The sequence below is a fragment of the Actinomyces glycerinitolerans genome, from assembly GCF_900098745.1.
Classification (GTDB): domain Bacteria; phylum Actinomycetota; class Actinomycetes; order Actinomycetales; family Actinomycetaceae; genus Actinomyces; species Actinomyces glycerinitolerans.
In genome coordinates this window covers 264,567-379,909 of sequence record NZ_FQTT01000010.1, presented here as the reverse complement: position 1 = coordinate 379,909, position 115,343 = coordinate 264,567, and the positions used below count along the sequence as shown (strand labels likewise).

The 115,343-nt window shown below is 68.4% G+C and carries 84 protein-coding genes, 1 pseudogene and 1 CRISPR repeat array (1 of these 86 only partly in view); of the genes and pseudogenes, 44 read left to right on the top strand and 41 right to left on the bottom strand.

The genetic code is table 11. The features are described 5' to 3' along the window. The 8 genes from ACGLYG10_RS08120 to ACGLYG10_RS08090 form a co-directional block, all read left to right on the top strand. Window positions 1-908 carry the 3' portion of a hypothetical protein gene (locus ACGLYG10_RS08120; protein WP_083565760.1) on the top strand. 316 nt of this gene lie to the left of the window's left edge, so 908 of the gene's 1,224 nt are visible here — the last part of the coding sequence; the start codon falls outside the window, past its left edge; its stop codon occupies window positions 906-908. Continuing rightward, on the top strand, window positions 902-2,689 hold the full coding sequence (gene pelF / locus ACGLYG10_RS08115) for a GT4 family glycosyltransferase PelF (RefSeq protein ID WP_073330245.1): 1,788 nt from the start codon (window positions 902-904) through the stop codon (window positions 2,687-2,689). The genes ACGLYG10_RS08120 and pelF overlap by 7 nt, the downstream gene beginning before the upstream one ends. Further along, window positions 2,686-3,810, top strand: a complete 1,125-nt coding sequence (locus ACGLYG10_RS08110; protein ID WP_073330242.1) for a putative glycoside hydrolase — start codon at window positions 2,686-2,688, stop codon at window positions 3,808-3,810. The genes pelF and ACGLYG10_RS08110 overlap by 4 nt, the downstream gene beginning before the upstream one ends. Before the next feature lie 488 nt (window positions 3,811-4,298). Next, window positions 4,299-7,004 (top strand): pyruvate, phosphate dikinase, encoded by a 2,706-nt coding sequence (ppdK, locus tag ACGLYG10_RS08105; protein ID WP_073330526.1) that lies wholly within the window; start codon window positions 4,299-4,301, stop codon window positions 7,002-7,004. A gap of 476 nt (window positions 7,005-7,480) precedes the next feature. Next, window positions 7,481-7,750 carry a hypothetical protein gene (locus ACGLYG10_RS08100; RefSeq protein WP_073330239.1) on the top strand — a complete coding sequence of 90 codons (270 nt, stop codon included), beginning with the start codon at window positions 7,481-7,483 and terminating at the stop codon, window positions 7,748-7,750. 60 nt (window positions 7,751-7,810) lie between these two features. After that, complete coding sequence (locus ACGLYG10_RS08095; protein WP_073330236.1) at window positions 7,811-9,922, top strand: DUF6571 family protein; 2,112 nt, start codon at window positions 7,811-7,813, stop codon at window positions 9,920-9,922. A gap of 1,331 nt (window positions 9,923-11,253) precedes the next feature. Continuing rightward, window positions 11,254-11,919 carry a hypothetical protein gene (locus ACGLYG10_RS15940; RefSeq protein WP_139240909.1) on the top strand — a complete coding sequence of 222 codons (666 nt, stop codon included), beginning with the start codon at window positions 11,254-11,256 and terminating at the stop codon, window positions 11,917-11,919. Window positions 11,920-12,086: 167 nt separating this feature from the next. Beyond that, a complete protein-coding gene (locus tag ACGLYG10_RS08090) occupies window positions 12,087-14,390 on the top strand; it encodes a DUF6571 family protein (RefSeq protein WP_139240908.1) in 2,304 nt (767 codons plus the stop codon). A gap of 66 nt (window positions 14,391-14,456) precedes the next feature. Here the strand turns inward: ACGLYG10_RS08090 and ACGLYG10_RS08085 are convergent, their stop codons facing one another. Further along, window positions 14,457-14,987 carry a MauE/DoxX family redox-associated membrane protein gene (locus ACGLYG10_RS08085; protein ID WP_211483000.1) on the bottom strand — a complete coding sequence of 177 codons (531 nt, stop codon included), beginning with the start codon at window positions 14,985-14,987 and terminating at the stop codon, window positions 14,457-14,459. 207 nt (window positions 14,988-15,194) lie between these two features. Here ACGLYG10_RS08085 and ACGLYG10_RS16850 point away from each other — a divergent pair, with 207 nt between their 5' ends. From ACGLYG10_RS16850 to ACGLYG10_RS08070, 3 genes are all read left to right on the top strand, one after another. Then, complete coding sequence (locus ACGLYG10_RS16850) at window positions 15,195-16,196, top strand: AAA family ATPase (protein ID WP_280173611.1); 1,002 nt, start codon at window positions 15,195-15,197, stop codon at window positions 16,194-16,196. A 4-nt stretch (window positions 16,197-16,200) separates the two neighbouring features. Beyond that, window positions 16,201-19,935: a transglutaminaseTgpA domain-containing protein gene (locus tag ACGLYG10_RS08075; RefSeq protein ID WP_083565758.1), complete on the top strand. Its 3,735-nt coding sequence runs from the start codon at window positions 16,201-16,203 to the stop codon at window positions 19,933-19,935. Between the two features lie 293 nt (window positions 19,936-20,228). After that, the gene (locus ACGLYG10_RS08070) at window positions 20,229-21,245 is read left to right on the top strand and encodes a restriction system modified-DNA reader domain-containing protein (protein ID WP_073330224.1); all 1,017 of its coding nucleotides are present in this window, start codon (window positions 20,229-20,231) and stop codon (window positions 21,243-21,245) included. A gap of 207 nt (window positions 21,246-21,452) precedes the next feature. Here the strand turns inward: ACGLYG10_RS08070 and ACGLYG10_RS08065 are convergent, their stop codons facing one another. From ACGLYG10_RS08065 to ACGLYG10_RS08045, 5 genes and pseudogenes are all read right to left on the bottom strand, one after another. Next, on the bottom strand, window positions 21,453-22,832 hold the full coding sequence (locus ACGLYG10_RS08065; protein ID WP_073330222.1) for an alpha/beta hydrolase: 1,380 nt from the start codon (window positions 22,830-22,832) through the stop codon (window positions 21,453-21,455). Further along, window positions 22,825-23,859 (bottom strand): annotated as a pseudogene (locus ACGLYG10_RS08060) (bifunctional lysylphosphatidylglycerol flippase/synthetase MprF); the annotation flags it as partial. The pseudogene ACGLYG10_RS08060 and the gene ACGLYG10_RS08065, both read right to left, overlap by 8 nt. Window positions 23,860-24,539: 680 nt before the next feature. Continuing rightward, the gene (locus ACGLYG10_RS08055) at window positions 24,540-25,619 is read right to left on the bottom strand and encodes an alpha/beta hydrolase (protein ID WP_073330219.1); all 1,080 of its coding nucleotides are present in this window, start codon (window positions 25,617-25,619) and stop codon (window positions 24,540-24,542) included. Continuing rightward, on the bottom strand, window positions 25,616-26,815 hold the full coding sequence (gene metX / locus ACGLYG10_RS08050) for a homoserine O-acetyltransferase MetX (protein ID WP_073330217.1): 1,200 nt from the start codon (window positions 26,813-26,815) through the stop codon (window positions 25,616-25,618). The genes ACGLYG10_RS08055 and metX overlap by 4 nt, the downstream gene beginning before the upstream one ends. A gap of 53 nt (window positions 26,816-26,868) precedes the next feature. After that, entirely contained in the window at window positions 26,869-28,230 is a 1,362-nt protein-coding gene (locus ACGLYG10_RS08045; RefSeq protein ID WP_073330214.1) for an O-acetylhomoserine aminocarboxypropyltransferase/cysteine synthase family protein, read from the bottom strand. A 305-nt stretch (window positions 28,231-28,535) separates the two neighbouring features. Between ACGLYG10_RS08045 and ACGLYG10_RS08040 the strand changes: the two genes are divergently transcribed. Then, complete coding sequence (locus ACGLYG10_RS08040; RefSeq protein WP_244542623.1) at window positions 28,536-30,011, top strand: C40 family peptidase; 1,476 nt, start codon at window positions 28,536-28,538, stop codon at window positions 30,009-30,011. Between the two features lie 84 nt (window positions 30,012-30,095). Here the strand turns inward: ACGLYG10_RS08040 and ACGLYG10_RS08035 are convergent, their stop codons facing one another. Further along, window positions 30,096-30,596, bottom strand: a complete 501-nt coding sequence (locus tag ACGLYG10_RS08035) for an inorganic diphosphatase (RefSeq protein WP_073330211.1) — start codon at window positions 30,594-30,596, stop codon at window positions 30,096-30,098. A 235-nt stretch (window positions 30,597-30,831) separates the two neighbouring features. On the opposite strand from ACGLYG10_RS08035, the gene dacB reads away from it, so the two are divergent. From dacB to hpt, 3 genes are all read left to right on the top strand, one after another. Continuing rightward, window positions 30,832-32,226: a D-alanyl-D-alanine carboxypeptidase/D-alanyl-D-alanine endopeptidase gene (gene dacB, locus ACGLYG10_RS08030; protein WP_073330208.1), complete on the top strand. Its 1,395-nt coding sequence runs from the start codon at window positions 30,832-30,834 to the stop codon at window positions 32,224-32,226. A 3-nt stretch (window positions 32,227-32,229) separates the two neighbouring features. Continuing rightward, entirely contained in the window at window positions 32,230-33,345 is a 1,116-nt protein-coding gene (locus ACGLYG10_RS08025; protein ID WP_073330205.1) for a zinc-dependent metalloprotease, read from the top strand. Window positions 33,346-33,540: 195 nt separating this feature from the next. Beyond that, window positions 33,541-34,095 (top strand): hypoxanthine phosphoribosyltransferase, encoded by a 555-nt coding sequence (hpt, locus tag ACGLYG10_RS08020; protein ID WP_073330202.1) that lies wholly within the window; start codon window positions 33,541-33,543, stop codon window positions 34,093-34,095. Window positions 34,096-34,121: 26 nt separating this feature from the next. On the opposite strand, the gene cas6 is transcribed toward hpt, so the two are convergent. The 3 genes from cas6 to ACGLYG10_RS15935 form a co-directional block, all read right to left on the bottom strand. Further along, window positions 34,122-34,928, bottom strand: coding sequence for a CRISPR system precrRNA processing endoribonuclease RAMP protein Cas6 (gene cas6 / locus ACGLYG10_RS08015; RefSeq protein WP_073330199.1), 807 nt, complete (start codon window positions 34,926-34,928; stop codon window positions 34,122-34,124). Between the two features lie 1,745 nt (window positions 34,929-36,673). Continuing rightward, complete coding sequence (locus tag ACGLYG10_RS08010) at window positions 36,674-37,021, bottom strand: type II toxin-antitoxin system PemK/MazF family toxin (protein WP_073330197.1); 348 nt, start codon at window positions 37,019-37,021, stop codon at window positions 36,674-36,676. Beyond that, complete coding sequence (locus ACGLYG10_RS15935) at window positions 37,009-37,242, bottom strand: hypothetical protein (protein ID WP_073330194.1); 234 nt, start codon at window positions 37,240-37,242, stop codon at window positions 37,009-37,011. The genes ACGLYG10_RS08010 and ACGLYG10_RS15935 overlap by 13 nt, the downstream gene beginning before the upstream one ends. Window positions 37,243-37,650: 408 nt before the next feature. On the opposite strand from ACGLYG10_RS15935, the gene cas1 reads away from it, so the two are divergent. Then, entirely contained in the window at window positions 37,651-39,777 is a 2,127-nt protein-coding gene (gene cas1, locus ACGLYG10_RS08000; RefSeq protein ID WP_170866490.1) for a CRISPR-associated endonuclease Cas1, read from the top strand. Then, window positions 39,768-40,055 (top strand): CRISPR-associated endonuclease Cas2, encoded by a 288-nt coding sequence (gene cas2 / locus ACGLYG10_RS07995; protein ID WP_083565755.1) that lies wholly within the window; start codon window positions 39,768-39,770, stop codon window positions 40,053-40,055. The genes cas1 and cas2 overlap by 10 nt, the downstream gene beginning before the upstream one ends. 41 nt (window positions 40,056-40,096) lie before the next feature. On the opposite strand, the gene ACGLYG10_RS07990 is transcribed toward cas2, so the two are convergent. From ACGLYG10_RS07990 to ACGLYG10_RS07955, 7 genes are all read right to left on the bottom strand, one after another. Then, window positions 40,097-40,330 (bottom strand): hypothetical protein, encoded by a 234-nt coding sequence (locus tag ACGLYG10_RS07990; protein WP_073330188.1) that lies wholly within the window; start codon window positions 40,328-40,330, stop codon window positions 40,097-40,099. Window positions 40,331-40,442: 112 nt separating this feature from the next. Continuing rightward, a complete protein-coding gene (locus tag ACGLYG10_RS15930) occupies window positions 40,443-42,917 on the bottom strand; it encodes a hypothetical protein (protein WP_139240907.1) in 2,475 nt (824 codons plus the stop codon). A 13-nt stretch (window positions 42,918-42,930) separates the two neighbouring features. After that, window positions 42,931-45,147, bottom strand: coding sequence for a hypothetical protein (locus tag ACGLYG10_RS07975; protein ID WP_073330180.1), 2,217 nt, complete (start codon window positions 45,145-45,147; stop codon window positions 42,931-42,933). Window position 45,148: 1 nt separating this feature from the next. Beyond that, complete coding sequence (locus tag ACGLYG10_RS07970; RefSeq protein WP_073330177.1) at window positions 45,149-45,709, bottom strand: hypothetical protein; 561 nt, start codon at window positions 45,707-45,709, stop codon at window positions 45,149-45,151. Next, window positions 45,706-47,451, bottom strand: a complete 1,746-nt coding sequence (locus ACGLYG10_RS07965) for an RAMP superfamily CRISPR-associated protein (RefSeq protein WP_073330175.1) — start codon at window positions 47,449-47,451, stop codon at window positions 45,706-45,708. Before ACGLYG10_RS07965 ends, ACGLYG10_RS07970 begins: the two co-directional genes overlap by 4 nt. Next, a complete protein-coding gene (locus ACGLYG10_RS07960; protein ID WP_073330172.1) occupies window positions 47,448-49,343 on the bottom strand; it encodes an RAMP superfamily CRISPR-associated protein in 1,896 nt (631 codons plus the stop codon). The genes ACGLYG10_RS07965 and ACGLYG10_RS07960 overlap by 4 nt, the downstream gene beginning before the upstream one ends. Continuing rightward, window positions 49,340-51,238 (bottom strand): Cas10/Cmr2 second palm domain-containing protein, encoded by a 1,899-nt coding sequence (locus ACGLYG10_RS07955; RefSeq protein ID WP_073330169.1) that lies wholly within the window; start codon window positions 51,236-51,238, stop codon window positions 49,340-49,342. Before ACGLYG10_RS07955 ends, ACGLYG10_RS07960 begins: the two co-directional genes overlap by 4 nt. 185 nt (window positions 51,239-51,423) lie before the next feature. Between ACGLYG10_RS07955 and ACGLYG10_RS07950 the strand changes: the two genes are divergently transcribed. Genes ACGLYG10_RS07950 through ACGLYG10_RS07940 form a run of 3 tightly spaced genes read left to right on the top strand, consistent with a single transcriptional unit; the run spans window position 51,424 to window position 58,645 of the window. Beyond that, the gene (locus ACGLYG10_RS07950) at window positions 51,424-53,811 is read left to right on the top strand and encodes a hypothetical protein (RefSeq protein WP_073330166.1); all 2,388 of its coding nucleotides are present in this window, start codon (window positions 51,424-51,426) and stop codon (window positions 53,809-53,811) included. Further along, window positions 53,808-54,260 (top strand): hypothetical protein, encoded by a 453-nt coding sequence (locus ACGLYG10_RS16355; RefSeq protein WP_073330164.1) that lies wholly within the window; start codon window positions 53,808-53,810, stop codon window positions 54,258-54,260. Before ACGLYG10_RS07950 ends, ACGLYG10_RS16355 begins: the two co-directional genes overlap by 4 nt. Further along, window positions 54,257-58,645 (top strand): hypothetical protein, encoded by a 4,389-nt coding sequence (locus ACGLYG10_RS07940; RefSeq protein WP_073330161.1) that lies wholly within the window; start codon window positions 54,257-54,259, stop codon window positions 58,643-58,645. The genes ACGLYG10_RS16355 and ACGLYG10_RS07940 overlap by 4 nt, the downstream gene beginning before the upstream one ends. A gap of 382 nt (window positions 58,646-59,027) precedes the next feature. Next, a CRISPR array of direct repeats spans window positions 59,028-59,796; the repeat unit is 37 nt; unit sequence GTCAGGAAGCACCTCGCACCTTAAGGTGCATTAAGAC. A 402-nt stretch (window positions 59,797-60,198) separates the two neighbouring features. On the opposite strand, the gene ACGLYG10_RS07935 is transcribed toward ACGLYG10_RS07940, so the two are convergent. The 3 genes from ACGLYG10_RS07935 to ACGLYG10_RS07925 all read right to left on the bottom strand — a co-directional run bounded on the left by ACGLYG10_RS07935 (window position 60,199) and on the right by ACGLYG10_RS07925 (window position 62,563). Next, window positions 60,199-60,852, bottom strand: coding sequence for an RES family NAD+ phosphorylase (locus ACGLYG10_RS07935; RefSeq protein ID WP_244542629.1), 654 nt, complete (start codon window positions 60,850-60,852; stop codon window positions 60,199-60,201). A gap of 17 nt (window positions 60,853-60,869) precedes the next feature. After that, window positions 60,870-61,241 (bottom strand): hypothetical protein, encoded by a 372-nt coding sequence (locus ACGLYG10_RS07930; RefSeq protein ID WP_073330155.1) that lies wholly within the window; start codon window positions 61,239-61,241, stop codon window positions 60,870-60,872. Between the two features lie 116 nt (window positions 61,242-61,357). Then, entirely contained in the window at window positions 61,358-62,563 is a 1,206-nt protein-coding gene (locus ACGLYG10_RS07925; RefSeq protein ID WP_139240906.1) for an NlpC/P60 family protein, read from the bottom strand. A 364-nt stretch (window positions 62,564-62,927) separates the two neighbouring features. Between ACGLYG10_RS07925 and ftsH the strand changes: the two genes are divergently transcribed. The 10 genes from ftsH to panD all read left to right on the top strand — a co-directional run bounded on the left by ftsH (window position 62,928) and on the right by panD (window position 74,402). Further along, entirely contained in the window at window positions 62,928-65,129 is a 2,202-nt protein-coding gene (ftsH, locus tag ACGLYG10_RS07920; protein ID WP_083565753.1) for an ATP-dependent zinc metalloprotease FtsH, read from the top strand. Then, window positions 65,126-65,698, top strand: coding sequence for a GTP cyclohydrolase I FolE (folE, locus tag ACGLYG10_RS07915; RefSeq protein WP_073330150.1), 573 nt, complete (start codon window positions 65,126-65,128; stop codon window positions 65,696-65,698). The genes ftsH and folE overlap by 4 nt, the downstream gene beginning before the upstream one ends. A 109-nt stretch (window positions 65,699-65,807) precedes the next feature. Then, entirely contained in the window at window positions 65,808-66,689 is an 882-nt protein-coding gene (folP, locus tag ACGLYG10_RS07910) for a dihydropteroate synthase (protein WP_073330147.1), read from the top strand. Continuing rightward, window positions 66,686-68,476, top strand: coding sequence for a 2-amino-4-hydroxy-6-hydroxymethyldihydropteridine diphosphokinase (folK, locus tag ACGLYG10_RS07905; RefSeq protein ID WP_073330144.1), 1,791 nt, complete (start codon window positions 66,686-66,688; stop codon window positions 68,474-68,476). Before folP ends, folK begins: the two co-directional genes overlap by 4 nt. Then, complete coding sequence (locus tag ACGLYG10_RS07900) at window positions 68,476-68,961, top strand: DUF3180 family protein (protein WP_073330141.1); 486 nt, start codon at window positions 68,476-68,478, stop codon at window positions 68,959-68,961. The genes folK and ACGLYG10_RS07900 overlap by 1 nt, the downstream gene beginning before the upstream one ends. A 33-nt stretch (window positions 68,962-68,994) precedes the next feature. Next, window positions 68,995-69,993 (top strand): Rossmann-like and DUF2520 domain-containing protein, encoded by a 999-nt coding sequence (locus ACGLYG10_RS07895; RefSeq protein ID WP_073330138.1) that lies wholly within the window; start codon window positions 68,995-68,997, stop codon window positions 69,991-69,993. A 171-nt stretch (window positions 69,994-70,164) separates the two neighbouring features. Then, entirely contained in the window at window positions 70,165-71,151 is a 987-nt protein-coding gene (gene panC / locus ACGLYG10_RS07890; protein ID WP_073330135.1) for a pantoate--beta-alanine ligase, read from the top strand. 262 nt (window positions 71,152-71,413) lie between these two features. Next, window positions 71,414-71,935, top strand: a complete 522-nt coding sequence (locus ACGLYG10_RS07885) for a PH domain-containing protein (RefSeq protein ID WP_073330132.1) — start codon at window positions 71,414-71,416, stop codon at window positions 71,933-71,935. Next, a complete protein-coding gene (locus ACGLYG10_RS15920) occupies window positions 71,932-73,836 on the top strand; it encodes a PH domain-containing protein (RefSeq protein ID WP_083565752.1) in 1,905 nt (634 codons plus the stop codon). The genes ACGLYG10_RS07885 and ACGLYG10_RS15920 overlap by 4 nt, the downstream gene beginning before the upstream one ends. A 110-nt stretch (window positions 73,837-73,946) precedes the next feature. Next, window positions 73,947-74,402, top strand: a complete 456-nt coding sequence (panD, locus tag ACGLYG10_RS07875) for an aspartate 1-decarboxylase (protein WP_073330129.1) — start codon at window positions 73,947-73,949, stop codon at window positions 74,400-74,402. 315 nt (window positions 74,403-74,717) lie between these two features. Here panD and ACGLYG10_RS16630 read toward each other — a convergent pair whose 3' ends face one another. Next, on the bottom strand, window positions 74,718-75,653 hold the full coding sequence (locus ACGLYG10_RS16630) for a hypothetical protein (RefSeq protein ID WP_234416041.1): 936 nt from the start codon (window positions 75,651-75,653) through the stop codon (window positions 74,718-74,720). Between the two features lie 231 nt (window positions 75,654-75,884). Between ACGLYG10_RS16630 and ACGLYG10_RS07865 the strand changes: the two genes are divergently transcribed. The 4 genes from ACGLYG10_RS07865 to ACGLYG10_RS07850 all read left to right on the top strand — a co-directional run bounded on the left by ACGLYG10_RS07865 (window position 75,885) and on the right by ACGLYG10_RS07850 (window position 81,491). Beyond that, window positions 75,885-77,555, top strand: a complete 1,671-nt coding sequence (locus ACGLYG10_RS07865) for a lysine--tRNA ligase (RefSeq protein WP_073330126.1) — start codon at window positions 75,885-75,887, stop codon at window positions 77,553-77,555. A 53-nt stretch (window positions 77,556-77,608) separates the two neighbouring features. Next, a complete protein-coding gene (locus tag ACGLYG10_RS07860) occupies window positions 77,609-78,487 on the top strand; it encodes a MurR/RpiR family transcriptional regulator (RefSeq protein WP_073330124.1) in 879 nt (292 codons plus the stop codon). A 101-nt stretch (window positions 78,488-78,588) separates the two neighbouring features. Beyond that, entirely contained in the window at window positions 78,589-80,061 is a 1,473-nt protein-coding gene (locus ACGLYG10_RS07855) for a glycoside hydrolase family 1 protein (protein ID WP_073330121.1), read from the top strand. Then, on the top strand, window positions 80,061-81,491 hold the full coding sequence (locus tag ACGLYG10_RS07850; RefSeq protein ID WP_073330118.1) for a PTS transporter subunit EIIC: 1,431 nt from the start codon (window positions 80,061-80,063) through the stop codon (window positions 81,489-81,491). Before ACGLYG10_RS07855 ends, ACGLYG10_RS07850 begins: the two co-directional genes overlap by 1 nt. A 71-nt stretch (window positions 81,492-81,562) precedes the next feature. Here ACGLYG10_RS07850 and ACGLYG10_RS07845 read toward each other — a convergent pair whose 3' ends face one another. From ACGLYG10_RS07845 to ACGLYG10_RS07815, 7 genes are all read right to left on the bottom strand, one after another. After that, window positions 81,563-83,785, bottom strand: coding sequence for an FtsX-like permease family protein (locus ACGLYG10_RS07845; protein ID WP_073330115.1), 2,223 nt, complete (start codon window positions 83,783-83,785; stop codon window positions 81,563-81,565). After that, the gene (locus ACGLYG10_RS07840) at window positions 83,782-84,570 is read right to left on the bottom strand and encodes an ABC transporter ATP-binding protein (protein ID WP_073330112.1); all 789 of its coding nucleotides are present in this window, start codon (window positions 84,568-84,570) and stop codon (window positions 83,782-83,784) included. The genes ACGLYG10_RS07845 and ACGLYG10_RS07840 overlap by 4 nt, the downstream gene beginning before the upstream one ends. Next, window positions 84,567-85,091: a PadR family transcriptional regulator gene (locus tag ACGLYG10_RS07835; RefSeq protein ID WP_073330109.1), complete on the bottom strand. Its 525-nt coding sequence runs from the start codon at window positions 85,089-85,091 to the stop codon at window positions 84,567-84,569. The genes ACGLYG10_RS07840 and ACGLYG10_RS07835 overlap by 4 nt, the downstream gene beginning before the upstream one ends. 258 nt (window positions 85,092-85,349) lie before the next feature. Further along, on the bottom strand, window positions 85,350-85,919 hold the full coding sequence (locus tag ACGLYG10_RS16845; protein ID WP_170866414.1) for a zinc transporter: 570 nt from the start codon (window positions 85,917-85,919) through the stop codon (window positions 85,350-85,352). A 272-nt stretch (window positions 85,920-86,191) separates the two neighbouring features. Continuing rightward, complete coding sequence (locus ACGLYG10_RS16840; RefSeq protein ID WP_073330106.1) at window positions 86,192-86,890, bottom strand: DUF6318 family protein; 699 nt, start codon at window positions 86,888-86,890, stop codon at window positions 86,192-86,194. Window positions 86,891-87,142: 252 nt separating this feature from the next. Beyond that, a complete protein-coding gene (locus ACGLYG10_RS07820) occupies window positions 87,143-87,649 on the bottom strand; it encodes a pentapeptide repeat-containing protein (protein WP_244542621.1) in 507 nt (168 codons plus the stop codon). 158 nt (window positions 87,650-87,807) lie between these two features. Beyond that, window positions 87,808-88,470, bottom strand: coding sequence for an ATP-binding protein (locus tag ACGLYG10_RS07815; RefSeq protein WP_073330100.1), 663 nt, complete (start codon window positions 88,468-88,470; stop codon window positions 87,808-87,810). A 285-nt stretch (window positions 88,471-88,755) separates the two neighbouring features. On the opposite strand from ACGLYG10_RS07815, the gene ACGLYG10_RS07810 reads away from it, so the two are divergent. The 4 genes from ACGLYG10_RS07810 to ACGLYG10_RS07795 all read left to right on the top strand — a co-directional run bounded on the left by ACGLYG10_RS07810 (window position 88,756) and on the right by ACGLYG10_RS07795 (window position 92,182). Further along, a complete protein-coding gene (locus tag ACGLYG10_RS07810) occupies window positions 88,756-89,877 on the top strand; it encodes an ROK family protein (RefSeq protein WP_159097618.1) in 1,122 nt (373 codons plus the stop codon). A 66-nt stretch (window positions 89,878-89,943) separates the two neighbouring features. Next, a complete protein-coding gene (locus tag ACGLYG10_RS16235; RefSeq protein ID WP_073330094.1) occupies window positions 89,944-90,435 on the top strand; it encodes a PTS sugar transporter subunit IIA in 492 nt (163 codons plus the stop codon). Further along, a complete protein-coding gene (locus ACGLYG10_RS16230) occupies window positions 90,432-90,704 on the top strand; it encodes a PTS sugar transporter subunit IIB (RefSeq protein ID WP_073330091.1) in 273 nt (90 codons plus the stop codon). The genes ACGLYG10_RS16235 and ACGLYG10_RS16230 overlap by 4 nt, the downstream gene beginning before the upstream one ends. Next, window positions 90,701-92,182, top strand: a complete 1,482-nt coding sequence (locus ACGLYG10_RS07795) for a PTS ascorbate transporter subunit IIC (RefSeq protein ID WP_073330088.1) — start codon at window positions 90,701-90,703, stop codon at window positions 92,180-92,182. Before ACGLYG10_RS16230 ends, ACGLYG10_RS07795 begins: the two co-directional genes overlap by 4 nt. 171 nt (window positions 92,183-92,353) lie before the next feature. Here ACGLYG10_RS07795 and ACGLYG10_RS07790 read toward each other — a convergent pair whose 3' ends face one another. The 10 genes from ACGLYG10_RS07790 to ACGLYG10_RS07745 form a co-directional block, all read right to left on the bottom strand. Next, the gene (locus ACGLYG10_RS07790) at window positions 92,354-93,796 is read right to left on the bottom strand and encodes a mannitol dehydrogenase family protein (RefSeq protein ID WP_073330085.1); all 1,443 of its coding nucleotides are present in this window, start codon (window positions 93,794-93,796) and stop codon (window positions 92,354-92,356) included. A 124-nt stretch (window positions 93,797-93,920) separates the two neighbouring features. Next, on the bottom strand, window positions 93,921-95,237 hold the full coding sequence (locus tag ACGLYG10_RS07785; protein WP_083565749.1) for an RbtT/DalT/CsbX family MFS transporter: 1,317 nt from the start codon (window positions 95,235-95,237) through the stop codon (window positions 93,921-93,923). 280 nt (window positions 95,238-95,517) lie between these two features. After that, window positions 95,518-96,315, bottom strand: a complete 798-nt coding sequence (locus tag ACGLYG10_RS07780) for a DeoR/GlpR family DNA-binding transcription regulator (RefSeq protein WP_073330082.1) — start codon at window positions 96,313-96,315, stop codon at window positions 95,518-95,520. Window positions 96,316-96,375: 60 nt separating this feature from the next. Beyond that, a complete protein-coding gene (locus ACGLYG10_RS07775) occupies window positions 96,376-97,029 on the bottom strand; it encodes a LutC/YkgG family protein (RefSeq protein WP_073330079.1) in 654 nt (217 codons plus the stop codon). After that, complete coding sequence (locus ACGLYG10_RS07770; RefSeq protein ID WP_073330076.1) at window positions 97,029-98,618, bottom strand: LutB/LldF family L-lactate oxidation iron-sulfur protein; 1,590 nt, start codon at window positions 98,616-98,618, stop codon at window positions 97,029-97,031. Before ACGLYG10_RS07770 ends, ACGLYG10_RS07775 begins: the two co-directional genes overlap by 1 nt. Further along, window positions 98,618-99,418: a (Fe-S)-binding protein gene (locus tag ACGLYG10_RS07765; protein WP_073330073.1), complete on the bottom strand. Its 801-nt coding sequence runs from the start codon at window positions 99,416-99,418 to the stop codon at window positions 98,618-98,620. Before ACGLYG10_RS07765 ends, ACGLYG10_RS07770 begins: the two co-directional genes overlap by 1 nt. Before the next feature lie 555 nt (window positions 99,419-99,973). Next, window positions 99,974-100,495, bottom strand: coding sequence for a hypothetical protein (locus ACGLYG10_RS07760; protein ID WP_073330070.1), 522 nt, complete (start codon window positions 100,493-100,495; stop codon window positions 99,974-99,976). A 97-nt stretch (window positions 100,496-100,592) separates the two neighbouring features. Continuing rightward, entirely contained in the window at window positions 100,593-102,269 is a 1,677-nt protein-coding gene (locus ACGLYG10_RS07755) for an L-lactate permease (protein WP_073330067.1), read from the bottom strand. 299 nt (window positions 102,270-102,568) lie between these two features. Then, window positions 102,569-104,107, bottom strand: coding sequence for a glycerol kinase GlpK (gene glpK / locus ACGLYG10_RS07750; protein WP_073330064.1), 1,539 nt, complete (start codon window positions 104,105-104,107; stop codon window positions 102,569-102,571). Window positions 104,108-104,151: 44 nt separating this feature from the next. Further along, window positions 104,152-104,886 (bottom strand): MIP/aquaporin family protein, encoded by a 735-nt coding sequence (locus tag ACGLYG10_RS07745; RefSeq protein ID WP_073330061.1) that lies wholly within the window; start codon window positions 104,884-104,886, stop codon window positions 104,152-104,154. A gap of 389 nt (window positions 104,887-105,275) precedes the next feature. Between ACGLYG10_RS07745 and glpA the strand changes: the two genes are divergently transcribed. From glpA to ACGLYG10_RS07720, 5 genes are all read left to right on the top strand, one after another. After that, window positions 105,276-107,024 carry an anaerobic glycerol-3-phosphate dehydrogenase subunit GlpA gene (glpA, locus tag ACGLYG10_RS07740; RefSeq protein ID WP_083565748.1) on the top strand — a complete coding sequence of 583 codons (1,749 nt, stop codon included), beginning with the start codon at window positions 105,276-105,278 and terminating at the stop codon, window positions 107,022-107,024. Next, on the top strand, window positions 107,021-108,475 hold the full coding sequence (glpB, locus tag ACGLYG10_RS07735) for a glycerol-3-phosphate dehydrogenase subunit GlpB (protein ID WP_073330054.1): 1,455 nt from the start codon (window positions 107,021-107,023) through the stop codon (window positions 108,473-108,475). Before glpA ends, glpB begins: the two co-directional genes overlap by 4 nt. Beyond that, entirely contained in the window at window positions 108,475-109,845 is a 1,371-nt protein-coding gene (locus ACGLYG10_RS07730; RefSeq protein ID WP_083565747.1) for an anaerobic glycerol-3-phosphate dehydrogenase subunit C, read from the top strand. Before glpB ends, ACGLYG10_RS07730 begins: the two co-directional genes overlap by 1 nt. A gap of 232 nt (window positions 109,846-110,077) precedes the next feature. Further along, window positions 110,078-111,106: a sugar-binding transcriptional regulator gene (locus ACGLYG10_RS07725; RefSeq protein WP_073330051.1), complete on the top strand. Its 1,029-nt coding sequence runs from the start codon at window positions 110,078-110,080 to the stop codon at window positions 111,104-111,106. Beyond that, window positions 111,084-111,794, top strand: a complete 711-nt coding sequence (locus tag ACGLYG10_RS07720) for an amino-acid N-acetyltransferase (protein ID WP_083565793.1) — start codon at window positions 111,084-111,086, stop codon at window positions 111,792-111,794. The genes ACGLYG10_RS07725 and ACGLYG10_RS07720 overlap by 23 nt, the downstream gene beginning before the upstream one ends. A gap of 67 nt (window positions 111,795-111,861) precedes the next feature. Here ACGLYG10_RS07720 and ACGLYG10_RS16225 read toward each other — a convergent pair whose 3' ends face one another. After that, entirely contained in the window at window positions 111,862-113,187 is a 1,326-nt protein-coding gene (locus tag ACGLYG10_RS16225) for a hypothetical protein (protein WP_170866489.1), read from the bottom strand. Between the two features lie 102 nt (window positions 113,188-113,289). Continuing rightward, window positions 113,290-113,703 carry a hypothetical protein gene (locus tag ACGLYG10_RS07705; protein ID WP_073330041.1) on the bottom strand — a complete coding sequence of 138 codons (414 nt, stop codon included), beginning with the start codon at window positions 113,701-113,703 and terminating at the stop codon, window positions 113,290-113,292. A gap of 334 nt (window positions 113,704-114,037) precedes the next feature. On the opposite strand from ACGLYG10_RS07705, the gene ACGLYG10_RS07700 reads away from it, so the two are divergent. Next, window positions 114,038-114,940, top strand: coding sequence for a hypothetical protein (locus ACGLYG10_RS07700; protein ID WP_073330038.1), 903 nt, complete (start codon window positions 114,038-114,040; stop codon window positions 114,938-114,940). Window positions 114,941-115,034: 94 nt separating this feature from the next. On the opposite strand, the gene ACGLYG10_RS16345 is transcribed toward ACGLYG10_RS07700, so the two are convergent. Next, the coding region (locus tag ACGLYG10_RS16345; RefSeq protein ID WP_211482999.1) for a hypothetical protein at window positions 115,035-115,343 on the bottom strand (309 nt) is incomplete at its 5' end.

Sequence of the window (115,343 nt, the reverse complement as noted above, 5' to 3'; positions counted from 1 at the left end):
TGGGTGCGACCACGCACTGGCCCGCGCTGACGATCGCGGCGCACTTCCTGCTGCTGCTGGAGAACATGGTTTTCGCGCAGTCCCTCATGGTGGCGGATCTGTTGCGGCGTCGGCGCCACTGGGCGCTGGGCTGGCTTGCCTACGCCGCCGCGGTCCTGCTGCTTCCGACGGCGTGGTACCTGCCGCCGCTGCTGGCCACCCTCACCCAGGTCGTGCCGATGCGGTCCGCCCTGGCCGGCCTGCTCCGCCCGCTCCCGGTACGCATTGGGGAGTATGTGGTCGACATGGGGCGCGGCCTCGTTCTCGGCGGGGTGCTGTGGGCGGACAAGCTCCTGCTCTTCCTGACCCTGGGCACGCAGTGGCGCATCGCCCTGGCCTACTTGTGTCTCCAGCCGGCGGTCCTCGGCTACAGCTTCTACTTCGCGATCGCCACCCCCAGGGTGACCGGCGCGCTAACCGACTTCCACCGGGGGCTGGAGTCGGTAAGCATTGACTCCCTGCGTGACCGCAGCCGCTACCTAACCAGGCTGCTGGATCGCGCGCTCGTGCGCGCTGGGATCGTGGCGGCCCTCGGGGTGGTGGCGGTAGTGGTGGTCATCGCCCTGGTCGACCCGGCATCCGTGGCCGATGCTCTGGCCGTCGCGCTCGGCTCGGCGCTGCTGGCGGTGCTGACCCTGCTCGCATACGAGATCGACCACGCCGGGGACCCGGCACTGGCACTGGCCCTGTCCGGCGCGCACCTGCTGGCAGCACTCATGGCGTTCACACTGGTGGGCGGCCTGGCCGCGTCCTTCGCCGCGACCGCGCTGGTCGACCTTGCCTTGATCGCCGTCTCGGTGGTCGTTTACCGGGCGCGGTGGTCCTCACCCGAGTACTCATTCTTCTGGCGAAAGGCCCTGTCATGGTGAACAGCAATACCGACCGCGTTACCGGCCGGGCGGACGGCGTCGATCCGGCGGCTGCGGTCCTCCCCGACGGCGTTCCCGCCGACGGGCGCTATGACGAGGTTGACGTCGCCATCGTCATGGAGTCGACCTACCCCTATCTCAAGGGCGGCGTGTCCGCGGTCGTGCATGACATCATCACCGGCAACCCCGATCTCTCATTCGGGATCATCCACATCACCTGGGACCATGACTGTCCGCGCACCGATCTGTACGGCATGCCGGGCAATGTGCGTTGGGTCAAGGTCGTGTACCTGTCCATGGCCGACCACCCGGAATTCACCTCCAGTCGACCCGCGGACCTGCACATGAACCACCGCGAGCGGCTCGTGCTGGCGCACCGGCTCGTCGACGCCCTTCAGGCTCTGGCCGCCGGCGAGGGCAAGCCGGTGTGGGATCTGATCGCGGAGGGTATGGCGGCCTCGACGCGCCGCTATCCGCTGTGGGCGCTACTCGGATCCGCTGAATTCATGGAGACGTATCGCGACCGTATGCCCACGCTGGGAATGTCACTGAGCGAGCTGTTTTGGTGCCTGCGCGAATTCTTCTCCCTGGCGTACGCCGTTTTAGGTGAGACCATGCCCCGTGCGCGCGTGTATCACGCTCACACCACCGGCTATGCCTCTCTCCTGGCGGCCAATGCCGCCCGGGAGAACGACGCCTCATTCCTGCTGACCGAGCACAACCTCTACGTGCGCGATACGATCAATACCCTGCTCGGACGGCGCATGGACAAGCCGGTCACCTCGCAGGACTATCGGACCTTCGACGTCGGCGGACGAGAGCGTATGTGGATGGCCTGGTGGATCGAGATGGGGCGCCTGTGCTACCCGGAGGCCTACGCCACCACCTACCTGTATCCGGACGCTGTTACGGAGGCGCGGGCCCTGGGACTCAACTCGGGCTCGATCCGCGTCATCCCCAACGGCATCGTCATCGACGAGTTCGACGCGGCCTACGCCGAGCGGCAGGCCGCAATCGCCTCCCTGCGCGACGGCGGGGCGGACTCCCACCGGTGGCGGCTGGTGTACATCGCCAGGGTCGTACCTATCAAGGGGCTGCTCGACCTCATCGAATCCATGCGCATTCTGCGCGAGCGCGGTCTGCGCTTCCATCTGGATGTATGCGGTCCCACCGAGCACGCTCCCGAGTACTACGAGCGCTGTGCCGCGCGAATCGCGGAACTGGGGCTGGAAGACTTCATCACGGTGCGCGGCACGATCAATGTGCGCGAGCATCTGAGCGACTGGGATCTCTTCCTACTTCCCTCCTATAACGAGGGCCTGCCCATGGTGTCCCTGGAGACCATGGGGGCTGGCATTCCCACCGTGTCCACAGACGTGGGGGCGCTGCGTCCCGTCGTCCTGGATGCCATCACCGCCCAGGACGGCACGGTGCTGGATCCCAGCGGCTTCATCATCCCTCCCGGGGATCCGACGCTCATGGCCGACCGGATCCAGCAGGTTACGGGCGACATCGACCTGTTCGAGCGGATGAGCCGTTCCGCTCGGGCCCGGGCGGAGACGGCCTTCAATCTGCTTAAGGTCAACGCCGCCTACCACGACCTGTTCCTGGAGGGTGGAGTCGGCGTTCGCCGTCGCCGCACCGACCGCATCCGTGCCGTGGGTGAGCAGCGGACCCGCGGAATCCAGTCGTTGTCGCCGAGGCGGGGACGTCACCGGGCCCCGCGGCGACGCAGACGCTGGGCCGGCCGCGTCTTCAAGGGCCACACGGCCGACAAATGACTGGCACTGGACCGGGCGTTGGCGCCTGGCTGCGTTACGGCGAGCCGATTGCGCCCGCAGAGGTGGACTTCGCCGTCGCCCACTACCGGACCGCTGTCCTCCAGCCCTGGGAGCGGGAGACGGCGGCCAGGCTCAAGGACGCCCGCCCCGGCATGACCGTGCTGGCGTACCGCTGTCTGTCCTCGGTGCGCGTCTTTGAGCCGCCGGAGCGGTGCGCCTCGGGGATCGGCTGGGCCGAGGCCCGTGACCGCGGCTGGATTGCTCGGCGCGGGGACGAGCCGGTGGAGTGGGATTCCTATCCGGGGCACTTCCAGACTCGTGTCTGGGATCCCGCCTACCGCGCCGCCTGGACGGAGCAGGTGGTTGCCTCCCTCGACGGCACCGCCTTCGACGGCGTCATGGCGGACAACGACGTCTTCGAGGACTACTACGACCTGCGCCTGCCCGCCATAGCCTCCGCCGACCCGGACGCTCCGGCGGAGGTCGCGGGCCTGCGGGCGGCGCTGGGCGAACTGGTGGAGACTGCGGGCCGGGCCCTGGCCGACGCTGGCCGGCTGCTGGTCCCCAATATCGCCGAGGCGCGGCGCGAGCCCGGCCGCTGGCGTCGGCATGCCGCCTGGGGTGGTGGCTTCGAGGAGTGCTGGCTGGGCTGGGGCGACGACGCCATGTTCGATGCGACGACGGCGGCCGCGCAGTTGGAGCAGCTCGACGGGCCGGGGCTCGCCCTGCTGCGTGCGCCGTCGGGCGGGCACGGGCCGGCGTGGGATGGATCGCCGCAGGGGCTGTATGGGCTGGCCCTCTTCTGGATCGTAGGCGCCGGCGCTCCGCGGCTGTCCTATACGGCCACCGGCCACAACGACTACTCGCGCACGCCCTGGTTCCCGGCGATGGACGCCGACCTCGGGCAGCCGCGCGGGCCCGTGCACAGGTCGGGCCGGGTGTGGCGGCGCCGTTTCGAGGGTGGCGTTGCAGCAGCGGTCCTAGATGGGGAGGTGGGTGGCACGGTCACCCTGCCCCCGGGCGCGGTACGGCCGGGGCCGCGGGGGCGGCCCGACGGTGAGCCACTGCCTCGGCGTCTGCGGCTGCGTCCCCATGAGGGCGTCATCGCCCTGACCCCATGAGCCGTTGTCCTGCCCTTCCTGGCTACGCGTTTGGGGGTGTGGCGTGTTGACAGGCGGGACGTGGCGTGCTGACGGGTGGCGGCTGTCTCGGGGGATAGTTTGCCGTGCTCGGGTCAACGGTTCGTGCGTTGGACCGCCGGTCCCCACTTGGCCCGACAACGACCTCCCGCACCCGATAACGAACCACGCAAACGCACGAACCGTCGGGCGATGACACGAGCCGTCAGACGAACGCGCGAACCTCATGGCGGGACCACGCCGCCGTCCTGCCCCGCCCACTGTGGGCTGGAGTTGTGCGACGCCACCGTGGGGGCTGCACCGTCGTCGACCCTACCCAACGCGGCCGGAGGCGCACGCTTTTGTTCGTACAAACATTTGCATTTAGGGGACACGACGCCAGGAAGTGGCATTAGGACTGAAGTCACATTACAGTGGCTCCTGTCAACGCGCACGGGCGCACATTTCACCAGAATCAGAAAGAGGCGATGATGCCCAAGTACGTGTACCGCTTCAGCGAGGGCGACAAGGATCAGCGGGACCTCCTGGGCGGTAAAGGGGCCAACCTCGCCGAGATGACCCGACTCGGCCTGCCGGTGCCACCCGGCTTCACCATCACCACCGACGCCTGCCGCGCCTACCTGCGCGACGGCGTCGTCCCCGATGAACTCGCCGTCCAGGTGACCACCGCCCTGCGGCAGGTCGAGGAGGAACTCGGCCGTCAACTGGGCGCCGCCGAGGACCCGCTGTTGGTCTCCGTGCGCTCCGGTGCCAAGTTCTCCATGCCCGGCATGATGGAAACCGTCCTGAACATCGGTCTGAACGACGCCTCCGTCCAGGGACTGGCCGCCGCCTCCGGGGATGAGCGCTTCGCCTGGGACTCCTACCGCCGCCTGATCCAGATGTTCGGCAAGACCGTCCTGGACATCGACGGTGACCTGTTCTCCGACGCCCTGGACGCCAAGAAGACCGCCCGCGGCGTCAGCCTGGACTACGAGCTCGATGTGGAGGCCCTCAAGGAGCTCGTTGAGGAGTACAAGGCGATCGTCGCCAAGACCGCCGGCATCGACTTCCCCCAGGACCCGCGCGCCCAGCTCGACATGGCCACGGAGGCCGTCTTCCGCTCCTGGAACACAGAGCGCGCACACATCTACCGGCGCCGCGAGAAGATCCCGCACGACCTGGGCACCGCCGTCAACGTGTGCACCATGGTGTTCGGCAACATGGGGGAGACCTCCGGCACCGGCGTGTGCTTCACCCGCGACCCCTCCACCGGCCGCTCCGGCGTGTACGGCGACTACCTGGTCAACGCCCAGGGCGAGGACGTCGTCGCCGGCATCCGCAACACCCTGTCACTGGCCGACCTGGAGCGCCTGGACAAGACCAGCTACGACGAGCTGCGCGCCGCCATGCGCCGCCTGGAGACCCACTACCGCGACCTGTGCGACATCGAGTTCACCATCGAGCGCGGCAAGCTCTGGCTGCTGCAGACCCGCGTGGGCAAGCGCACCGCCGCGGCCGCCTTCCGTGTCGCCACGCAGCTGGTGGACGAGAAGCTCATCACCATGGACGAGGCGCTCACCCGCGTCACCGGCGACCAGCTCAACCAGCTGATGTTCCCGCAGTTCGGCGACGTCACCGGCCACGACCTGCTCACCCGCGCCATGCCCGCCTCCCCGGGCGCCGCCGTCGGACACATCGCCTTCGACAACGCCGAGGCCGTCGCCCGCGCCGAGGCCGGTGAGTCCGTCATCCTGGTGCGCCGCGAGACCAACCCCGACGACCTGCCCGGCATGGTCGCCGCTGTCGGCGTGCTCACCGCCCGCGGCGGGAAGACCTCGCATGCGGCCGTGGTCGCCCGCGGCATGGGCAAGACCTGTGTGTGCGGCGCGGAGGCCCTCGACGTCGACGCCGAGTCCCGCACCGTGCGCGTGGCCGGGCGGGAGGCCCCGCTGACCAGCGACGACGTCATCGCCATCGACGGTGCCACCGGCGAGGTGTTCCTGGGCGAGGTCGCCGTCGTCGACTCGCCGGTCATGACCTACCTGCGCCGCGGCCTGGAGGCAGCACTCGACACCGCCGGCGACGTCGACACCCGCGAGCTGATCACCAGCGTGGACCGCATCATGCGGCGAGCCGACCAGGTGCGTCGCCTGCAGGTGCGCGCCAACGCCGACACTCCCGACGACGCCCGCCACGCCATCCACCGCGGCGCCCAGGGCGTGGGACTGTGCCGCACCGAGCACATGTTCCTCGGCGAGCGCAAGCAGCTGGTGCAGAACCTCATCCTCGCCGCCGACGACGCAGAGCGGGAGGCCGCTCTGGCCGCCCTGCTGCCGCTGCAGAAGGCCGACTTCGTGCAGATGTTGGAGACGATGGACGGCAAGCCGATGACGGTGCGCCTGATCGACCCGCCGCTGCACGAGTTCCTGCCCGACCTGACTCAGCTGAGCGTCAAGGTAGCGGTTGACCGTGAGCGCGGCACCCTGGACCCGGCCGACGAGGAGCTGCTGAACGTGGTGCGCCGCAACCACGAGGCCAACCCGATGCTCGGCCTGCGCGGCGTGCGGCTGCTGCTGACCATGCCCGGCCTTATCGAGCTGCAGGTGCGCGCCATCGCCGAGGCCGCCGTCGAACGCCTGCGGGCCGGTGGCGACCCCCGTCCGGAGGTGATGATCCCGCTGATCGGCTCGGTGCGGGAGCTGCAACTGGCGCGGGAGCGCGCGGAGTCGGTGCTGGCGGAGGTGTCCGCGGAGTCCGGCTACGAGCTGAACTTCCCGATCGGTTGCATGATCGAGCTGCCGCGCGCGGCCGTCACCGCCGCGCACATCGCCGAGGAGGCGGACTTCTTCTCCTTCGGCACCAACGACCTGACCCAGACCACCTGGGGCTTCTCCCGCGACGACGTGGAGTCCTCCTTCGTGGGCCGCTACATCGAGGCGGGCATCTTCGGCACTTCCCCGTTCGAGTCCATTGACGTCGACGGCGTGGGCGGCATGGTGCGGCTGGGCGTCGACGGCGGCCGGTCCACCAAGTCCGGCATGAAGATGGGCGTGTGCGGCGAGCACGGTGGTGACCCCGACTCGATCGCCTTCTTCCACCGGGTCGGCCTGGACTACGTGTCCTGCTCCCCGTTCCGCGTGCCCGTGGCGCGTCTGGAGGCCGGCCGGGCCGCGGTGCTGGCACCGACCGAGTGACGTCGACGGCATAGGCCGGCGTGCCATCAAGGCCGGCGTGATGCCGACTTAACGCGCTGACGGCGGGTTCTGGCCAGTGTCCTGGCGGAGCGTCAACCTGGCCGGTAACCCGTTGGGGCCGGCCGGTGGCCCGGCGGGGCGCAAAGGTAACCGGCCGGCGCGCCAGTCGGGCGGCGAGCCTGGCGGGCGCCCCACTGGCCGTCGTCTGCTGCGAGCCCTTGTCTCCTGATCCGAGCTTTTGCACCCTGGTGTACGGCAAATGACCGCACACCAGGGTGCAAAAGCTCGTAGTAGGGAGCATTCGGTCGTCGCAGGTGAGGGGCCGACTGGGCGGGATCCTGACACGCTGCGTACAGGTGGTCGAGTGCCGCGCGAGCCAGAGGGCTTATAACAGAGGTGCTGTCGCCTGTTCGATGCGGTACAGTGACAGTGCTGCAATGCCACGCACGAGTCGGTGCGGGACCCTGGAGGAAGAGATGTCTGAGAAGGAACAGCTCACCGAGTTGAAGGAATATGTCGACCGCAAAAACTGTGAAATAGGCCTGGTGAACCCATACGCGTGCACCATTGTGGAGGGGCTGTACGGCTGGGTAAATGCCTCCGATACCTGGGAGGGGCCATTGGCGGATGAAGAGTCTGAATACACTAAGGGCGAAATTGATGCCTTGATTGCGGTATTCGCCGGCCTCAGCGACGATCTCGCGACAGCGATAGCGAATGCGGAAAGCAGTGAGGAGAGTGACTGAGTTCCGCGAGGAATGCTGGCAACCCCATCCTAACGCTACCGAGGCGGGAGAACAACAGTAATGACGAAGGTATCCCTCAACGCCGAGAAATTAGAAACAGCTATCGCTCAAATCCGTGAGGTTGCCACTGACGCCGAGGGTGCCAGGACTTCCATCAATTTCCAGTTTAACAGTGCTGAAGTCTCCCTCTCCGACAGCAACTTCAGTTCGGACGCGTCGACTGCTATTGAAAACCTGAACCTCAGGGCAGACGAGATTGAGTCCTGTAAGGATGAGATCGTGCGACTGAATGAGTCCGGAATTGCGAGCATGAATGCGGACGGCGTCATCACATATAATCTGCCGGACACAGTGACGATCAATTCGTCGAAGGATCTCAGCTCAGTGGTCCAGGCGGAGATCGACGCGGAGAAGGCGAAGAACGCCGATCCCGATGAGTTGCTGGACCTGATGAATGGGTCTGTGGCAGATCATCAGAACGACGAGGTATATGCCGCCGCCTTCGCCGACGCCATGGGTCCCGAGGGCATGGCCAATCTGGCGTACATGATTGATAAGGATCGGCAGTATCAGCTTGAAAATCTTCCCGACTATGATCCGAACGACCCCGACAGTGACAAAGGCACACGCTGGGAACGGACCAACGATGCGTGGTTGTCCGCTCAGGCGACGCTGTCGATCTGCTTCGGCACCGCCACGAGCTCGTCGGCCTGGACTCCGCAGCACCGTTCGGAGTATGCGGAGGAGCTGGCGGAACTCGTCACGGACGAAGATCAGCCCTACTACATGCCTCTCGGCTTCAACCTGCTGCTGGAAGGAGCGAACCGAACCGCAGCGAACACGGTCGAGCTCGATGGCGAGGCCGCGCAGGCCGGTGGGGTGTTCAACAAGTACTTCCTGCAGGACCTCGGGCATGCTGTGGAGGCGCATGAGAAGACTTGCGAAGGGAACCCGGCGTGGCAGTCGCAACGGATGAAAGCGTCGCCCCCGGAAGGCTCTGTGGGTGATTGGGATCCCATGGCCGGGATTCTGACTGCGATGGGGCGTCAGCCCGATGCGGCATTGGATTTCCTGGCGCCGCCGGTTGATTATCGCGCCACCGAGCAGACGGTGGAGGTTGACGGGACTACTTGGGAGTGGCTTAAGGGACGTGAGTGGGACTCGAGCGGTTTTGAGGCGCTGAGCGCTGCGTTTGCGGGTGCTTCGGAGCATCGGCGGTTGACGACGGGGACGGAGGATGAGCGTGCTGCGTGGATCACGGAGCAGGCGGTGGTCGACATGGCCGGGCGTAAGGACGGCCTGTGGACGGACGCTTCGAGGCAGAACGCGGCCGTGGTGCTGGCTAACTCCATGCAGGAGATCGACGAGGCTGCGAGTGAACGTGATAACTCAGATCCGCCAACGCTATTCGTTGAAGGTCAACCGGCTAGATGGGAGGAAGCCCACTGGGGTGAAATCAGACTATTGATGCAGGAGACGCTTAAGGATGATGTTGCGCTGCTAACTGTCTCCGATGCGGCGGGTAGGTTTGCGTCGCAACGCCTGGATAGCTCGCTGGATGAGTTGCCTGCGGACGCGACCTACCAGGACGCGTACGATCAGGTTTCCCAAACGCGTTACGACGATGGCTGTTTGCTTGGATACATTCAAGGTGCGGCGGAGAAGGGGCGCGGCGACGAGGCGGCCGAAAAAGACGCGACCAACCAAATGATCCTCAGTGCCTTTGGCAAAGGGCTGAGCTTCATCCCGGGGCCACAGTCCGCTGTGGCTAGTCAAGCGCTAAGCATCGCCGAGTCCTACATGCTCGACGCTGCCGGCGACGCCTTACCATCCAATTCTGAACAGGCCAAAGAAGATGCGAAGGACATGCAGAGTGCCGTTAAGGTTCGGCTATTAGTTGAAACGTATGCGAAGCTCGATGAGCGGGGGTATTTGCCGGCCGGCGCATATGTGAATCCCGATGGGAAGCCATACGGTTATGCCTGGATGGATTATGATAATCAAGACGGCTCTCATATTGACGAAGAGGAGCTGCTTTCTAGTCCTGAAAACATCGCGAAGTTCAATAGCTGGATTACAGACCCCGACCTTAGGGGGGGGGTTCGAGCGAGGCTCGAGAGTCTACAGAAGGGTTCGCGAATGGCCGTGAGAAAGGGCTGGAGTGATGTATGAATATAGCTCGCGCTGTTCGCAGCATGGCATGCGCCTTGTACTGGCCGCGGTGTTGGCGATCTCGGCGTGCTGCGCTGGTGCGTGCTCCCATGATTCGGTCGCAGGGCCCTACTGTGGTTTATTTTCCGAGGAGGATGTAGATCCTATTGTGGGTCGCGTGGAGGATGTTAAAGAGAGAGCACATGGATTGCTGAATTGCGATATCCGTGGCGAGCGGGCCTTGTTGACGGTGTATGCTGCGGAAGATTCTTGGACTGCGTTTGGGCGCGGCGGTAATAATGCGTTTACGACGTTGGAGGCGATTACTGGAGGTGATGGGCGTGAGATTCCAGGAACCGACGCACGTGTCTTTTCTCACATGTCTGGTGGAGGGACTGAGGACCCTAACGCGTATGCTTATTGGTTGGAGGGTCGTGCCGGGTTTGCCATGTACACGGTGATTGCAGAGGATGCTGATGAGTCGACGGTGGCGGCGTTGGAGGAGTTGGTGATTAAGTACGCGCCACAGGTGCTGGATGGGGTGGCATCGCGTACAGCGGACCCGGGTCCTAACAGGTACATTCCGGACGCTTCGGTGCCAAGCGGTGGGCCGTCCGCCGATGGAACGGCGGCATCCAGTGCGGCTGAGCCTACGTCTGCAGGATCGCCAGGGCAGTGACAATGATGCGACTCAAGTTCAGGCGTGTGCTGTTACTCCGTGCTGTTGTGGCGGCGCTGCTAGTGGTCGCGCCGTTAGGTTGCGTAAGTGGTTGCGGTGAGGACTCGGTTGCGGGCCCATACTGTGGGCTGATTGCCGAGGAGGACGTGACTCCGATAGTGGGTCGTGTGACGGAGGTTGAGGAGGGGGATGGCGGACTGCTCTATTGTAGAGTTCGAGGTGAGCGCGCTGTACTGGTTGCAAGCGGTACGGACGACTCGTGGGTTTCGTATGGCCGCGGCGGTAATAATGCGTTTACGACGTTGGAGGCGATTACTGGAGGTGATGGGCGTGAGATTCCAGGAACCGACGCACGTGTCTTTTCTTACATGTCTGGTGGAGGGACTGAGAACTCTAACGCGTATGCATATTGGCTGGAAGGTCGCGCCGGGTTCACGATGTATACGGTGGTTGCCGAGGATGCTGACGAGTCGACGGTGGCGGCGTTGGAGGAGTTGGTGATTAAGTATGCCCCGCAGGTGCTGGATGGGGTGGACTCGCGTACAGCGGACCCCGGTCGCAACCGGGGCGATCCTGCCACTGGCACTCCCGGCCCCGAGCCGTCTGCCACTCAGACAACGGACTCGTCCAGAGAGGCGGAGTCTACGTCCACCGGATCGCCAGGCCAGTGACAATGCTGCAGTTCAAGTTCAGCCGTGTGACGTCACTCCTTGCCGTTGTGACGGTGGTGCTTGTGGTTGCATCGGTGGGCTGCGCGAGTGGCTGTGCCGGCGACTCGGTTGCGGGCCCTTATTGTGGGTTGATTGCGGAGGAGGATGTGACTCCTATTGTGGGTCGTGTGACGGAGGTCGAGGAGGGTAGTGACGGAGTGTTCTACTGTAGTATTGAGGGCGAGCGTGCCGTATTGGCCGCGCACGGTACGGCGGATTCATGGGTGGCGTTCGGGCGTGGTGGTAATAATGCGTTTACCACGTTGGAGGCGATTGCCGGGGGTGAGGGGCGTGAGGTCCCGGGTACGGATGCGCGTGTATTCTCTTACGTGTTTGGTAGTGGGACTGAGAGTGCTAACGCGTATGCTTATTGGTTGGAGGGTCGTGCCGGGTTTGCCATGTACACGGTGATTGCAGAGGATGCTGATGAGTCGACGGTGGCGGCGTTGGAGGAGCTGGTGATCAAGTACGCGCCACAGGTGCTGGATGGGGTGGCATCGCGTACGGAGGACCCCGGTCCTAACAGGTACATTCCGGACGCTTCGGTGCCAAGCGGTCGGCTGTCCGCCGATGGAACGGCGGCATCCAGTGCGGCTGAGCCTACGTCTGCAGGATCGCCAGGGCAGTGACAATGATGCGACTCAAGTTCAGGCGTGTGCTGTTACTCCGTGCTGTTGTGGCGGCGCTGCTAGTGGTCGCGCCGTTAGGTTGCGTAAGTGGTTGCGCTGATGATTCGGTTGCGGGCCCGTATTGTGGTGTTTTTGAGCAGGATGATGTCACGTCTATCGTGGGTCGGGTGGAAAGTGTTGAAGATGAACGTTCTAGCGTGATGGGCTGTCGGATTCATGGTGAGCGCGGCATACTTGTCGCAACCAGTACTACTGACTCGTGGGTCGGGTTCGGTCAGGGTGGCAATAATGCGTTCACCACGTTGGAAACGATTACTGGGGGTGAGGGGCGTGAGATTCCGGGCACGGATGCGCGCGTCTTCTCCTATCTTGGGCCGCACCCAAAGCATCCGGATGCTTATGCTTATTGGCTGGAGGGCCGCGCCGGGTTCACGATGTACACCGTGGTCGCCGAGGACGCTGACGAGTCGACGGTGGCGGCGTTGGAGGAGCTGGTGATCAACTACGCGCCGCAGGTCTTGGATGGAGTGGCCTCACGCGCCGATGACCCCGGACCTAACTGGAACGACCCGACCGATGCTGCTCCCAGCGCTGAACCGACTGCGTTCGCCACCGCTGAGCAAACCGCAGCGGTCGCGGCGACTGCGGATTCATCGGACCGGGCTCGAAGCGATGCGGAGGATGCGAAGAACACCAAGCCCGATGAACTGCTGGAACTTATACATGGCTCGGTGGCAGACCATCAGAATGATGAGGTCTACGCCACAGCCTTCGCCGACGCCATGGGTCCCGAGGGCATGGCGAAACTGGCCTATACGATCAATCAGCAGCGGCTGCAGCAGACCGAGAACCTGCCCGCTTACGATCCGATTGATCCCGACGCCGAATACGCGACCCGTTGGCAGCAGACCGACGACGCATGGTTGTCCGCTCAGGCGACGCTGTCGATCTGCTTCGGCACTGCTACTCACTCCTCGGCCTGGACTCCGCAGCACCGCTCGGACTACGCGGAGAAATTCGGTGAGCTGGTCACAGACGAGGACCACCCCTACTACATGCCGCTCGGTTTCAACCTGCTGCTGTCGGGAGCCAACCGCTCGGCGACGAACATACTGACCGGGGCGCCGACGACCGCTGGCGGGGTGTTCAACAGGTACTTCCTCCAGGACCTGGGGTCTGCAGTAAGGGCGCATGAGCGGGCCGGCGATGACCTGCCTGAGTGGCAGTCGCAACGGATGAAAGCGTCACCTCCGGAAGGCGCCGTGGGTGATTGGGACCCCATGACTGGGATTCTGACTGCGATGGGGCGGCAACCCGATGCCGCTTTGGACTTCCTGGCCCCTTCGGTTGATTATCGCGCCACCGAGCAGACTGTGGTGGTTGATGGCACTACTTGGGAGTGGCTTAAGGGACGTGAGTGGGACTCGAGCGGTTTTGAGGCGCTAACGGCGGCCGTGGCCGGTGCTTCGGAGCATCGGCAGTTTACGACGGGGACGAAGGATGAGCGTGCTGCGTGGATCACGGAGCAGGCGGTGGTCGACATGGCGGGGCATAAGGGCAGCCTGTGGTCGGACGCTTCGCGCCAGAATGCGGCCGCCGTGCTGGCCAACTCCATGCAAGAGATCGACGAGGCCGCCAACGGGGCGCAACGATCTGCGGAGGCATCCGGTTTCAACGCGTCCATGCCTGCGGGCTGGGAGGAAGGCCACAGATACGAGGTTCGGTCCTTGCTGCAGGAGACGCTCAAAGACGACATCGCGCTACAGACCGTCTCCGCCGCGGCGGGGCGATACACCTCGCTGCGCCTCGACGATGCGCTGGAAATGCTGCCTGCCGACTCTGATGGCTCGGAAGACTCTGAAAAATCGAATCTGAAGAAAGCGAGCTCCCTGATCGTTCAGAAACTTTACCCCGATGGTCGTCTGCTCGGATACATCCAGGGCGCCGCGGAAAAGGGCCGCGGTGACGAGGGAGAGCAGCTGGATGCGACAAACCAGATGTTGCTCAATGCCTTCGACGACGGGGTGTACTCCACCGCCGATACTGTTGCCGGCGCCGCCGGGCCTGCTTGGGGCGGTATGGCGCGGCAGACCGCGCAGTCCTACGCTGTGGCCGCGCTGCAGAATCCCATTGTTGGCGCATCTGACCGGAGTGACGTGCAGGAGTTCGGAATGTCAGAGGCTGTGAGGCGGCACTTCCTGGTGGAGGCGTACTCCAAGCTCGATGAACGAGGACTGCTTCCGGCCGGAGCCTACGAGAACCCCGATGGCAGGCGCTACACCTACGCATGGATGAAACAGGACTCCACCGGGCTCCCCAAGCTAGACGTCGCGGTGCTGTTGTTCAACTCGGGCAACATACCTCAGTTCGCCAGCTGGCTACTCGATCCCGATCTTTCCGGAGTGACCATCCGTGATGGCGTGCCGGCAGTAGATGCGTTTGAAGTGGGCCACGATGCGGGCGGAGCATGAACGCGGCGCTGTACGACCACTGCGCCATCGGCCGCCCAGCACAGAGCGCGACCCGGCGGGTGGTCCTCAGGCCGGCTGCGGCTGACGGAACTTGTCCCAGTTCGTCAGCAGATTGAAGAACATGGCGATACCCAGCACGATGACCACCATGTTGCTGCCGGGGCTGGCCAGCACCAGGCGCTGCGGGGTGACAAGCAGGTCGGCCACAAGCACCGCGGCCAGCGCCACATTCGCTGCGACGACGCCGGGTCCCACCCGCCACCGCAGCCGCGAGCCGAAGTAGCCGCAGTCGGCCTTGATTCCGCGCGCGAGCACGCTGGCAGAGGCGCCGGCCAGTGCCAGCAGCAGGACGGCGGTGATCGTTTCGGTGATGGGCAGGCGCCCGCCCAGCACCAGGCAGCCAGCCAAGAACAGTTCGACCGCGGGCAGGGCTATCGCCACGGCCCGCGGGCCTCGTCCGGGGAGTAGACGGTAACCGGCGACGTCGGCGACCTGCAGCTCTCGCGGGGCGGCGAGCTTCGCGTAGGCGCTGACCGTGAGCAGCAGGCCGATCAGGATCCGCCCCACCGCGAGGGCCACGGGGACAGTCGGGGGCACGGGACTCACGCTCCTTCTGCGGGCCGCTGTGCGTGCATCCACACAATGCGAGCCGCGTTGTGACGGTGGTCTCAGGATGCGCGATATTCGGACGCAGGTCAATACTTAGGCGACACGAACTCGCGTCTTGCGGGAAGCGCCCGGACTCGCGCTGCCAGGGCCTGCCACCCCCTGTCACCACTTGGAGACCTCTGCCAGAATCGGCGCATGACCAGCGCTGATAGCCGCGGCGCCGCCGACGCGCACACACCGATGGCCCCCGCCGCCCTGCGCGAACTCGCCGCCGCCCTGCGGGAGCGAATGCAGCGCGTAGTCGTCGGCAAGACCGAGGCGATCGACACCCTCCTGGCCACCTTCCTGGCCGGCGGCCACCTCCTGATCGAAGACGTTCCCGGCGTCGCCAAAACCACCCTCGCACTCGCGCTCGCGCGCTGCCTGGACCTGAGCTCGGCCCGCATCCAGTTCACCGCCGACCTCCTGCCCGCCGATGTCACCGGTGTGAGCGTCTACGACCAGTCCACCCGCGAGTTCCGCTTTCACCCCGGCCCGGTGTTCGCCGGCGTCGTGGTCGCCGACGAGATCAACCGGGCCACGCCCCGCACTCAGTCGGCCCTACTGGAGGCCATGGGGGAGGGGCAGGTCAGCGTTGAGGGCCGCTCCCTGCCCCTGCCCGACCCGTTCATCGTCATCGCCACCCAGAATCCACTGGACATGGAGGGCACTTTCGCGTTGCCCGAGGCCCAGCGCGACCGCTTCATGACCCGCCTGACCATGGGCTATCCGGACCCCGACGCCGAGGCGGCCATGCTGCTCGCCCGCGGCGCAGCCGACCCCCTGACCGCCCTCACTCCCATCGCCTCCGAGCACGACGCCCGCGCGGCCCGCGCCGCCGTCGCCGGCCTGTATCTGGCCCCCGCCGTCGCCCGCTACATCGTCGCCCTGGTATCCGCCACCCGCAGCGACGCGGCCCTCGCCCTGGGCGCCAGCCCGCGCGCCGGCCTCCATCTGGCGGCCGTCGCCCGCGCCCGCGCAGCCATGGCGGGCCGCGGCTTCGTGTCCCCCGACGACGTCGCGCGCGCCAGCGGTGACGTGCTCGCCCACCGGCTGGTCCCCGTCGGCCACTACGCCCAGGCCGCCGACGCCCTCGCGGCCGCCGACGCGGCCCTGGAGCGCATCGTCGCCCACACCCCTGTGCCGGCGGAGACCTGAGCCGATGCCGGTGAAATCCCAGCGTCCGGGCCGTCCAGCGGGTCCCGAACGCCCGCATCCTCGGCACCCTACCGACCTGGGAGCCCGGAGACGCCGTCGGCCTCATCGCCGCATCCCCTGGGCGGCGCCGACGGCGGCGGGCTGGCAGGTCATCCTGCTCGCGCTGGCCTTGACGGCGGGCGGCGCCTGGGCCGGCCTGACACTCGCACGGAACCTGGGCATCGTGCTGGCCGCACTGGCGGTCGCCGGCCTGCTTGCCGGCTGGTTACTCGCGCTTGCCGCCGGCCCACGTCCGCGCCTGACCGGCCCCGGCGACGTCCACGCCGGCGAGAGGGCCGTGTGGCGGTTGGCCGTGGACACGCGTCTACCTCGGTGGATGCCCCTGTGGGCGGCCTGGCGCGTCGACGGCGACCGTTTCCTGATCCCGGTGGTCGCGGGCGGCTGCGCGATCGCCCACAGCCCGAGCCGACGCGGCCGGCTCGCGGTCGGGGTGGAGGGCCTGACCTGCCATGACCCGCTCGGCCTGGTACGCGCCCGCATCCCGCTCGGTCTCGACGGTGACCTGTTGGTCCTGCCCCGACCACTCGTGCCGCCGCCGGAGGCCGTCGCCGCCGCCGACCCGAACGCCGCCACCGCGTCTACCGCCTCGGCCTGGCGCGCTCGCGGCCGTGCCGGGGGATCCGATCCCGGCAATTTGCGCGACTACCGTCCCGGCGACTCGCTCGGCGCCGTCCACTGGCGGCAGTCCGCGCGCGTGGACCGGCTGCTCGTGGTTGAGCGGGTGCGCGAGGGTCGGCGGCCGCGCCGGCTGCGCCTGGACCTGCGCGCCGACGCCTACGCGCCCGACCCGGATACGGCGCACTCCGCGGCGGCCCCGGGCGCCACGGAGGCCCCGGGCGCCACGGCCGGTTTCGAGACCGCGGTGAGCCGGGCCGCCGGACTGCTTGAGGCGTGGGCGCGCGCCGGGCACGACGTCGAACTGCGACTCGGCGCAGATATCCACCACGCCGCCCCGGGCGGCGCCGTCGCCCTGCTGCGGCATCTGGCCGTCGTGGAGGTCGAGCCCGGCACTGCCGCCCGGATCCCGGCTCACGATGCCGACGTGGTCATCACCGGCGTCGCCGCCGACCCACCACCTCAGCCGGCACGCGGAGGTGTGGTGCTTGCGGTGGAGTCGGAACCGGACTTCGCTGCCATCCCGGCCGAGTCGGCGTCACCCACTGCGCCGGCCCGCCCACAGCCGGCGGCGACGGGCGCGCGGGCGGCACCGTCCACCCGGCCGCCCACCCGCACCTTCCGCTGTCAGCCCCTGGCTGCCGCGCTCATCGTCGTCGGCCTGTGGCACCTGGCCACCACCGCGCTGGCACCCCTGCTGGCCCCCGAACCCTGGGCGGCCCGCAGCCTGACGATCGCCGCAGCCACCCTGCTGCTCCCCGCACTGACGCGTACCGTCTGGCCCCACCGGAGCGGCCTTGCCTGTGGTCTGGGCCTGGTCGCCGGCATCGGGGCATTGTGGTGGTGCTGGCCGGATACGGTGCGGGCGCGGGCTTGGCTCGCCGACCCCGTGGCACAGTTGCACGCCGTCGGAACGATCCTGCGCAACGGCCTCGCCCCCCTGGCTACCGGCGGGGCGCTCGGTTTCGCCCTCTGCCTGTTCACCCTGCTGCTGGCCTGGGCGTGTGCGCTCATGAGTGCGGGCGGCGGCGACCGCTGCGGTGCCACCGGGCTGGCGCCAACCGCCGCCCTGCTGGCCCCCGGCGTCGTCCTGGGGCGGTACCCGGACCGCGCCGTGCTTTTGGCCGCCGCCGTCGGCGTGGTACTGCTGGTTGTCACCTCGGCGCCCAGCGGCGGGCCGGGCTGGGGACCAGGACGCCGTCACGGCGGTTTCCAACCGCCCCGCAATGCCGCCGCCCTGACACGTGCGGCCGGGCGACTGGCCGGCACCGCGGCGGTGACGTTCCTGGCGACGGCTCTGGCCACGGGCGCGCTGTCCCGGGCCCCGGCCGTGCCGACACGAACCTGGAGTTGGAACGTGTCCGGCACCGGGCCGGCGGCGGTATCCGTGCCGGACACGACGCTCAACCTGGGAGAGGACCTCGTGCGCGGGTCGGCCGCCACCGCCTTCGAATACAGCGCCGAGGGCGTGGCCCCGGGAACCGGCCTGCGCTTCACCCTCGCCGTCATCCGCGACCTGGACGGCAGGGAGTGGGAGCCGCTGGACGATCCCGGCCCCACGCGCGCCGACGGCCTGGTCGGGCGCATCGGTTCCGGCGCCCTGACCGCAGGCGGTGCCGTCGCCGCCGCCGGGCTCAGCGGCACCGACGTGCGTTCCGGCGCCGCCGACCTGCAACGGATTCACCTCCGCGTCCTGAACCTGTCCTCCCCGCGCCTGCCACTGCCACAGTCGACGGTATTGATCGCGCCCCCGCAAGACTCCTCCGACGCGACGGCCCTGAACCCGCGGGGCTGGGCGTGGGTGCCCGGCACCTCCACCGTCCTCGCCCGGGGTGCCGATGCCGCGAGCGGCAGCAGCTACACGGCACTGGGGTGGAACGCGGTCGCCGGCACGGACGGCACCCCGCAGGTACCCCCGCCCTACGCGGCCGCCGCCCCGGCCTCCGAGGCTCTGGCCGCCTACACGGCCCTGCCCGAGGGCGCCGACCAGATCGCCGTCACCGCCCAGGAAGTGGTTGACGCCGCCGGGCTCGGCGGCACCGGCGCGGATCCGGCCGCCCGCGCCGCCGCCTTGGCCGCCTGGTTCCACACCGGTGCCTTCGCCTACGACGAGTCGGCCCCCGGTGGCTTTGACGCCGACGCGGAGGTGGCGCCGGTGGAGACGGTCACCGGCTTCCTGACCGAGCGGCGCGGCTACTGCATCCACTACGCCGCCGCCTTCACCCTGATGGCCCGCAGCCTCGGCCTGCCCACTCGCATCGCCATCGGCTACGCCTCTCGCGCCGGAGAGGCGACCACCGCCGTGTCCGGCCGGGATCTGCACGCCTGGCCCGAGGTCTGGTTCGACGACGTCGGCTGGGTGGCCTTCGAGCCGACACCGGGTGGCGCCGGGGCCCGCGCGGACACCGGCACCGCGGCCCAGACCGAGCCCACCGCCGCCACCTCTGCGACGGCGACCGCCTCGACGCAGACCGCATCTGCGACGCCGTCCGCCGGCGCCTCCACCGAGGCGGCAGCACCCGCCACCGGCGGGGCGGCGTTCGAGGGCGGCCCGGGACGACGCCGGTCATGGCTACTTGGAGTGGCTGGGGTGACGCTGTTGCTGGCCGCGCCCGGCCTGGTGCGTGCCCGGCGGCGCCGGCGGCGGCTGGCGCGCATTCGTGCGGGTGACCGGCCCGCGACCGCGGCCTGGGAAGAAGTGGAGGACGCCGCCACCGACCTGGGCCTGTGGTATGCGACCGGGCGCGCCGCGCGCAGTGACGGTGATGCCCTGACGGGGCGCGCCGGGCCGCGGGCGCGCACACATGAGGCCCTCGCCGAGTACCTCGCCGCCATCCCCGCCCTGGATGCGGCCGCGCGTCGTGCCCTGGCGGAGCTTGCCGAGGCGGCCGTGGCCGAGGCCTTCGGCGGCCGGGAGCGCAGCAACGGGGATACCGAGTCCGGCGACCGGCGCCTGGTCCGGCTGGTGCGCACCGGGACCGCGGGCTTGGCCCGGACAACGTCGTCGGTCCGGCGGCTGCGTGCCCGCGCACTGCCCGCGAGCCTCTGGCGTCGGCGTCACTAGGCGGTTGGATCCTAGGCGCCGGAATGTCCTGAACTGTCATGAACGGGGACAAACGCGCCCGCAGCGCTTAAGCGCGAGTTAGTGACCGTTGGAATCATGCGGTTCTCAAAAACGACCCGGGGCGATGAGTCGGTCGTTTGTCCCGGTTGGTGACAATGCGCGCACGCTGACTTCCGGTTGGCGTGTGCAGGCGCCCACACGGGGGCGGTATTCGGGGCCGCGCGTGAGAAGATGGCCCAGCACAGTGCGCGACCCGTCGGGGCGGTGAGCGCCGGACAGGAAGGCACAGCAAGATGGCGCTCTTTGACCTCAAGGATGACCGGCTCGAGCCCGCGGTTCTCGGCCGCCCTGCCACCGATGCGGATCGCACCGCCGTCCTGGCCGCGGTGCGCCGCCAGATCGCCGAGGTCCTGCACCGCCCGCTGCTGGCCGTCGGCTGGGACCAGGTAGTCGGGGGCGACGCCCTGACCGCGCTCGACGCCGCCGGCCAGGTCATCACCATTGAGGTCATTGACGTGCTCGACTCCACCGCACTGCTGCTGGCCATGGCCCGCGCCACCAACGCCGCCCGTACCGGACGCGACCAGCTCGCCTCCCGTTACCCCGGGGGCCTGCCCGCCTTCGAGCGGGACTGGTCCGGATTCCGCGGCGCCATGCCCGCCGGCGTCGAGCCCGGGCCGCGTCTGACCATCGTGGCCACCACCATCGCCGACGACGTGCGCACCTCCTTCGGCATGATCGCCGAATCCGGCGTGGAGTTGCATGAACTGCGGGTGCGCTCCACCGAGGACGGACGTGCCCTGGTATCCGTGGAGCTGCTGCACACCGACGTCGCCAGCCAGGCGCTGGACCTGGACCAGGCCGCCGACCCGGCCGTGCAGACGGCGGCCCCGGACGCCGACCCCGAGCCTTCCACCGCCACCGTGCCCACGCCGGTGGTTGCCGAGCCGCCCAGCCCCCAGCCCGATGCCGTGGCCCCGGTCCCCGTCTCCGCCAGTGGACACCGCCTGGATGCGGCGGCACTCGGCGCCGAGCCCACGGTCCCCTCCGGTGCGGCCTCGGAGCAGGCCCTGGCGACCATCGCCCAGGCGCTCGAGACCCCGGCGACCCTGGTGTGGCTGCGCCGGCGCCGCGGCATCGATCACCGGGCGACTCTGGCCGCCGACGGCACCATCACCCTGGCCGACGGCACCGCTTACCGGGACCCGTCCGCGGCCGCCAACGCCGCCCAGCACACCCAGGACATTGACGGCTGGCGCGTGTGGCGCGTCGGCGTCGGCGGCCCGAGCCTGCGCGAACTACTGGCCTGAAGGCGGGAACCGGAACGGCGGACGGCGGAGGCCGCCCGGGTTGCCTCAGAGGCCGCCCGGTCGCCTCAGGGGTCGCCCGGTCGCCTACTGCGAGCTTTTGCACCCTGGTGTATGGCAAATAGCCGCACACCAGGGTGCAAAAGCTCGTATCAGAGGGGAAAGGCGTGCCCCAGGCTCAGACCGTGAGCGGCTCAGGCCGTGAGCGGCTCAGGCCGTGAGCGCGAGGCGCTGCCCCAGCCAGTCGAGCTGATCGCGCAGCGCCGCCGACCACACCGCCCACGTGTGCCCGCCGGGATACTCCCGCTCCGTCACGGACATGCCCGCCCGCATGGCCGCGTCAGCGACGGTCGGCACCACCTGCGCGTAGCGGTCGTCCCCGGTGCCCACCGACAACACCCCGGCCACGCCCGCGTAGCTTCCGGCCGGCGCGGCCGCCAGCAGGGACAGGGGGTCGTTCGCCGCGTAGGCGGCCCGGTCCCCGTCGAAGCCGACGTCGATGGTGCGCTGCTCCGACCCCAGGGTGGGGTGCTCCTCGGCGCTCATCGCCAGGAAGGTGGGGTAGACCTGCGGGGAGCGGGTCACCGCCTGCAGTGCGCAGGTGCCGCCGTTGGACAGCCCTCCGATCGCCCAGTGCGCGGCGTCGTCGTCCACCTGCAGGTGAGCACGAATCCACGCGGGCACGTCCCGCTCCAGGTAGGTGGCCACCTTTCCGCCGCGCACCGTGTCCGCGCACAGGGGGTTGCGATAGGGGCTGCCCAGCAGATCCGCAACCACCACCACCGGCGCCAGGCCGGCGTGCGCGGCGGCGTAGGCGTCCAGCGAGTCCTTCAACCCGCCCAGCTCGAACCAGTCCGAGGGGCTGCCCGGCTGGCCGGTCAGCAGCACCAGCACCGGCAGTGCCGGGCGCTGCGGCGTCAGGTAGGCCGGCGGCAGGTAGATGTAGGCGTCGCGGGGTGTGAAGCCGTCGGTGCCGGACTGGTCGCCGGCCGGAATGGTGGCGGTGACGACGGCCCCGGTCTGCGGCATGGCGGCGGGCGCCTGCCACGTGTCTTCAAGCGCGCCTTGCCCGCGCTCGGGGTGACGCGGCAGGGTGGCCGCGGCCGGCAGGGACGCCAACGGCGTCGTTGCCACCCCCATGCCGAGCACCGCGGCGGCCGACGGGTAGGCGGCGAAGAACGCGTTGACGGCCAGGCAGGCGGCTGCCACGGTGGCGGTGATGGACACGCCCGACCCGGCGGCGCGCACCATCCGCCGCTTGCGCTCGCGCACTCGGGCCCGGTCGGCGGCCGCGTCCCCGCCGAGTAGGACCTGGACGACGACGGTCGCCGTCAACGCCACCCACAGCCACACGGTGCCGCCCACGCCGTCGGCGAAGGGCCGCCACAGGCAGTCGACCACCAGCCAGCAGGTCGCTCCGGTCCCCGCCCCGGCCAGTGGCGCGGCGAGCTGCCGGCGCCACGGCAGGTGCCGGGTGCGAGTGACCCACACCGCGGCCGCCACCGCTGCCACGACCGCCAGGCAGGCCGCCCCCATCCACGGGTGCAGCAGCCGCACCTGCCGCAGTAGCTGCACCACTCCGTCAGTCATGATGCACCAGCACCCGGGCGAAGCGGGCCGCCTGCGCGGGTGTGAGGCCGGGCACGTAGGCGTGTGCGATCGCCAGCCCCACCGCCGGCAGGTCGATGGCCTCCGGCACCGCCAGGTACATGGGCACCGCTCGCGGCTGGAACTTCTGCTTGAAGGCGTGCAGGGAGGCGAAGCCGTAGGCCGGCTCCAGCAGGCGGGCCAGCCGGTCCAGCACCGGGTCCAGGCGAGCCGCGGTCACGCCCGGGCAGGCGGCATCGGCGGAGCGGGCCAGTGGGGCGCCGGACAGGGACAGCAGCTCCAGCCCCTCGGCCTGCGCGTCCTGGACCGCGCGGGCGATCAGGTATTCGATGGCCGGCCGCCACCCGCCGCGCCGCCGACGCATGACGTCCAGGGTGAGGCCGACGACCTCGCCGTCGCGGTACACGGGCAGCCAGGAGGTGACGGCGTGGACGGTGCCCTCGGCGTCGACGGCCAGCAGCAGGCGGGTGTCGGCGTCGTCGAGTTCGGCCAGGCCGCCGAGGGTGAAGCCCATCTCCGGCAGGGGCTTGTCCGCTGCCCACTCCTGGGAGATGGCGCGGATCTGGTCGCGCAGGCCGGCGGGCGCCGTGGGCCAGCTGGTCCATTGGGCGGTGATCCCCTCCCGGCGCGCGTGATTCAGGGCGGTGCGCACGTCCTGGAAGGCCTTGCCGCGGAACTCCAGGCCGTCCAGGTCGAGCACCGCCTCCTCGGCGACCTGCAGGACGGTCCAGCCACGCGAGCGCGCCGCCTCCATCACCGGGGCGTGCACGGAGTACAGGGCCGGGATCAGCCCGGAGTCGGCAGCGAAGGCGGCGAAGGCGTCGACTGCGGCGCCCACCTTGTCGGGCGCGGTGGCCGGGTCGCCGAGCGTGAGGGCGACGCCGCCGCCGGCCCGGTAGGCGAAGCCGGTGGCCCCGTCGGCGGTGATCCACGCCTGGTTGCCGGGCCAGGTCGCCATCCAGCCGAGCGTACCGGCGCCATGCGTGCGCACGAGCGCGCCCAGTTCCTCGCGCTGCGTGTCCGCGGCCGGGCGGGCGCGTCGCGTGACGCGCTCGCGGTGCCATACGGCCAGCAGGACGAGCCCGGTCAGCAGCGGCACGAGCAGCCGGCTCGAGGGTCGAGCGTCCGCGCTCCAGACGACGGCGATGACGACGGCGAGCAGGCCGGCGGCCACGCCCAGCAGCGTCAACCCGATGGTGCGGTAGCGCGCCGCGCGGGAGGGGCGTGCCGAGGTGGGGGCAACCGCGTGACGCGGGCGCGCCGTCGGCGCCGGCGTGCGGTACGGCCGCCTCGGGGTGTGGACCTGTGTCGGGGTGGCGGCGCTTGCGGAGGGGGTCATGCGCGGCCAGGTGGGGCTCGCCGCGGTGGTGGGAGATGACGGTGAGATGGCTGGGGCGGACATGAATCCATGGTGCGCGAGCAGTGGTGCAGGTCACCTCACCCCCGCGGATGAACGGCCCCTGAATCGGGCTCCCCCCGGAGTCGGGGACATCCCCTACCTCCGGGTAGGGGTCGGGAAGAAGAAAGTCGTCCTGGTGGCCCCGTAGCCCTTGGCTCGAGTGACCCAGCCCGGGCACCGGTCGTCTACTGCGAGCTTTTGCACCCTGGTGTGCGGGAATTTACCGCACACCAGGGTGCAAAAGCTCGTAACAGGCGGTGAAGACGTGGAAATCGCCTAGCGCCGTGGCCTCAGGTGAGCACGTAGCCGCGCAGCCAGCGGCGCAGCGCCGAAAACACCTGGTCGCGCACGGGCGGGGCGGACAGCACCAGGTCGTGCACGCCGCCCTCGAAGCGGGCCACCGTCACCAGGTTGCCCAGGCCGATGGCCCGACGGGCGGTGGCGTCGGCGTCGACCACCGTATCGGTGCTGCGCGCCTCGGGTGTCCAGGTCACGCTCAAATGGCTGCGGGCCGAGCCCATGGACAGGATCGGGCAGCGCACATCCAGGCCCGCGGCCACCCGTGCCTGGCCGGCCAGGATCGCCAACAGCCAGCCGGGGCGTATGGGGGCCGACGGCACGATCTTCCAGTCGTGGTCGACGTTCCAGCCGGTCACATACGGGTCGTCCGCCCAGGCGGGATCGGGCAGTTCGCCGTCGCGCTCCACGTCCCAGCCGTCGGCGAGCGAGTACAAGGCCTCCGGCGGATAGGTGCGGGTAGGGATCACCATGTGCGGGTCGCGGCGGGCGAGCGTGCGCACCACCGGCTCGCCGACCAGGCGCACCGGCTCGGCGCCCTGGATCTCCAGCCAGGCGGAGTTCAGCACCAGTGCGGAGACGGCGCCGGGGTGGCGGTCGGCCCACAGGGCGGCGGTGAGCCCGCCGGTGGAGTGACCGCACAGCACGGTGGGGGTGTCCCAGCCCTCGGCGGCGCGGATGGCCGCCAGGGCCAGGCCGATCTCCTCGTCGTAGTCGGTCAGGGAGGTGACCCAGCCATGCATCTGCCCCGCGCGCAGGGAACGCCCGTAGCGGCGCAGGTCCAGGGCGTAGAAGGCGCCGCCGCTGCGGGAGATCTCCCGGGCGAAGTGCGTCTGGAAGAAGTAGTCGTTCCAGCCGTGCAGGTACAGGAAGGTGAAGCGCGGGATTGTGGGGGTGCCGGGCAGGGCGGCCGGGTCCAGGGCGGGCACGTGGTGGACCAGGGTGGCGACGGCGTCGTCGTCCTCCGCATCCGGCAGCAGCCGCAGCGTGCGGGCGCGGAAGCCGGGGCCGAGCACGTCCGGTCCCCAGGCGTCGACGGGGGCTGCGGGGGCCCGGTCGGTGGGCGTGCTCATCGGCCGGGCTCGTCCTCGGCCAGGAAGCCGCGCAGGGCGGCGTCCATCTGATCGGCCTCGATGAGGAAGCCGTCGTGCCCGTGCAGGGAGTGGATGGTGGCCCGGCGGGTGTCGGGGATGCCATGGGCCAGTTCCTCGGCCTGCGCCGGCAGGAAGAGCCGATCGGAGTCGACGTCGACCACCAGCGTCCGGGCTGTCACCGTCCCCAGGGCCGCCTCGATGCCGCCGCGCCCGGCACCGACGTCGTGCACCATCATGGAGTGGTTGACGATCAGGTAGGTGTTGGCGTCGAAACGCGCTAGCAGCTTGCCGGCGTGGTGATCCAGGTAGGACTCGATCTGATAGCGGCCGCCGACGGCGGGGTCCTCCTGCCCCTGGTGGGCGCGGCCGAAGCGCGTGTCCAGCTCCCCGGCGGAGCGGTAGGTGGTGTGGGCGATGGCGCGGGCCAGTCCCAGTCCGCGCACGGGGCCGACCACGTGGTTGTAGTAGTCGCCGTCGAGGAAGTAGGGGTCCCCGACGATCGCCAGTTCCTGCAGGTGGCACCAGGCGAGTTGGTCGGCGGTGGTGGAGGCGCCGGTGGCCACCAGCGCCAGGTTGCGCACCCGCTCGGGGTTCATCACGCCCCATTCCAGGGCGCGGTGCCCTCCCAGGGAGGCGCCGATGACCAGGTGGAAGGCGTCGATGCCGAGGGCGTCGGCCAGCCGCGACTCGGCGCGGACGGCGTCGCGGGTGGTCAGCCAGGGGAAGCGTGAGCCCCAGGGGCGGCCGTCCGGGGCGGTGGAGGAGGGGCCGGTGGAGCCCTGGCAGCCGCCGAGGATATTCGCCGCCACCACGAAGTAGCGGTCGGTGTCGATGGCGCGGCCGGGGCCGACCAGGGTGTCCCACCAGCCGGCGGTGGGGTGACCGGGGCCGGCGTCCCCGGTGACGTGGGAGTCGCCGGTCAGGGCGTGCAGCACCAGGACGGCGTTGTCGCGCGCGGGCGTCAGCTGCCCCCAGGTCTCAAAGGCCAGATGCGTCTCGGGCAGGATCTCGCCGGAGTCCAGGGGCAGGTCGCCGATCTCCAGGAAGCGGCGGTGGCCCGGGTCGTCGCCGGGTCGCCAGGCGCCCGTGGGGGAGCCCGCCGAACGGTCGACGAGCTTGAGGGTCGCCGTGCCGACCCCCGGCACCGGTGAAATGGGCGAGGTCATGGCCGTCATGGTAGCCGGGGCGGCGGGCGCCGGGCGAGGCCCCCGCGGCCCCGGCGGTCGGGCTAGAGCGCGGCGACGGCGGCCAGGCCCCGTTCGAGGTCGGCGATGATGTCGTCGACGTGCTCAATGCCGATGCTCAGGCGCACGGTGCCGGCGCTGATGCCCGCACGGGCCAACTCGGCGTCGGTCAGCTGCGAGTGCGTCGTCGTCGCCGGGTGCACGGCCAGGGAGCGGACATCGCCGATGTTGGCCAGGTTCGAGAACAGGCCGAGGGCATCGATGAAGGCGGCGCCGGCCTCCCGGCCGCCGACCAGGTCGAAGGCGAAGACGCTGCCCGCGCCCCGCGGGCAATACTTGCGGTGCAGCTCGTAGTAGGGGCTGGACTCGAGCCCCGAGTAGCGCACCTCGGCCACCTCGGGCCGGCCCTCGAGCCACTGCGCGACGGCGATCGCGTTATCCACGTGCCGTTCCATGCGCAGGGAGAGGGTCTCGACGCCCTGGGCGATCAGGAAGGCGTCCACCGGGCCGGCGGCGAAGCCGAGGTCGCGCTGGCCTGCGGTGTGGGCCCGCAGGATGAAGGCCATGTTGCCCAGCGGACTGCCCACGCCCAGGTCGCGGGCGTAGACGAGGCCGTTGTAGGAGGGGTCGGGGGTGTTGAAGGCGGGGAAGCGCTCGGGCTGGGAGGCGTAGTCGAAGTTGCCGGAGTCCACGACCACGCCCATGACGGTGGAGCCGTGCCCGCCGAGGAACTTGGTGGCCGCGTGGACCACGATGTCGGCACCCCACTCGAAGGGGCGGATCAGGTAGGGGGAGGCGACGGTGTTGTCCACCACCAGCGGGATTCCCAGCGCATGTGCGGTCTGCGCGATCGGCTCGATGTCGAGGATGTCGCCCTTGGGGTTGGGGATGGACTCGCCGAAGAAGCAAATGGTGCGCTCGTCGGCCAGCGCCGCCCAGGCGTCGGGGTTGCCCGGCTCGTCCACGAAGCGGGTCTCGATGCCCAGCTTCGGCAGGGTGTGCTTCAGCTGGTTGACGGTGCCGCCGTACAGGGAGGGGGAGGCGACGATGTTGGAGCCGGCCCCGCCCAGGGTGACGAAGGTAAGGGCCTGGGCCGCCATCCCGGAGGAGACCAGGTGGGCGCCGACGCCGCCCTCGAGGGCAGCGATGCGGCGGGCGACGATCTGGTTGGTGGGGTTGTCCAGGCGCGTGTAGATCGGGCCCAGGGACTTCAGGGCGAAGCGGTCGGCGGCCTCCTGGGCGTCGGGAAAAACGAAGGAGGTCGACTGGTAGATCGGGATGGCGCGGGCGCCGGTGTCGGAGTCCGGGGTGTGGCCGGCCTGCACCTGCATGGTCTCGAAGTGCCAGCCGGTCGGGTCAGCGGGGGAGGGGACGTGCGCGGGAGTGCTGGACGGGGTGTCAGCCATGAGAACTCCTTGGTTGGCAGATCGGCGGGAGTGTTGCGGGGCTGCCGGCCGGGTGCGGGAGGCCGCGGGTCGGCTTGCCTGCGGGCAAAACGCTACCTCAGCAGGCGATGTGACGAACGTCACGTTGGCGTGGAGTGTGTCGTGGATCCGCTCCATTGAGGGGTTTGTGGTACGTGAGTGATGTCTTGTGACTCCTGTGAAATCTGTTGTTTCTGTTTCTCTTGCGGGCGTTGGTGGGTACGGTATCCGCAGACACCCAGGGTGCGTCGGTCAAGGAGGCGCGCCGTAACACGTTCGGAGAATCTGTGAGCACGACCCATCGCCCGCGCCGCGCGAACGCTGCCCGGCGTGTGAGCCTTACGGCCGCGGCACTTGCGCTCGCCGTCACGCTCACCCCGGCCGCCGCAGCCGATGACGTAACCCAGGACGACATCGACCAGGCCAAGTCCGCCGAGCAGACGACCGCGGCCTCCATCGCCTCCCTCGAGGCCTCCCTGTCAGAACTGAGCGCCACCACGGCCGCCGCCGAGCTTGCGGCCTCCGTCGCCAACGAGGACTACCTGACCGCGCTCGACGAACTCGACACCGCCACCACCGACGCCGAGGACGCCCAGGCCGCCGCCGACGCCGCGGCCGCGGACACCGAGGAGGCCCGCGCCGACATGGGCTCGGTGGTCGCCGAGACCTACGAGGCGGGCAGCGCCGGCACACTGGACTCCCTGGCCCCCTACCTGTCCGGCGAGTCCTTGGGCGACGCCACCGACGTCAGCGTGGCCCTGACCCGCGCCGGGGAGAACACCGACGCCCAGCTGCAGAACGTCGAGGCCCTCCAGGCGGTCGCGGACACGATGCAGTCCATCGCGGACGAGAAGGTGGAAACCAAGCAGGCGGCCGCAGACGCCGCAGCCACCGCCAAGGCCGACGCCGACGCGGCGGCCACCGCCGCCCAGACGGCCCAGACCAACGCCGAGACCGAGCGCGCCAGCCTCATCGCCCAGCTCGCCGAGCAGCGCAACACCACCGTGGAGCTCGAGACCGCCTACCAGGACCAGCTGGAGGCGGAGCGCCAAGCCCGCGAGGAGGCGGCCGCGAAGGAGGCGGCCGAGAAGGCCGCCGCGGAGCAGACCGCGCAGGAGCAGGCCCAGCCGGCCGAGGCCACTCAGGCGCCGGCCTCCGCCGGTGCGTCCAGCTCCGGCGCCGACTCGGGTACAGGATCCTCCGCAGCCTCCCCGGCTCAGAGCCAGCAGCCCGCGCAGTCCTCCAGCTCCTCCGCCTCCAGCTCCTCCGGGGCGGCCTCATCGAGCAGCAGCACTACCTCGAGTTCGTCCTCCACGGCATCCGCGCCGCGGCAGACAACCACACAGACCACAACCTCCGCCCCGGCCGCCTCGTCGTCGACCAGCTCCGGCAGTTCCACCAGCAAGGCGCAGGCGGCGATCGCCGGGGCGAAGGCTCAATTGGGCATCCGCTACGTGTGGGGCGGCGAGTCCGACGCGGGCGTGGACTGCTCCGGCATGGTCATGCGCGCCTACCGCAACGCCGGGGTGTACCTGACGCACTCCTCACGCGCCCAGTACGGGCAGGGCACCAAGATTCCGCTGGCCCAGGCCCAGCCCGGCGACCTGCTGTTCTGGTCCTCCAACGGCACCCAGCCCGGCATCTACCACGTGGCCATGTACCTGGGCAACGGCATGCTCATCGACGCCAACTACTCCCCTTACAACGTGAGTATTCGCTCCGTCTGGTACTCCCAGATCATGCCCTACGCGGTCCGTCCCTGAGCGGTGAGGCCAAAAGCAGACGGCCGCCGGCACCTCGTGGTGCCGGCGGCCGCCGTCGTCAAGCGGCTTGGGCGCGTCAGGCCGTCAGTGCCCCTCGCGGGCGATGCGGGCGGCCTCACGCTCGTAGGACAGGCGGATCTCCGCCTCCGCCTCCTCACGGCCGACCCAGTGGGCGCCCTCCACGCTCTTGCCGGGCTCCAGGTCCTTGTAGACCTCGAAGAAGTGCTGGATCTCCAGGCGGTGGAACTCGGAGACGTCCTCAATGTCGGTGCGCCAGGAGGCGCGCTGGTCGCCCGCGGGCACGCACAGGACCTTGTCGTCTCCGCCCTTCTCGTCGCGCATGCGGAACATGCCCAGCGCCCGGCAGCGGATCAGGCAGCCCGGGAAGGTGGGCTCCTCCAGCAGCACGAGCGCGTCCAAGGGGTCCCCGTCCTCACCCAGCGTGTCCTCGATGAAGCCGTAGTCGTCCGGGTAGCGGGTCGCGGTGAACAGCATCCGGTCCAGCCGGATGCGCCCGTTGGTGTGGTCGACCTCGTACTTGTTGCGGTTCCCCTTCGGGATCTCGATCGTCACGTCGAATTCCACGACTGCCTCCGTATCTCGCGTTGTGAGCAGGTGTCGGCGGCTCGGTGCCGAGAGGGGCCGCCCTTTGGCACTAGTGTGGACTATGACGGCGCTTCCGGTGGGAAAAGCCATGCCGCCCGCCTCGCGTGCGGCCGCCGCTTCCCGGCGCGATTGCGCCCGTACGTCGCCGCACATGCCGCCCGACGCGTTGCCGGAAACGTCCGCTCGCAGTAACCGCCCGACCCCCGGAGGAGCCGTGCACAAGGCCCAGATCGCCGCCCTGACCGCAGCCACCCTCGTCGTCGTCGGCGCCTACTACGGCCTGGCCGACGCCCTCGACCTGGTGCCCGGCGCGCTGACCGCCTCACCCGCCGACTACGCGGTCCAGCCCTTCCCGACGCCCGCTGCCGCCGCGCAGGACCCCGAGGCCGCCACCGCCCTGGCCGACGACGCGCCGGTGCCCGCGGCCGGCGAGTTGGCCGCCCTGGCGAACACCCTCGCCGCCGACGAGCGCATCGGCGACGCCACCGCCGGCGTGTCCATCGTGGATGTGGCCAGCGGCGAGGAGCTGGTCGACCTGGGTGCCGGCACCGCCCTGACCCCCGCCTCCTCCAACAAGGTGCTGGTGGCCTGGGCCGCCCTCTCCCTGCTCGGCGCCGACCACACCGTGGACACCACCGCCGTCCTGGACGGCAGCACCGTCACCCTGGTGGGCGGCGGGGACGTGCTGCTGGCCGAGGACGACGGCGACCCCGACGCCACCATCGGCCGCGCCGGCCTGGGCGACCTCGCCCGGGACGCCGCCGCACAGCTGCAGGAACAGGGCGTCACCAGCGTCACCGTGGCCCTGGACGACACCCTGTTCACCGGTCCGACCTGGAATGACGCCTGGGCGGACGGCAACGAGGCCTGGGTGGCGCCGATCCAGCCGCTCATGGTGGACGTCACCGCCTATCCCTCCGGCGGTTATCCCGCCGATCCGGCGCTCGACGCCGCCCAGACCTTCGCCGACCACCTGCGCGAGGCCGGCATCACCGTCACCGGCACGGTCACCCGGGCGGCGGCCGCCGACGGCGCCACCGAGCTGGCCCGGGTCACCTCCGCCCCGCTGGCCGACATCCTGTCCGTCTCCCTGAAGGAGTCCGACAACACCATGACCGAGGTCGAGGGGCGACTGGTCGCGCTCGCCGCCGGTGAGGAGGCCAGCTTCGACGGCGCTACCCGGGCCGTGCTCGCCCGGCTGCGGGACGACGGCTTCGACATCAGCGGCGTGACCCTGCACGACTCGTGCGGGCTGGCGCTGGGGGACAAGGTCCCCGCCCGGCTGCTGGCCCAGATCATCACCCGCGCCTCCGGCGACGACGCCGGCACCGTCGGCCGCAGCCTGATGGCCGCCCTGCCGGTGGGTGGCCTGGACGGCACACTGGACGACCGCTTCATCGGCATTGTCGGCGCCGGCACCGTGCGCGCCAAGACCGGCTCCCTGGACACGGCCGCATCCCTGACCGGCACCGTGGTCACCAAGGACGGGCGGCTGCTGGCCTTCAGCGTGATCGTGGACGGCTTTGAGGCCGGCGGGCTGTACTCCGCCCGCCTGGCCATCGACGACGACCTGGTCTCCCCACTGGCCGACTGCGGCTGCGGGGGCTGAGCGATGACCGGCATGAACCGGCCCGGCGCAGGCTCGGTGGAGCGCAGCGCCGCCGCCGGCGTCGACTGGGACCGGGCCCTGCGCCTGGCGCGCGCGGGCACGCCGGCCGGGCCGCACCTGCCCGGGGCGGTCCGCCGCGGTGCGGTCGCCCTGCTGCGGCGCAGCGCCGACGACGCCCTCCCCTGGGCGGCGCAGCTCACCGGGCTGACGGCGCCGGCCCGGGTGGCCGCCGACACCACCGAGGTGCTGGTGGTGGACCGGATCGGATTGCAGCGGGCCAACGCCGCCTTCCTGCGTGCCCTCATGGAACGGGTGCCCGACCCGTCAGAGGCGCGCCCCGGACCGTCCGAGGCCGTCGGCCGCGCCGTGGTCTCCTCGGCCATCGCCGGCCTGCTCGGGCTGATCTCCACCCGCGTGCTCGGCCAGGTGCTGCCCGCCGACGCCGGGGAGCGGGGCGCCCGCATGCTGCTGGTGGCCCCCAACGTCGCGGAATTGCAGCGACTCCGGGACCTGGACCGGATCGACCTGTCCGCCTGGGTGGCGCTACACGAGGCCACCCACGTGCTGCAGCTCGCCGCCGCCCCCTGGCTGACCGCGCACCTGACCACACAGGTGGAGCAGGTGGCCACCGCCCTCATGCGCCCACCCACACCCGGCGAGCCGACCGGACTGGTCCGCCTGGCCCGGGCCGTGCGTGCGGGGGCGACGGCGCACCGGGGCGCTCCCGGGGACGCGGGTACACCATCCCCGCTGCTGACCGACCGCCTGGGCGCGGCCGAGCGCGAGCAGCTGGCGGCCATCACCGCCACCATGGCGCTGCTGGAGGGGCACGCCGAGGCGGTTCTCGACGCCGTCGAGCCCAGCCGCATGCCCTCGGTCTACCGGCTGCGCGCCGTGCTGGGGCACGCCCGCGACGGCGTTGCGGGCACGCTGCTGGAGCGGCTGCTGGGCGTGGAGGCCAAGCAGACGCAGTACGTGGACGGCGCGGCCTTCGTGCGCGGCGTCGTCGGCCGGGTGGGGCAGGCGGGGCTGAACGCGGTGTGGCGGGAGCCGGCGAACCTGCCCCGCCCCGAGGAGATCGGCCGGCCGGAGGCGTGGATCGAGCGCATGGGCCTGTAGTGCGGGCACGGGTGCCGCAGCGGCGTGCGGGAGCCGCCGTCGTCAGGACATGCCGGACAACCGGGGCCGACGGCCCGGGTCGGAGCGCCGCGGGTATGAAAGGATCCGGGCGGGGCCGGAGCGCGCGCCCTCCCCGACGTCGCCCCAGCCGCCCAGTGCTTGCCGGACACTCACCGCTAAACAGGAGGCTCATTCATGGACGCCGCGGACATGGGACAGGACCTGCAGCAGGTACTCATCACCGAGGAGGAGATCAACCAGCGGCTGGACGAGATGGCCGCCCAGATCGACGCCGACTACGCCGGCCGCGACCTGCTGCTCGTGGGCGTGCTCAAGGGCGCCGTCTACGTGATGGCGGACCTGTCCCGGCGGCTGCACCGCTCGGTGCCGATGGACTGGATGGCGGTGTCCTCCTACGGGTCGGGCACCAAGTCCAGCGGGGTGGTGCGCATCCTGAAGGATCTGGACGCGGACGTGACCGGTCGGCACGTGCTGGTGGTGGAGGACATCATCGACTCCGGCCTGACCCTGTCCTGGCTGCTGGGGAACCTGTCGAGCCGCGGCGCCGCCAGCGTGGAGATCGCCACCCTGCTGCGCAAGCCGGAGGCCGCGAAGGTGGAGGTGGACGTGAAGTACGTCGGCTTCGACATCCCCACCGAGTTCGTGGTCGGTTACGGGCTGGACTATGCGGAGCGCTACCGCAACCTGCCCTTCATCGGCACTCTGCGCCCCGAGGTCTACGGGGGCTGATTGCACCGCGCCGAGGCGGACGCGGTTCAGGGATTGGCGATGACGTCGAGCGTGCCCATGCCGTAGGCGGCGTGGGAGCCGACGTTGGTGAAGCGCGCCAGCGACATCAGCCGGGAGAAGACGCGGGTGGTGGCGGCGCCGACGACGCCGCTGATGCGCAGTGAACCCTCCGTGGCGAGGATGGAGCGGCGCGTCAGGCGGCCGCGCCGGTCGGCGCTGGGCATTCCCAGGTTTACGCGCACGGGCTCGGTGCGGTCCTGCATGGTGAGTACGTCCAGGTCGTCCCGGTGGAGCCGAGGCGGTTCGGTCTGTGGGGACCAGGCGTGCCAGCGGGCGTGCAGGCTCGTGGCGAGCTGCTCCGGTGTGACCCCGGGGACGTGACGCCCCCGGGAGGTGAACACGGTGGGGCTCAGCAGCGTGACGTCCCAGGTGGTGGAGGCGTCGTCTTCGGCCAGTTCCTCCCAGGAGACGCGTTCCAGGATCTGCGCCTCGGTGACGACGACGAGCGCCGTGCCTTCCAGGCTGCCGTCGCCGAGGGGGAGGACGCCGCCCCAGGCGAGCCAGCCGTCGAGGTTGTCCAGCAGGCGGTCGTCGAGCAGGCGCAGTTCCGCGCCGATCATGCCAGGTTGTTCGGTCATTTGGCCGACGCTGTAGGGCTTGGGGCCGTGCAGATTGTGTGGGGGCCTGGCCGCGAGGGAGGGGAGCAGGGCGGCGCGTTCGGGGGAGATGCCCTCGGGGAGCTCGAATACCCTGCCCCAGGCGGCGTGCAGGCGGCGCGGGGTCAGGGCGAGCGCGTCGGGGGCGTCGAACTGGAGGAAGACGGTGCTGGGCATGGGCGTCTGCCTCTCCTCGGATCGGTGCGTACGTGACGGCGCTGTGTGCTGCGGCGGTACGGCCAGGTGTTCCGCAACGGGAACATCTTGGCACCGATTGCGCCGGTGCGGGGCGGTGTTGGAAGGGGCGGTGTCTGAGTAGAAGGTGCAATTGCGTGGGGCGGATATTGGTTGGCGGCTGGTATTTGTCACCCGGAGTTTGAGGAAGTCTCGGGTGGGGCAGGTGCGCTGGGGTGGGTTCGGTGGCGGGTGTGGTGTGTGGGGTTGTTGGGGCGTGTGGGGGTGTTGTGACACCCGCCAGATGGTCACGATTCGGTCTACGGTACAAAGATTGGTGCGTTTTGACCCCGACTTTTCCGCATGACTTCGTTGAAAGTTGGTGGCTGGAGGGGTTTGGAGGGGTGTCGGTGGCGCTTGGCGTGTTTTCAACGAAAGGTGGTAGTTTTGGCCTGGTGCCAGTCGGTCTCGTGGGGTGCTTGCGGGGTCGGTGGCGATCTCGCCTCTGGAAGTGGCGGTATGGCGCGGTTTCCAGGGGTAGGGGTCAGGAAGCACCTCGCACCTTAAGGTGCATTAAGACGGGTTACCTCGTTCGTGAGGTAGTCCGTCCACACCGGTCAGGAAGCACCTCGCACCTTAAGGTGCATTAAGACGGTCGGGAAGGTTGGCAACCCCCCCGAAAGTTTTCGGTCAGGAAGCACCTCGCACCTTAAGGTGCATTAAGACGTGTGGTGGGTGAACACGCCACCCTCGTAGGTACGTCAGGAAGCACCTCGCACCTTAAGGTGCATTAAGACGTCATCGACCACCAGGTGGTGCCCGCACGACAGGGGTCAGGAACACCTCGCACCTTAAGGTGCATTAAGACCGATAGGCTTCCATCTTGACCTCGTCGAAAGTCAGGAAGCACCTCGCACCTTAAGGTGCATTAAGACGCCGGCCAGCCCAGGACAACAGCGCTCCCGTCATCAAGTCAGGAAGCATCTCGCACCTTAAGGTGCATTAAGACGCAACCGGGATTGGGCCGGCGTAGTGGTTATCGTCGCCTGTCAGGAAGCACCTCGCACCTCAAGGTGCATTCAGGTCCTCGGGGAGGGTGACCTGTGCGACGGACGCCGTGGGGCATGGTGTCAAAATCGATGACAAACGCCTCCCACACGCGCCAACCCTGATCCCAAGACCGCATGATTCCAGCGATTTGTCCGCAGTTGACGACGTCGCCAGCCTCGTTTGTCATAGATCCGGACACCCTCGGCCGCTGCCCGGCGGAATCAATGGCAACGGCGAGCCGCCGTCGTACCGCCCGAACGCCCAACCAACTCGCGTTGGCGGCGCTACCACCAGTGTGGGTTGGGCCACCGCTCAACGAAGAGACAAAGGCAATGGACTCAGACTCGGATACACCGCCATCTTCGTCTCACGGTGACGCGCGCTCGTCGGAGGAATCAGCACGCACCGCCGGCGGCAGGCTCCCAGACAGCACCATCGCCTACGTGTGTAGCCTTTATCCCGAATCCGGACACTTTTCAGTCCTCTGCCCACCGGGATGTGCGGTTGCGATTGCCTCTGCCGGTAGAAGTACCCGCAGGTGAGCAGAGCAGAACTTGCACCACGCGCGCGCCAGATAACACACCCTCAAACCGGAAGAGCCCCTGAATCCAGGGCACTAAAGTGAGGCGACTCGGGCCTGAGAGCACCTCGCAGGCAAGTAGCGTTACATTATGCCGGTGCCCGCTGCGTGCCTGCGTCTAAAGGTCCAGCACCAGCCGAAGTCCATCGTCCACGCGGGCGAGAATGTGCATGGGGACAGCGCCAATGCGGTTGTTCAACCTGGAGCGGTCGACAACAAGAGTTTGCGAGACGTTGACGACGCACTGCTTGGGCAGGCCCGCCTCGCCGCGCTCCAACTCGACGTTGCCCGGCGCCGCCGCCAGGCGCAGGTTGCTGGTTATCGCTGACACGATGACGGTGGCTATACGGGATCGGTTGAACCGGTCCGAGGAGACGATCAAGGCGGGCCTGAGGTATCCGGGTTCCGAGCCGATGGGGTCGCCGAAGTCGAGCCACCAGGCTTCCCCTCGAGCTACCACGGCCATGCTCCCGACTCGATGAGTCTCCTAGCCGGTGTTAAAGGCGCCTGCGCCGCCTCGACGTCTTCGAGGGCATTGAGAGCTTCAGTCACAGGATCATCGCTGTAGCGAACTATCAGATCGCGGACGGCCTTCGTGTACAGCTGCGACCGGCTCCATCCGAGGCGCCGCGCAACTTCCTCGGCTTCCTGGAACACCGGGTCTGGAATGGATACTGCCGTCTTCACACGCCGAGTATAACCGGTATGACCGGAGTGGCCTAGGCCGCCTTGCATACTCGGATGTACGGTTTCCCCCGGCAGCCGCGCAGGGGACGGCCAAATGGCTGCTCGCGTTTGCGGGTGTGGCGGTCTGGGTATGTCCCGGGGCTGACGGTTCGGCACTTCGCCCCGACGCTTCGGCAATTGTGATGACGGTTCGTACCCCTGGGTGCCGAACCGTCGAACAATGGTACGAAGTGTCGATCAGAAGGTACGAACCGTCAGGTCCCGTCCACCACCCGGCTCTCTCGAGGGCCGACGGCGGGCGCCCCCGAGGGCGGACGGTGGGCGCCGGTGTGCCCGGATGCCCCACTCATTGAAGCCGTCGGCGCTATGATCAGCTTGCGCCCCGCTGCTCGACGAAGAAGTCATGGAATGGACTCGCATGCAGACATCCCAACACCTTCCGCTGGCGGAGCACGCCCGGCGAGAGGCTCGGCGTCTGCTCGTCGGCTAGGTACCAGAAGCTATCGGCAACGGCGCAGGCGCCGCCGCAATGACGAGTTCCATGCTCCGCGACGGGATCAGTTCCTCGGCCAGGACCTGCCGCCGCTTGCCAGGCGCTCCCTCCTGTCGACCGAGCCCGCGGGCGCGGCCCCGCAGGAGGCGACCCCGAACTCCCTATATGAGCGCATCAGCTCGGTCGAGACGCTGACTGCCGCCTGGGAGACCGTGTTGGCCAGAGATGCCCGTGACGGCATGCTTCAGAAGCAGACGCGCGCCATTGTTGGCGACCTCGATCATTTCCTCGCCGAGCTTTCGACTTCCCTGCGCGACGGCACCTACGTTCCTGAACCGTTCATGCGACTGGACATCCCCAAACGTGAGCCCGGAGAGACACGAGCACTGCACATTCCGTCCATCCGCGACCGGATCGTCGAACGGGCCGTCCTGGACACGATTGCACACACCGCCGACCTACTGATGTCGACGTGCTCCTTCGCCTACCGCACCGGTATCGGCACAGATGACGCCATCGACCTACTCGCCACCCTCCGCGACGACGGCTACCAGTACGTGCTGCGCACCGACGTGGAGGACTACTTCCCGAACGCGGAAGTAGAGGACGCCCTCGCCGTGCTCTCCCCGGTGCTGCGGTGCGCGCGGACCATCAACCTGATCCGCCTGCTCGCCCGGCCTCGCCGCGCCCACGGTGGGCGGCGCGTGCGGGGCCGCGGCATCGCCCAGGGCTCTTGCCTGTCCCCGCTGCTGGCGAACCTGGCGCTGGCCGACGTCGACGCGGCACTGTGCGACGCCGGCTACGGTTACGCCCGCTTCGCCGACGACATCGTCGTGTGCGCCCCCAACGAGGACGACTTGCTGTCCGCATACGACCTGCTCAGCGCCAAGGTCGCCGCCCACGGGCTGAGCCTGAACCAGGAGAAGACCAGCATGACCACCTTCGACGAGGGCTTCTGCTACCTCGGAGTCGACCTCTCCCGCACCCGCCCGGCCGTGGACCCGCACCACGACATCAAGGGCCACCCCAACCCGGACAAGGTCGTCTACGTCGGCCGCGACGGCGCGCGGCTGCACGTGACCAAGGGTCGGCTGATCGTTGACGGCGCCGACGGACTCCCGCAGGTCTCCATACCCCGGCAGGCGGTCAGCCGGATCGTGCTCACCGGCGCGGTGGGGCTCTCCGCCGGGGCGCGCTCCTGGGCGCTGTACAACGACATCGACGTCGTCTTCCTATCCCGTCGCGGCAGCTACCTGGGCCAGCTTTCGGGCCTGCGCGACACCGCCAACGCCCGGCGCCTGCTCACCCAAGCCGCCTTCGCCGCCGACGACGACGCTCGCCTTCCGCTTGCCCGCGCCATTGTGCGGGCCAAACTGCGCCACCAGATCGGCGTCCTACACCGCATCGGCAGGCGTGACAGCGGGGCAGACATCGAGGCGACTTGTACCACCATCCGTGAGCTGTCCGAGGAGGCCACTCACGCCACCGACACCGACGAGCTGATGGGTCTGGAGGGGGCGGCGTCGACCGACTACTTCGAAGCGCTGTCCCGGCTGGTGCCTGAGGACGTCGCCTTCCAGGGCCGCAGCCGCCGCCCTCCCAAGGATTTGGCGAATGCGGCCTTCTCCTATGCGTATGCGATCCTGCTGTCCGAATGCACCGGTGCGCTCATCGCTGCCGGGTTGGAGCCGTCGCTGGGTGTGCTGCACGCCTCAACCGACAAGCGACCCAGCCTGTCCCTGGACCTGATGGAGGAGTTCCGGCCGCTGCTGGTGGATCGTACCGTCATGGCGCTGCTGCGCTCGCGGCGTCTGCGCCCCGAGCACGCCACCAACTCCCCGGACGGGGAGGGCGTCTGGCTGGGGCCGGAGGGCAAGAGGGCGCTTGTGGATGGCTACGAGGCGACTCTGCAGCGGCAGGTCAAGGGCGCGTTGCCTGGGTTCGCGGGTACCTGGCGGCGGCATATCCACTACGAGGCGCAACTGCTGGGGCGAGCCATTACCGAGCCCGGCTACGAGTGGACCGGTGCGGCATGGCGATGATCGTCATCCTGGCTTACGACGTGTCGGCCGACTCGCGCCGTACCCGCCTGGCCGCGGCATTGGAGAGCTGGGGCTACCGGATTCAGGAGTCGGTGTTCCAGTTGCGGCTGGAGGACGGTGAACTCGACGAGGTGCGTGAGCGCGTCAACGACATCATCGACTCGCGCGACGACGTGGTCCACATCTACCCGCTGTGCACGAACTGCCTGGGACGGGCCGAGGTGCACGGCACCGCCCCGGCCCTCGACGACGGCGGCCTGTACCGCGGGGTGTGGTGAGGCGGCCCGCCGTCGGCACGGGCGTGAGGAACAGCACCTGTTTAGTGGTCCTCGGCGAGGAACCGGCCAACCTCCTCCGCGATGATTGGGCGGCCGATGCGGAGCAGGTGCAGGCCGGTCTCCTGGTCCACCTCAAGAGTGCTAGTCGGCTTGGCCTGGTCGAGCGGTGCTGTAGTCGACTTCAACGACGTTGCGGGCATGGACTCCTCCGGCACGGCCGCCCTCGGCTCGGCGTTACGCTGAGTGCCGTCGGGCAGATCGAATGAGGTGCGCATGCATGCACCATATCGCGATGCACTTTATCGCAATACAGGTTGTTGTATGCGACGCACGCGTGCTGAGGTGAAGCGAGCAAACCGAACTGCAGGGGTACGGATAACCGCAAGGCTACGATCGGCCTTGCCTTTTACGGCTCTGGTCACCTTTGCGTTGCTGTCTGCGTCGTTGGCGGCTTTTGCTCGCAGTCGGTCCGGGCTGATCGGATTTGTAACTCCCTGAGACGCTGCTTGCATCCTGTTCGCCGGGTGTTGCCAGCAAGTCTGGTAGATCGTAGTTGGGGTCAATCGGGAACTTCCGGGGGTTGATGCCGTGATTGACGCGGTTCTCCTCACGGTTCTTGAACCAGTTGGTGGTGGCGGACACGCCAGTTTTACTGTCAGCGGGCTTGTCCGCATCCGGGTACTGGACCACGGCCTTACCATCCCAGCCGTAGGCCGCACGCATGAATGCGCGCACCGGCAGGCTGTTCTCGAAGTCGCTGGGCAGCGCGTCTAGCGCGTTGGCCAGTCTGTCCGAAGCCGTCGTCGTTGTGTCGGTTGGCAGGCAGCCGAGGCAGCCTGACAGCTGCGCGTACATCTCAGCCAGCTCCTTACCGGCGTGTACGCACACGTCGGTGGCCCTGATCTCGACCGCGCCGAGGCCGAGGGGCTTGCCGAAACCGAGTCGGTGATAGCCGCGGCGCTTCGACTCGTCCTTGGGGGACGCATCCGGTGGCACTAGACGCTCTGGGGTGAGCAGCCATACGAGGACGGCGAGTTCCTCCGGTACGAGCCCTTCGAAGGTGAGTGTGGTGGTGAACTTGGCTCCGGGGGCAAGGAAGGAACCGGCCACTGTGTCGTGAGGGCCTATGCCTCCTTCGAGCCGCCTGCTGTTAGGCAGATCCTCCCGGCCGAGTAGCCTCCGATGCGTGGGATAGACCTTACGGATCAGAGTTCGCCCCGGTTGATAGGCATCTGCGCGGGTAGTGCTTTCAGCTAGGGTCCTTCCCTGCTCGTCACGCAAATAAGGGAAACCCGTTGATGGCTTAGGGTTCGCCAAGGTTCGAAGCCGCCAACCCAGGCTATCAGTTTTAGGTGTGTGCAGCCACCTGCCTTCCTGGGGGAGTGCTGGCATAACGGGCCGGATTGTGATGTGCCCGCGTGCGGCGGCGGCTTGGCTGCGGTCCTTGTCCTTCTCGTCGGCAACGAATCCCCACATGCGATCGCCCGCGGAGGCTTGGGAATGGGTGCGAGCGGGCGCAACCTGCGAGTCTTTGGCGAGACTCGCAGGAGACACAGCGTCAGGGGCGGCACGTCGACCTACTTGAGATGGCATCAGACCGGTTATGTGGCCATCGTCCGACACCGAGGCGAACAGGGGGATGCCTGGGCCTTTGGAGGCGAGCGTCCTCAGGAACTGCTTGATCTGTGCGCGGTCGGCCATGACAGCGGACTCTTTAAGCTCGTGTGCCTCGGGGTCGGAGGCGCCGAGGATCTTTCCGTGGTCGTCGATCTTGCCATTGGCGATCTCATGGATGAGCCACGTTTTCGAGTCGGTCGACTTCCGAGTCTTCGAGTTACCGGGCGTGCCCGCCTTTTCGCGTTCTATGAGTTGGCGTATGTTGAGCAAATAGCTGTGAATGACCTCAACCAATTGTTCAAGGACGTCGGTGCTTACAGGGCGGCGCGTTCGATTCTTCTCGGTGTCGAAGAACACGAATTCGTTGTATTTGGTTCCGATAAGCGGGCGAGAGCCACGTGGTGTAAGTCTAACGACGACTCCGGTGTATTCCTCGGAGGAGGGTGGAGTATCTTCGTCTCGTGTCCCGCAGAAGCGTTCGCCGTCAATGCTCGCCACGACTGCGCGCTGTGAGTCGTAGAACTTCTCGGTTTGTACGGTGAAGGTGATTGGCTTGAGGTGCGGGGTGGCCGTGCGCAGCTGGTCCAGCCGTTTGTTGACGTCGGTCGTCGAGACGCCGCGCTTGCGCTCCTGGTTATCACGCTTGCGCGAACCTGAGTACATCCAGGCGCCAGTTGAGTCGTAGAGCGCGGTGGCAGACCGCGGGTCGTTGGGCAGAACAGCAGCACAAACGTAGTTCGGGCGGTCCCAATTACGCCTCACGTCTTTCGGGTCGTTGAGTCCAAGCATCAGACGTGCGCTCAATCCAGTTTCGGAAACGCCGTGTGGTCCGTTGTCATCGACCAGGAACACCGGATAGAGCGTGGTGGCTTCCTGGGTGGTGTGCCGGTGGGTGAGCACATGGTCGTGGTCCGCGAATACGCGCATGCGCGAAGCGGTGACCGCCTCGTACGCGGAGGAGAGGACCCCTTTGAGCGTGGTTACAGGAATAGTGGCATCTTCCCAAGTGCGGGCACCCTCCGGGTCTCCGCTGCGCGAGGCCACCACCACCCGTCTATCCGCAGTGCTCTGCCCCGGAATCGTGGGAGAAGCGACGGTGATGGTGAGCGCCAACTCGCCGGAGACGGTATCCGGCGCAAGCCGATCCTGCCCAGACGGCGCGCCGTCGCCGGCAAACCCTGTGCCGTTCTTCCCGCCCGTGTCACGGACCGTGGGGATGCCGTTGTAGGCGTGGTGCCAGTTCATTCTGTTCTCTTCTTCAGCGCCGCCGACCACGGTTCCCGCCCGGGTGCGGCGGTCGAACGTGGCTCTGCGGACGCTTGTCGACGCGGAGAGGCTTGGCCGAGTGTGGGCCGAACATATCGCGAGGCCCGATTCCCTTTCCGGGATGGGGCTCGCCGGTACGTCCGTTGGTCTGGTTGTTCTCCTTGTTCTCGTTAAGAGTCATGTGCCGGACCTCAATGCCGTCGGCATAGCCGTAGGCTGCACGCTGCATCGCCTCTACCCATGGTGTCTTGTTGAGGTTCGACGAGTGGGACAGCGTGAAGTCGCTTGGCTCTGCGACCGGGTCATCGAGGCCCAGACACCCGCTGAGAGTCGCATAGGAGTCGGACAGATCGGCACCCCGACGCGCACGCAGACCGCCGCGGGCGATACGCACCTCCATTACCCCGAGACCGAAGGGCTTGGCGAGGCCCATTCGCAGGTAGCCACACTTGGAGCGGTCAGAGTCCTGTTCCGACTCGGGAACTAGGTTCTCCGGGGTGAGGACCCAAATGAGAGCGGCAAGCTCATCGTGGCTCAGGTTGGTGAAGGACACGGTGCACCGCAGCACGCTGCCGACTTCTACCCACGACTTCGCGGTGAGCTGCACATCCGCGTTGTGCTGCTCGCGGCCGTTCATCACCGCCGGCGCTGTGGCCTGCTTGGGGAACTTCCGCGAGTCGAGCACGCTGCGGTGGACCGGATACGCAGCTGCCCCCAGCAGCTGCCCGGGGGAGAAGTACTCCGACCGCTTGAGCGCATTGGTGCTGCCTTTTGAGGAGGGGGTTCCACCATCGCCGCCGGTTAAGAAACGGCGAGCCGATCCGGGCTTGGGCTCGAGCAGCGGCGTGAGTGTCTTGCGATCGCGGCTGATCCGTGCCCCGGACCCGTCGACCTTTCCCACGGTGATACGCCCACGTGTGGCCACGTCTCCTCCAGCGGCGTTCTGCCCCGGATCGGGCACGACGTAGCCGAAGAGCCGGTCGGACGCGGAGGCCTCCTCCGCTGTCGATACGGGGACCGCACCCTGCTCGAGGGCGAGGCGGTACGGGCTAGCGCTGTAGGCATGGCGTCCGATCATTGCCGGGACGACCTCGAGCACAACCGGCTCGGGGCCGCTGTCGTCTACAACTGCGAAGGCGAGGTCTTTGACCTTGAGCTTCGCTGCGGATGCGTCCTGCTGAGCGGCTCGAGTCGCCCGGTTCGGCTCGTGGCGCTTCCGTGGGCTGTCCTGCGTCCGCTGGTAAACATAGCTGCGTACCACAGCTGCGTAAGCCTTGCAGACATCGGATTCGATGGTTACCTTCTTCGGTCCCTGACGCGAAACATCGAAGAAGAACCGTTCGTCATGTTTCTTGGGGAACAGCTGGTTCGGCCTCATGCCATCCGGGGCGGTACGGCACACATAACCGTCGACATCATCCAGTTCGTCGACGACGGTTACCGAATCGGGGATGTCGAACAGCGGTGTCTCGCCCGCGTCAGTGATGATGTGGGTCACCTGCCAGTAGGCGTAGCGCGCGCCCTTACCACGGTCCCCGTGCAAGCAGAGTGAGAGATGACAGCGGATATGTGCGCCGTGCGGCGTCATCTTCGTGAGTCGTTGGGCGCTTACAAGCAGGTTTGCCGGCCCCACCGGGCCACCTTGGAGCGAGGCCGCACGCATAGTGGGGTAGGGTCGGTCCCGGTCGTCGCGGTAGTCGTTGGTGACAAGCGTGTCTCCGTAGAACAGCTCACCCACCAGGCCGTCTTCCTCCTCCCCACAGATACGGATGGGTACCAGGCCGAGCGCGCTGGCGGCATCACCCCGGTATGTCAGCGGCTTGGTGTCCGCCTTGCGGCGGCGCTGGCCAGATGACGTATCGGGGATGTCCCCGAACACACGGAAGCGCGAGCAGGTGAGGGTCTCGTAGGCGCGGGAGATCATGCCCTTGACCATGGTCGGCGGCACTCGGAGCGTCTTGCCGTCCTCCTCAAGCGGCACCGTGACGGCCAGGTCCTTCTGCTCCCCGAACACCAGCGGCGTGCGCACCGTCATCTCCAGGTCGATCGACCCGGACCAGCGATCGGGCTCAAGACGGTCGTGGCCGCGGGAGGCCCGGTCCTTGAAGAGGTCCTTTGACAGAACTCCGTGATCAGCCAGGCCAGCCGCCTTTTCGCGCGGCATCGGGATGCGGTTGACTGCGGAGTGGAAGTCCCCGAACTCGACCATTTCAGCTCCACCTTCCGGTCATGATCTCGTCGACGAACACGGTGTTCCCATAGGTGGGCTCTTCGGTGAAGACCTCAACGCTGGTCATGGCCTTCGACGGCTCATCGAACGGCGCGGTGGCCCCGTGCTGCAGATAGCTGTTGGATCGCGTCCAGCACCTCGTGGTCTGCCACCCCGCGTCGCCGTTGGCGGACAACAACTCCTGGCCCCCGACGCGAATCTCCGCGGTACCCGACCCGTTGAGCCAGCGCAACTCGTGCGCCAGCAGGCCGTCGTCGGCTCTCCCGTCAATAACGGCCCACAGGCGTAACTCGTACACGGAGTCGAGGGGGATCGGTTGATCCCGTCCATCCAGCCGGGTCGTCAGCTCCGGCGTCGCCGTGTGGACCGACATGGCGCCGGAGGTGGTGTAGGCGATTCCCTGTACACGGTCGCCAAGGTCTGTGACGCGGCCGAGCGCGGAATGTACCGTCTCCGCCGCGGCATCGCCGGGCCACTGCCGCACAGACCATGCGCCCTCTTCCAGGACAGTGGTGAGTACGGACCTTGCCTGGTCGTTCATGACTGCCTCCCCTTGCCGTTGAGAAGGGCGGACCAGCCCTCCGGGGTGTCGACCTTGATCTGGTCGTTGATGTGGCGGAGCCGGTCGAGAAGTTGCTCCGCGATGCTGAGGCTGCCGTCGGCGGCGAACTCCCACTTGCCTCCCGCGATGAGCCCGTCAGGCCCCTCAATGCGCATCCTGGTCACCTCTACCTGGCCCATGCCGCGGGTGCCGCGACTGCCCAGCGGCAGGGTGCCGGTGGACAGCTCGGCCAGAACCAGTCCGAGCAGGCACAGGGCGGCGCGTTGGTAGTCGATGTTCCCGCCGTTAGGTACGCCCGTCAGCAGCATCTGCGGGTCGACTTCCAACCGAATGTCGTTCCAGTTCACCAGGGGGAACTTCTCGCTGTACAGGGCGCCGCCCGCCACACCGCCGGTCCAGCGGTCCCCGGCGTTGTGCGTCACTTCTCGTGCCTTCGGCTCGTCCTTCTGGGCCACCGTTGCCAGTGTCTCCAGCACCGTCAGGGCGCCGCGGTGCGCCGTGGTGCCGAATAGCAGCCTGACCAGCAGTGCGTCGTCGGCCAGTTGCTTGTGGACATCAAGCCTGGACCAGTCCGGCTCCTGTTTCGAGGAGGCATCCACATCTGCGTACAGGATCGTCCTGGCGATTCGGCTCGCGCGGCCGCGTAGGGCACCGCGGACGGAGCTGCCCGGGATCACCAGTGGGCCGGTGCTCTTGCCCTTCGGCTCGGTCGAGGGATGTGTGCGCAGCGGAAGGGTGGGGTCCGTCTTCTTGAGCTCGCCGCCGGGCTCGTAATCGTTGCGCCTGGGTGGTTCGTCCTTCTTGGTCTCGGCCACCAGTATGCCCGTCGGGCTGTTCCACGCGATCGCTATGCGAATCCGCTCGGGAGGCGTGACAGCGAAGGCCTGAATACGAGTAAGTTTGCCTCCGTCCAGCCATGTAGTCAGGCCGGTGGGTGAATCGAGCTGTGTGCGTTTGAGGCTCCATGGCTCCGCGACGTCGTGATTGATCCGGACTCGGCCCCAGCCCGCGCCCTTCCGCTTACCGAAGGAGACCAGGCCCGCCTCCAACGCGCCGAGGATCACGGAGAACAGTCGCTCTACGTTGGTCGCGTCGGCTGTGTCCTTCTTGGCGTGCTCCGCATCGCGCTTGGCCCGATCTTCTTCCGGGTGTTCGCCGTCCTGGTTGGAGGAGCTGGAGGCAGTCGTCGGGACGCTTCCCGTAGTCGCGGTGATGCGCAGGGTCAGTTTCTCGCCCTGCGGGACGATCTCGTGCGCGAATAGGGCCGTGTCGGCGGCCGTGCCCCAATACCGGTCGACGGCGATTCCCGCCCGCAATGGCAGCTTGTCGGCCGTCGCGACCGATGAGAGCGTAATCGGGTGGACCGTGAGCGCTGAGGCGTGGTCGAGCGACCCCCACAGCACGTCGAGGTTGGCGCCGTCGTCGTCGCCACTGTCTGCCTTCGCGAGGTGCTGTACGGCGGCGCGCAGGGCCCCCTTGATCGATCGCCCGGTCAGTACAGGGTTGCCGACTCCGTCGCGCGCGAATCTGCGGGGAGTCCAAGAACGCTTGGAATCGTCGCCCCGCTGCGAGGCGTCGCCTGGGTTTGCGGTTGAGGTTCCCTCCGAGTCATCGCCGCCGCCATTAATCCGGCTGCGGTCGACTTCCTCCTCGGGACCTCCGGAGTGGATGGGTGAATCGGTCTTCAGATGGACGGTGAGCTCGTACCTGGTCACGCTCATCGGTTGGACTCCTCACCTTCGTTACGGATACCTGGGGCGGAACCGGGGATGAAGTCCCTGGCCGGCGAGCTCACGAACTTCTCCCGGGCGAGCAGCGGATGGCCGACGACGAAGCGTCCAAAGCCTTGAGCCTGAAGCTCCCCGATACCGGTGCAGGAAAGCCGCCTCAAAGCTTCAAGCACCTGGCCGGGGTCCGCCCCCGGAGCGGGCCTCACCCGTATTACCGAGCCGGCTTGGATTGCCAACCGGGTGGGCCGTGGCTGATGACTCGCCGCCGACCAGGTGTCTATGCGTCGGTGGCGCAGGCCGGCTACGTACCGATCCTCGACGGCGGAGCGAGCCACCCGTTGGATCTGTGCCCCCGCATTGCGCAGGGTGGCGACCAGGTCATCCAGGGTGCCGGTGGCTCCCAATTGAGCCGACCGCAGAAGGACGTCGGAGGTGAACCAAAGCGTCGTCATGCCCTCTTCGTCCCAACCGCTGCTGGGTGCGGGAGTCCATGTGGCTGCGCCGTCGGCGTTGCAGGTGGCTCTACCGAATGTGCCGGTAAGTCTGCGTGAGCCGAGCTGAGCCGGGCGCGACAGCAACTCGGTGAGCTCGCCGTCGAAAACACGCGCCAGGCGCTCGGACAGGATGATCTCCGCCTCCAGGTCCATTCCCGCCGGCAGTGCGCGCACCAGGAACAGTTGCCCGGTGGCCGCGGTGCCGGTGGCAGGGTTGTGCGCGGTCGCCTGGCGTCCCACCAGAGGTGGTGAGCCAAGCGGGACCGGTTCATTGGCGTTGCCACCGGTGGGGAACACGTATCCGCCCCGCTTCGGACTGTGTGTCTGCTCGGGGCTCGGCACACCAATGAGTCGATTCCACACGAGGGGAGCGGCGCCCTCATCCGCTACTTTTTCGGAGGTAAGCACCAGGGGGACGGGTAATCCGCGGATGCCCGCGAATACTGGCAGCGCATCGGAGACGTACAGGTCGCCGTTGACCACCGCATCGCGCACCAGGCGCTGGACTTCGCGGGACTTCTGGGCCGCCGCATGCCTGAGCCGACCATGCACCCAGGGCAGCAGCACCGTGCCGCGCAGGAAGTCCTCCGAGGGAATCTCATTCGACAGGGGAACCGCATATGAGACGACGGGAGAGTCCAGGTGAATATGCAGCACCAACCGCTGCCGCTGGTCGGTCTCGGCTCGCGCGGAAAGACGCGGCGCCTCGATTGCTTGAGAACTCGGCTTCGGCGCCTCGGGGGCGGGCTGGGGGCGCTGTTTCAGCGCGTTGGTGCACCACTCCTTGAAGTCTTCCGGATTGGCGTGCTCACCCACGACGATCTCGCAGGTGCCGTCACCGTTGCTGCGATCCGACCCGATCGCGGGCACCAGGCTCCCGGCCAGGGACAGGACCAGGAGGGCGGCGTCGCGCTGAGCATCGCTCCAGACGATTGCGGCGCCCTGCATGTTCGTATCCAGCAGGGTGACCGAGCCGGTGAGCTTGCAGGCCGGAGCTCGCTCAATGATGCGCAAGTGGTCAGGTTTGGCGGCCCCCGTCCTCTCATCGATGGAGACGCTGACTACTTCATGAGGCTCCAAGGCGGCGTCGTCCGCCAGTGCGTCGGAGAAGGCCACGAGCCGCGGTTTCTCGGCGGTACCGAACAGCTCGGTCACGAAGCGGTGCCAGGGCCCGGATGAGCGTCCCTCATCCAGGGCCTCGGCAACGATCTGTGCCTGTTCACGGATGACGCCCGTCAGCCCGGTTGCCCGCACCACCAGGCGTCCGTCGTCGCCACGCTCAACCCGGGAGTCGACGCCGCCGACCACGCCGGTGCCGGTGCCGATGCCCCAGTCGCTCGTGAAGGTCACGGATACCGGGAAGGTCAGCTTCGAGTCCTGTCGGTTCATTCCCCTGCCTCCTGGGTGTAAGCGGTGGAAACGAGCTGGTCTTGCAGGTAGGACACGGGCAATAGGTCTGCCAGTTCGAGCAGGTCGAACAGCGCGTCGGGGCTACCGAGTGCCTTCGCGAGTGCTACCAGATCCTCATCGGAGCTTCCGAGGATGGCAGCCCACTCGTCGTTGACTCGCTCACCGGGTGACTTCTCCGGGGCCGCGCCTGTGGCGATTCTGTCTTCGACGTCGTCGTTGACCGGCGCCTCGGGAGCCGGCTGTGCCGCGGGCTCGGGGGCATTAGCCGCCTCGGACATGTACTGGCGAATGCGGGCGGCGCGCGTCTTCGGGAACGGCACGCGCTGCGTGGGGTCGGAGACGTACTCAATGCGCCAGGTGGCCGGATCCGTGCTCTTGTCGGGAAGTACCTTGCCGACGCCGGTGAACAGCGCGGTCAGGCGGCACGCCTCATGCCAGGTCATGTTCCCCGGCGCGTCGTAGTCCTTGGTGACGAATCGGTAGGGGCGCTCGGTGAATGATGAGTAGGAGTCGATCAGGGCCTCGTCGTCCAGGAGGGTCGAGTCGAACAGGGCGTGGAAGGTGAGCGTGGAACAGTACTCGTCCGGGTCTGCGGCCTTGCCCACCTGCTTGGCCTTCTTGATCAGGGTTTCCGCGAGGTCGTAGGCGATGTGAAAGGGGAAGGCGTGCCTGACGACGGCGATGCCTGCACCGGCGGTCATGTGATCGTCCCGGTTTCCGAGCGCCGAGAGTAGAGAGTCGGCGGCGGTTTCGCGCTCGAAGGCCTCCAGGAATGCGGCGGTGAAGGGGAGTGCGTAGGCGCCCTCGGTGATAACGGTGGCGTCGTCGCCGCCAAGGATCACCGGGACCACTGGCACGGCCCGGAAACCGTGGGGCTTGATGTGCCGCCCTCGCAGTTCGTCGTCCTTGGCGGACCAGAGGGAGACCTGCGCCCAGGCGCTGTAGAAGGCCGTCTCCATGGCACCCGCCAGGCGAGTGTTGATCTGCAGGAGGAAGCGTCGGAGGGCGTCGTCGTCGCCTTGGCTCACACCCGTCGCCTCGCTGAAGACGTTCTCGGGGACCTTCTGCTTCGCCTCCTTCAGGTGGCTCATGATCGCGCCCACCCCGTTACCGTCAATGTGCACGACGGCGACCTTGGACAGGCGGTCGTCGCCGAACTCGGGATCGGTGTCGAAGAGCTTCTCCAGGTTGCGGAGGTCGCGAACCAGCAGTTCACCGAGTTGGTCAGTATTGTCCCTGTAGGGATGCTCCTTCCACAGGCTGCCATGGTCGGCGAGCGCACGGTCCACCAGGTCCTTACGGGCTTTGGCGGCGTGGTAGCGCTTGACGCGGCTGGGGAGCGAGTAGGCCATTGAGAGGTCGGCTGTGGCCTCGTCGTCGACTTTCTTCTTGTCGAACGGCGGCGCGGCGGGCAGGGACGAGTCCTGGGCGCGCACTAGAAACGGCATCTGGGAGAAGCGAGCGCCGGCGGGTGGGCGATCGAGCGCATGCTCGTTGGCGGCCATGTGCACCCGGCGGAGGTCCTCATCGTCTACGTAGACGCTGTCCATCTCGACGTAAACCCCGGTTACGTCGATACCCGGTGCCCGGCTGTGCGCGATTCGGGTGACTCGGCCGATCACCTCCCGCGCACTGTCCACGGAGTCCGCCAAGAAAATGACCTTGCCCGAAGAGCGCGAGACCCACGGCAGATCGGGCGCGCCCTCCGGGAACGCCCTTGCCACGGCGGCGGGGATGGTCGTGGTGTCGAGAACCTCCTGCGTCCAGTCCTCGAGCCACGTCAGCTGCGCCGAAGCCCCGATGTTCTCCCGCAGGCGCGGGGAGGAGAAGATGTAGTTCTGGTTCCCGTTGGTCTCGATCATGACGAGCTGCATGGGGATCCTCTCGGGGCGGGACGGGACGGAAGGTGGGACGCGTGCAGTCTGCCACTTGATCGTGAGTGGCGCCACGCCTTTGGTGGTAGCGTCCCGCAACGCGGGACAGGCGACCGGCGTCGCAGGCATGCCGATCCGCTCGGCCCGTGCGAGCCACCCTGCTCACTGTCCGGAGAGGACCTGACATGACCCTGCTAGTTCACATCGTCGGCGAAGGCGACCTGGGTAGCGACATCCTGAGACTCGAGGGGGAACAGCGCCAGCAAGCCAGGTGTGCCGGCGTCACAACGCTGCAGAATGCCGCAGCGGGCGGTGCGGGGTGCGAGGCCGTCGACCTCCTGCTCCGCGGTGCGGTGGCTGAAGAGCTTGAGAGTCGGTTCGTGTGGACGCCGTTGGCCCTGGAACTGGGAGCGATCCAGGACGATGGCCACGAGGGGCAGGTACGCGTGCTGTTGCTCGGTAGCAGTTCCGGCTACGGGGCCACGGCAGACATTGCCAAGGCCCTTGCTTCGCTTCTGGAGCGTGACGAGATCAGAGCGGCTCTGCATAAACGGTACGGGTTAGAAGTGATAGCGGAGCTTCACGCCGACGGCGACTTGAACGAGCAGGTAGGCCGCGGAGACCTCAGCAGCTGGGTTGAGGCGGCGCACGGCACTGCTGCGGACAGCCCCGTGGTGGTGTCCATGATCGGCGGGGCAACCATGATGTGCCTGAGCGCCATGGGAGTGGTCGACCACCTCGGCTACGACTGGCGTCTGGCGGTTGCCGGGAGTCCTGACGACGCCGAGGCGCGCCTGATCCGTCGCGGTCACCACGGCAACGCGCCCTTCTACTGGCTACGTGCCCTGGGCTATCTGGAGCAAGCCGCTCAGTGGGCCCGGCAGAACGGCCGAGAGGAACTGATCGACGAGGAGCACACGCGGCTACTTCGGGATCTCCAGGCGGTGCTCGGCGGCGCGGGGCAGGAGAGGGGAGAGGCGTTGGCCGCGGCCACCGATGAGCAGCTTGCTTCGTTGGTGGCGGTGGAGATGACCCGGGCGGACAACGGCGCTGGTCTGGCCGTGCGCGCCTGGGTGGAGAAGCACTATGAGGCCCTGCTGGCCGAGGAGAACGCAGGGCGCGCCCAGGACGATCAGATCAGTAGCGTGTTCAAGCGCTTGCCGGGCAAGGAACTGGGCAAGGTGCTGGGCCTGGTCCGCGATGAGCAGCTGGACCAGGGCTCCACCTCGGCCGCGTGGCTTCTCACAACAGGTGATCGCCTGAGGCCGGTTGGCAACCGCGCCGTCCATGATGCTGCGGCGCCGACGGCATCCGACTTGGCGACGGTCAATCAGGTCCCCGAACTGGGAGAGCGAGTTCCATCCTGGATGCACTGGCCGGGGCGCGGGAGAGTCCTCTACATCTGCGGCATGGGTGACAACTACCAGCGGTCGTCGGTGATCGAGCGCGTCATGGATGCCGGACCGGATGAGGAGTTCAGGCGCGCCGTGCCCGGAGGGATGCTTGAGGGCGGCGGTGTTGGCGACGTCGATTTTCTGCTGCTGCACTCGGCGTCCCCTGGATCGAAGGAGACGGCGGTCAAAACCTGTGCCTCCGCGCTTTTGGCAAAGAGGCCGGGGGACCTGTACGCGCCCGGGGTGGACATCATCGACTACGGAGGAGCGGAGAGTAATGATTTCGCGCCGGTTGATGACTTGGCTGGCGAAGTGAGCGTAATGCTTCGTGAAGTACTCCGCACCAAGCAGCCGTCAGCAGTCGCCATCGTGGCATCGGGGCAGAAGTTGGTCGCGATCGGCGCCCTCGAGGCAGCCCAGGCCTGGTGCGCCGAGCACGCAGTCCCGCTGTTCGTGCAGACCTCGGTCCAGCCGGGGCAGAACATCAAGCGGTCGGGAATGCAGTTCCACCGTATCGCCCTGCACAACGACGCCGAGGCGGCACTGCGCGAGGCGGCGGCCGCAAGCCTTTCCAGCCTCAACCTGCTCAGTGCCGTGCGGGTGCTCAGCGCCGGCGACCAGGACATGGATGTGTGGGCCCAGGCGTGTGATGAGTTGCGCAAGGAGTACCTGGCGGCGGTCAACGCCAAGGATCCCGATGCGCATGCGGGCGTACTGCTGTCCGTCATGGATACGGTCCATGAACTCTGTCTGGAAACCGAGGGGGATGTCGATCCACGCCTGGTGGTTGTTGTAGCCGAGGCGGTCGACTTCCCGCGACGGGGCAAGAAGGCCGCCGAAACGCTGTTCCGAGAGCGTTACGCGTGGCAGGACGTCAAGGCGTACTCGGCACAGAGACATGGAGTGGAGGCATGTAGTCGCGGAGACCTGCTGCGGCTTCTGTACGAGGTCAGGAACGAAGTGCGTCTCACTCACGGAGACAGCCAGGTCGATGAGGCGGTGCGGGAGGTGATGCGCAACAGGTTCGTCGACGTCGATGATGACTTCGGCTATGTAGACCTGCTTGAGCAGGCCATCAAGTCGGTGAATGCCGGACCCGGGAATCTGACCACCGGTCTTGACGAGTCGTGGGCCGAGAGGTTCCGGGCACTGCGGCACTGGGCGGAGGAGCGCGCATGACACCCGCAGAACCTCTCGCTCTGGTCAACCTCACCCCGCACGAGGTGATCCTGCACCTGGACGGCGGGCCGCTGCGGCTGCCGGGGGCCGCCGTCGTGCCCCGGCTGCTGCTGTCGGACGGGCGGCAGGAGACGCTGACCGTCTACGACCCCGAGCACCCCGGCGAGGCGACCGGTGCGCGGGAGGTGCCCATCGCCGTCGGCGCCACCTGGCTCGGAATCGACCCGCCCCTGCCCGCACCCCAGCCCGGCACGGTCTACGTCACCAGCCGGGTGGTGGCCGAGCACTTCCCGCAGCGCACCGACCTGGTCTGGCCCGATGATCTGATCCGGGACGCCGATGGGCAGGTGGTCGGTGCTCGCCGCCTGGGTTGCCTGCCGCGGCCGGTCGACGCCGCCGCCGTGGGCGGTGGGGATGCAGGTCCTCAATGGGACGAGGAGGGCCGATGACCGAAGAGCGGGAACGTCCGGCCACGGAAGGGGCTGCCCCGAGCCGGCCGCCGCGCACCGGCTTCATCCACTTGAAGGACCCCGATGAGATGCGTGTGGTCTTGGTGTGGGAGGTGGAGGTGCATCGTGGCTGGAGTCAGGCCTTCGGGAACTGGCCCGCCAAGCCCCTGAGTTTCCGTGCCAGGGACCGCCATGACAAGTTGCGGCAGACGTACCGGGGCATGCGTGCCGCCTATTTCCACCCGGAGGTGGCCGAGCGCCTGCTGGGAAGCGGCCGGGACGGGGGCGACGCGCCGCTGGGCGCGGACAACCGCCGCTCCCTGGAGTTGCACAAGCTGGTTGATCACCGCGACAAGGACAACAAGCGGGTGCTGCGCATCGGCGCTCTGGAGGCGCTGCGCGTGTCGAATGGCGACGGGGCGGGGACGGCGATCCTGGTGGTGCACGCCGTCGTCCCGCGCACATATGTCGAGCGGCTGCCCGGCGAGCCGGCGGATGACGAGCAGACGGATGGCGAGCACTCGGAAGGTGCTCACGCGGATGAGGACTCGCAAGAGCCACCCGATGAGCGGTCTTATGAGCGCTTTTACGATGCCGTGCGCCACCCGAGCCGGGTGGTCGGCATTTGCGAGACGATCAACAAACTGCTGGCGCGTCCCGATGTGTGTGGTCCGGCACGGGTGACGCTGGCGGCTGAGCACACCGCGCGGAAGTCCTGGTTCTCCGCCCCGCTGTTCACCCTGACGTGGGTGCCTCGGGAGGTGAGTCGGCGGTGGATCCCTGAGTTCGGGGAGACCCCCGAGAGTCTCGGCGCGCGCCTGGAGGTGCCGGTGGGCTCCGAGCCGCTCGACGATCTGCGCCAGGCGATGGCCGGAAGAACGTCTAGTGCGAGGCTGCCGCTGCCGGTGCTGACGGCGGCGGGTTGGCAGTGGGGGAGCCTGCCGTCCCCCACGGGCTTCGAGTTGGGGGAGGAACGCTACTCCCGGGCGAAGAAGAACATTCACGTGCTCTCGCAGAGCTGGGCGGTGAGTGTGTGGGAGCGAGGCGCCGCCTACCTGCCGCGCCAGGACGACGGCTTCCTTCTGGAGGCCATGCTCAAGATGTGTTCCACCGACCTGGACGTGTACCTGCTGGTGGTCTTGGACCGGCTGCGCGTGCGCGCACTCTCCCTCAGCCTCGCGGCCACCGCACAGGAGCTGAGGGTGGCGACCGAGAAGATCGGGCCGTCGGGGAACTTGGACGTGGCGACCAAGTACTTGGATCCTGTCATCGCCAGGGCGATCCGGCTCGACGGCGAGGCGGTCTCGTTCCTCGCCTCTGAATGGTGGATCGATGTCACCCGGCACCGACAGGCCGACATGGTGCTGGCTTGGATGCAGCAGGCAGGGGGTCTAGACCGGGCGGTGGAACAGACCGTCCAGCAGGCGCGGCTGCTGCAGGAGAGCGTACAGACCCTGATTGAGCGCCAGGAGCACGTCGCTGACAAGGAGCGGCAGGAGCGCGACCGCCGGCGGGAGAAGCTGGAGCGCGAGCAGCAGGACTCCGCCCGCGCCATGGAGTGGGCCGTGGGTATCCTCGCTTTTGTGGGCCTGCCGCTGTCGGTCGTGTTGGAGGTCTGGTCGAACTTGCACGACGGCGGTCCCCTCCTGCGAGGGGCGGCCTGGTGGGGTGCGGGTGTCGGGCTGCTCGTCGTGGCCATGGCGGTCGCCTGGGCGCTGGCAAAGTGGTTTGACGTCAGGCTGTGGCCTCCGCCGGGGCGCAACCGCTGGGCGGTAGGGGACCGCGGGCGTGCCGCAGTCGGTGGTCACGTCCTTGGGATCGGTTCGCGCAGGCGCGGCCGCATCGAGGGCGGTCGGGGTTTTCTGCGCCGACGGCGAGCAACCGGAGGGGAGTCGATGATCACCGTCATTCACCCGGTCGGGCAGGGCGAACTCGGCACCGACATCGTCGAGCTGCAACGGGACGAACGTCTGCACGCCCAGGAAGCCCGGCAGAAGGAACTGCGGCAGCAGGTGGCTGAGGCCGACGCCGAGGTGCTGTCCAACAGGCTGCTGAACATTCCCCCGGACGAGGGCGGGCGCCCGGGCCGCTTCAAGCGCACCCCGCTGGCGCTGGTGCTGGAGGCGCTGCGCGGCAGGGGCGCCGTCGTGCGGGTAATCCTCCTGGGCACGGCCAATGGCCGCGAGGGCACCGAAACCGACGTCGAGGCTGCGCTGCTGGAGCAGGCCTACAACCGCCCCGACGTAAAGGCCAAACTTGAGGAGTACTTCGGGCTGGCGCTACAGGTCGAGGCCTACCAGCATGGCGATCTCTTCGAACGGAAGTGCGTCGACGACCTGCACCGGTGGCTGGATGACGATGGGGCGATCACGGACGGGAAGGTCATCGTCTCCAGCATCGCAGGGGCGACCGCCGTTGTGTTCGCGGTCATGGGTCTGGCCGACCAGATGGGCCTGGACTGGCGGCTCGCCGTCGCCCCGGAGGAGGGAGAGAAGCGGGCCGTGTTCCTGGAGCGCGCCGCCAACCGGGTCGCCCCGTTCTACTGGCTGCGATCCCTCGGGTACCCCAAGCAGGCCTCGGACTGGGCCGAGACCACGGGGGCGGCATCCGCGCTGCCGACGGGGGAGCAGCAGGCGACGGAGGCGCTCGCTGCCGCCCTGGACCGCGCCCGCTACGGGGATGACAGGGAGCCGGGAGCACTCGCCGCGCTGGCGGTCACCGACATGGCGCGCGCCGACCACGGCGCCGGCCTGGCGCTGCGGGCCTGGGTGGAGCGGCGTTACCGGAGCCTGTATGGGAAGGAGCGGGAGCTGGCCGAGCAGAAGGGGGATAAGCCGCGCCCGCCGTTGCGCTTCGTGAAGGCCAATGGTCGACCGAAGATGCTCGGCGAGGTCGTTGCCGACGCTGCGGCGGAGGCTGTCCGCCTGGGTGAGGACTGCCCCGGCTCGACCGCGTGGCTCGCCTCCGCCGGGCCGCTCAATGATCTGGCCAAGCGCACCGTTCACGACGGCCAGGCGCCGCACGTCGAGGACTGGGCGGTAGTTGAGGGGGAGCCGGCTCTCCTTGAGGCGCTGCCGAAGTGGGTGACGCGGCCGGGTCGGCGTCCGGTCCTGTACATATTCGGTTGTGGAAGGTCCTTCCGGTCGCCGACCATCCCGGAGCGTGTGCTGCGTGCCGAGCCCGAGCGCGAGCTGCGGCGGGCGGTTCCTGGGGCCTTGCTGGAGCGGGACGCGTTCGCCGCGGGACCGGACGGGCACCCCGCCCTGCCGGTCGAGTTCGTCATTCTGCACTCGGCGCATCCCCAATCCAGGAAGACGGCCTGGCTCAACGCGCAGACCGTCGTCGCCGACGGTGCGCACCGGGAGTGGGAGCTGCCCGAACCGGGCTGGAGTTTTTTGGACTACGGTGAGGGGGATTCCGGAGCCCGGGCGGTGCCCGAGGCGATGTGGACAGTTCGCGAGCGTGTGGGCGCGGTTCTGGCGCTGCAGATGCCGTCCGCGGTGGTGATTGTGGGAACCGGGGAGAAGTCTGCGGTCTACGGCGCGCTCGAGGGGGCGCAGGAGTGGTGCGCGCTCAACGCTGTGCCGCTGTTCGTCCAGACCTTCGTAGACAAGGGCCGGGGCATCAAGGAGCCGGCCTCCCAGTTTCACCGGATCGCCCTGCGCTACGACGCCGAGGAGGCCTTGCGGCGTGCCGCCGCCATCAGCCTGCGCAGCCTCAACCTGCTCAGCGCTGTGCGGGTGCTGGCCGCCGGTGATCGGGACATGGACGCGCTCGCGGAGAAATGCGAAGAGTTGCGTCAGGAATACGTGCAGGTGCGGCAGGCGGAAAGGCTCGACGACCACGCTGGAGTGATTGTGGATGTGCTGCGCACGGTACGTCTACTATTCGATGAAGCGGACTGGCTGACGCAGGCGCGGCTGGTGGTGGCTGCGGCAGAGGCCGTGCACGCGCGCCGGCTTTCCAAGAGAGGGCAGAGCCTGCTTCAGGAGCCCGACACGCTACTGAATAAGGAGAAGGTAGCCGAGCGGAAGAAAGCTGGCACAAAAGCTGCGTTTGCATGTCTAAAACGTGGCGATCTCTTGCGCCTTCCCTACGAGGTGCGCGACAGACTGGTGATCACCCATGGGCGTTCCACCGTTCAGGAAGCGTTGGAGCGTGCTTTGGATGAGCTGCGGGTGGACGCTCCCGAGGGATTCACCTTCGCTGACTTACTGGATGCGCTTATCGCGCGCTTGGAATGTGATGCCAAGGGGAAGACAGGAAGCGGTGCTAGGAACGAGAACGAAGGCTGTGGCGAGAGTAAGGACGACTTCGGCCCGCTGGACATCGGCGCGTCCTGGTTCTCCAAGTTCACGCGATTGGTGCAGGAAATTGAGGGATGATCGTAGGCGCGGAACGACCGTGCGGTGCTGGTGGTCGGTGCGCGAGACCGGCTGTCTTGACGGCGGAGGGGCCTGGAAGGAGGTGTGACGCGTGTGCAGCCTGGTTCTTATGTGACACATGTGGCTGGCGTGGCGCTCGCCGGATGGTCACGATTCGATCTACGGTACAAAGTTTGGTGCGTTTTGACCCTGACTTTTCCGCATGACTTCGTTGAAAGTTGGTGGCTGGAGGGGGTTGGAGGGGTGTCGGTGGCGCTTGGCTTGTTTTCAACGAAAGGTGGTAGTTTTGGCCTGGTGCCAGTCGGTCTCGTGGGGTGCTTGCGGGGTCGGTGGCGATCTCGCCTCTGGAAGTGGCGGTATGACGCGGTTTCCAGGGGTAGGGGTCAGGAAGCACCTCGCACCTTAAGGTGCATTAAGACCAGTGGGACCTCATGTGGACCCCTCCTTGATCAAGGGTCAGGAAGCACCTCGCACCTTCAGGTGCATTAAGACGTCAGCCCCCAGGTGGAGGCTAGTGTGACCGCCACGGGTCAGGAAGCACCTCGCACCTTAAGGTGCATTAAGACCCCCTCCAGGGCGGACGGTCATCCGCCACTGAGACGTCAGGAAGCACCTCGCACCTTAAGGTGCATTAAGACACTCGTCCAGCCGGTCAATGGCGGCTTTCAGCTCGGGTCAGGAAGCACCTCGCACCTTAAGGTGCATTAAGACATCGGTCATGCTGACCTCATCCAGGTGGAAGCTCTCTGTCAGGAAGCACCTCGCACCTTAAGGTGCATTAAGACACTCGTCCAGCCGGTCAATGGCGGCTTTCAGCTCGGGTCAGGAAGCACCTCGCACCTTAAGGTGCATTAAGACTCGGACAGCCACTGGTGGGTTTCCTTGGACATTTGGGGTCAGGAAGCACCTCGCACCTTAAGGTGCATTAAGACGTGCAAGGATGAAATTGACGATCGCCTCCGCCTCTTGGGTCAGGAAGCACCTCGCACCTTAAGGTGCATTAAGACTACTGGCGGAGGGCGTCTGCAATGTATTCGTACAGGTCAGGAAGCACCTCGCACCTTAAGGTGCATTAAGACAGTGGCCGCGAGTGACGGCAAATACGAGCCGGCATGTCAGGAAGCACCTCGCACCTCAAGGTGCATTAAGACGGCTTCGGCGGCATCATCTGCTGAGCATTTCCTGGCTCTTCGTGCGTGGGGCGTGGAGGGTTGCGTGTCGCAGGGTGAGGAACCCGGTGAGCCGTGGCGGTTCATTGCGCCGGAATTGACTGCCGCTATCCCCGGGACCGGAAGTGGGGCTGTCTACTACGCCACTTCGGGGTTAACAACGCCTGTTAACGTTCTGCTGAAGGGCTCCGAGGTATACAGCAGAACGTTAAGTAGCGTTGTTAACGTCCAACCGGCGTAGCAGACTGTCTCGGCCTGGCGCGCCAGGAGACTGCGCCTAGAGGCTCGACCGGGTACGTCCACCCGCGTAACAGTCGCAGCCCGAACCGCCGCACCCACAAGCACTACGAGCCGCTCGGACGCTCCGTCCCTGCCGCATGCCGCTCAGTGCGCTACCAACTCGAGCAGAGCACAGGCCTCCCGATAGGCGGCGTCCTGCTTGGTAATCCGGGTCTGACCAGCAGGGTTCCACTGAACGCCGTCGAAGATGGCCCAGCACTCGAAGGGACCGAGCTTCGACATGTACCGAACGCCGCCGTACGCCGGTTCGCCGGACGCCGATGAGGCGAGATACGCCCAACGCGCCAGCAGGCGAGTCACCAGTCGATTGGATCCTCGGACGATGCTGACATCAATGTGTGACACGCCGAGCAGGCTCAGCTCAGGGGCCAGCGCGTCTTCAAGTACCGGCCAGGCGTCGGAACTCTCCACATCGATGAACGGGCTTGGTTCTTCAAGGGTTAGCCGTGCGAGCCGACGCCGTTCACGCCAGTCCCGGGGCACTGATCCAGCAATCATGAGCCCCGGGGCGTCGCGCGCGACAGCGGCCCGTGCCGCCGTGGTCGGTCGGAACGACTGCAGTGTCTCAACGAAGGCGCCCGTAGGAGTGCTGGCCGCATACAGAACGCCGCCTCCGAGGACGTCGAAGCGGTTGCCTGCCCGGGGTAACTCAGAGACGTCGGGCGAAATCTCCGAGAAGTGAAATGGCGAGTCCGCTCGACCGATCCGGTACAGCGGTCCCGTCGGCTTGCATAGCATGGTCATCTACGAAGCCACTACGCCTGGAAGGAGCGAGCTGCGGCGAAGACCTCCTTGAAGCGGTCCTCCGACAGCGCCTCCGCGGGGGAGTCGTTCCCGAGCTCGGGGTTCGAGCCCATAAACCACGCGCGTACGGTGTGTGGTGAGTCCGTGGCCGCCAATTCCAGGTAGATGCGGAACGCTTCCCGCATGCGTCGTTCGTTGGCTTCCCGGGGGTTCGCGGACGTGCCCTTCGTCCAGCGGATGATGGTCTCTGGTGCGACTCCGACGATCAGTGACACCAGGCCGGTGCCGAGGTTGTCGACGAGCGTGTTGGTTACTGTGCGCCAATCCGTCATCGTTGTGCGACGGTGCGCCGTACGTGCTTGGATCAGTGCCGAAGTAGTCATAAAGTCAATGATATGTCGCGCGGATGTCGGCGACAAGACCTGCGGCGCCCGACCGGACATTCGGTCGGGCGCCGCAGAACAGGGCACTATCCAAGGGCTCTACCTATCGGTAGGCATCACCCGTAGAAGACCCAGCTGCGGAACTTCGTCGCTGCGGTCGCATGCGTCGCGGTCGCGGTGGCGTAGTGCCCGGGGTAGTGCCGTTCGAACCAGGCCGAGTAGAACGACGTAGTGTTTGTGCGCTGCTGACCGGTCTGCGCCTGCTGCGCGCCGGACGCATCCCCGGAAATGCCGGGGTTGGCGTCGTCCCCGGACGCGCCGGTGGTCGCACCATCGGTGGCGGAGGCGGGGGCGCCCGCGCTGCCCGTGCCGGCGGGGGCGGGCTGGCTGTTGTTGACGGTGGTGGAGGTCAACTCCGGGCGGGCGACGAAGGACAGGTCCTCCTTCAGCAAGGGGTTGAGCGCGGTGATGTTCACGCCGGTGCCGGTGCCCGTGGAGTGCAGCAGCATGCCGTCGCCCAGGTAGATGGCGGCGTGGTAGACGTTGCCGAAGTAGGTGGCCTCCTCGCCACTGCGCACCTCGTCGATGCGTCCCTCCGGGTTCTGCGCGGAGAAGAACAGGATGTCCCCGCGCTCGTAGTTGTCGTTCGTCTCCAGCCACAGGTCGCCGTGGGCGTAGAACCAGCTGGCCAGGTTGTTCGCGCGCCAGATCTTGGAGGTGCTGGGGTCCACCCCGAAGTCGACGGCGTAGCCCACCTGGGTGTTGGTGTCAGCCGTGTAGGTGGTGTGCGTGTAGTCCCAGCCCAGCAGTACCATGCTCACGAAGGTGGAGCACGTGACCCCGTAGGGCGCCGTCGTGGCGCTGTGTACCACGGTGCCGGTCAACGGGGTGGGTCGGCTGGAGTCCCAGACCAGCGTGGCGCCGGCGTCATAGAAGCTCTCGCCGCGGGAGATAAGGTCCTCGACCTGGGCGGAGTTGGAAGCGCGCGTCGGCGCGGTGGGCAGGTCCTGCGGCACCGCCCAGGTCCCATCCGCCAGCGGAACGGCGATGTTGCCCTCAATGCCGTCCGGGAGGGTGCTGGTGACGTTGAAGCGCATGCCGGCGCCGTCGTCGGCGGTCTCATCGCCCGAGGTGTAGACGGTGCCGGACAGGTTGGAGGCGGCCATGAGATCGGCGGTCGTGTCGAACTGCGAGCCTGAGGTACTGGGGGCGGCGAGCGCCGGGGCGGCGGGTAGGGCGACGCCGACGGCGAGGGCGACGGCGGCAGCGGCGGTTCGTATGGTGGCGGATGCACATCGGTGCATGGATTTGATCGACGACAAAGTCAGGGTCTCCTGTGCTCGTGTAGCGGCGGGTGCTGCGATGCGGACCGTGCCCTGGGAGCCAGGGACCGAACCGGTGCAGCTCGGGAATGTGTGGCACCGGTCTCAGGGATGAGTCCCGGCGTGCATGTTACCGACACGTTAGATGACGGGACCCGGCCTGCGTCAAATGGATGCGGCCCGCGTCGCCCTTCGACTTGGACACATTGCCAACGCACAGGTTGCCCTCCGTGCAGGGAATACGCCGCTTTCCGCACCGCATCCCGCCCACGCCCGGCGCGAACAGGAGGCCGCTGGAGGCGAAACCCAGGCGCGGTTTCCGCTAGCGTCAGAGGGGTTAGACGTGCGAAGGGACCAAACGCCGATGAACGATTCCGGTCAGATCCGCGTGACCGAACGCTCCAGCAAGCCGAGCGGCCGCGGCGGTGACAAGGGAGGCTCCAAGCCGGGGAGCGGACGGCGCCGGGCGGCGCTGGGCAACCCCCTGCTGTGGATCGCTCCCTTCGTCCTACTCATCCTGCTGGGCTGGGCCCTGTTGAGCTCCGCCAGCGGATACCGCTCCATCGACACCTCCGAGGGGCTGGCGATCCTCCAGGACAGCGCCGACACCGTCGAGTCCATCACCGTGATCGACGGCACTCAGCGTGTGGAGCTCGACCTCACCGAGGACTACACCAGCCAGGCCAACCGGCAGGGTGAGAGCTCCCAGAACCTGGGGCGCCGGGTCCAGTTCACCTTCACGGAGGCGCAGGCCGGGCAGGTCAACCGGCTCGTCCAGGCCGCCGATCCCTCCGGCGGCTATAACTCGGTCGTCCCCACCACCACCTGGTGGTCCTCCATGCTGCAGCTGCTGCTGCCGATGGTGATCTTCGTGGCCTTCATGTGGTGGTTCATCGGCCGCATGGGTGGCGGCCGCAACGGTGCCATGGGCTTCGGCCGCTCCAAGGCGAAGGTCGGCAGCAAGGAGATGCCCGACGTCACCTTCGACGACGTCGCCGGGGAGGACGAGGCTGTCGAGGAACTCGAGGAGATCCGCGAGTTCCTGTCCGAGCCGGAGAAGTTCCAGGCCGTCGGCGCCAAGATCCCCAAGGGCGTGCTGCTGTACGGCCCGCCCGGCACCGGCAAGACCCTGCTGGCCCGCGCCGTGGCCGGCGAGGCCGGCGTGCCCTTCTTCTCCATGTCCGGTTCGGAGTTCGTGGAGATGTTCGTCGGCGTGGGCGCCTCGCGCGTGCGCGACCTGTTCGACCAGGCCAAGGAGAACGCCCCCGCCATCATCTTCGTAGATGAGATCGACGCCGTCGGCCGCCACCGCGGGTCCGGCATGGGCGGCGGGCACGACGAGCGCGAGCAGACCCTCAACCAGCTACTGGTGGAGATGGACGGCTTCGACGCGACCACCAACGTTATCCTCATCGCGGCCACCAACCGGCCCGACGTGCTCGACCCCGCCCTGCTGCGCCCGGGCCGCTTCGATCGGCAGGTGTCCGTGGAGGCCCCGGACATGGCCGGCCGCGCCGCCATCCTGCGCGTACACGCCAAGGGCAAGCCCATGACCCGCGACGTCGACCTCGACCAGGTGGCCAAGCGCACCCCCGGCTTCACCGGCGCCGACCTGGCCAACGTCCTCAACGAGGCGGCCCTGCTGACGGCCCGCTCCAACGCGCAACTGATCGACAACCGGGCCCTGGACGAGGCCATCGACCGCGTCATCGCCGGCCCGCAGAAGCGCACCCGCGTCATGAACGACCACGAGAAGGCCATCACCGCCTACCACGAGGCCGGCCACGCCCTGTGCGCGGCGGCCAGCGCCTACTCCGACCCGGTCACCAAGGTCACCATCCTGCCGCGCGGCAAGGCCCTGGGCTACACCATGGTCATGCCCGCGGACGACAAGTACTCCACCACCCGCAACGAGCTGCTCGACCAACTGGTCTACGCCATGGGCGGGCGCGCCGCGGAGGAGATCGTCTTCCGCGACCCCACCACGGGCGCCTCCAACGACATTGAGAAGGCCACCGAGACGGCCCGCAAGATGGTCACCGACTACGGCATGACCCGCTCCGTGGGGGCCGTGCGCCTGGGCACCACCGAGAACGAGACGGTGCTGGGCCTGAACGCCACCAGCCGCGACTTCTCCGAGGACGTCGCCGCCACGGTCGACGCCGAGGTACGCGCCCTCATGGATGCCGCCCACCGCGAGGCCTGGGAGATCCTGGTGCGCAACCGGGACATCCTGGAGGAGCTTGCCACCCAGCTGCTGGAGAAGGAGACCCTGCTGGAGAAGGACCTGGAACGGATCTTCGCCCCCGTGATCAAGCAGCCGCAGCGCCCACTGTGGCACTCCGACGACGCCCTGGTCCTGACCGACGACGTCTCCGCCACCTTCGCCTCCGCCGCCCAGGCCCCCGACCGCCACACCGCCAAGGCCGCCCGGGCCGCGTCCGAGTCGGTCGACGCCGTCGACACGGCCAGCGGCCCGTCGGAGGGCGTGAGTGGCGAACGGCCGACAGACGCCGGCCAGAACCCGGACTCCGACGAGCAGCACGACTCCTGGAGGCAGTGGTGAGCTACGACGCCGACGGCGTGCGCCACGCCATTCGCGAGCTGCTGGTCGCCGTCGGGGAGGACCCCGACCGCGAGGGACTGCGGGGCACTCCCGACCGGATCGCCCGCGCCCTGGCGGAGATGTTCTCCGGCCTGGAGGACGACCCGGCCCGCCACCTGGAGACCGTCTTCGACGCCGACCACCAGGAAATGGTGCTGGTGCGGGACATCCCCCTGTACTCGGTGTGCGAGCACCACCTGCTGCCCTTCCACGGGGTCGCCCACGTCGGCTACATCCCCGGCGAGGACGGGCGCGTCACGGGCCTGAGCAAACTCGCCCGCCTGGTGGAGGGCTACGCCCGCCGCCCGCAGGTGCAGGAGCGCCTCACCTCGCAGATCGCCGACGCCATGGTGGAGCGCCTGGGCGTGCGCGGCGTGATCGTGGTGATCGAGGCCGAGCACCTGTGCATGTCCATGCGCGGCGTGCACAAGCCCGGCGCCAACACCGTCACCAGCGCGGTGCGCGGCGTCATGCACAATGCCGCCACCCGCTCCGAGGCCATGAGCCTGGTGCTGGGCCGCCGCGCCTGACCCCGACGCAGCGCCCCGTCGGGACGGGCGTGCCGGGCCAGGCGGGGCCGTGCCGGGGTTGTGTCCGCGAAATCCTGGGGAAACGGGCGGCGTCCGATAGCCTGGGGGCGTGAACGCGATCCCCATCACGGCCCCGGCGCCACTACCGCAGCCGCTCGCGGCCGCCTCCGCCGCCGGTCGGACCCTGGTGATGGGCATCATCAACGTCACCCCGGACTCCTTCTCCGACGGCGGCCGCTGGGATACCACCGGGCTCGCCGTCGCCCACGGCCGTCAGCTACTGGCTCAGGGCGCCGACATACTCGATATCGGCGGCGAGTCCACCCGCCCCGGTGCCGCCCCGGTGACGGTGGCGCAGGAGCAGGACCGTGTACTGCCGGTCGTCCGTGCGCTCGCCGACGCCGGCGCGGTCGTCTCCGTCGACACCCTGCATGCCGAAACCGCGGACGCCGCCATCGCCGCCGGCGCCCACATCATTAACGACGTCTCCGGCGGGCTCGCCGACCCCGACATGCACCGCGTCGTCGCCGCGGCGGGCGTCGTCTACATCTGCCAGCACTGGCGCGGCACCCCCGAGACCATGGACGCCCTGACCGACTACGGGCCGGACGGCGTCGTCGCCGGGGTGGAGGCGGAACTGCGTTCGCGGCTGGACGAATTGGTCACCGCCGGGGCACGCCCGGAGCAGATCGTGCTTGACCCGGGCCTGGGCTTCGCCAAGACTCACTCACAGTCCTGGCAGTTGCTGGCCGCCACCGGGCGGCTCGTGGCCGACCTGGGGCACCCGGTCCTGATCGGCGCTTCCCGCAAGCGCTTCCTGGCCGCCGCCACCGTCCCCGAGGCCGCCCCCGACCCGCTCGCGCGCGACGCCGCCACCGTAGCCACCACCACCCTGGCCGCCGCCGCCGGCGCCTGGGCCGTCAGAGTCCACGAGGTCCCGGCCAACCGGGACGCCGTCCGCACTGCTTCCCTCTGGAAGGAAAACCGATGAGTACCAACCACGCCAACGCCGACAGGATCGTGCTGACGGGTTTGTCCGCCCGCGGCTACCACGGGCTCCTTCCCTTCGAGCGCACCGAGGGGCAGCTGTTCACCGCCGACGTCACCGTCTTCCTGGGGGAGCGCGGCACGGCGGTCGCGGCCGTCACCGACTCGCTCGACGACGCCGTCAACTACGTGGACATCGCCCGGGAGGTGGTCGGCGTCATCGAGGGGGAGCCGGTCGGCCTGCTGGAGACGCTCGCCGAGCGCATCAGCGACGCCGTGCTCGCCCTCCCGCGCGTAAGCGCCGTGGAGGTCACCGTCCACAAGCCCCAGGCGCCCCTGGACGTCGCCTTCGACGACGTGTCCGTGAGCATCGCCCGCGACGCCGACTCCGCCGCCGAGATGACGCCGGCCGCGGAGCCCGGCGCAGTCGCCCCCGCCGCGGAGCCGGTTGCCGAGTCCAGGCCGGTGGTGGAGCCGCTTGCTCAGCCCGACGTCGAGCCGGCGGCGGTCCAGCCGGCTGAGGCCGGCGCTGCGCAGCCCACCGTGCCGGCGGAGGCGCCGGTCGTCCCCGAGTTGCCCGATGTGCCCGACCTCGCCGCCGGGACGCCGGTGCCCGCCGCCCCACTCGCCGCGCCGCCGGCCGCACCGGCGGGAGGGCCGCTGCCCGCGGGCCCCGTCGCGCCGTCGGAGTCCGGTGTTGCCCAGCCACCGGCGGTGGCGCCGACCGGCACCCCGGAGGCTCCGGCCGCCGCGCCCGTGCCGGAGGCGGCCGTCGCGCCCGTGCCGCCGCAGCCACCGGTCGACCCGCTCACCGTGCGCCCGCAGGCGCCCGCGCAGCTGGTCATCGCCCTGGGCGGCAACGTCGGCGGCGTCGTCCCCTCGCTGCGCACCGCGGTGAACACGCTGCGCCAGACCGACGGCATCACCGTCACCACGGTCGCCCCGCTGGCGCGCACGGCCGCGGTCGTCAGCGACGGCGTGGAGCAGCCCGACTACCTCAACACCGTGGTGCTGGCGACCACCACCCTCTCCCCGCGGGAGGTGCTGGCCGTCTGCCAGGGCCTGGAGGCCGCCGCCGGGCGCGTGCGCACCCGGCCCCAGGGGCCCCGCACCCTCGACGCCGACATCATCACCTACGAGGGCGTCACCTCCACCGACCCCGAACTCACCCTGCCGCACCCGCGCGCCGCGCAACGCGCCTTCGTGCTGGTGCCCTGGGCACAGGCCGACCCCTTCGCCGAGATCGGCGACCAGTCCGTGGCCGCCCTGGCCGAGTCCGCCCCCGACCGCGACGGCGTGCGCTGGCTCGCCCTCGACTGGCTCGACTCCGACCACCTGCCCGCCCTGCCGACCGGGCAGTACGTTGCCCCGCCGGAAGCGGAGCCCGAGCCCGTGGCGCCGGTCGAGCCCGAGGCGGCGGTTGTGCCCGAGAGCGCAGCGCCGGTGGAGCCCGTGGCGCCGGCCGAGCCCGAAGCGGCGCCGTCCGCGGATGCGGACCCGGCAGAGGCCGCACGCGCAGTGCCTGCCGAGCCGGAACAGGCTGCCCAGCAGCAGCCGGTTGTGCCCGCCGCACCGGCGCAGCCGGTCCCCGTCGAGCCCGCCCGGCCCGAGCCGATCGCACCCGCCCAGGCGGAGCCGGTTGTGCCCCCGCAGCCAGACCAGAACCAGCCCGAGCCGCCGGCCGCACCCCGGTTCTCCGGTGACGGTGACGCCGCTGGTGCCGATGCGGGCGAGTGGACGGCCCCGCCGGCCTGGAACGACGTCATCGGCCGCAACGGCCGGGACCTGTGATGCGGCGCACGCGCTGGACGACCGTCCTCGCGTGCTTCGCCGGGCCGGCCGTCCTCGCCTGGGCGGCCTCCGACCTCATGCTGCGCCACCGCGGCTGGGCGGCCTCGTTGACGCCGTGGGGCGCCGCCGTCGCCGTCGCGATCGCCGCGATTGTGCTGCTCGCCGGCCTGGCGGTCCGCCGCCTGCGCGAGCATGAGCCCACCTGGATGACCCCCACCGGCGCCGCCCTGACCGCGGCCGCCGCACAGGCGTCGTCCCGGGTCGGGGCGGTGGTTGGCGGAGTGTACGGCGGCGGGCTCGTCGTCGCGCTGATGCACCTGAACTCCCCGGCCATGACCGCCCTGGCCTGGTCGGCCGCCGCCTGCCTGGCCGCGTGCGTGCTGTGGATCAGCGTCGGCATGATCGTCGAGCACTGGTGCGCCATCGGCGAGGACGACGATGATGACCTGCACACCGGCTCCTCCCCGAGCGGCAGCGCCGCCTAGGCCCGCCCCGGCGCGCCGTGAGAGCATCGCGTCATGCCCACGACCCCTGCCACGCCCGCCGACCCCGAACCGACCCCGAACCCGCCGACCCGGCCGCCGCGGCCCGGCAGGCTGGGAGTCGGCATCATCAGCGCCGGGCGGGTCGGCGCCGTACTCGGTTCCGCGCTGCGCTCGGTCGACCACCAAATCATCGGCGTGCACGCCGTCTCCGAGGCCTCACGCGAACGTGCCGAACTGCTGCTGCCCGGCGTGCCCCTGCTGGAGGTGGAGGACATCGTCGAGCGGGCCGAACTCGTGCTGCTCGCCGTCCCTGATGACGCCCTGGCCGGCCTCGTCCAGGGGCTGGCCGATCTGAAGCGGTGGCAGCCCGGCCAACTGGTGGTTCACACCTCCGGCGCCTACGGCACCGCGGTGCTCGAGCCCGCCCGCCGCTGCGGCGCCATCCCGCTCGCCATACACCCGGCCATGACCTTCGGCGGTTTCTCCACCGACGTCGCCCGCCTGGTCGGCTGCCCCATGGCCGTGACCGCCCCCGCCGCGGTGCTGCCGATCGGGCAGGCACTCGCCGTCGAACTGGGCGGGGAACCCTTCGTACTGCCGGAGCAGTCCCGCCCCGCCTACCACGCGGCCCTCGCCCACGGCGCCAACCACCTGGTCACGCTGGTCAACCAGGCCGTGCGCATCCTGGCCGCCGCCGGCGTCGAGGACGGGGCCGCCACCCTCACCCCACTGCTGTCCGCCGCGCTCGACCGTGCCCTGCGGGAGGGTGAAGCCGGACTGACCGGACCCGTGGCGCGCGGCGACGCCGGCACGGTGCGTACCCACCTGGAGGCGCTGGCCGCGCTGCGCGACGCGAATGGTCGACCGCTGGACGACGTCGTCGCCACCTACCGGGTGCTGGCGGAGGCGACGTTGCAGCGCCGCGAGGCCACCGGGGCACTCGGGGAGCAGCAGGTGCGCGCCCTGCGCGAAGCCCTCGCGGCCCCTCCGGCAGAACCCGGCAGGGACTCCAACACCAGTCCCGCCGACTAACCCGCCCCGGCCCGCCGCGTCGTCCTCGTTGAGGCCGGCAGAACTTGCATATCGCGCTCGGTTGAAGCGGCCTCAGCCGCGCGCTCCTGGCGCCGGGCATTCCCGGTCGTTATTCGGCCAACCGGCGAACCTGGTGACTGCGCTCGGAGCGGATCATCTAGCGTTGGTTCCATGACCGCCTCAACCTCCCCGGACACTCCCGCCCGCACCGCCCTGGCCCGCACCCGCGAAGAACTCGCCTCCGCCCTGGCCGGCGACGACGCCCCCCGCGCCGTCGTCATGACCATGGGCGCCCTCCACCAGGGCCACTTCGATCTCGTGCGCGAGGCCGCCCGCCACGTCGGGGCAGACGGCACCGTCGTCGTCACCATCTTCGTCAACCCGCTGCAGTTCGCGCCCGGGGAGGACCTGGACGCCTACCCGCGCACCCTGGAGGCGGACCTGGACGGCCTGGCCGCCGTCCTGACGGGTGCGGACGGCGCGCTCGCGGTGGGGCGACTGGTGGTCTTCGCCCCCACCCCCGAGGTCATGTACCCCTACGGCGACCCGCAGGTGCGCATCGACCCCGGTCCGCTGGCAACCGTCCTGGAGGGACGCATCCGCCCGACCCACTTCGCCGGCGTGTGCCAGGTGGTGCTGTCCCTGATGCACCTGACCGCACCGCGCTGGGCCATGTTCGGCCGCAAGGACGCCCAGCAGCTCGCCGTCGTCAAGGCCATGGTGCGCGACCTGGCGGTCCCGGTTGAGATCGTCCCCGTCGACATCCGCCGCGAGACCGACGGCCTGGCCATGAGCTCACGCAACGCCTACCTGTCCGATGCCGAACGCGGCCATGCGCTCGCGCTGTCGCGGGCGCTGGAGGCCGGGCGTGCCGCCGCTCGTACCGGCGCCGACGCCGCCGCGGTGCGCGCGGCCGCCCAGCAGGTGCTCGACGCCGAGGCGGGCGTGGAGGTCGACTACGTCGCCGTCGTCGACCCGGATTCCTTCGTCGACCTGGCCGGGGCCGGGCTCGGCCTGGAGACGCGCAATCAGCCTGTGGACTCCGCGCAAGTGGGCAGTGCGGCGGACGGTGCGCGGTCGTCCCAGGGGCTGCTCGCCGTCGCCGCCCGCGTCGGCAGCACCCGGCTTATCGACAACACGCTGATCGACCTTCCCTGAGGCGGAACCGAGCGCGGCAGGGCCGGGCACCGACCGGGGCGCGAGGACGCTCCGGGATGAGTGGCGTCGGCGTGGCGCGGACATCGAGCCCCGAGCCCGCGCCGAAACGGAGTACCGCCGGTACAGGACCGGCAGCCGAAAGTGCAGGCACCCGAGCCCGCGCCGAAACGGACTGCCGGGTTCCGCAGGGCTCCTACCGCAGGAGGATGCGTGCGCCGGGGGCGCCTGCGATGCTCGCCGCGAACGACCTTCAGGAGCCGCCATGATCCCCTCCGTCCCACCGTCCGAGGTCACGCCGCTCGCGGCCGATCCCTTCGCCCCCGTCGGCGTCGAGTTCCGTCCCGTCTCCCCACGCCTGATCACCGCCCGGCTCGTGCCCAACCTGATCCTCGATGGCGTGTGTCTGCTCGGCCTGATGATCGCGGGCATGCTGGCCAGCCGTTGGTTCTATGCCGGCGCGGCGGTGGTTGCCGTCGGCATGGTGTGGGAGTTGTGGATCATCCCGCGACAGGTGCGGGCCATGGGGTACGCCATGGCGGACGACCACCTGCTGTGGCGCAAGGGCATCATGTTCCGCAGAATCAGCGTGATTCCCTACGGACGCATGCAGTTCGTGGACACCTCCCAGGGGCCGTTGGGGCGGCACCTGGGCATCGCAGAGGTGAAGCTGCATACGGCGTCGGCCTCCACGGACGCGACCATTAACGGACTGCCCGTTGCCGAGGCCGAGAGCCTCCGTCGGGTCCTGTCCGAGCGTGGCGAACAGAGGATGGCGGGGCTATGAACGCCCGCCGACGCGCAGACGGTGCGCTGCCCAACGCGGAGGCCGACCCGCGAGCCTGGGATGTTGGCCGGCAGGGCCGCCGGCCGTCCGTCGAGGACCGGAGTATCACGCTGCCGCCCGACGCACAGTGGCGGCGCGTGCACCCAGTCACCCCGTTGCTCGAGGGGTGGAAGATCATCGCGGCGGTGCTGGCCTTCCTGTTGTGGCAGAACGCCGAGCTGATCCTGGAGGCGTATTCGGCGGTTCAAAGCTACCGGGGCGACGTGCCGCCCACCCTGATCCTGAGCATCGGCCTGGGGGTGGTTGGCGCGCTGCTGGTCATTGGCCTCGGTCTGTGGCTCTCCTGGCGAATGCGCGCCTACGCCGTCGACCGCGACGCCGTCTACCTGCGCACGGGAGTTCTCAACCGCCAGTTGCGCACCGCGCGCCTGCCGCGCATCCAGTCCGTCGACATAGTCCACCCGCTGCTCGGCCGCATCTTCGGCCTGGGGCGTCTGAGGGTGGAGGTGGCCGGTGGCAGCGATTCGCACGTACTGATCGGATTCCTGCGGACGCGCGAGCTGGAGGAGCTGCGCGATCGGATCCTGTCGCTGGCGGCCGGAGCCCAGCTGTACGGCGAGGGTGAGGCGGTGGAGCCGAATGCGACTGCGGGCCCGGGGATGGAGCGGCTTGGCGAGGTCGGCGAACCGTATGGGGATGCGGTGCCGCGCAGACGCCTCGTTGACCCCGACGGGGCGGCGGGGCCGGGTTCGGCGGAGCGCGGGATGCGTGCCTCCGGGGAGCCGGGGCGCGTACCCGGGGAAGCGCCCGCCGTTGGCGGGGAACAACGCGAGGGAGCCGCGGCGGGCCGGTCGGTGCCCCGCGGATTCGAGGACGCCGCGGCCGCACCGCTGATCGGAGACGCGCGCCTGCGGGGCGGCGAGCGCGACCTGTACGCCGTGGAGCCGCGCATCCTGATCGGTTCGATACTGCTCTCCGGCGCGACGATTGCGGTGCTGGCCCTACTGCTGGGATGCATCGGGTTGGTGGTGTCGCTTGTGGTCGGCGGGGCCTTCGGCAAGGAGGGTGCGCTTGCGGTGCTCTCCTCAAGCGTGTTGCCGCTGCTGGCCGTGCCGCTGGCCTTCGGCGGTTACGTCTGGAACCGGTTGGACAAGGGCTGGCACTTCCGCGCCGCGGCCACGCCCGCAGGCATCCGGGCCAGCTTCGGACTCACATCGGAAACCTCCTCCACACTCCCGCCCGGTCGAGTCCATGGCGTTCAGATTGAGCAAGGGGTGCTGTGGCGTCGGCCCGACTGGTGGCGGGTGCAGGTTAGCGTGGCCGGGCGCGCCGCCGCCGAGGTCAAGTCTTCCGGGGTGGAGGACACCGGGGCGAACGTGCTGCTGCCGGTGGGGCGGCGGGAGACGGCTCTGCGGGCGCTGTGGCTGGTGGCGCCCGACCTGGGTGTGGCCGATCCCGACGCCTTCCTGGAATCTGCCCTGACCGGGCAGGATCAGGACGGGGTGGGGGATACACACCTCGCGGTAGAGGATCCGGGACGCGGCTTCATCCGTATCAGTCCCCGCGGACGTCTGTTCTCACCGCTGGCGTGGCGGCGCGAAGCGATTGCGCTGACCGACACCTGCGTGGTGCTGCGGCTCGGCCGGTGGCGGCGGCGCATCAGCGTGATCCCCTACGAGCGGATCCAGTCGCTGCGGCTGGTGCAGGGGCCCTGCGCGCGGCGGCGCGGCCTGGCTGCGCTGCATCTGGACATGGTGGATGCGGAGATCGGACGCTCCTTGAGCAACCTGGACCTGAATGATGCCGCCGCCATTGAACGCGTCATCTCCGAGCGGGCGCTGCGGCGCCGCCAGCAGGAGCGTCTGGACCGCTGGCTCGCCCGCGCCGCTGAGATCGGTTGAAGCGGTCACGGACGACGGGCGCTGTGTCCAGGGCCCGTCGTCCTCGTCACGCTGTCTTCTCTGTCACGACACTGCGGCGGTCGATCCCGGGGCGTCTACGCTTATACGCGATGAGCACTCGCACTCGGACGATGATGACGTCCAAGATCCACCGCGCCACCGTGACGCAGGCCGACCTCGACTACGTCGGCTCCATCACCGTGGACGCGGATCTGCTCGAAGCAGCCGATCTGCTGCCCGGCGAGCGGGTGGACATCTGCGACTGCACCAACGGCAACCGCCTGTCCACCTACGTCATCCCCGGCGAGCGTGGCGCGGGCGAGATCTGCATCAACGGCGCCGCCGCTCACCTGGTCAGTCCCGGTGACATCGTGATTCTCATCGGCTACTCCCAACTGAGCGATGACGAGGCGCGCACCTACCTGCCGCACGTGGTGTTCGTGGACGCGGACAACCGCATCGTCGAACGCGGCACCGAGCCCGGGCAGGTTCCCGCGGACTCCGACGTGGCCCGGATGCAGGGACTGCGGTCCTCCGGCCTGCCGCTCGCTGCGGTGCGCGGCTGAACTGCGCAGTGTCCACGGTTGGGCAAGTCGAGCCGATGCCCCAGCCGCGCTTCCCGACGACAACTAACGGCGCATACGGCGCCGAATCTCCCGTCGAGTGCCACGGCTGATCTTGTGGCTGCGGAGCATAAAGCGAAGGGCAGCTTTGCGTCTGAGCGAGCGCGGTGTTGCACGCAACGGCTAATCTCCTACGCCGGGTGGGAGCTGGCGCAATGGTGGAATAGCAACGAAAAACTCCAATTGGTCGGTGGACCGCGCGGTTGTCTGACCACCCTCCAGTGTGCAGCGGAGGTCTCGCTGCACACTGGAAGCTCATCACGCTTGTGCGGCCTTGCGAAGATTCCGCATGATTCCGGGGTTTTCTGGGAGAGCCAGTCGGCTCGAGTGTGCAACGCCGAGGAATGCCCGCGCAACGACGCTCCGAATGTGGTCCTCTCCGGCTGCCACATCCTGTCCGGTGAGGCGGACGGCAACGTAACCGCCCGCGAGCGCCTCCTGGTCGCGCCGGCGATCTTGCGTGAACTGTTCGTTGGATGAATGGAACTCCCAGCCATCCGTCTCAACGATGAGCCAGTTCTGCACCAGCATGTCGACCTCGCCGACGCCCTCAATGGTTACGCCTGTTTCGACGGCTAAGCCGATATGCCGCAATGCGAGCCGAGTGCGAGTTTCCAGAGGCGAGCGGGAGGCGGGGTCTGTGAGCATCAGGCGCTGTCGCCCTTTTGCTGCGTATCGTCCAGTCAACAGTTCCGAGATCTCCTCCGTCGAAGTGTCGCCGCGGTTGAGGGCCGCGTCCGCGACGCATATGGCATCGAGTTCGTCGAGGCACACCAGGCAGCAGGCGACTATCTCCGCCGGGGACACAACTGGGAAATCGTCCACTGTCAGTGGTGTGATCTGGGTCTTGCGATGCAGCGTTACGGTATCCAGATCCCGGTAAGTGCTGGGCCGCATACTGTGGTTTCTTGGAACCGCCAGGTGTAGGGATTCGGGCTTGTTCCACATGGGGTAGCCGAGTACCTCGGCGGCGCTCGCGCAGGTCAGGTGCGCTCGAAACTGTCTGCACTTGACAATGCGTGGATCTGTTCCCGGGATCGCAAGGAATCGCGGTATGGGGCGGTAGAGCAGCTCGGCGGCGAGGGCGGCTTCGATGATGCGCTTATCCTCCGCACCGCGAACGACCTCATCGTCATACGCCGCACCGTGCAGTGCCGTGACGCGTTCCAGCAATAGCTCGACTTCGAGGTCCATGAAGGAATAATGGCCTTGCACCCGTCGACTCGTGTAGCCCCGGTCGCCTGCCTGTGGATAACTCGCGCACGGAGTGGTCTGCCGCTGCTACCTGTGGATGCCCCTGAGGATAGGTCGGTGGATGTTCGGGACGGGCTCGGGAACGTTCTGGGGTCGGGCCCGGTCAACGCTGGTGGAGATGACGTCCGGCCGGATATGAGCCCTGTACGGCCAGCGGTTACACTCGCGCGCGTGAGTGAAGCCCTCGACAACCAGCAGACTTCCGCGCCGCAGGCCGCCGAGCCGGGCGCATCTCGGCCCGAACCCCGGCAGGCCGCTCCATCGTCGGGCGACCAGTTCCGGATCAGGTCCGATAAGCGCGACCGCCTGCGCGAGGAGGGTTGGGAGCCGTACCCGGTTTCCGTGCCGCTGACCACCACGATCTCCGCCGTGCGTGAGCGCTACGGCCACCTCCAGGCCGGCGAGGAGACAAGCGATGTCGTCGGCGTCGCGGGACGCGTCGTGTTCCTGCGCAACACCGGCCGTCTTTGCTTCGTCACCCTGCAGGACGGCGCAGGCGAGACTCTCCAGGCGATGCTGTCGGCCAAGTCGCTGCCGGGCGCGGGTCACTCGAGCCTCGCCGCCTTCAAGACCGACGTTGACCTCGGCGATCACCTGTTCGTCCACGGGCACGTAGGTGCCTCCCGGCGCGGGGAGTTGTCCGTCTTCGCGGAGCCGGAGCTGCGCGCGGACGCCGACCCCGCCGCCCTGGCCGAACTTGGTGACGACGCCATCGCGACCCCGGCCTGGCGCATCGCCTCCAAGGCGCTGCGACCTCTGCCCAAGACTTGGACCAATGAGGCCGGAGAGGCGGTGACCCTCTCGGAGGAGCAGCGGGTGCGCCGTCGGGAGCTGGACCTGCTCACGCGCCCGGCCGCCCGCGACATGGTGCGCACCCGGGCCGCCGTGGTGCGCAGCCTGCGGGAGAACTTCTACGGGCGCGACTACGTCGAACTGGAGACGCCGGTGCTGCAGGCGATTCACGGCGGCGCCGCCGCACGGCCGTTCATCACGCACATGAACGCACTGGACATGGACCTGTACCTGCGCATCGCCACGGAGATCTACCTCAAGCGTGCCGTCGTAGGCGGCGTCGACCGGGTGTTCGAGATCGGCCGGGTTTTCCGCAACGAGGGCATGGACTCCTCCCACTCCCCGGAGTTCGCGGTCCTGGAGGCCTACGAGGCCTACTCCGACTACAACGGCATGGCCGAGCTGACCCAGAACCTGGTGCAGCAGGCGGCCCGCGACGCCTTCGACCTGAGCGAGGGCGAGGAGATCGTGCGCCTGGCCGACGGCACCGAGTACGACCTGTCCGGCCAGTGGCGCCGGCTCGACCTGTACACCTCCGTATCCGAGGCGGTGGGGGAGGAGATCACCGTCGCCACCCCGCGCGAGCAGCTGGTCCGGATCGCGGAGCGGCTCGGCCTGGAGGTCGACGACTACGCCGTGGCCGGCAAGATCGTGGAGGACATCTTCGAGGAGACGGTCGGCAACGACCTGTGGGAGCCGACCTTCGTCTACGACTTCCCCGAGGACACCTCCCCGCTGACCCGCTACCACCGCTCCCGCCCGGGGCTCACCGAGAAGTGGGACCTGTACATTCGCGGCACCGAGACCGCCACCGCCTACTCCGAGCTGGCCGACCCGGTCGTCCAGCGCGAGCGCTTCGAGGCGCAGGCGCTGGCCGCAGCCAAGGGCGACCCCGAGGCCATGGTCTTGGACGAGGACTTCCTGGTGGCCATGGAGCAGGGCTTCCCGCCCTGCGGCGGCATGGGCATGGGGGTGGACCGGCTGCTCATGGCCCTGACCGGTCAGGGCATCCGCGAGACCATCACCTTCCCCCTGGTGCGGCGCGGCTGAGTTGGCCGGCGCGAAGGCGATGCCGGGGTTGGAGCGCAGGGCGGGAGGAAGATGTGCTGACGGTAGATCGTCCCGAATACGGGGATCACTTCTCGCTCAAGCACTTCAGCCTGCTCAACGCGCTGCTTGGCGCCTTCAATGCGTCCGAGGTGGGTTCGCCCGGCTATGTGTTGTCCAAATACCTGCTGGAGCACTTCGATGACCTGCCCCGTCTGAACGTTTACGAGGTCGCCGAGGAGTGCGCCATCTCGCGGTCGAGCATCCGCCGCTTCTGCCAGGCGATCGGCTTCGAGACCTTCACGGGGGTCAAGGCGGCCGCCTATGAATGGCAGCTGCACTGGCGGTACTTCGTCGACTACGCGAACGAGCCTGGATTCGATGCCTACCTGTCGGCTCACATCATCCGCATGCTCTCTGAAATTCGTGACGTCGCCGCCTCCCGGAGTGTGCGGGAGTTCGTGGAGGATCTGCACCGGGCGCGCGAGGTGGCGTGCCTTGCCTCCGACTTCTCATCCATGAGTGTGCGGGAGTTCCAGCAGGCGATGCTCTACGGCGGCAAGCTTCTGCACGTCCTGACCGAGGGCTCCGGGGATCCCGTGGTGTTGGACGGCCTATGCCGGGAGGACCTCGTCGTGGTCGTGTCGGTGACGGGCAACTACGCCAAGGCCGCTTCTAAACAACTGCGAACGTTACGTGCACGCACCGTTGTACTGACCACCAACCGCTCGGCGGAGCTGCACCGCTTATTCGACCGGGTCATCTACCTCAGTCGCGAGGATCTCCAAGGACGCAGAAGCGTGTACTCAAAGTACGGGGTGAGTGTGTTCTTCGATCTGGTCTACAGCCAGTACACGCGACGCTATCTCGCCTCGGAGCCGGTTCGGCGCTCGCTCGAACCCGGTTGGCATCCCGATGACGGTGTGCTGGACTGATCGCTTCGACGCTTGGGTTCAGAATATGAACCCCGTGGCCGGGCGGGCCGCTTCTAACTTTGAAGTACCACCACGCTGGTGCACTTCAAAGGAGATGGCATATGCACTACGACTGGAATCCTCGCTTTCCCGAGGGCTTCTTATTCGGCGCCTCCAGTGCCGCCTGGCAGGTTGAGGGCGCGACCACCGAGGACGGTCGCACTCCGGCGATCATCGACCTCAACTCGCAGAAGAAGGCCCCGTTCGTCGACAACAAGTTCACCGCGGACCACTACCACCGTTATGCCGAGGACGTCGCGCTCATGAAGGAGTGCGGTCTGACCAGCTACCGCTTTTCGATCGCCTGGCCGCGGATCATCCCGGCCGCCGACGGCGCTGTGAATCCCGACGGCATCGCCTTCTACAACGGCCTCATCGACGAGCTGTTGGCGGCTGGCATCACTCCAATCGTCACCCTGTACCACTACGACATGCCGGTTTGGGTCGAAGAGGAGCTGGGCGGCTGGCGGTCTCGAGACGTCATCCCAGCCTTCGAACACTACGTGCGTACCTGCTTCGAAGCCTTCGGTGATCGTGTCAAGTACTGGCTCAGTATCAACGAGCAGAACATGCAGATCTGCTACGGCGACTGGCTGGGCGTATCCAAGGGCGTCGAGGACTGGTTCCGTGACAAATGGAAGATCAACCACATCATGAACCTCTGCCACGCCGTGGCGGTCAATCTCTGTCATGAGCTCGTGGCCGGAGGCAAGATCGGCCCGGTTCCCGGGTATGTGCCGATCTACCCCGAGACCTGCCGCCCCGAGGACCAGATCGCCGCAATGAACGCGGAGGAGTTCACCGAGAAGATCTGGTGCGACACCTACGCCTACGGAGACTACTCGCCCTTCTTGTACAACTATTGGCGTAACCACGGCATCGACCCGGATATCCGGCCGGGCGACATCGAGACGATGAAACGGGCGAAGAGCGACTTCCTCGCAGTCAACTGCTACCGGTCCAATACCGCCAGGCACGCCCCGGCCGACGCCGAGGCGCAGGACTACCTGTTGAACGCGTCCGGTAATAAGGGGGAGCTCACTTTCCCGGTGGTTCCCGGCCAGTACGCGCTCACCCGCAACCCCTACGTCGAGTACACCGATTGGGACTGGGAGATCGACCCGGTTGCGATGCGCTACGCCCTGCGCTACCTCTGGGACCACTATCGGCTGCCGATGGTTATCACCGAGAACGGTTTCGGCGCCCACGAGTCCAAGAGTTCCGACGGGAAGGTCCATGACCCGCAGCGCCTGAACTACATCCGAGACAACCTCTACCAGATCGGCTTGGCCATCGAGGACGGCGTGGAAGTCTTCGGCTACAACGCGTGGACCTTCACCGATCTGCTTTCCACCGGCAATGGAATGGCGAAGCGGTACGGCTTCGTTTTCATCGACACGACCGACGAGGAGCAGAAGGCGACAGACGACGTCTCCACCTTGGCCCTGACCCGCATTCCCAAGGACTCCTTCTACTGGTACCAGTCATTCATCGCCTCCGGGGCGACGCAGTGGGGTAAGGAGATGAGCAACTGATGGGGATCAAGGAAGACCGTATTGCGCTCAGCCGGGACCTGATTGAATACATGGGCGGCGAGGCAAATATCTTGGCGGCGGCTCACTGCTACACGCGTCTGCGCCTGACGGCAAGAGATCCGTCGAAGATCGATGAGGCCGCTATTTCTGGCCGTGACGGGGTGCTGGGGCTGGTCAAGCGCAACGGCCAGTATCAGATCGTGATCGGCCCGGATGCGACGGATCTGTACCACGAGTTCGTGCAGCTCGGCGACTTCGAATCCGCCGGCGGCGTTGTCGACGAACAGGCCGCGGCGGAGGACGCCCAGCACTCCGCGGGGAGCGTCGAGGCGGGGGAGCAGGGACGGCGCGGCTGGATGACCGCCGTCCTGGACTTCATCGGGGGTACGTTCTCGCCGGTCATCCCAGTGCTGATTGCGGGCGGCCTGACCGGGGCCGTGCTGACGGTGCTGACGAACTTCTTCCACGTCGCCGACACCTCCGGCACCTACCAGGTGTTCTACGCCGTCAACCAGGCCGCCTTCTACTTCCTGCCCGTGTTCATCGGTTTCAGCGCGGCACGAAAGCTGAATGTGGATGGCTACCTGGGTGCCTTCCTCGGCACGGTACTGCTGTATGAGACGATCAACGGGGCGGAGGGGCTGACCTTCGTGGGACTCCCGGTAGCCCAGGTCACCTACAACACCACGGTGTTCCCGATCATTCTGGGCGTGCTGTTCATGAGCCTGGTGTACCGCGGATTTGGGCGCATTCTGCCCGGGGCACTGCGCGCGGTGTTCCTGCCGTTGTTGACCATGCTGGTGACGGTCCCGGTGACGCTGCTGGCGCTGGGACCGATAGGCAACGTGCTCGGCGGCTGGCTGGCGAGTGGGGTCACGACGGTGTACGACGCCGCACCGCCGCTGGCCGTGCTCGTCATCGGGGCGACGACGCCATTCCTGGTGTTCTTCGGCATGAACAACGCTCTGTATCCGGTCGTCTTTGCCCTCCTGGCAGAAGTGGGCGGCGATCCACTGGTGATGGCCGGGATGCTGGCGGCGAACGTGTCCGTGGGTGCCGCCTGCCTCGCCGTGGGACTCAGATCCCGGGAGGTGAAGACGAAGTCCGTGGCGATCTCCGCCGGCATCACCGGCCTGCTGGGCATCACCGAACCCGGCGTCTACGGCGTGCTGTTCCCGCTGCGCCGCCCGTTGATCGCCGCCGTCATCGGCGGTGGCGGCGGAGGGCTGCTGGCCGGTCTGCTGGGCACCACCCAGTACGTCATCGCCAGCCCGAGCTTCGCCTCACTGCCCGCCTACATCCCCGCCGACGGCTCAATGTCGAACTTCTACGGGGCGATCGGGGTGGCAGTCTTCTCGGTGGTGGTCGCCTTCACCGCGGCATGGCTGCTCGGAACCGGGGAGAAGGCACGGGCTCCGCAGGCGGGATGAGCGCCGACATCATCGACGACGGCGCCGGAGCCACCCACCACGGGCGGGCTCCGGCGCCGTCGGGCCCGGCCCTATTCGAACCGGACCGTCGCGGAGGCGACCATCCGGGCCGCCGCCCGCGTGCTCGCCAACACGGCGACGCCGACCAGCGCCAGGCATGCGCCGAGCACCACGTAGTAGGAGCCCGCAGGCCAGCCGACTCCCCGCGACGAGGTACCGACGATGACGACCCACGCCGTGTACACCGCCGCGCCAATGCTCAAAGCCAGCACGGTGACCACGGGAAGCAGCATCTCCCAGGCGACCGCATGCCGCAGCGTCCGCTGGGGCATCCCCACCAGGCGCAGCAGGGACAGCACCCGGCGCCGCGCCAGTAGAGAGGAGACGGTGGATACCGCCAGCGCCGCCGCCGACACCCCCGCGGCGATGAGGATGCCGATATAGCCCAGGGCCGCGAACTGGTTCTCCAACGCGGAGGCGGAGGTGACCACATTGTCGACGCGTGAGATCGGGTATTGGTTGATCACTCCCGGTGCCGAGTTCACCATGGCGGTGCGGGCGCGCTCCACCGAGGCCGCTTCGCCGTCGGTCGCGACCAGCAGCATGGCTGCGGCATCGGCCTCGGGAGCGGTATACGGCCGCGGATCGGCGGCCTCGTTGAGGAGCCAGTCCCACCCGACGCTGACCCACTCAGAGTCCTCGACCGCCCCCGGGGAATCGGCGTCGAAAGCGCCCAGGGCGCGGGCGTCCTCCGTCCGCAGCGCCAGCCGCATGGAGGCGTCCTCGGAATCGCCCGATGCGTCGGGGGCGACGGCTACGGCAGTCACGCCCTCGACCTGCGCGATACGGTTCGCCACCTGCTCGAGCTCGGTCGCGGCGTCGAGCTCGGGCAGCGTGTACAGCGTCGTCGGCGCCAGGTAGCCGCGGCCCTGGTGCAGCTCCGGGATGCCGGCCGCGGCGGTGATGGCGACTGCGAACAAAGTCACCGCGTACACGGCGACGACGAGGCCGCCGACGGCGCGGAAGGTCGCCCGGGGATGCTGGACCATCCTGCCCAGGCCGATCACCTGCGCCGCATTGCGGGCGCGGCGTTGCGCCAGGCGAGCAGCCCATGAGGTCAGCAGGGGGCCGGCCCACAGCAGTCCCAGCATGGTCAGCACGAATGAGGCCACCAGCAGTTGGCCAGTGGGCATGGCGGCGGCCCACCCCGAGCCGGATTCGACGGTGCTGGTGAGAATGCGCACCGTCGTCAGTCCCGCCAGGCCCAGCAGCAGGGGCAGGAGGGAGCGCAGCCGCGGCGGGCGTTCGCGGCGCTCGCGGGAGGCGCCCAAGGGGCCGACGTCGGCCCGCAGCGTCGTCCACCAGGTCACCGCCGCCGCCATCAGGGGGACGGCGACGACGGTCGCGCCGATGACTCCCGGCGAGGTCAGCAGATCGCGTGGGAAGAAGGTCGAGGAGCCGATCTCAAGGCGCGCCGCCAGCGGGATGAGGAGGAGGTACAGGACGACGCCGAGCATTGCTCCCAGCAGGGCCGTCACGGCGGTCTCCGCCGCGGCAATCCGCGCCACCCGCCCGGGAGTGGCGCCGATCAGACGTAGGGTGGCGAAGCGCTCGGCGCGTTGTGCCGCGCCGAGACCGGTGACGATGGCGATCAGCAGCAGCACCGGAATGAGCACGGCGATCGCCCCGATGAGGGCAACGATCCGGTACGCCGCGGAGGCGTAGTCGTAGCCGATGAACTCGGTGACCACTTGTGGATCGCTCATACCCTCCCACTCCAGCACGCGTGACTGTTCCACCCCGAGCACCAGCACCAGGGAGTCCGGCCCCTCGATGGCGTCGTCGGACAGGACTCCCACGCGCTCGCCGTAGCGCTCGCCCAGCTGGTCGGCGGGCACGGCATCGATGAGTTCGGCAAGGGCGGGGGAGGAGAGATACTGGCCCGGGCGGGGGACGACGTCGGAGCCGGGGATCCGCACCCGGGTGTCCGGTGTGGTGGCGACCATCAGGATGGTGATCAGGCGATCCTCGTAATGGTCGGTGGCTGATACGGCGGCGGCCGTCTCCGGCGTTAAGACTGTGTCCTCCTCAAGTTGCTGCATCACCCCCGGGTTTGTCAGCATCAGTTCGGTCCAGGTGGAGCGCTCGGAGCGCTGCCCGAAGGCCTGGGCGGCGGCGGCCAGCAGCAGGAAGAGTGCGACGCCGATCATGACGCCCGCCGTAATACCCGCAAGACGGCGGCGAGCGACGCGGTCTCCGGCCACGACCAGGCGGGCAAGGGGGAGCGTGCTCATCGTGTCTGCTCCTCGCCGTCGGGCCGGGCTGCGGCGAGCAGGCCGTTGTTGAGGCTGACGCGCCCGTCGCGGATGATCACCTCGCGGTCGGCGTAGGCGGCGATGCGGGCGTCGTGAGTGACGATCACCAGGGCGGAGTGCGCCGCACGCGCGGCCTTGAGTAGGGCGCCCATTGTCTGTTCGGCGGCCAGGGAGTCCAGGGAACCGGTGGGCTCGTCGGCGAACAGGATGCGCGGCGAGGTGACCAGGGCGCGGGCGACCGCGACGCGTTGGGCCTGCCCGCCCGAGAGCTGGGTGGGCAGTTTGCGTTCGTGGTCGCCCAGGTCGAGGGCCGCCAGTTGGGCGTGGGCGCGTGTAAGGGCCTCCCGGCGCGAGGCGCCCGCCAGCAGCAGTGGCAGTGTCACGTTGTCCAGCGCCGACAGGTCCGGCAGGAGCTGACCGAACTGGAAGATGAAGCCGAACTCCGCCAGGCGCAGGCGGGCGCGGTCGGCCTCATTCAGGGCGGCGACGTCGCGGCCGCCGTAGAGCACGCTGCCGGCGTCGGGCGTCAGCACTCCCGCCAGCACGTGCAGGAGCGTGGACTTGCCCGAGCCGGAGGGGCCGGTGATGGCCAGGACCTCGTCCGTGGCGATGTCGAGGTCTATGCCGCGCAGTGCGCGGGTGGCGCCGAAGGCGAGTTTCAGTCCGCGCGCCCGCACGATCACCTCGGGTGCCGAGGCGGGGGAGGGCGTGGGTGAAGCGGCTGGGGCGGCCGAAGCATTCGGGGCGGAGGGTGTGGTGCTCATGCCCGGACCTCCCGGCGCAGCTCGTTCAAGCGGGCGGCGGTCAGGTCGATCCAGCGCAGGTCCGCCTCCAGGTGGAACAGGGCGTGGTCGGCAATGAGGATCGTGTGCAGGTCGGCCCCCTCCTTGCGGCGGGTGAGCTCCCGCATGCGCTGGGTGTGGGCGGCGCGTTGCAGGTCCAGGAGGTGCTCGGCGTCGTCGTCGAGCAGGATGGCGATGATGGTCTTGGCGAACAGGTCGGCCTGGATGGAGTCGGAGGGGACCTCGGGGCTGCGAATCCACTCCTCCACGGCGGCGCGCCCGGTTTCGGTGATCTCGTAGCGCTTGCGTTCCGGGCCGGCGCCGGTTTCGGCCCCGAGCTGGACGATGAGGCCGTCGCGCAACAGGCGGGCGAGGGTGGCGTAGACCTGGCCGAAGGCGAGAGGCTTGGTGCCGGCGAACCAGCGGTCCCAGTGCGTCTTGAGGTCGTATCCGTAGCCGGGGCCGGTGCTGAGCAGCCCGAGGAGCGTGAGGCGTGTGTCCATGAGCCGGACTATACACGCGAGGTATACCTGTGGTGTGTAGATGGGGTGTGGATCGGTTGGACGCTCACTAGCTGGAACTCGGTTGGGCAAAGTGTCCGGAATCGGCATGAACGTCCGCGGATGGCCGTCCCGCGTCTTGCGGATCGCCGAAATTACGCGGTTTTCCTGCCCAGCGACTCAAGTCCGGGTGGCGTTTGTGCCGTTCTTGGACAGTTTCGGCGGCTGGGCTGCCAGGTTCGAGTGGCGGTGTTGGTGTGTTTAGTGTCCTTGTTGGGTTTCGGCTTGGTCGGTGAGGTAGGTGGTGGTGCGGACGATGTTGTAGGCGGTGGTGGTGTTGGTGGTGGTGATGGTGCCGACTACGGGGGTGGTGGTGCCGCCGGTGGGGGTGTAGGTGGCTTGCCAGGTGGTGGTCAGGGTGGTGGTTACGCCTTGGGCGGTGGTGGTGTATTGGTGGGTGACGGTTTGGTTTGGCCAGGGGGCTCCGGGGTCGGTGGTGGTTGTGGTGGTGTTGTCGCCCCAGTTCCAGGTGTAGGTGGTGGGGGTGGCGTGGATGGTGACCTCGGTGCCGGCGATGGTGGTTGTGAGGGTTTGGGTGTCGGGGTTGGTGTAGACGATGAAGTCTTTGGTCAGTAGTACTTCCGGGCCTGGGGGTTGGCGGGTGATACCGGACCCGTCGGCTAGGAGGGTGGACACGTCGGTGGCGGTGACGGTAATTGCCACCATGGTGCCGTCCGCTGCTTGGGCGGTGGTTGTGGGGGCGGCGTCTGTGTCGCAGTCGGCGGGGTTGAGGAGGAAGGACCCCACACCGGTATTCACGCTGGTTCTCATGCCAATGCAGGCTAGGTAGCGTAGTTGGGCAACTTGGGCGGCATGCTCATTGAATACGCCGCCGCCGACAGCGGTGTTCGCTGCGGCCGGCCCGCCCGGCGCAAACGAGAGAACCTGACGAGACGTGCTGCCAGTCACCACCACAGAACTACCGTAGCCGTGAGCGTCGTATTCATCTCCTGTCTGACTACTTGCCGTAGCCGTGGGGACTGAAAAGTACAACACCAACATTGCCGCGGCGGTCCCGAAGATAAGAGGTGACATGTGTGGTTTCATTCAGTTCCCTCCTCGCCCTCTACCTGAACTATTTCGACAGTCCAGTCAGCGCCTGTCCAATATGTTTGGAGTAGAAGGGTGTGTTCTGCTCCCTCGATTTCACGTGTTGATTGGTCCCCCAGGTGCGACGCATGAGCACCTGTGACGACGTTGGCTCGTATGACGTAGCGGTTGGGGTCGGTGTCGTCCACCCAGTACTCCAGGGGTGTGATCTCCTGCTCCCACGGATCCGTCCAACCACCCGCATCATGCATTTCGGATGCCTCAGCTCCGACTCCGTTGCAGAATTCGCAGTTGTCGTCGCTCATGCCCTCGAACGCAACCAGGTCGCCGGTGGCGTAAACGTAAGGAACTAGCTCGAGGAAGTATGTGGCTGCGGTGGCTGCGCCTTCGGGGGTGAACTCCGGGGTGTAGGGGGCGGGTGGTTCCATGGCCAGGGCGGTGGCCCGGGCGGCGGCGTCCTCGGGCGAGAGTGTGGGCGTGGCGCTAGCGCTGGCGGTGGCGGGTGGGGTCCAGGTGGGGGTGTAGGTGGTGCGGTTAGTGGCGTTTGAGCAGCCTGCACCCAGGACGGTGAGGCAGATGGCCAGCGCCGCTGCTTGGCGTGCTCGGTGCGCTGGTGTCGGGGTGTGTGAGTGTGCGGCAGTACGCGCCTGGTGGCATGGGCTGACGTGCGGCGTGGTGGCGGGTGTGGGCATGTTGGGGTGGCCTCCTCGTTGAGGGCCCGGGTGGGGTGTCGGCGGCGTGCCGATGCTCCGCAACCGTACCGTGACCCTCACCGTTGTCGCCACCCGGCCCGTGGCCCCTGTGGATAACCCCAGGGCCGGGGCGGTCGGCGGAGCCGGCGGGCCGCCGGGACATACCTTCCGCCGGTCGGGGAACGTCACCGGCACCGGTCTCGGCGAAGCGGAGGAATGGGGAGAGAGCTAGAAAGGCGCGGGAGCCGGCCGCTAGATGATTCTTAGGCCCGCATGTGCGGCGAGCGCGGGCGCTAGCTCCACGAGTTGGTCGGCGCCCACCCACGCTCCTCGCAGGCCCGCGGCGTCGTCGATCTGCTCGAGTTGAAGTCCCCGCAGGTCCACGTCTTTGAGTCGGCTCTCCCGGATCCGCAACTCGCCGACGCGGCAGTCGTCAAAAGCCACTCGGTTGAGCGTGGCGGCGGTCAGGTCGAGCGTGTCCACCGTGCAACCGCGTAGGCGCACATCCAGCAGATTGGCCCGCCCCAGCCCCAGGAAGCCGATGCGGCAGTCCTCGACCAGCACGCTGCGCCACTGCGTATCGTGGCATTCGCAGGCTCCGACCCGTGAGAACTCCCAGGAGACCTCTCTCCACACCGACCGCTGTGCGTGCAGCTCGGAGGCCGTCAGCCCGTCCACACGCGACTCCGCCAGGCGGAACTCCTCAAGGTGGGCGCGGTCTGCCCGCACATCCTCCAGGACGCACTCAACCAGCTCCAACCCGCGCAGATCCACCCCAGAGATGTCGACACCGCTTATCCGGGCTAGGTCAACGTACCCTCCCGCACGCAGGACGACGGCGCCGGCGGACTCAAGGTCCCGCGGTCGGATCGGTTTCGCGCGGGGCGGCCGGGGGAGATGCCTGTCGGACACGGGGCTCAGGCGGCGTCGTCGGCCCGGGACTGCTGGACGTCGGCGCTGAGGTATTCAGTGATGATCGCCTCGCATTCGGCGCGATCGACCGGGCGGCACCCCTTCGCCACCCAGCCGGCGATCTTGGCGGGTTCCTCTCGTGTCAGCCGCAGTCCGCGGCGCAGCAGCACATGAATGGGCTTGCGATGCTCGGCCAGGTCCCGGCGCAGTCGGAACCACCAGGTCTGCAGGCGCGGGCGCCGCAGCACGAGCGCGTCGGCGAGCACGCCGGCCTCCCGGCAACGGTCAACGAGCTCCGCGGCGAACACGCCCTCCGCGACGTATACCGGCAGGGCGTCCACGTCGAGGGTGGTGTAGTCGACGGTGGCGTTGTCCCGGATCGAGTACACGGGCACAGTCGTCGAGCCCGTGGCACACAGTTCCAGAATCGCCGTCATGGCCCGGTCGGCGTCCCAGGAGGCCGGGTTGTCCCAGTCTATGGCGCTCATGGCCTCGGCCCGACTGACACCGTCGGCGCCTGAGAACGTGCCGTCAAGCAGAGGCATGCCCGGCTCATCGCCGTCGCGATAGAAGTCGTCCAGTTTGAGGCGGTGTGCGCCGCACCGACGTAGCAGGGAGGTCTTACCGGAGCCGGACGGGCCGGCAAGCAGGATGACGCGGGTGCTCACGGGACCCAAGGCTATCCTGCCGGGCGGGTGCAGGCGGAAACGACGGCGTTGTCGGCAGACGCAAATGCAGATCGGAGTGGGCGGATCGGGGCAAGCGAGCGTGCGATTCGAACGTGCGATCTCTGTCCCGGGGGCTGCCGTCGAAAGCGGCGAATTGGGTACTATCGCCGTGAGGGGCAAACATGAGGCGGCGTCATGGGGAACGTGCGAGAGGCTGAGGCCAGTGAACTCCTCGGGCTGATCCGGCGCGGAGAGGCGACCACTCGGTCCGAGCTTCAGGATCGTATGCAGCTTTCACGAGTCACGTTGGGCAAGCGGCTTGACGTGCTGCTGCGCTCGGGGCTGGTGGACGAGGCCGGGCAGGACGCCTCGACCGGTGGCAGGCCGCGCACGGTATTCCGAATTCGCCCCGGCTGCGGCGTGCTGCTGGCCGTCGACATCGGCAGCTCACGCACCAACCTGGCGGTGACGGACTTCGCCGGGACGATCCTGGTACGCGATGACCGGCTACTGGACCTCTCTGGCGGTCCTGGCACGGTGCTCCCCTGGGTCCGCCGTCGTTTGAAGGCAATGCTCAAGGAGATCGGCGCCGCCGACAGCGTCCTCGGTGTGGGAGTCTGTGTTCCCGGTCCGGTCGATCCCGTCTCACGGCGCCTGGTCCACCCGGCGCTCATGCCTGGATGGCACGGGGTCGATCTTGCCGCGGAGTTGAAAGAGGATTTCGACGGCGTCCCGGTGGCCGTGGGCAGTGACGTGCAGGTGACCGCACTCGGCGAGTACCGGATGCACTGGTCCAACCCCGACGGCATCATCCTGGTTAAGGCGGGTGAGGGAATCGCCGCGGCCGCCGTGATCAATGGCGTCGTGCGCACGGGCGCCACTGGGGCGGCCGGAGAGATCGGGCACATGCGGATTTCGGAGGGGCGGCAGTGCCGCTGCGGGCGATTCGGGTGCTTGGAATCGGTCGCCGGCGGCTGGGCCCTGCGGGAGCGCCTGAGCGAGGCCGGCTGGACGGTCGGCAGTAGTGAAGAACTGGCCGACCTGGCGCTGCGCGGGGATTCGCTGAGTATCGAGCTGCTCGAGCTTTCGGCGCGACTCGTGGGCCGTGCGCTCGCGCCGGTCATTGCGGTTCTCAATCCCTCCGCGGTGGTGGTCGCCGGCGCCCTCGCCGACGGCGGAGCGGTGTTCCTGGACCCGTTGCGCGCCGCCTTGGAAGCCGTCGGGCCCCAGGAGGCGACTCGGCCGCTCGTCGTCGCGTCGGCGCAGTTGGGGGCCGACGCCGGCGTGGTCGGGGCGGCGCTGTTGGCTCAGGATCTGCTGACGGCCCCCGCGCATCTGGACATGCTGCTGACCCGAGTGACCTCACGGCGCCCAGACCAGGACAGTTTTGTAAAGCTCTTTACGTAACGGGTTGTGGCCGGTATCGTCGTGTCCACCGGAACCCACCGGCACACATGACGAGAAGAGGCAACGATGGCTGTTCTCACTCTGTCCACCGCTTTACCGGATACGTCCTTCCGACTCGACGTCGACGCGACCGACTGGCGTGATGCGCTTCGGCTGGCAGGGGAGGGACTTACCGCTTCCGGGGCGGCGACACCCGAATACACCGAGGAGATGATCGCGGCCGTGGAGGAGCACGGCCCCTACATCGTCATCGCCCCCGGTCTCGCCCTGGCGCACTCGCGGCCCTCCCCGGCGGTGCTGCACACCGGCATGAGCTGGGTGCGGCTGACACACCCCGTCGACTTCGGCAGCCCGAACGATCCGGTGCGCCACATCATCGGGCTGGCAGCCAAGGACGAGCGGGAGCACCTGGACGTCATGGCCGCCCTCGCCCGCGCCCTGTCCGACCCTGTCGCTCGCACCGAGTTGGACCGTGCACCCACTCCCGCGGCGCTCCGCGCACTGCTCGACCCGAACTCAACCGACACCACCACCTCTACCGGATTGGAAGAAGAATGAACATCACCTGCGTCTGCGGCATGGGCATCGGCACCTCGATGCTGCTGAAGATGAACGTCGAGCAGGCCGCGGCCTCGCTCGGCCTTGACGCGGAGGTCAGCACCTCCGACATCGGCACCGCCAAGGGGGCCGCGCAGAGCGCCGATCTGATCATCACCTCGGCTGAACTCGCCGAGGAGCTCACCGGGCTGTCCACGCCGGTCGCCGTGGTCCACAACTTCACCGACATCTCCGAGATCGAGGCCGCCTTGAAGGAGAAGACTCAGTGAACGCGTTGGTCGCGGTTCTCGATTTCATCAGCCAGGAGATCCTCAACGTCCCCGCCTACCTGATCGGCATCGTCGCCGCCGTCGGCCTGATCGCGCTGCGCAAGTCCGCCGGGCAGGTCATCGGCGGAGGACTCAAGGCGGCAATGGGGTATCTGATTCTCGGTGCCGGCGCCACCGTGGTCACGAGCGCGCTGGCGCCGTTCGGGGACCTGATCTTCACGGTTACCGGCGCCCACGGCGTCGTCCCGACCAACGAGGTCATTACCGCCCAGGCCGCGAGCGAGTATGGGACCACATCCGCCTATCTCATCGTGCTCAGCTTCCTGGTGATGCTGCTGCTGGCCAGATTCACGCCGCTGAAGTACGTGTTCCTTACCGGACACCACATGGTGTTCATGTCGACGCTGCTGGCCGTGGTCCTGTCGGTGGGCTTCGGCCCCGGGCACTCCGCCCTCGTGGTGGTGGTCGGTTCGGTGCTCATGGGCATCATCATGGTGGTGATGCCGGCCTTCGCCCAGCCGTACATGAACCGGGTCACCGGGGATGACAAGCTGGCCGTGGGTCACTTCAACACTGTCGGCTACCTGCTGGCGGGTGCGCTCGGCAGCGCCGTCGGCAAGCGCTCACGCTCCACCGAGGACATGAAGTTCCCGCAGGGCCTGCGCTTCCTACGCGACTCCATGGTCTCAACGACCCTGCTCATGCTGGTCCTGTATCTGGTGTTCGCCATCTGGGGCATGATCGCCGTACCCCGCGAGGAACTCATGACGGTCTTCGAGGGGACGCAGACCTCCGACACCTACGGCTCCTACATCATGGCGGCCTTTGCGCAGGCACTGCAGTTCGGGATCGGCGTCAGCATCATCCTGTACGGGGTGCGCATCATCCTCGGTGAACTGGTACCGGCCTTCCAGGGAATCGCCAACCGGGTGGTGCCCGGCGCCAAGCCCGCGCTCGACATCCCGATCGTCTTCCCCTTCGGCCCCAACGCCTCACTGATCGGCTTCATCGCCTCCTTCCTGGGCGGTCTGGCCTCGCTGGCGCTGATCGCCGTCTGGTTCGGGCCCGCCTGGGGGATGGCGCTCATCCTGCCCGGCATGGTCCCGCACTTCTTCGACGGCGGCGGTGCCGGGGTGTTCGGCAATGCCACCGGCGGGCGCCGGGGCGCGATCCTGGGCGGATTCGTCAACGGCATGCTCATCACCTTCCTGCCGGCCGCGCTGCTGACCGTCATGGGGTCCCTCGGCCTGGCCAACTCCACCTTCGGTGACGCCGACTTCGGCTGGTTCGGCTCGATCGTGGGCGTGCTCAGCCGTTTGGGAGCCGTCGGCGGTTCGCTCACCGCGCTCGGCTTCGGCCTCCTCCTGTTCGCCGTGGCCTGGTGGTACCAGGTACGGCTGGTGAACACCGGCTGGCTGCCCGCATCCGAGCGGGCGGCGCTGCAGGAGGAGAACAAGGCGAAGGCGGCGGCCGCTTGACCGAGGGCGGCTGCCTGAATTCGACGCACACGACGGGCCCGGCGACGGAAGTCGTCGGGCCCGTCATTGCTACTGGTCGCGGTGTGTGGCTTGTGCCGGCCTCGCTAGCCGTCTCGACCGATCTCGGCACGTAACGTCTACCGACCTCGGTGAAGGGGGGCCGGTGATGGCTCAGGCGAGCAGGGCGCGCATGCGGGCGCGGGCACCCTCGCGCTTGAGCGCCGCCAGCTCCTCGATGTAGGCGGTGCGGAAGCGCTCGTCGTCGGCCAGGTCGCCGAAGATCTCCCGGTTGCCGATGAAGCCGAGCTCGTCGCCTGCCTCCTGCTTCTCGGCGAAGGGCCGCAGGTCATCGGCCACCGGGATCGCCTCACCGTTCTCGTCGGTGCCGAGCACCCCCAGCGACCAGGCGGCGCACATGGCCGCGCCCAGGCGGATCGCCCCGCCCGCGGCGAGGTTGTCGCGCACGGTCGGCAGCACGAACTTCGGCATGCCGGAGGGGCCGAACTGCGCCAGCCTCAGCAGCGTGTCCGCGATCGCCTCATTGGTGAAGCGCTCGAAGAGCGTGTCGATGTACTCGTCCAAGTCGATGCCCGGCACCGGCAGCAGCCGCGGCCGCGCCTCGCGCTCCAGGAAGGCACGCACCCAGGCGGCGATGTCGGGGTCGGCGGCGGCCGTGTGCGCGTACTCCATGCCCAGTAGCCGGCCCCAGTGCGCCAGGCCCTGGTGGGAGGCGTTCAGCAGCCGCAGCTTCATCAGCTCATAGGGGACGACGTCGTCGACCATCTGCACCCCGACCTCCTCATAGGGCGGGCGTCCGGCCGGGAAGTCGTCCTCCAGCACCCACTGGGTGAAGGGCTCGGCCACCACCGGCCACGCGTCCTCCACATCCAGTTCGGCGCGCACCTCCTCAATGTCTGCGGGGGTGGTCTGCGGGGTGATGCGGTCGACCATGCAGTTGGGGAAGGCGACGTTGGCGTCGATCCAGTCGGCCAGTTCCGGGTCGGACAGGCGCGCCTGAGAGACGACGGCCGTGCGAGCGATCTTCCCGTTGCCGGGCAGGTTGTCACAGCTCATCACGGTGAAGGGGGCGGTGCCGGCCTCGCGGCGCAGCCGCAGGGCCTCCACGATGTAACCGAAGGAGGTCTCCGGCACGTGGGGGTTGGCGGCGTCGTGGGCGGCGCCGGGCGTGTCGGCCCGAAAGACGCCGGTGGCGTCGTCGATGTTGTAGCCGCCCTCGGTGACGGTCAGGGAGACGATGCGCGTGGTGGGGGCCGTCATCACCTCCAGCACGCCGGCGCGGTCCTCGGGAGCGAAGCGGTAGTCGCAGATGGAGCCGATGATCGCGGGCTCGTGGTGACCGTCGGGGTGCTTGAGAGTCAGGCTGTACAGGAAGTCCTGCCCCGTCAGGGCGTCGCGCATGCGGGCGTCCTGGGGCAGCAGGCCCACTCCGCAGATGCCCCAGTCCAGGGCCTTGCCCTCGCGCATGAGCCGGTCGAGGTACATGGCCTGGTGGGCGCGGTGGAAGCCGCCCACACCCATGTGGACGATGCCGGTGGTAATGGCGGAGCGGTCGTAGCTGGGGGCGAGCGGAGAGGCGGCGAGTGTGGTGGTCATGGTGTTGACATCCTTGTCTTGAGTCGGGTTCAGCGGTGTGGAAGTGGGTGGGGTTTGCGGCCGGCGTCGAGCCGGGGTGCCGTATGCGCCCCGGGCGGGTGACGGCGGCTTCGCTGGTGCGGGATCAGGCGGTGACCGCCTCCTTTTGCTCGTCGGCGTCCTCATCACTGAAGGTATCGAGGATGCGGGCGTTGCCGGGCAGTTTCAGGGCGAAGCACAGGAAGAAGGAGATGACGTAGATGCCGGCCAGCGCCATGGCCACCCACAGGTAGCCGGAGGCGGTGGTCTCGTCGCCCATCAGCAGGGTGACGATGGCCGGGCCCACGAAGGCGCCCAGGCCGGCGCCCAGGTTCAGGATCGCCAACGCGTTGCCGGTCTCGCCGTGGGCGTGGGCGGTGATCAACGGCGTGGTGGGCACGTGTGCGCTGAGCCCGATGCCGACGGCGGAGGTGCCCAGGGCGATCAGGAAGAAGTTCGGGCCCGCGACGATCGGGATCAGGTAGATGTAGGCCAGCGCCGCCGCCGTGATGGGGGTGGCGAACCACTGCAGGGTATTGCGCCAGCCGAGCTTGTCGCCGATCACGCCCCAGAAGACGTCGCCGAGGATGGCCACGAAGCCGAAGATGGAGAACTCCAGGATCGCCTGGGACTCGGGCATGCCGTAGACCTTGTGCAGGTAGACCACGTAGTAGGCCTGCATGCCGTACTGGCCGGACAGGTTGATGACCTTCACGATGCCACCTATGGAGACCTTCGGGTAGCGCCACAGCACGGAGACCGCCGAACCGACGGACTCGGCCACCGACTTGCCGCGGGTCTGCGCCGAGGAGGGGTGCAGCCGCAGGAACAGCATGCCGATAGTGCCGCCGACCGCCGCCAGTACCCAGCCGAGCCACAGGGTGGGGATGTGGCCGATGTGGGGCAGCAGCAGGCTGGACAGGTAGGAGCCGAGCAGCTGCATGCCCAGGCTGAAGGCGAACCAGAACCAGCCGGAGACCGAGGACTGGCGCGCCGGCGGGGTGACGATCATGGTCCAGGTCAGGAACCCGTAGGCGAACATGGGGTAGCCGAAGCCGCGCAGCCCGTAGAACAGCAGCAGCAGCGGCAGATTGTGGCTGGGCAGCCCCACCGAGATGAACAGTGCGTCGCACACCAGGAATGACACCAGGCCGATCAGCATCACCCGGCGGCAGCCGATCGCATCGCACAGGGCGCCGGAGAGGAAGGCCGCGATGGCCACGACCACCCCGTAGGAGGTGACGATCATCGAGGCCTGGGAGACGGCGAAGCCGACCTCGTCGCTGGACAGGTAGTTGGTGATCCAGACGGCCTCAATGCCGTCGCCGATCACGAAGATGATGACCGCCAGGAACCCCGTGGCGAGGTTGGTGGGGAATCCGGTTTTCTGTATGGCTGCAATGAACCTGTTGGAACTGGGCATCGTTGCTCGATCACCTTTGGTCGCTGGTCAGGGCCGGCGTCCTTCGCCGGTGAACCCAGTCTGCGGTCCCCGAGTGACCGTCTTGCTGACCGGTTGACCGCCCGCGGGCGACCGATATTGAGCCCCGTTGGCCTTGGAACGGTGCGGTCGCAGGTGACCGGTTGGGGCGGGCGGTGACCGGTCAGGGCCGGAGGCGTGACCGCTTCGGCACCCGGCCCGACGGCGGCGGCGCGCTTGGGCGCGGCCTCTCCCGGCCGGCGGGCCCGCCCGCCTCGCGCGCTCAGACCCGCTCGACCTGTGGGCCCAGGCCGCCGAGTCTGCGCGCCGTCGCGGAGCGCAGCTCCCGGCCGGTGATGATGCGCTCCAGGGACCGCACATGGACGAAGCGCACGAAGGTGGAATGCCCGAACTTGGAGTGATTGCCAACGAATATCGCGCGGCGGGCAACGGCGAGCGCCGTCTCCTTGACCGCGGCGACCGCCGGGTCCGGGGCGGTCAGCCAGCCGTCGTCGGTCACCCCGTTGGCGCCGATGAAGGCGAGGTCCGGCTCCATACGCTCCAGCATGGTGGTGGCCCAGTGATCAACGGCGCCCAGGGTCTTCGGCCGTACCCGGCCGCCGACGGCGATTACGGTGTAGCGCGGCCGCTCGGCCAGCTCGATCGCCGTCGGCAGGGAGGTGGTCACCACGGTGAGCTCGCGGTCGGCGGGCAGGGCGCGCCCCACCAGCAGCGGCTGGTTGCCCTCGTCGAGGAAGACCGTCTCCGCGTCACCCAGGCACGCGGCGGCCGCCCGGGCGATGCGGTCCTTCTCGGCGACGTTGTGGCTGGAGCGGAACGCCTGCGTGGTCTCGTAGGCGGCGGACTCGGCGGCCGTGACCCGGCCGTAGGAGCGGATGATGCGGCCGCTCGTCTCCAACTGACGCAGGTCGCGGCGGATGGTCTCCACAGACACGCCGAACCGCTCCGGCAGGGCGGCCACCTCTGTTTCCCCGCGCTCACGCAGGTAGCGGATGAGCGCCTCCCGTCGCGACCGAGTGTCCGAGCGCGCCGGGAGTGGATCAGGGGTGCCGTTGTTCATGCGAGCCTCGTTGCCGTCAGGTACCGGCCGCCAGTGCCGCCCCGATAGGCGGCACTGGTCTCAGTGGGCGATGACCACGCCCAGGTTGCGCGGGCCATGCACGCCGTTGACACGCACCAGCTCAATGTCGGAAGTCGCCGAGGGGCCGGCGATCCAGGTCATCGGGCGGGTGGGGTGCCGGCCGAGCACGTCGACGGCCTGCGGCACGGTCGGCATGATCATCTCGCGTTCCAGCACGATCACGTGCTTGTCCGGCACGAGGGTGATGGCGCGCCGGCCCTGATCGGGTTCTCCGTCCAGGCAGATCGTCCCGGACAGGGACACGCCCACCCGGGAGCAGGTGACGACGGCGTCGATCTCGTTGAGTTCGAGCGTGGGGATCTGCTGCTCGCGGGAGTCCTCCACCACTTTGCGTCCGTTGCGGGCGGCCGCTTCCTTGTACGCGGCGGGCAGCCCGGCGGGGACGACGACGGTCCTCGCCTCTCCGAGCAGCTCGTCGATACCGTCCAGGATGGCGGCGTCCTTCGAGGCCTGTACCACCTTCGCGGAGTAGTCCTCGAGCTTCTCGATCATGTCCGTCACCACCGGCTCCGAGCCGGGGGCATCGGCGCCGACACGAATGTAGTCACGCGGGATCTCGCGCACCGGGCGGCCCTGCTGAGAGCGGGAGATGGCCTCGCGGGCACGGGCGAGAATGGCGGTCTTGGCATCCATCAGCGGTTCTCCTCGGTGGCGGCGGGCTGGGCGGCGTCGACGGCGTCGGTGGCCGGGCGGGCCGGGGTGACGCCATCTGGATGGGTGCGCTTCCACCAGTGCCGCAACGACTCCTTGGGGGCGATCGGCAGGTCGCGCGAGCGCGTCCACAGGGAGGCGGGGAAGGGCAGGGCTCCGATGCGCCCGTCATGCCCGATCAGCCGGGTGGCCTTGACCCCCTCGGTGGCCGCCAGCCAGGCCTTGCCATTGGACATGATCGGGGTGGTGGCGTTCATGGCCACGTCCCACATGTCCGGCACCAGGCGGCGCTTGACGTCCACGCTGCGGGCCCGCAGGTGAATCAGGATGGTGGGGATGTCGATCTTGACCGGGCACACCTCCCCGCAGGCCCCGCACAGGGAGGAGGCGAAGGGCAGGGTGTGGACCGGATCGTCGTCGTCGAGCCCCTGCGTGAGCTGGGGGGTGAGGATCGAGCCGATCGGACCGGGGTAGACCGAGCCGTAGGCGTGCCCGCCGGTGTGCTGGTAGACGGGGCAGATGTTCATGCACGAGCCGCAGCGGATGCAGGCCAGGGCCTGCCGACCGATCGGGTCGGTGAGCACCTTGGTGCGGCCGTTGTCCATGAGGATCAGGTGGAACTCCTGCGGGCCGTCGCCGGGAGTGACGCCCGTCCACATGGAGGTGTAGGGGTTCATGCGCTCGCCGGTCGCGGAGCGGGGCAGCAGCTGGGTGAAGATCTCCACGTCCTGGAAGCGGGGGACCAGTTTCTCAATGCCCATCAGCGTGATCAGCGTGTCCGGCAGGGTCAGGCACATGCGGCCGTTGCCCTCGGACTCGAAGATGGAGACGGTGCCGGTCTCGGCCACGCCCATGTTGGTGCCGGAGACGGCCACCTTGGCGTGCAGGAACTTGCGGCGCAGGTGTGCACGCGCGGCGGCGGTGAGCTCCTGCGGGTTGTCCGAGAGGTTCTCGGGGGCGTCGCCCATGCGGTCCAGGAAGATGCCGCGCACCTCGGAACGGTTGCGGTGGATGGCCGGAACCACGATGTGGGAGGGCATGTCGTCGGCGAGCTGGACGATCATCTCGGCCAGGTCGGTCTCGTGCGCGGTGATGCCCTCGTCCGCCAGGTACTCGTTGAGGTTGGTCTCCTGGGTGGCCATCGACTTGATCTTGACGACGTCGTCCACGCCCTTGGACTTGATGATGTCGGCGACGATCTGGTTGGCCTCGGCGGCGTCGCGGGCCCAGTGGACGATGCCGCCGTTGGCGGTCACATTGGCCTCGAACTGCTCCAACAGTTCCGGTAGACGGGAGGCGACCTCGAACTTGACGGCCTCCGCCGCGTTGCGCAGGTCCTCCCAGTCGGGCATCTCGTCCACGCGCATTTGCCGCTTGTTGCGGATGGTGCGGGTGGCGTGGCCCAGGTTGCGGCGCATCTGGGTGTTGGCGAGGGTCTTGTGGGCGCCCTCGGGGAAGGTGTGGCCCCAGCGCAGCGTGTCCTGCGGGACCGCGACATTGGTGCGCCAGCCACCGGTGTGGGGCTGCTCGTCGGGGGCGGAGGCGGGCATGCCTAGAAACGTCTGGGTCATTACAGTCGCACCTGATCCTTGCTGGGCTGGAAGGAGACGTGGCCCTCGAACGGGGCTTCCTTGGTGGAGGCGAGAATCTCCGCCAGGTGCATGACGCGCACGCCGGAGTTGACGCGGGACAGGGCCCCGCCGATGTTCATGAGGCAGGAGTAGTCGCCGGTGCACAGCACCTCGGCGCCGGTGGACATGACGTTGGCGGCCTTGTCCGCGACCATGGCGGTGGAGGTGTCGGAGTTCTTGATGGAGAAGGTGCCGCCGAAGCCGCAGCACACCTTCTCATCGGGAAGCTCGATGAGGGTCAGGCCCTCGACGGCCCGCAGCAGCCGGTAGGGGCGGTCGCCGACGTGCGCCACCCGCATGGAGTGGCAGGTGGGGTGGTAGGTGACCGTGTGCGGGAAGTAGGCGCCCACGTCCTCCAGGCCGAGTACGTCGACGAGGAACTCGGAGATGTCGTAGGTGTACTTGCTCAGGGCGTCCACCCGCTTGACCAGGGCGGCGTCGCCCACGTGCTCGGCCACGAGCCGCTGTTCGTGCCGGGCGGCGCCCGCGCAGGACCCGGAGGGTACGACGACTGCGTCCCACTCCCCGTCCAGGACCGGCTCGAAGGTCTTGACGTGGTTGGCCACGATGGAGGCGGCCTGCTTGAAGTAACCGGTGTTGGCGTGCATCTGACCACAGCAGGCCTGCCCCTGGGGGAAGACCACCTCGTGGCCGAGGCGCTCGAGAATACTGACGGTGGCCTGTGCGGCCTGAGGGAACATCGTGTCTGCCAGACACGTGGCGAATAGTGCGATGCGCAAGGGATGGGGTCCTTTCCTCCACGGCGGCGTTGGCGTAACCGTGACCAGGTTAGGACGGCGGCGCGGCCGTCTCCACCGGTCGGCGCGAGCACCTTCGAGCTCCCTGGGTGAGGCCTGGAATCTCGGGGGAAAGTGGTGGCGTTTCGGGTCGGCGGGTGGTCGTGTGGGCGCCGCGGCGGGCGCGTTTTGGATCACATTCCGCAAGTCCGGTCTTCGGTTTTCCTCACCTGTTGCCGCGTGCGGCCGACGATGTCGTTGGCTGACTCTTCCGGTTCGAGGGTGCGGGTGTGGGGGCGGGGCGGTTTCCGGGGTGCGCGGCTGTTTGCGGTTGGCCACCTGGCGCCGACGCTTCGGCACTTCCGACGACGCTTCGGCACTTGGCATCAGCGCTTCGTACCCTCCGGCGACGGTTCGTACCCTGGAGTGCCGAACCGTCACCGGAGGGTACGAAGCGTCCACCGGAAGGTACGAAGCGTCGTCCCGCCGCTTAAGGGATCCCTACGGGAATTGCCACCCCGCCACGAGCCCTGCCCCCTTGAGCATGGTGTTACGCCGTCAGGAGTAGTGCCCGGTGCCGACCATGACGACGAGGTTGCGCTCGGTGGACAGTGCCAGCTCATCCACGGTGAACCGCTCCGAGCCTCCCTCGAGGTCGGCGTTCTCGGTGTCGAGAATCCGGTTCGCGTCGGACTCCGGGACGGTGACGAAGGTGCAGTCCTGGGGAACGTATTGGTGCAGGTCGGGGTAGATCGGCGGCAGCAGGTCGGGCGTGGTAGTCGCGGCGTCGCTCAGAGCCTGGCTGGTGGCCCGGTCGACTTCGATGACGGCGTGGAACCAGTAGGGGCGATCGGGCTCCGGCAGCCGGGACTCGCCCTTGTTGACCCGATACTGCCCGACGAAGTGCACGTCCGTGGCACCCATGGCCGGCATGCGGCTGGTGACCGAGTCCAGGGAGGTCTGCACGGTCAGTGGGTCGGGAACGTACTGCGTGAATTCGGCGAAACGTTCGTCCTGCCCATTGCCCTGTTCCTGTGAGGGCGCAGAGGAGCACGCGCCAAGGAGAAGGACTGCGCTCATAGTTATGCAGGCGACTGCCGTGCCGAGGCCCCCGCTTCTCAGGTGCCGACGCGCGCAACGAGTACGACGGTTCGAGGACGTCATGTTTGGCCCGACGTCACGCCGGCATGTAGGCGCCCAGCCAGCCCTGGGAGGCGGCCAGCACCAGGCAGCAAAGCACCAGCAGCAGCCCGATGGAGTAGGGGGCGGCCTTCTTGAGGATCTCCGCGTCGGTGCCGGGGGCGTCCACGGCCGTGGTGACCACCGCCAAGTTCTGCGGGGAGACGATCTTGCCCAGGCCGCCGCCGATGGTGTTGGCGGCCAGCAGAATGCGCGGGTCCAGGTGGGCCTGTGCGGCGGCGGTGGCCTGCAGGTTGGCGAACAGCGCGCCGGCGCTGGTGGCCGAGCCCGCCACCGCCGTGCCGACCCAGCCCAGCACGGGGGACAGGAAGGCGAAGGCCGCGCCGGTGGTGGCCAGGGCGGCGCCCACGGCCGTGGTCTGGCCGGAGAAGTTCATGACGTAGGCCAGGGCCATCACGGAGGCGATGGTCAGGATGGACATGCGCAGCGTGTAGATCGTGCGCGGCAGCACCGCGAACATGGCGCCGATGGAGGTCTGGAAGCGCCCGCCCGAGGAACGGGTGCCGTAGACGATGCACACGATCACCGCCGTGAGCAGGATCCAGGTGCCCGGGTTGGACAGCGTCTGGAGGTTGTAGACCGCGGAGCTGGAGGCCTCGCCGTCGGCGGTGAGCAGGTTGCCGTACACGCCCGGCCAGGGGATCTTGATATCGGTGCCGGACAGGACGGCGGACAGGTCCACGCCGAGCTTCCACAACTTGGTGATGGCGATGATGACCACCACGAGCACGTAGGGCAGCAGCGCCAGGATGACGCGCTCGCGGTCGGGCTTGTCGGCGGCCGCGACCTCGGAGTGGTACTCACCCGGCGTGTTCGGCGTCCAGGCCAGCAGGAACAGGTAGCAGGCGGCGAAGGCGAGCAGCGCGCCCACCACCGAGGTCAGCTCGTAGGAGAGGCTGGGGGTGACGAAATGGCCGATGCCGGCCGCGATGCCGGCCACCAGCGCCAGCGGCCACAGCTGCCGCACCCCGCGGGCGCCGTCGAGGATGAACAGCAGCAGGAAGGGCACCAGCACGCAGATGAGGGAGGTCAGGTGACCCATGTTCTGGGCGACGGAAACCGGATCCTCGCCGCCGAGGTTCCCGGCGGTGGTTGCCGGGATGGACATGGCGCCGAAGCCGACGTAGATGCCGTTGCCCACGATGGTGGTGATCGCGGCCTTGAGCTTGGGCACCCCCAGGGTCACCAGCATGGCGGCGGTGATCGCCACGGGGGCGCCGAAACCGGCCAGCCCCTCCAGCAGGCCGCAGAAGCAGAAGGCGACGATCAGGGCCTGGGCGCGCTGGTCGCCCTTGCCGATGGCGTTGAACACGGCCTTCAGGTCCTGGCTGCGGCCGGAGGTCTCGGTGAGGTTGTACAGCCAGACGGCGGCGATGATGATGTAGATGATCGGCACGAAGCCCATGGCCAGGCCCTGCGTGGCCGACAGCGCCGTCATCCCCACCGGCATGTGGAAGGCGACGACGGCGATCACGGCGGAAAGCACCAGGGAGATGATCGCGCACCAGTGGGTGGCGACCTTGAAGGCGCCCATGAGTACGAAGAACGCGATCAGTGGCAGGAGACCGATGATCGCGGTGAGGAAGACATTGCCACCGACGGCGGTCGTCGAGGGCGTGAAGGCCGTGGCGAGCAGGGATGCTGTAAGTGTCATGAGCTGTTCCGGGCGGGGTGGGCGACGACGGTGTCGAAGTCGGTTGGGATCGTGACGAGGCCGTGCGGCGACGGCGACCATTGAATTATCACATCAATTCGCTCTCGTCACATGAAGCTTGGGAAACCTGATTGGGGAACCTGATGCGGCACCGCCCGCACGGGGCCGGGTTTGTCGGGTAGGCACTGGGGCCCGGCACCATCACGGTGCCGGGCCCCAGCAGGTTTCGGTGTGCGGGTGCTCGGGTTGAGGTCGCGTCAGCCGGCCTGGGACTCACGCGGCGGCCCGGACGCCGACGCTCACTTCACGTCGTCGTCAACCCAGTCGAAGGTGCGGGTGACGGCCTTCTTCCACAGGCGGTAGGTGCGGTCGCGCTCGGCGGCGTCCATGGACGGCGTCCAGCGCTTGCCCTCCTGCCAGTTGGCCACGACGTCCTCGGTGCCGTTCCAGAAGCCCACCGCGATGCCGGCGGCGTAGGCCGCGCCCAGCGCGGTGGTCTCGGCCACCACGGGCTGGATGACGTCGACGCCGCACAGGTCGGCCTGGAACTGCATGACCAGGTCGTCGTTGGTCATGCCGCCGTCGACCTTGAGCTCCTTGAGCGGCACCCCGGCGTCGGCGTTGATCGCGTCGAGCAACTCGGCGGACTGGAAGGCGGTGGACTCCTCCACGGCGCGGGCGATGTGCCCCTTGGTGGCGTAGCGGGTCAGACCCACGATCACGCCGCGGGCGTCGTCGCGCCAGTAGGGGGCGAACAGGCCGGAGAAGGCGGGCACGAAGTACACCCCGCCGTTGTCCTCCACGGTCTGTGCCAGCGCCTGAATGTCGCTCGACTTCTCGATCATGCCGAGGTTGTCGCGCAGCCACTGCACCAGCGAGCCCGCCACCGCGATGGAGCCCTCTAGCGCGTACACCGGCTTGGCGTCGCCGAGCTGGTACAGCACCGTGGTCAGCAGGCCGTTCTTCGAGAAGACGGGCTCCTCACCGGTGTTCATCAGCATGAAGCAGCCGGTGCCGTAGGTGTTCTTAGCAGTGCCGACCTCGAAGCAGGCCTGCCCGAAGGTGGCCGCCTGCTGGTCGCCGAGAATGCCGGAGATCGGGGTGTCGATCAGCAGGCCGTTCTTGCGACCGTAGCCGTAGATCTCGGAGGAGGAGCGGATCTCGGGCAGCATGGACATCGGGATGCCGAAGTCGGCGCAGATGTCCTCGCGCCACTTCAGCGTGCGCACGTCCATCAGCAGCGTGCGGGAGGCGTTGGTGACGTCGGTGACGTGGACGCCGCCGTTGACGCCGCCGGTCAGGTTCCACACGACCCAGGTGTCGGGGGTGCCGAACAGCAGGTCTCCGGCCTCGGCCTTCTCGCGGGCCCCGGGCACGTTGTCCAGGATCCACTTCACCTTGGTGGCCGAGGGGTAGGTGGAGATGTTCTCGCCGGTGATCTGGCGGTAGCGCTCGGTGCCGAGCGGGTCGCCGGCGGCGATCTCGCGGGCGATCGATGCGGTGCGGGTGTCCTGCCAGACGATGGCGTTGTAGATCGGCTCGCCCGTGTTCTTGTCCCACACGATGGTGGTCTCGCGCTGGTTGGTGATGCCGACGGCGGCCAGCGAGTGGCGGTTGATCTCCGCCTTCTGCAGGGCCTCGGCGACGACGGCGCGCACCGACTCCCAGATCTCCACCGGGTTGTGTTCGACCCAGCCGGGGTTGGGGAAGATCTGGGTGAATTCCTGCTGGCCGATGGAGACGACCTGGCCGGAGTGGTTGAAGACGATCGCGCGGGAGGAGGTGGTGCCCTGGTCGATTGCCAGGACGTACTTCTCGGTCTCGGTTGCTTCGGTCATGAACGAGTCCTTTCAGTTCACTTCATTGTGATTGCGGGCGAATGTCAGAACAGCCCGGCCATGTTCGGGATGAGCAGACCGGCGACGACGCCGCCGAGGAGCGGGCCGACCACCGGCACCCAGGAGTAGGCCCAGTCAGCGGAGCCCTTGCCCGGGATCGGCAGGAACGCGTAGGCGATGCGCGGACCCAGGTCACGGGCGGGGTTGATGGCGTAGCCGGTGGGGCCACCCAGCGACAGGCCGATGGCGACAATCACGAAGGCCACCGCCAGCGGGCCGAGCTCGGAGGGGGACTTGCCGTTGTAGATCACCCAGGAGACCAGGGCGAAGGTGCCGATGGCCTCGGTGACGACGTTCCAGCCGTAGGAGCGGATGCCGGGGCCGGTGGAGAAGCAGCTGAGCTTGACCTCGCCGGGGGCCTGCTCGTCGAAGTGCTTCTTGTAGGCCAGCCAGGCTGCGACAGCGCCGACGATGGCGCCCAGCATCTGGGCGAGGATGTAGATGCAGATGTTCGCGGCGGTGGCAGGGACACCCGCCGCCAGATCCTTGCCGGCTACGGCCAGGCCGATGGTGACTGCCGGGTTCAGGTGACCGCCGGTGGCGTAGGCGGCGTAGACGCCCATGAAGACCGCCAGGCCCCATCCGAAGGCGATGACGATCCAGCCGGATCCCTGCGCCTTGGACTTGGGGAGATTGACGGCGGCGCAGACGCCGGCACCAAAGAGGATGAGGATGAACGTCCCGAAGAACTCCGATAGGAAGATCTGGGCGAGACTCATGGCCTGCTCACTTTCTGCACGACAGCGTGCTCGATGTGTAGGGCGAGCGGCCTGCCGCCGCCCGCGTTCCACGAAGGATCGGGCGGAGTCGTTGCTGTGCCCGAACACCCTAGAAAGTACTCGACGGCGGCCCCCGATTCGGAGCTCTGCACCGCCGGGACGGAAGGTTGGTGAGGTGAAACTCAGTTGCGAAGTCGGCGGATTTGCAAAGAAAAAAGGGGGTTTGTCCGATCGTTACGGGAAATAGGTGCGCGCCGTCGTGTCGCGCGGTGAACGTTTGCGCATTCGGCGTGCACGAGCTCCCGACGCCGTGTAGTCATGAAAATGACAAACAGTTCGGGTGGCCCGGCGTGGCCGCCCCGCCGAGCCGGACGAGGAGGTCCTAAAAAGTGAGAGCCATGACTGCCGACGTGGTCGTCGTCGGCGGCGGCGCCACCGGCGTCGGGGTCGCCCGGGACGCCGCCATGCGTGGCCTGAGCGTCGTGCTGCTGGAGCGCGCCGACCTGGCACAGGGCACCTCCGGCCGCTTCCATGGGCTGCTGCACTCCGGCGGCCGCTACGTCGTATCCGACCCCGGCTCCGCCCGCGAGTGCGCCGAGGAGAACGCCATCGTCTCCCGCGTCCACGCCGACGCCGTCGAGCGCACCGGCGGCATGTTCGTCGTCACCCCCGAGGACGACCTGGAATTCTCCGACCGCTTCCTCATCGGCGCGCAGGAGACCGGCGTCGCCTGCGAGGAGTTGAGCCTGTCCGAGGCGCTGCGGCTGGAGCCGCGCCTGAACCCCGGCATCAAGCGAGCCTTCGCCGTCAACGACGCCGCCGTGGACGGCTGGCAGATGGTGTGGGGCGCCGCCCGCTCGGCCCGGGCTCACGGCGCCGAGATCCTGACCTACCACGAGGTCACCGACCTGGTGGTTGAGGGCGAGGGGGAAGACCGCCGCGTCGTCGCCGTGCGGGCCCACGGGCTCAAGACCGGCGAGGACCTGACCATCTCCTGTGCCATGGTCGTCAACGCCGCCGGCCCCTGGGGCGGGCGCCTGGCCGCCATGGCCGGCTCCGAGGCGGTGGAGATCGTGGCCGGCGCGGGCATCATGATCGCCGTCAACCACCGGCTGGTCAACCACGTCATCAATCGCTGCGTCTACCCCGCCGACGGCGACATCCTCGTCCCCGACCACACGGTGTCCATCATCGGCACCACCGACAGTCGCATCCCCGACCCCGATCACATCCCGATTCCCCGCGAAGAGGTCGCCCAGATGCTCGACGCCGGCGAGGTCCTCATCCCCGGGTTCCGGCAGACGCGGTTGGTGCACGCCTGGGCCGGCGCCCGGCCACTGGTGCGCGACAAGCGCGTATCCGGCACCGATACCCGCCACATGAGCCGCGGCATGACCGTGCTGCGGCACAGCGAGGCCGAGGGCCTGGCCGGGCTGATCACCGTGGCCGGCGGCAAGCTGACCACCTACCGGCTGATGGCCAAGAACACGGTCGACGCCGTCTGCGCCGAGCTGGGCGTGGAGCGGCCGTGCACCACGGACACCGAGTCCGTCCCCGGCTCCGAGTCCGGCCACAACTACCGCATCACCCACCGGCTGGCGGCCCGGGAGCAGGATCGGCTGGAGGACCAGATCATCTGCGAGTGCGAACTGGTCACCCGCAAGATGCTCACCGACCTGATGGACGAGCAGCCCGACGCCTCCTTCGACGACCTGCGCCGCCAGTTGCGCATCGGCATGGGCCCGTGCCAGGGCGGTTTCTGCGCCGCCCGCGTGGCCGGCGTACACGTGTGCCAGGGGCGTACCGATGCTGCCGAGGCGACCGAGCTGCTGCGTACCTTCCTGCGGCACCGTTGGATCGGGCTGTGGTCCATCCTGCACGGCGAGCAGGTCCGCGAGGCGGCCCTGGACTTCTGGATGCTGCAGGGCACGCTCGACGTCGAGGACCTGCCCGCCGCCGCGGCCCCCGCCGCCGCGGCCACCCCGATTGAGAACGCGGAGGACGGCGAGCAGCGGCCCGACGAACTGGCGGAGGCCCTGGCCGCCCTGGCCGCAGCTCCCCGGCTCGACGCCGAAGCCGCGGCCCTCGCCGGCGCGACCCACGCCACTGCCGCAGCCAACCAGGAGGTCCGTGCATGAACAGCGACGTCGTCGTCATCGGCGCCGGGATCGCCGGCTACGCCGCCGCCCTGCGGCTGCGCCGGGCCGGAGCCGGCGTCACCCTGGTCACCAAGGGCATGGGCGGGCTGGCCCTGTCGCCCGGAACCATCGACGTGCTCGGACGGCTCGGCGGCGCGGCCGGACCGGCCGGTCCGGGAGCCGGAGGCGAGGCGGAGCGAGCCGCACGCCGTGCCATCACCCACCCCTACGCCGCCATTGCCGCGGCCGACCTGCTGCCGGAGGGCCATCCCTATCGGGTGATCGGCCGGGAGGCCACTGCCGCCGGCGTGGATCGTTTCGCCGCCCTGGTCGGCTCCGACCTGCTGACCGCGCGCCCGGACGGCGCCGCGGAGGACGCCGGCACGGGGCAGGGCGGCTCCGCCGTGAACAGCGGCGAGGGGCCCGCGAACCTGTGGCTGCCCACGGCGCTGGGGGCCGTGCGCCCCACCCTGCTGGTGCAGCCCTCCATGCAGGCGTCCGTGCTGCACGACGGCGGCCGCTACCTGGTGGTCGGCCTAGCCCGGCTCAAGGACTTCACCGCCGACATGGTGGCCGGGAACCTGGGGCGCGCCGAACTGCCCGGCGGCGGACGCGTGCAGGCGCGCGCCATCACCGTCGACTTCGAGGCCCGCGCAGGCGAGAGCGACACCAACGCGGTCGGGCATGCCCGCGCCCTGGACCACCCGGACGGGATCGACCGGCTCGCCCGCCTGCTGGACGGCAGGGTGCGCGACGGCGAGACCGTGCTGCTGCCCGCCGTGCTCGGGCTGAACCGCCCCGGCGTCTTCCGGGAACTCGCCGACCGCCTCGGCGCGCCCGTCGGCGAGATTCCCCTGGTGCCGCCGTCGGTACCCGGGCTGCGGCTGGAGCACTGGCTGGACCGGCTCGCCTCCGCCGAGCGCGTGCGCGTGGTCATGGGGGCACGCGTCGTCGACAGCCGCATCGAGGGCGGCCGACTGGTCTCCGTCACCAGTGCGGCCGCGGGCCGACCCCGCGAGCACCGTGCCGACGCCTTCATCCTGGCCGCCGGCGGCTTCGAGTCCGGGGCCCTGACCATGGACTCCCACGGGCAGGTCACCGACACGGTGTTGGGCCTGCCGCTGGCCGGGGTCAGCGCGGACGGGCAGGAGAACCTGCGCCGCCTGATCCACCACGATTACTGGGGCGCGCCCCAGGGACTGTTCCGCGTGGGCGTGGCGGTCGATGCGCAGATGCGGCCGCTCGGCCCCGATGGCGCCCCCGTCCTGGCCGGTGTCCATGCCGCCGGCGGGGTGCTGGCCGGCGCGGTGCGCTGGAGCGAGAAGTCGGGGGAGGGCATTGCGCTCGGCTCGGCCGAGGCGGCGGCCGCCGCGGTGATGGCCGAGCTCGGCCACGGCGCGGCCCCGGACGCGAACAACGACAGCTTGAACGTAACGAAGGAGCAGGACTGATGTTCGACGTCGACACCCTGGCTCAGCGCTGGGACCTGCCGCTGCCCGGCAAGGGCGGGGCGCGGGTCAAGAGCGGCGCCGCCGCCGTCGAAACCGCCGCCCACTCGCTGGCTCGAGCCAGCCTTGACTGCTGCGTCAAGTGCACCATCTGCGAGACGATGTGCCCGGTCATGGAGGTCACCGACCTGTTCCCCGGCCCGAAGTTCGTCGGCCCGCAGGCGGAGCGCTACCGCAACGGGGAGAGCGTGGACCACTCCATCGACTACTGCTCCTCCTGTGGCACCTGCACGCGGGTGTGCCCGCAGGGCGTGAAGATCGCCGAACTGAACAACCAGGCCCGCGCCGTCATGCGCGCGCAGAACAACGCTGTGCCCGTGCGCGACCGGCTGATCACCCAGACCACCCTCATGGGCAAGGTGATGACCCCTATCGCGCCGCTGGCCAACGCCGCACTGGCCAACAAGCCCATCCGCGTGGTCATGGAGAAGACGGTCGGGGTGCACCGCGACGCGCCCATGCCGCACGCACAGCCGCAGTCACTGGCCGGCTGGCTGCGTCGTCGCACCAAGCGGGCCCGCACGCTGGTGCCCGCCGGCTCGCGTGGGCCGATCGTGTTCTTCCACGGCTGCGCCGGTGGCTACTTCGAGGTGGAGACCTCCAAGCGCGCCATCGAGGTGCTTGAGCACATCGGCTATGAGGTGATCGTGCCCAAGCAGGGCTGCTGCGGCCTGGCCGCCCAGTCCAACGGCCTGTACGGGCAGGCGTCGGCCAACGTGGTCAAGTTGTGCGAGCAGCTGGCGGCGGCCGGCAAGGACCTGACGATCGTGTCCTCCTCCGGCTCCTGCGCCGGCATGCTCAAGCACGAGGCTCACGAGATCATGGGCGTGGACGCCGAGGTACTCGCCGACGTGTCCCCGCGGACCGTGGAGCTGTCGGAGTTCCTGCGCGACCTGGACGACGCCGGTGAGTTGCCGCACCACTTCCGCCGCATCGACGCCACGGTCGCCTACCACGCCCCCTGCCAGCTCAAGGGGCAGAACATGGGGATGCCCGCGATCGAGCTCATGGAACTGGTGCCGGGCTTCCACGTGGTCGAGTCCGGCCGGGCCTGCTGCGGCATCGCCGGCACCTACGGGTTGAAGAAGGAGAAGTACGACGTCGCCCAGGCGGTCGGTGGACCCCTGTTCGACATCGTGCGTGAGGTGAACCCGAACCTGGCGGTGTGTGAGACCGAGACCTGCCGTTGGCAGATCGAGCAGTCCAGCGGCGTCAAGACGGTCCACCCGATCTGGGTGCTGCACGCCGCCTACGGCCTGTCCCGGCTGGCCGGCATCGAGCCCAAGCCGGAGCGCGCCGACCGGGCGCGCTGATCCCGCGGATACCGCGTCCAACCCGTTTGGGCCGCCACCCTCCTGTTCGGACCCATGCTTTCGGTTTGGGTCGTCGCAGTGTGCTACTGGGGCGATCCAAACTGACGCGAGCGGTCCAGACCGACTTACGGGGTCCAAACCGGTGCCAGGTGTCAAGGGCAGCCGCCGGCGCATGCGATAATGGTCGCTCATGGCGCACGAACGTGCAGGCCAGTGGGTGACAGGGGGATGCATGACGGAGGGGGCCGGCAGCACGGTCTCACCCGAGCGCTGCTATGAGGCCGCCTCGATGTACTACGTCCAGGGGGAGACCATGGACGTGATCGCCCGCCACCTGGGCGTGTCGCGCTCCACCGTGTCCCGCCTGCTGACGCGGGCACGCGCCGACGGCATTGTCCGCATAACCCTGACCGCGCCCGGCGGTGCCGGCACCCTGGAGGCCGCACTGAGGGAAACCTTCAACGTCTCCGCCCGGATCGTGCCCGTGCGTGAGGGCACCACCGAGATTCACCGGCTGGAGCAGGTTGCCGCCGTGGCCGCCGAGGAGCTGGTGGCCCTCGCCCCCGAGAACGGGGTGATGGGCGCGGCCTGGGGCACCACCATGTCGGAGGTCTCCGCCGCCCTGCCGCGGCGCCGCGTGCCGGGACTGACCGTGGTTCAACTCAACGGGGCCACCGCACCCGAGGGCGACGGCCCGAATGTGGGGGAGGTATTGGCCGACTTCTCCGAGCGACTCGGCGCGCGCACGGTTGCCTTCCCGGTTCCCGCGTTCTTCGACCACGCCGCCACCCGGGAGGCCATGTGGTCGGAGCGTTCCGTGCGGCGCGTGCTGGCGCTCGCGGACCGGGCGAGCCTGGCGGTTTTCGGCGTCGGCTCACTGGATCCGAATGCGGCGCTGCCCAGTCAGGTCTACAGCGGCGGGCACCTGAGCGAGCAGGACCGCGCCCTGCTGCTGCGCGACGGCGTCGTCGGTGACGTGTGCACCGTCATGCTGCGTCAGGACGGCACTTGGCGTGACGTCGCCCTCAATGTGCGCGCCACCGGTCCGACGCCGGCGCAGCTGTCGCGGATTCCTCGCAGACTGTGTGTGGTGGCGGGTGTCGGCAAGACGCGCGCCCTGCTGGCGGCGTTGCGGGCCCGCGTGGCCACCGACCTGGTGGTCGACGACGCGACCGCCCGCGCGGTGCTGGCGCTGGCCGCACGGAAGGAGAAGCGCGAACATGGGCCGCATGCGCAATATGCCCAGCACCGACAACGCTGAGTCGAGCGCCGTGGTGCCCGCAACCAGCGCGGGAGCCGAAACGGATGCGACCACCGCGGCGGATGCGGCGGCGTCTGCCGCCCCGACGGCATCGCCGGCGGTACCCGTGGCTGCGTCCGACGCTGCCGCCCGGCTGCCCGACCGCTTCCGGGACGCGGCCTGGCGCACCGTGCTGCGCCCCGCCCGCCCTGCCGACGCGCGCGCCATCGCCGAGCTCGTGCGCCCCTATGCGGAGCGGCGCATCCTGATCGGTAAGGACCTGATCAACTACTTCGAGGACATTCAGGAGTTCACCGTCGCGGAGGGCACCGGCCAACTCGACGGCGCTACCGAGTCGGGGCTGATCGGCTGCGGCGCCCTACACGTCATGTGGGATGACATCGCGGAGGTGCGCACGCTGGCGGTACGCCGCGACCACCTGCACCACGGCGTCGGCCATGCCATTTTGAACAACCTGCTGGACCGTGCCCGCACCCTGGGGTTGCGGCGGGTGTTCTGCCTGACCTTCGAGGTCGACTTCTTCGCCGCCCACGGGTTCAAGGAGATTCAGGGCACGCCCGTGGGTACCGACATCTTCGTGGAGATGCTGCGCAGCCACGACGACGGCGTCGCCGAGTTCCTCGACCTGGCGCGTGCCAAGCCCAACACCCTGGGCAATACCCGCATGCTCCTGGAGCTGGACGACTGAGAGAACATCCGTTAGCCGCTCCGGGAGGCGAAGGACGCCGCTCGCGTTCAGGCGTTGTTCGTCGGGGTCACCAGGAGTCGGACTCCTGGGTCCACTCCGGGGTGGTCAAGGTCTCCAGCGAGCCCGCCTGCCCGGCCACCCCGGGATCCGCGATGTAGTCCTCCTGGACCTCGTCTTCCAGCAGTGGGATGTCGTAGGTGCCGTGGGGGCGCCGCCGTTGGCGCGACTGCCCCCCGCCGCGTCCCGCGGCCGGCGCACCCATGGCGGGGCGTCCGGTTGCGCCGTGCGCGGCGGATCCCGCGGTGCTGCTGCCCTGAGCGGAAGCGGCACCAGCAGTGGTAGCCGCCATTCCGGTGCTGCCGTTGATGCCGGCGGTCGTGGTGGCGCCCATTGTTGCGCTGGTGCCGACGGCTGCGGTTCCGCTGGCTCCGCTCAACCCGCGCACGACAGCCGCGGCCGCGGCTGTGGCGCCGACAGTGCCAGCAGTTCCGGCGACAAGGCCGGTGGTGCCGGGACCGCCCGCTCCGCCGACTGACGTGGTGTGACTTGCGGATGCCAGGGGGATGAGTTTGCCGTTCTCAACCGTGTAGCGTGCCGACGCAAATGCGGTGCTCTGTGTCGAAGCCGGACCGTTGACTCTGCTGGTGAAGCGATCAACCTGGGTGACGGAGTGACCGATATGGGTGTTGGGAACGAGACGCGAAGTCGCGGTGACCGCCGTCGTACCGATTGCGGCTGTACCGGTTGCGGTTGGCACGAGGGGGACGGCGTGACCGGTGGCGTAAGTGCCTGCCCCGTAGCCGGCGGTGCTCCCGGCTCCTCCGGAGCCTGCGGCCCCACCGCCGCCGGCGCCTGCTCCCGAAGTGGTGCCACCGCCGCCGCCGTTGCCTGCGGAACTGGAGCTGGGAAGCTCGTCGAGCGGTGTCTGGTTGACCTGGCGATTCGGGTCGAACTCCGGCCGTGAGAGGTCAATCGCGCGCAGGGCCGCTGCCGAGGCGGTCAGCGTGGTGTCCATGGGGGAGAGCGCTTCGGCGGCCTGCCTGTTACGCCTGTCCTCAATGACGATTTCTTCATCCATGATGTCTGAGGTGTGCTCGGGCAGTTCGTCGTACTTGGGCTTGGCGGTGCGCATGGAGTCGCGGGCCGTGGTGCGCTCGGATTTGATGGCGTCTACTGCTGCGTACCATTTGCGCACCTCCGCCTGCAGCTGGGCGAGTGCCCCGTTGACGGCGAGTTGGGTCTCGCCCTCGAAGGCGGGGCTGGCGGCGATCGTGCGGATGGTGTCGTCGCAGGAGACCAAGTTCGACCGGATCTGGGCGAGGATGACGTCGTCCCCGTAGTCGTCCAGGTCGAGGTCGTGGATCTTCTTCAACTCGTCGGCGTTCGTTCCCATGCTTCGTTAGTCCTTGTCGATCCTTCGTCGTATGTCAGTCATCTTGGTTTCTCTACGCCGGGCCGAGGCGCGTGCGAATCGTACGGCCGCGGGCGGTGGAGGCTACTCGGCGGTGGGCCTTGCCTGAGCGGGACCGCCGGGCAGCCCTCGCGGCCTCGATGTGTCGGGGATTTCGGAGCGGTTCTCGCTCCATTTCTTAAGGGTCTGTAACGCGTCTTCCTTACTCTGCTCGTCCTGCTCGGTGAAGGCGGTGACGGCGGCGTCATAGTTCGTCTTGAGCGTGTCCAGATCCTTCTGCGTGGAGGCGATGCAGGCCTGGAGCTGATCGAGCACATCGGTGTATGCGCGCATGCAGGAGTGGGCCTGGGTGTGGGTGGACCAGGTCGTGGTCGACTGGTTGACGGTGACCGAGTCCACGCTGGTTGCTGCTGGTGAGGCGTACTCGTCGGAGGCGGTGGCCATCTTGGCGGAGTTGCTCGTCGCGGTGTCGTAGTCGACCGAGAAAGTACCGGACATTGTGTCTCCAACTGTTCGCAGGGGCGGATGTAAATCTGTAGTGGTTGAGGTGGCGGTGGAGCCGTATGTGAACGACCGTAGCCGGTGAGGGCATTGATCTGAAGGCATGAGAGTGGGGAGCGCTCCCCACCCTCGCGCCGACGTCGAAGCGCCAGGCGTGGTGGGGGGGCCGACCACCCACACGTCACGAACACGCTACGCCAGTTGTGTCCGGACTGTCACCGTTGTGCGGGCGCTGAAGGCGTGACATCTGCCTCGCCGCCGCGTCATCCCGGGGTTCCCGTCGACTAGCCCCGGTCGTTATCATGATCGTCCCGTGACAGAGGAGAGTGAGATGACGCAGCCGACACCGGGACGGGGGCAGGGCCAGGAGCCTCAGGTGCAGGGGCAAGGGCTGCGCCCGGGCGTGCAGGGTTACGGCCAGTACGGGCAGCCCGGCGGGTATGGAGCTCCCGAGTACGGCTCAGATGCCGGCGGGCAGGCGCTCGGGAGCGGTCAGTATGGGCACGTCCCCACGCAGTCCGGCTACGGTTACGTGCAGCCGGGCCCCCCGGCCGGCCAGGGGGCGACGACGCCGTCGGCCGGGCAGCCTTATCCTGCGGGTTTTCAGCAGCCGGGAATGGCGGGTGAGGAGCAGCCCCTGAAAGTTGAACTGGCCCCGATCCCGCTCTCGCAGGAGCGGCTCGTGCTCAAGTCCAACATCACGACATCCGGTGGCTTTGCCTTCTGGTTGACGGCGGGTTTCGGACTTGCCTGCCTGTACGGCGCCGGCTGGTACCTGGTGAATGAGCCGGACAGGATCGGCTACATGCTGGTGGCGCTGTTCGCGGGCCTGGCGTCGCTGGCTCTGGTCGTCACCATGGCGCGCAGTCACACCGTACTGGACACGACCGGAATCCACCTGCATGTGTTCGGACAAACGCGCGACTTCCCCTGGCCGACCTCGCGCACCAGCCTGTTCGCCCGCGTGACGCTGGGGAAGGTGGTTAAGAGCGCGGATGCCTACATGGTGATGCCGGATGGACAGGCGGTGGCGCTGACGGGACTGTCCTGGATGGGGGCGTGGCCGCCGTCGCTGGAGGCTCGGGCCGTGGCCCAGTGCTCGCGGATCTGGGACTGGGCGGTGGCCCGCGGCTACACGCAGGAGACGCATGAGTACATTCCGCTGTCGGGCGTCACCTGGCAGGCGCAGCAGGTGGTGCGTGAGAGTCAGGAGCGGCGTTACGGGCTGCGGTGATCGGCTCTGGCTGCTGTGGAGCCGGGTGCTGGTTCAGCTTGTCAGTGAGTTGATCAACCCGTCGTCCCGGCACTGCAGCATGTGCCGGGCTGTTTCATGCGATTGGTACGGCGAAGCGGGCGCAGTAGGCGGGGTCTACCGGGGGTGTTTGGCCCTGGGCGTTGGTGATGGTGGTGGCGACGGCGCGCATGAGTTGGGCGACGGCGTCGTTGGTGAGCTGGCTGGCCCACTGCTGGTCGTCGGTGGGCATGAGCTGCTCGATCAGTTCGATGGTGTGTCCGGCGACCTGGAGGAAGCGGCCGGTGTACAAGACGGTTCCGGGAAGCAGGGCCACCTCCTGGGCCTGGGGCACGGCCGATACCGGGCCCACATCCCTTCCGGTATGTACGACGACGACGGCGAT

Bases quoted from the DNA above. Each gene is read 5' to 3' on its own strand.
- ACGLYG10_RS08075 (WP_083565758.1), top strand. From the start codon at position 16,201: ATGCCGGTGAAATCCCAGCGTCCGGGCCGTCCAGCGGGTCCCGAACGC.
- ACGLYG10_RS07835 (WP_073330109.1), bottom strand. From the start codon at position 85,091: ATGGACACACGCCTCACGCTCCTCGGGCTGCTCAGCACCGGCCCCGGC.
- ACGLYG10_RS07965 (WP_073330175.1), bottom strand. From the start codon at position 47,451: ATGAGCGTGACCAGGTACGAGCTCACCGTCCATCTGAAGACCGATTCA.
- ACGLYG10_RS07730 (WP_083565747.1), top strand. From the start codon at position 108,475: ATGTTCGACGTCGACACCCTGGCTCAGCGCTGGGACCTGCCGCTGCCC.
- ACGLYG10_RS07755 (WP_073330067.1), bottom strand. From the start codon at position 102,269: ATGACACTTACAGCATCCCTGCTCGCCACGGCCTTCACGCCCTCGACG.
- pelF (WP_073330245.1), top strand. From the start codon at position 902: ATGGTGAACAGCAATACCGACCGCGTTACCGGCCGGGCGGACGGCGTC.
- ACGLYG10_RS07720 (WP_083565793.1), top strand. From the start codon at position 111,084: ATGCCCAGCACCGACAACGCTGAGTCGAGCGCCGTGGTGCCCGCAACC.
- folK (WP_073330144.1), top strand. From the start codon at position 66,686: ATGAGTACCAACCACGCCAACGCCGACAGGATCGTGCTGACGGGTTTG.
- ACGLYG10_RS07855 (WP_073330121.1), top strand. From the start codon at position 78,589: ATGCACTACGACTGGAATCCTCGCTTTCCCGAGGGCTTCTTATTCGGC.
- ACGLYG10_RS07760 (WP_073330070.1), bottom strand. From the start codon at position 100,495: ATGAGCGCAGTCCTTCTCCTTGGCGCGTGCTCCTCTGCGCCCTCACAG.
- ACGLYG10_RS07700 (WP_073330038.1), top strand. From the start codon at position 114,038: ATGACGCAGCCGACACCGGGACGGGGGCAGGGCCAGGAGCCTCAGGTG.
- ACGLYG10_RS07970 (WP_073330177.1), bottom strand. From the start codon at position 45,709: ATGAACGACCAGGCAAGGTCCGTACTCACCACTGTCCTGGAAGAGGGC.
- ACGLYG10_RS07725 (WP_073330051.1), top strand. From the start codon at position 110,078: ATGACGGAGGGGGCCGGCAGCACGGTCTCACCCGAGCGCTGCTATGAG.
- ACGLYG10_RS07895 (WP_073330138.1), top strand. From the start codon at position 68,995: ATGCCCACGACCCCTGCCACGCCCGCCGACCCCGAACCGACCCCGAAC.
- panD (WP_073330129.1), top strand. From the start codon at position 73,947: ATGAGCACTCGCACTCGGACGATGATGACGTCCAAGATCCACCGCGCC.
- ACGLYG10_RS16235 (WP_073330094.1), top strand. From the start codon at position 89,944: ATGGCTGTTCTCACTCTGTCCACCGCTTTACCGGATACGTCCTTCCGA.
- ACGLYG10_RS07845 (WP_073330115.1), bottom strand. From the start codon at position 83,785: ATGAGCACGCTCCCCCTTGCCCGCCTGGTCGTGGCCGGAGACCGCGTC.
- ACGLYG10_RS07850 (WP_073330118.1), top strand. From the start codon at position 80,061: ATGGGGATCAAGGAAGACCGTATTGCGCTCAGCCGGGACCTGATTGAA.
- glpB (WP_073330054.1), top strand. From the start codon at position 107,021: ATGAACAGCGACGTCGTCGTCATCGGCGCCGGGATCGCCGGCTACGCC.
- ACGLYG10_RS07950 (WP_073330166.1), top strand. From the start codon at position 51,424: ATGACCCTGCTAGTTCACATCGTCGGCGAAGGCGACCTGGGTAGCGAC.
- ACGLYG10_RS16850 (WP_280173611.1), top strand. From the start codon at position 15,195: ATGACCAGCGCTGATAGCCGCGGCGCCGCCGACGCGCACACACCGATG.
- metX (WP_073330217.1), bottom strand. From the start codon at position 26,815: ATGACGGCCATGACCTCGCCCATTTCACCGGTGCCGGGGGTCGGCACG.
- ftsH (WP_083565753.1), top strand. From the start codon at position 62,928: ATGAACGATTCCGGTCAGATCCGCGTGACCGAACGCTCCAGCAAGCCG.
- ACGLYG10_RS08065 (WP_073330222.1), bottom strand. From the start codon at position 22,832: ATGACTGACGGAGTGGTGCAGCTACTGCGGCAGGTGCGGCTGCTGCAC.
- glpK (WP_073330064.1), bottom strand. From the start codon at position 104,107: ATGACCGAAGCAACCGAGACCGAGAAGTACGTCCTGGCAATCGACCAG.
- ACGLYG10_RS07785 (WP_083565749.1), bottom strand. From the start codon at position 95,237: ATGCCCAGTTCCAACAGGTTCATTGCAGCCATACAGAAAACCGGATTC.
- ACGLYG10_RS07990 (WP_073330188.1), bottom strand. From the start codon at position 40,330: ATGCGCACCTCATTCGATCTGCCCGACGGCACTCAGCGTAACGCCGAG.
- ACGLYG10_RS07780 (WP_073330082.1), bottom strand. From the start codon at position 96,315: ATGAACAACGGCACCCCTGATCCACTCCCGGCGCGCTCGGACACTCGG.
- ACGLYG10_RS16230 (WP_073330091.1), top strand. From the start codon at position 90,432: ATGAACATCACCTGCGTCTGCGGCATGGGCATCGGCACCTCGATGCTG.
- ACGLYG10_RS15920 (WP_083565752.1), top strand. From the start codon at position 71,932: ATGAACGCCCGCCGACGCGCAGACGGTGCGCTGCCCAACGCGGAGGCC.
- ppdK (WP_073330526.1), top strand. From the start codon at position 4,299: ATGCCCAAGTACGTGTACCGCTTCAGCGAGGGCGACAAGGATCAGCGG.
- ACGLYG10_RS07745 (WP_073330061.1), bottom strand. From the start codon at position 104,886: ATGAGTCTCGCCCAGATCTTCCTATCGGAGTTCTTCGGGACGTTCATC.
- ACGLYG10_RS07930 (WP_073330155.1), bottom strand. From the start codon at position 61,241: ATGACTACTTCGGCACTGATCCAAGCACGTACGGCGCACCGTCGCACA.
- ACGLYG10_RS08025 (WP_073330205.1), top strand. From the start codon at position 32,230: ATGACCGGCATGAACCGGCCCGGCGCAGGCTCGGTGGAGCGCAGCGCC.
- ACGLYG10_RS15940 (WP_139240909.1), top strand. From the start codon at position 11,254: ATGCTGCAGTTCAAGTTCAGCCGTGTGACGTCACTCCTTGCCGTTGTG.
- ACGLYG10_RS08045 (WP_073330214.1), bottom strand. From the start codon at position 28,230: ATGGCTGACACCCCGTCCAGCACTCCCGCGCACGTCCCCTCCCCCGCT.
- ACGLYG10_RS15930 (WP_139240907.1), bottom strand. From the start codon at position 42,917: ATGAACTGGCACCACGCCTACAACGGCATCCCCACGGTCCGTGACACG.
- ACGLYG10_RS07810 (WP_159097618.1), top strand. From the start codon at position 88,756: ATGCAGCTTTCACGAGTCACGTTGGGCAAGCGGCTTGACGTGCTGCTG.
- ACGLYG10_RS07705 (WP_073330041.1), bottom strand. From the start codon at position 113,703: ATGTCCGGTACTTTCTCGGTCGACTACGACACCGCGACGAGCAACTCC.
- ACGLYG10_RS08010 (WP_073330197.1), bottom strand. From the start codon at position 37,021: ATGGCCGTGGTAGCTCGAGGGGAAGCCTGGTGGCTCGACTTCGGCGAC.
- ACGLYG10_RS07935 (WP_244542629.1), bottom strand. From the start codon at position 60,852: ATGCTATGCAAGCCGACGGGACCGCTGTACCGGATCGGTCGAGCGGAC.
- ACGLYG10_RS07955 (WP_073330169.1), bottom strand. From the start codon at position 51,238: ATGCAGCTCGTCATGATCGAGACCAACGGGAACCAGAACTACATCTTC.
- ACGLYG10_RS07960 (WP_073330172.1), bottom strand. From the start codon at position 49,343: ATGAACCGACAGGACTCGAAGCTGACCTTCCCGGTATCCGTGACCTTC.
- ACGLYG10_RS07775 (WP_073330079.1), bottom strand. From the start codon at position 97,029: ATGGATGCCAAGACCGCCATTCTCGCCCGTGCCCGCGAGGCCATCTCC.
- ACGLYG10_RS07975 (WP_073330180.1), bottom strand. From the start codon at position 45,147: ATGGTCGAGTTCGGGGACTTCCACTCCGCAGTCAACCGCATCCCGATG.
- ACGLYG10_RS07840 (WP_073330112.1), bottom strand. From the start codon at position 84,570: ATGAGCACCACACCCTCCGCCCCGAATGCTTCGGCCGCCCCAGCCGCT.
- ACGLYG10_RS16355 (WP_073330164.1), top strand. From the start codon at position 53,808: ATGACACCCGCAGAACCTCTCGCTCTGGTCAACCTCACCCCGCACGAG.
- ACGLYG10_RS16840 (WP_073330106.1), bottom strand. From the start codon at position 86,890: ATGCCCACACCCGCCACCACGCCGCACGTCAGCCCATGCCACCAGGCG.
- panC (WP_073330135.1), top strand. From the start codon at position 70,165: ATGACCGCCTCAACCTCCCCGGACACTCCCGCCCGCACCGCCCTGGCC.
- ACGLYG10_RS08100 (WP_073330239.1), top strand. From the start codon at position 7,481: ATGTCTGAGAAGGAACAGCTCACCGAGTTGAAGGAATATGTCGACCGC.
- ACGLYG10_RS08055 (WP_073330219.1), bottom strand. From the start codon at position 25,619: ATGAGCACGCCCACCGACCGGGCCCCCGCAGCCCCCGTCGACGCCTGG.
- ACGLYG10_RS07940 (WP_073330161.1), top strand. From the start codon at position 54,257: ATGACCGAAGAGCGGGAACGTCCGGCCACGGAAGGGGCTGCCCCGAGC.
- ACGLYG10_RS07790 (WP_073330085.1), bottom strand. From the start codon at position 93,796: ATGACCACCACACTCGCCGCCTCTCCGCTCGCCCCCAGCTACGACCGC.
- cas6 (WP_073330199.1), bottom strand. From the start codon at position 34,928: ATGCCCAGCACCGTCTTCCTCCAGTTCGACGCCCCCGACGCGCTCGCC.
- ACGLYG10_RS08070 (WP_073330224.1), top strand. From the start codon at position 20,229: ATGGCGCTCTTTGACCTCAAGGATGACCGGCTCGAGCCCGCGGTTCTC.
- cas1 (WP_170866490.1), top strand. From the start codon at position 37,651: ATGGACTCGCATGCAGACATCCCAACACCTTCCGCTGGCGGAGCACGC.
- ACGLYG10_RS08110 (WP_073330242.1), top strand. From the start codon at position 2,686: ATGACTGGCACTGGACCGGGCGTTGGCGCCTGGCTGCGTTACGGCGAG.
- ACGLYG10_RS16845 (WP_170866414.1), bottom strand. From the start codon at position 85,919: ATGAGAACCAGCGTGAATACCGGTGTGGGGTCCTTCCTCCTCAACCCC.
- ACGLYG10_RS16630 (WP_234416041.1), bottom strand. From the start codon at position 75,653: ATGGACCTCGAAGTCGAGCTATTGCTGGAACGCGTCACGGCACTGCAC.
- ACGLYG10_RS16225 (WP_170866489.1), bottom strand. From the start codon at position 113,187: ATGGGAACGAACGCCGACGAGTTGAAGAAGATCCACGACCTCGACCTG.
- ACGLYG10_RS07770 (WP_073330076.1), bottom strand. From the start codon at position 98,618: ATGACCCAGACGTTTCTAGGCATGCCCGCCTCCGCCCCCGACGAGCAG.
- hpt (WP_073330202.1), top strand. From the start codon at position 33,541: ATGGACGCCGCGGACATGGGACAGGACCTGCAGCAGGTACTCATCACC.
- ACGLYG10_RS08095 (WP_073330236.1), top strand. From the start codon at position 7,811: ATGACGAAGGTATCCCTCAACGCCGAGAAATTAGAAACAGCTATCGCT.
- ACGLYG10_RS07885 (WP_073330132.1), top strand. From the start codon at position 71,414: ATGATCCCCTCCGTCCCACCGTCCGAGGTCACGCCGCTCGCGGCCGAT.
- ACGLYG10_RS07900 (WP_073330141.1), top strand. From the start codon at position 68,476: ATGCGGCGCACGCGCTGGACGACCGTCCTCGCGTGCTTCGCCGGGCCG.
- cas2 (WP_083565755.1), top strand. From the start codon at position 39,768: ATGGCGATGATCGTCATCCTGGCTTACGACGTGTCGGCCGACTCGCGC.